Source organism: Pseudobacillus sp. FSL P4-0506 (genome assembly GCF_038003025.1).
GTDB lineage: Bacteria > Bacillota > Bacilli > Bacillales > Domibacillaceae > Pseudobacillus.
This window is the reverse complement of the sequence record NZ_JBBOOI010000001.1, coordinates 1,425,245-1,512,500: the sequence shown is the minus strand read 5'-3', so window position 1 is coordinate 1,512,500 and position 87,256 is coordinate 1,425,245. Positions and strand designations below refer to the sequence as shown.

The window sequence follows — 87,256 nt, the reverse complement described above, 5'->3', positions numbered from 1 at the left end:
GTGTACAAGGCCCGGGAACGTATTCACCGCGGCATGCTGATCCGCGATTACTAGCGATTCCGGCTTCATGCAGGCGAGTTGCAGCCTGCAATCCGAACTGAGAATGGTTTTATGGGATTGGCTAAACCTTGCGGTCTTGCAGCCCTTTGTACCATCCATTGTAGCACGTGTGTAGCCCAGGTCATAAGGGGCATGATGATTTGACGTCATCCCCACCTTCCTCCGGTTTGTCACCGGCAGTCACCTTAGAGTGCCCAACTGAATGCTGGCAACTAAGATCAAGGGTTGCGCTCGTTGCGGGACTTAACCCAACATCTCACGACACGAGCTGACGACAACCATGCACCACCTGTCACCGCTGTCCCCGAAGGGAAAGATCTGTCTCCAGACCGGTCAGCGGGATGTCAAGACCTGGTAAGGTTCTTCGCGTTGCTTCGAATTAAACCACATGCTCCACCGCTTGTGCGGGCCCCCGTCAATTCCTTTGAGTTTCAGCCTTGCGGCCGTACTCCCCAGGCGGAGTGCTTAATGCGTTAGCTGCAGCACTGAAGGGCGGAAACCCTCCAACACTTAGCACTCATCGTTTACGGCGTGGACTACCAGGGTATCTAATCCTGTTCGCTCCCCACGCTTTCGCGCCTCAGCGTCAGTTACAGACCAGAGAGCCGCCTTCGCCACTGGTGTTCCTCCACATCTCTACGCATTTCACCGCTACACGTGGAATTCCGCTCTCCTCTTCTGCACTCAAGCCTCCCAGTTTCCAATGACCCTCCACGGTTGAGCCGTGGGCTTTCACATCAGACTTAAGAAGCCGCCTGCGCGCGCTTTACGCCCAATAATTCCGGACAACGCTTGCCACCTACGTATTACCGCGGCTGCTGGCACGTAGTTAGCCGTGGCTTTCTGGTCAGGTACCGTCAAGGTACCAACAGTTACTTTGGTACTTGTTCTTCCCTGACAACAGAGCTTTACGATCCGAAAACCTTCTTCACTCACGCGGCGTTGCTCCGTCAGACTTTCGTCCATTGCGGAAGATTCCCTACTGCTGCCTCCCGTAGGAGTCTGGGCCGTGTCTCAGTCCCAGTGTGGCCGATCACCCTCTCAGGTCGGCTACGCATCGTCGCCTTGGTGAGCCGTTACCTCACCAACTAGCTAATGCGCCGCGGGTCCATCTGTAAGTGACAGCTAAAAGCCGCCTTTCCATTCTTCTTCATGCGAAGAAAAAGAATATCCGGTATTAGCCCCGGTTTCCCGGAGTTATCCCAGTCTTACAGGCAGGTTACCCACGTGTTACTCACCCGTCCGCCGCTAACTTGAACAGAGCAAGCTCCGTCAAGTCCGCTCGACTTGCATGTATTAGGCACGCCGCCAGCGTTCGTCCTGAGCCAGGATCAAACTCTCCAAAAAGATGTTTGACTTGCTCATGTTTTAAAAATAAGAATTAACTTACTGGCATGTATTTTGTTCAGTTTTCAAAGATCAATTTTTAAGTGCTTTTCAACAATAGCACACTCGCTTCGTCCTGTCAAAAACATTTTAACTTCATCTTTTTGTTTTTGTCTTTCGGACAAGTAATAATATATCATGCTCTATTAAAAGTGACAAGTGTTTTTTTTAAAAAATATAGTTTTTATGTTCTTTCACTTAAAGAATATCATTCTCTATTTTACCACTGCTTGCCAACTCTTTTAAATACCTTTTTCCTTTACTGCTTTTTATCAAACTAAAAGCAAGGAACTAAATTAGTTCCTTGCTTTACGAGTCTGTCTGCCGTTTTCGATTATGAATAATGTTTTTTATCTTCTTTGGGTCAGCTACGAATAATAAGAGGCCCACAAGCACAATAGCTCCTCCAACTATTTGAGGCGTTATTAACTTTTCTTTAAGCAGCCACCAAGCAAGAATGCTTGCACCGATCGGCTCGAGCAATATAGCCATTGACACAACCGAAGTACTAATATATTTGATAGACCAGTTGAATAAGGTGTGCCCAAGTAAATTAGACAAAACAGCTAATAAAAAGAAATAGACCCATTCCCTTGCAGGATAAGGATAAAATGATTCTTTTTTCATTAACACATAAAAAAAGAGAACAATTGTACAATTAAAGTAGACAATAAACGTATAGGTTATCAAAGACATCCTTTTGCGGATTATTTGTCCAAACAACAAGTAGCCTGTAATTAATCCACAAGCAATAAGAGCAAGGATATCTCCGTAAAGCGCTTTTCCACTAACCTGGAAATCGCCCCATCCAATAATAAAACTCCCTCCAATGGCTACGCCGCCTCCAATTAGCGCTCCCAACGTAAACCGTTCCTTAAAGATAAAATATGTACCAGCAAAAGCAAAAAGCGGCTGCAAAGTAACCAGCACAGTGGAACTCGCCACAGAAGTGTAGTTCAAGGACTCAAACCATAGAATAAAGTGAAAAGCCAGAAAGATGCCAGCGACAAGAGAGAAAAACCAATCCTTCTTTGAAACAGCTTTAAGTTCTCCTACATATTTAAAAAGAAATAAAGGGAGCATGAGCAAAACAGTAAATAACAGGCGGTAAAATGCTATTACACCAGCATCAGCTGACGACAGCTTGACGAATATTGCTGAAGTAGAAACAAAAAAAACTCCAATAATCAACACGGCATAAGGATTGAGCTTTGGACTGTCCATAGATGTTCTCCTTTGAGTAAATCTAGATGGTTTTTAAAAGTAAAAACCGTCTATCATTTTAAATCTTCTCAGGCGATATTTCCAGTTAATAAACAAAGTAAAAGAGATCAGGAGACTTTTCTAAGAAACAGGCATATTTTTTTAGATGGAGGGAATAATACAAAAAAAAGAGATTTTCGGCGCTTAAAGGTAGAGAGGAGAATGGCATGACAACAAAATGGACAAGAATTACCGGGGGACTTATTTTATCAGCTATCATTATCACCGTTATGTTTATTGCAGGATGAGTAGTTACTAGCAGTCAAACAAATAAAGAGCCTGCAGACAAGCTTGTCTGCAGGCTCTTGGTCATAATGGAGCATAGCGGGCTCGAACCGCTGACCTCTACACTGCCAGTGTAGCGCTCTCCCAGCTGAGCTAATGCCCCGTTCATTGCTCTATTGACTATTATATTAATTTCATCCCAAATAGCAATACCTTTTTAAAAAGAAAGAATATTTAAAATTTAAAAGGAGGATGGCTTTGTGTTCCAAACTATCTATTATAAATTCGTTGAATCTCCTATTTTATTTCGGATTCTCATCATTGCTGTCTTTTTTATTACGCTTTTCGGGACAGCTGTCCACCTCATCGAGCCACATACGTTCCCAACTGTTTTTGAAGGAATCTGGTGGGCGGTCGTTACTGCTTCAACAGTCGGTTTCGGGGATTATGCCCCTAAAACAACCGCTGGAAGGCTTATTGGCATCGGGTTAATATTTGCCGGAGCCGGTTTTTTATCCGCTTATTTTATTAATTTGGCAGCGTCTGCTGTAACTTTGCAAAACTCTTTACGCGAGGGAAGAGCCGTTTACACCCATAAAAACCATCTAGTCATCATTGGCTGGAATGAACGTACAAAAGAAATTATTGATCATTTACATACATTGCCTTTCTCTCGTCACGTCGTTCTTATTGATGAATCTTTGCGGACAAACCCTTATTCAGAAAAGATTGTTCACTTTATTCAAGGTGCCCCTTATAAAGACGAAATCTTAAAAAAGGCGAATATAAAAGAAGCAGCAAGCGCTTTAATTACATCTGACCAAAATAAAAATGAGATGCATGCAGATATGAATTCAATTCTGACTTTGGTAGCAGTGAGAGGCAGCAACCCTTCTCTCCATTGTATCGTAGAAATCTTGACCAATGACCAAGTAATTAATGCTAAACGGGCAGGTGCAGACGAAGTGATCCAAACAAATAAGCATGCAAGCTCTATTATGCTAAGCAGTATTCAGCATAAAGGCGCCTCTGCCTCCATCATGCATTTAATCGACCCAACCAATGGAAGTTTTCTACAATCCATGTCACCCGATCTGGAATGGAACAATCTCCCCTTTGGAGAGTTAGCCATTATTCTTTTGAAAGAGCGTATTCTTTTAATCGGTATTCAAAGAGCGGGCGAGATACTGATCAATCCCCCGCTCTCTTTTCAAATTGGTTCTTCTGATCAATTGCTCGTGATTAAACATTGAGCGTCTTTTCGGTCTCTTCTAGTATCCGTTGCCCGGATATCACATATTTTTCTTTTACTTTCGCATCAGCATCTTCGGGTTCAGCAAACTGGTTAAAAGCCCCTCCTACATTCCCAGGTGTAGCGAGCTCATCGATTCCTCGCTCATAAACATGGGCAAGAATGAATGGAGAGCCGATTTTAACTATGACACCCGGCGAATCTAGCTGGCCATTCGTCGCAGTAAAAGGAATTCTTAAAAATTGATATCCTTCTTCATCGTTTATTTTGTAGTCAAAGGAACCATGGTCATAATCCCAATTGCCTCCAATCGAATAACCGAGCGGCTTTAGCTTTTGTTCTAAATCATATAAATTAAAACTTTTTCCTTCTAATGCGGAAGGTAACTGAATCATCTGCTCATCCCCTCTCTTTTTTTATAGTGTCTCCAATAATAAAAAAATTCCGCAGCTTTCTGCGGAATTTTCACATTCTATTTATTACAAGGCAGTACGCAAAATAGCTAACACGCCTTCTTTATTCATTGGACAAAAGCGACCAAATTCTCCTCTCCTCATTGAATGGTCCGCTATTTCCTCCAAATCAGCGCTAGTAATTCCATAATCAGAGAGACGTGCAGGTGCACCGAGGCTTAACCAAAAATCCCGGAGAGCCTCGATGCCTCGAAGACCTCTTTCCTTTTCTGATTTTCCTACCTCATTGACATTAAATACACGGTTTGCCAATTGACTAAAACGAGCCGGTTGAGAATGAATGGCATACTCCATCCACGCCGGAAATAAAATGGCCAAACCACCTGCATGAGGAATATCATATAGCCCTGATACAGCATGTTCAATAATATGGGCAGTCCAGTCACCACGATACCCTGATTGTAGGGTGCCATTTAAAGCGATGGTCCCAGCATACATTACTTTTGCACGGCACTCGTAGCTATCCGGCTGCTTTAAAAGCCGGGGAGCTGTCTCAATAAGAGTTTTTAAAGTTATCTCACTGAAGCTGTCTTGCAAATCCGCACCCTCACCATTGTGAAAATAGTTCTCAAGAATATGACACATAATATCAATAATACCAAAAACAGTTTGATCATGTGGCACTGTCATCGTGTACGATGGATCACAAATTGAAAATTGCGGAAACACATGCTGGCTATGCCAATCAATTTTTTCCTTTGTCTCCAAGTTAGTAATAACAAGACCTGCATTCATTTCAGAACCAGTAGCCGCCAGTGTTAAAATGGTACCTAAAGGGAGAGCGGCTTCTGTCGTTTTCCCTTTTGAAATGAGTTCCCAAATATCGCCTTCATATTTGGCTCCAGCAGCAATGGCTTTTGCAGAGTCAATCACACTTCCTCCGCCAACAGCCAAAACAAAGTCAATTTGCTCTCTTTTACAAATGTCTATGCCTTTTTGTACCGTAGAAAGCCTAGGATTCGGCTCAACACCGGGCAGCTCATAAATATTCGCTTGAATAGCCTTTAATTCTTTTATTACTTCATCATATAAACCATTCTGCTTGATGCTCCCGCCACCGTAAATTAGAAGAATATTTTTGCCAAATCGCAGCAGCTCTGCCTGCAGCCTGCTGATCGATCCTTTCCCAAAAATCCATTTAACCGGATTATATTGAATAAATCGATTCATCGTTTCTCCCCCTTTACCTTATTATTATAGATCGACTATATTTTTTCAAAAGAACATACTTTTTCTCTCTATGTATGGAAGCAAACAATTTGCGCATACTAAACATCGTCAGAGATGAAAGGAGGAATAAGAAATATGCATACACTTCAGCGTCTTGCGCTTGTATTTACGATTATTGGGGCTCTTAACTGGGGATTAATCGGACTGTTTCAATTTGATTTAGTGGCAGCTATCTTTGGTGGTCAGGACTCTGTACTTTCAAGAATCATTTATATTATCGTGGGAGTGGCAGGACTGATTAACCTTGGCTTGTTATTTAAAACATGGGATGCAACAGAAAACCGCCGCATGACTGCGCCTAATTCTTAGTTTTGCCTTTTTATACAAAAAGACAAGGCCGGTGAATTATCACCGGCCTTAGACTATGGAGGCTGTTCTTTTTGTTTTTATCTAATTAAACCCATCCTCTGAACTTAGAAGCTTCTGCTGTTCTACGAACTCCGACCATATAAGCAGCCAGACGCATATTCACTCCGCGTGTTTGAGAAGTTTCATAAATATTATTAAAAGCACTGATCAAAGTTTCATGAAGCTTTTCGTGTACTTCTTCCTCTGTCCAGTAGTAACCTTGGTTATTCTGTACCCACTCAAAGTAAGATACAGTTACCCCTCCGGAACTTGCCAATACGTCAGGAACAAGAAGAATGCCTCTTTCTGTCAATATTTTTGTTGCTTCCATTGTTGTTGGACCGTTAGCAGCTTCCACAACGATAGACGCTTTAATCTTATCAGCATTCTTTTCTGTAATTTGGTTAGAAATAGCAGCTGGTACTAAAATATCACAATCTACTTCTAATAATTCTTGGTTTGTGATTGTGTTTTCAAACAATGTAGTAATCGTACCAAAACTATCACGACGATCAATTAAATAGTCGATATCTAAACCATTTGGATCATGAAGAGCGCCATAAGCATCAGAAATTCCGATAACTTTTGCCCCGGCATCGTGCATAAATTTAGCTAGGAAGCTTCCCGCATTACCGAAACCTTGGATAACCACACGAGCTCCTTCAATATCGATACCGCGTTTTTTCGCTGCTTCTTTAATACAAATCGTTACACCTTCAGCAGTTGCTTTGTCACGACCGTGAGAGCCACCTAATACAAGAGGTTTACCAGTGATAAATCCTGGAGAATCAAATTCACGAATATGGCTGTACTCGTCCATCATCCATGCCATGATTTGTGAGTTTGTATAAACGTCTGGAGCCGGGATATCCTTTGTAGGACCAACGATCTGGCTAATTGCGCGAACGTAGCCGCGGCTTAAACGTTCTAATTCACCCATTGACATTTGGCGAGGGTCACAAACAACTCCGCCTTTTCCGCCGCCATATGGCAAGTTAACAATTCCTGCCTTGAGCGTCATCCACATTGATAATGCTTTTACCTCTTCTTCATTCACATCCGGATGAAAGCGGACGCCGCCTTTAGAAGGGCCAGCTGCGTCACTGTGTTGTGAACGGTAACCGGTAAATATTTTTGTTGAACCATCATCCATACGTACAGGTATACGAACTGTCAACATGCGTAACGGTTCCTTCAAAAGCTCATACATTTCTTCCGAGTAACCCAATTTTGCCAAAGCTTCTTTAATGACATCCTGAGTTGATGTGAATAAATTTAGATTTTCCGACATTTTGAAATTCGCCTCTTTTGTTATTTAATCGTTAGTTTGTGCCAGAAACAGCTAGCACTTTTTGAATACGCTCGATCGCCCAATCCAATTCTTCTTTCGAAATAATGAGTGGAGGAGCGAAACGAATGACCGTGTCATGAGTTTCTTTACAAAGTAGTCCCTCTTCTTTCAATGCTTCACAATACTTACGTGCCGGCTCATTCAATTCTACACCAATAAATAAACCTCTGCCGCGTACATCTTGAATCATTGGGTTATCAATTTCTTTCAGTTTACCCACAAAATATTCTCCCAATTCGAGAGAGCGATCAGCCAATTTTTCATCTTCAAGAACTTCAAGAGCAGCGATTGAAACGGCACAAGCCATCGGGTTGCCTCCGAAAGTAGAACCGTGAGAGCCTGGGTTGAATACACCAAGAATATCTTTATTTGCTGCTACACAGGAAATAGGGAACACGCCGCCTCCAAGCGCTTTACCAAGAATGTACATGTCCGGCTCAAAATCATCCCATTCGCAAGCAAACATTTTACCTGAACGCGCAAGTCCAGCCTGAATTTCATCAGCGATAAACATTACCTTGTTTTCTTTACAAAGCTCGTAAGCTGCTTTCAAGAATCCAGCTGGCGGAATATTAATTCCCGCTTCTCCTTGGATAGGTTCAATGATAAAAGCTGCTGTGTTTGGAGTGATAGCTGCTTTAAGCGCATCAAGATCACCGTACGGCACCAATTTAATTCCTGGAAGCATCGGACCGAAGCCGCGTTTGTATTCTTCATCTGATGACAACGATACTGCCCCCATTGTACGACCATGGAAGTTACCTTCGCAAGCAATAATTTCAGCTTGATTGTCTGAAATACCTTTTACATCGTATCCCCAACGACGAGCTGCTTTCAAAGCTGTTTCTACCGCTTCTGCACCAGTGTTCATCGGTAATACCATTTCTTTGTTTGTTAGTTTGGAAACTTTTTCATACCATGGTCCAAGCTGGTCATTATGAAATGCACGGGATGTTAATGTTACTCGATCTGCTTGCTCTTTTAGAGCTTGAATAATTTTTGGATGACGATGCCCTTGGTTCACAGCAGAGTAAGCACTAAGCATGTCCATATATTTATTACCTTCTGGATCTTGTACCCAAACACCTTCCGCTTCAGAAATAACGATTGGTAGTGGATGATAGTTGTTTGCTCCGTACTTTTCTGTTTGCTTGATAATTTCTTGTGACTGAACTGTATTAGCCATCTTTTTCCCTCCGTTTATTTATATTTTTGCCTTAAGAGTCTCCCCACTGGCATACCGTCTTTCATTCTTAGCATCTGACGGCCGTAGCATTCAAAGAAGTCGATCTGTTCAGCTGTATCAGCATCTGCCTTATTCCAAGGTTTTCCGGCTTCTTTTACAAGTACAAGGAGAGCAGAGAACTCATGTTCACGGCAATGGATAATCGCTGCCGCTTTGAACAAGATACCTGCACGGATTTCTGACTTTACTTTTTCCAAATACCAAACGTCTTCAACAGCGACTCGCTTTTGGCGCACGTCCCCTTACTTCTTCTTTATCAGTTGGATGATAAGCAACAACTTTATCCTCAACTGTTACTTTATTTCCACAGATCACCAGCGGATAATCCTAGCCAAGATAGCTTTCTATAAGCTGAAAAGCCTTCTTGCTTTCTGGTTTTGAAAAGTCAGTAAATGGTTCATGCTTATATGGAATCAGCATCCTTCCTCCTTTAAGATGATCAAAACTATAATTTTTATGTGACTGATAAAGTTTTATGCGCAAATTTATTTTGCACCAATAAATCTCTTACACTTATTATAATGCAAAATATTATTGCTTTTTTCAAGTGTTTTTTCTTAAAATAGAAATATATTTTAAAGAGGGGGATTCTATGAATGCAAAAAGTTTAGAATCGCTAGTAACCATGTATAAAGAAATCTTAGAAAAGATCGACCTCGGTATTCATGTAATCGATCCCAATGAAAGAACAGTTATTTACAATAAAAAAATGCGGGAAATCGAGGGAATGGATATTGAAGATGTTCTCGATAAAAATCTAATGGATGTTTTTAACTTTGGGGCGGCCGAGGAAAGTACATTACTTCAGGTTTTGAAATCAGGAGAAAGCATCCAAAACGTTAAACAAACTTATTTTAATAATAGAGGACAAGAAATCACCACCATTAACCACACTTTTCCTATTGAAGAGAACGGAACTGTTATCGGCGCAGTAGAGATCGCAAAAGATGTGACGAAGCTCGAAAAGATGATACAAGAAAATATGAATAAAAAAGAGGACATCCGCTATACATTTGATCAGATTCTTGGGCAAAGCCCCCTGCTCAAGGAAGCGATTGAAACAGGCAAGCGGGCCGCCCGCACTGCCTCTTCAGTTCTAATCGTCGGCGAGATTGGGACTGGAAAAGAACTATTTGCCCATAGCATTCATAATGGCAGCCCACGGGCTGACCAAACCTTCCTTTCACAAAATTGCGCCGCACTTCCGGATACACTAATGGAAACTTTGCTATTCGGCGTGGAAGAACAGGCAGGAGCAGAGAAGCGTCCAGGGTTATTGGAACAAGCACATGGAGGGACAATTTTACTTGATGAAATTGATTGCCTGAGTCCCGCCCTACAAACAAAACTTTTAAAAGTTATCCAGGAAAAGAAAATACGCCGGGAAGGCGGAAAAGAAGATATTCCTATCGATGTCCGCATTCTTGCCACTATTAGCGAAGACCCCATTGATGCCATTGCAGCCGGAAGCTTAAGAAAAGATCTGTATTACCGTTTAAGCGTTGTCTCAGTTTTCATTCCGCCTTTAAGAGAACGGAAAGAAGACATTGATTTGCTCGCTTCAGCTTTTATCGACAAATACAATCACTTATTCGGCATGAACGTAGCCTCTATTGACGAGGAAGTAAGAAACTACTTCCTGGAATATGACTGGCCAGGAAACATCCGAGAATTAGAACATGTTATTGAAGGTGCCATGAACTTAATGGATCATGAAGATGCCATTTCTTTTGAACACCTCCCTATCCAATTTCGCAACAAATCCGGCAGTCACGGCCTATCAAGTGACTTAGAGAAAGTAGAGAGCTTTCTTTATCAACCTGATAAAGCGATTTTGCCGCTTGATGATTATATCCAAGAAGCGGAAACATACTATATTACAAAAGCATTGCAGCATCACGATTTCAATGTGACGAAAACAGCGAAAGCTCTCGGTATGAGCCGTCAAAATTTACAATATCGCATTCGTAAATATAATATTGTAAAAAACATTGCCAACCAGTAATGCTGATAAAAAGGAGCACTGAAAATTTCAGCTGCTCTTTTTTGCCTCCTTATTGCACCGATCTTTTCAAACTGCTTCCAATTGATGGCTATTCCCTTAACAATCACTTAGGTGTAAAAACTAACTAACAAATTGTCTCAGGTAACAAACAGTTAAAAAATTAACAATCACGTAGTGCAAATTTATTTTGCGCCAAATAAGCGGATAAAGAACTAAATCTACTTTCTACTAAGTGGTTTCTGTTTGTTCGTCTTCTTTCACTTTAAGATCTGTTAGGAGCTCCCCCTTCCATCCAACGAAAGCCTTAATGATCGCGCAATGATAGAAACGGAGTAATTCATCTACTTTTCCGCCGCTGTTCTTTCTCCCCCCTTTTACACTATTTCCTTTCAATCCGACGCTAAAAAATAAGTCTTGTTTTTTAATCATGTCATCCTTTGGCTTTCTAAATACTTTAAATTTACTGCACGCAGATAGGTCCCTTTAAACCACTTTATTTCTATAAATAAAAAAGAGCATGAGTGCTTAAAGCGCTCATGCTTTCTCTGCTACTTATTTTCCTTCTCCCGACTGATCGATCCATTCTTGCAGCTTATCTTTTAACGTATTAAAGCCTTCACTGTCTTCAGCAATTTTCAAGCGACGGACCGGCTGAACAGCAGCTGGCTTTGCTTCTTCGGTTGCCCGGATAGATAAGCTAATTTTCCCCTCATCTTTGTTAACGGACATCACCTTTACCTTTACTTCTTCCCCGACCTGAAGGTAATCATGAATGTCCTTGACAAATCCATGAGTAATTTCTGAAATATGGACGAGCCCCTGTGTACCGTTATCCAGCGCAATAAACGCCCCATAAGGCTGGATTCCTGTTACCTTTCCTGTAATAATTTGTCCTTGTTCAATCTGATTTCCCATCCAAACACTCCTAAATGTTAAATTCATTATCTACGCATCACAAAATTATATCACATCTCCTTATATATTTCTAAACATAGCCACCTTTCTCCAGCTCTTCATATAAGTAGGAAATTATTTTTAACTATTTGGAGAAAAGAGGAATAACTCCTCTATAAACAGGGAAGAGTTAGTATATGCAACATTCCCTATTTTCCCCTTAACTTGAGAAGGCAGCCGTTGCAGCTGTCTTCTTTTTATATTTTATATTCAAAGCATAGCAATTGTTCATCTTATATAAACTCAAACAAAAAAACTACACCCGAAGTGTAGTTTTTTTGTTTGAGTTTATTGTTTTACTTCTAAAAGGAAAACTTATTATTATGCTTCTTTTTTTCGTTGCGCCCGTTCTGCCGCTATAATAATATCCTCGAGCGGCATAAGCCGCCCAAGTTCATCTTTGTAAACAATATGTTTGCGTTCAAATTTCGTTGGAGAATCAATCCCTGCAGCTGCTGCCAGATTATATAGTCCTTCTCGGAGCGATATCACATAGTTACACACACGATAATACTTCTCCTCAACGACTAATCCGTCCTGCAGCTTTTCATCAGTTGTAGCTACGCCAACTGGGCATGTATTATTGTGGCATACTTGAGCCATAATGCAACCAACACTAATCATAAATCCGCGGGCGATGTTAACAAGATCCGCTCCCATAGCGAGCGCAATGGCTATCTTGTCAGGAGTAATGAGTTTTCCCGAAGCGATAATCTTTACTCTGTCACGAATCTCGTATCTTTTTAACATTTCATCAAGAACCGGCAGAGCAGACATAATCGGCAAGCCAACTGTATCAGCTAGTTCCTGGAAAGTAGCACCTGTTCCACCCTCACCGCCATCTACTGTAATAAAGTCAGGCCCTTTGCCGCTTTCTTTCATATAGGAAATCATATTTTCCAGTGCATCAAGGTCTCCAACAACAATTTTGATACCAACCGGCTTACCTCCCACGGAACGCAGCTGCTCAACAAAATCGAACATTGACGGCACATCATCAAACTCATAGAAACGGTTTGGACTGTTAATCGTTTTTCCTGGTTCTACAAGGCGGATAGCAGCAATCTTTTCTGTAACTTTCTCACCTTCCACATGACCGCCTCGTGTCTTGGCTCCTTGGGCTAATTTTAATTCGAACGCTTTCACATTCTCTATCTCACTTTTCTTTTTAAACTCTTCCCACGAAAATTCACCACTTGGTTTCCGCACACCGAATAGATCAGGGCCAATCTGCATAATGATATCCGGACCGCCTTCAAGATGATATTCGGACAAGCCACCTTCCCCTGTATTCATCCAAGTGCCGCCGGCAAGACCTAGACCTTTGGAGAGAGCCGTGATCGCTCTTTCGCCAAGCGCTCCAAAACTCATCCCCGATTGGCCAATCTGGCCTCGCAATTTAAATGGATGACGACATGTTTTCTCGCCAAGGATGATCGCGTCTTCCTCTCTCAAATAATAGGGATCGACCAAACGTTCCTCACTGTGTTCCTTGCGGGTAAATAAATTGTCAGAGTCCACTTTATATACATGTGTTTTTATCTTTTCAGTATTATCCACTTTCATTTCTTCACGCTGCTTCGGAAATAAGGTATTGCGTATAAAAAAACCTTCCTCATTAAAATCACGCTTTGAGCCGAATCCAACGAGCCGCTCTTTATACTTCCCGGCTTTCACAATATCCTGGTATTCTTTTCTCGAAAAAGGCTTTGCTTCATTATCGCCTTCAAATAAATATTGCCGTAGCTCGGGGCCAATATGCTCGGTAAAGTACCTCACTTTACCGATAACTGGGAAGTTACGCAAAATAGCATGCTGCTTCTGTCGATCATCTTTAATATAAATATAGATAAAGAGACCGACAGGCACCACAATAACTAATGCGAGAAAAATAATAAGAGCAATAATTAATCCTGATGTTAAACTCATAAAACCCCTCCTCTATCCTTTACTTTTCCAATAAAAACTCTTCTTTTATGCGAGAGTATGTATGGCCTCGCTAATTGTAGTATCACCGCTAGCTACTTCAAATACCTGGTTAAAGGCTGCTTCACTTTCAAGTGCAGCTACCAATACAGCGGCCATATCTTCGCGGGGAATCTTATCCTTCTTTGCAACTGAACTTGCGATTGTTACGGTTCCCCTGCCAGGCTCATCTGTCATTTGTGCCGGTCGGATGACTGTATGCACAATCGATTCTTCCTTAACTAATTCATCCGGCATATCCTTTGCCCCAATCATTTCGCCGCTGTCTGTTGCATTCTCTCCTGCCCGTACAGCGCTCATCATAATAAAACGTTTAACTCCATTTTTCTTTGCAGCCTGAACAGCATCAATGACAGCACGATGGTCCACCAAAACAGTCTTGCCCGCTCCTGTTTTCGGACTGGAATCAGAAATGAAAATAACAGCATCGCACCCTAAAAAAGCAGAGGTGAAATCTCCCCGGCCATTCGTTTCTACCCTGGAGGCGCCAAGCTTTTTCATATCGGGCACTTTGTTTTCCTCGTTGATTACAGCAATCGCTCGATGGCCTCTCTCCCTTAAGTGTTTAATAACAAATTGACCAACCTGACTGTCTGCACCGATTACGATAACTTCCATCTAGATCCCTCCTTTTGCATTATCCTTTCTTTTCCACTCCTTTCTTTCTTTAAAACCTGACTAAATGAAACGAAAAAAGAAGACAACCTAAGCTGTCTTCTCTTCTTATCTATTAATAAAATGATTGATCCGTCTTACTGCTTCCTGCAGCTGCTCCATTGAAGAAGCATAGGAACAGCGAATAAAACCTTCACCGCTGTTTCCAAAGACGGAGCCAGGTACGACGGCTACTTTTTCTTTCTTTAACAATTCTTCTGCGAATTCCTCTGACGTTAAACCGGTGCTTTGAATAGATGGAAACACATAAAAGGCTCCTCCCGGTGTATGACAATCTAATCCCATCTCATTAAAAGACTGGACAATATAATTACGTCGACGCCGGTAGTCTTTTTTCATCTCTTCCACATCATTCATTCCCGCTTTTAATGCTTCCAGCGCTGCATATTGGGCAGGCGTAGAGGCACACATCATGGCATATTGATGAATCTTGAGCATAGCTGCTGCAAGTTCAGCCGGAGCACAAATAAACCCAAGCCTCCATCCCGTCATTGCAAAGCCTTTTGAAAAACCATTAATCAAAATCGTCCGTTCTCTCATGCCTTCCAAGCTGGCAATGGAGGTATGGGGGACATCATAAGCAAGTTCTGCATAGATTTCATCAGCGATAACTAGTAAGTCGTGTTTCTTAACAATCGTTGCAATCGCCTCTAAGTCCTCCTTGTCAAGCTGGGCTCCCGTTGGATTATTAGGCGAACAAAGCAGCAACGCTTTTGTTCTCGGGGTAATTGCCTCCTCAAGTGCTGCTGCCTGCAATTTAAACTGCTGCTCGCTGGTTGTTTCAACTGTCACTGTTTTTCCACCTGCCAGTTCAACAAGCGGGGAATAAGAAACGAAGCAAGGCTCTACGATGACCACCTCATCGCCTGGGTCAAGAATAGCACGCAATGCTAAGTCAAGCGCCTGGCTGGCACCGACCGTGAGGATAATTTCCTCTTCAGTATCGTAAGGAACATAAAAACGACTGCTCACATACTTCGCTATTTCTTCCCGTAGTTCCAGAAGGCCGGCGTTCGCTGTATAGGAAGTCAAGCCACGCTCTAGTGATAAAATAGCTGCTTCCCGTGCTGACCACGAAGTAACGAAATCAGGTTCTCCTACTCCAAGAGAGATTACGCCTTCCATTCCTGCAGCTAAATCAAAAAATTTGCGAATTCCTGAGGGTCTCATTGATTCTACCGACTTAGCAATATAGCTTTTTGTTCCTAACATTATGGAGACACCACGATTCTATTATCAGTTTGCTTTTCTTCGAAGACTCTGCCGTCATGCTTATATTTCTTCAGCTGGAAATGCGTAGTGGTAGAAACGACCTCTTCCAGAACTGATAATTTTTCAGAAACAAATCGGGCTACTTCGTTCATTGACTTTCCTTCTACCGTTACCGATAAATCGTAAGCTCCTGACATTAAATATACGGAACTTACTTCTTTAAACCGGTAAATCCTTTCCGCTGTATCATGAAAGCCCACCCCTCGTTTCGGTGTTACTTTCACATCAATCATTGCTGTTACCCGCTGATCATCTTCAACTTTAGACCAATCTACAAGAGCTGTATAATGAACAAGCACCCTGGCTTCTTCTAATCTTTTGATCATGGTTCTTACTTCTTCTTCTTTTTTCCCTATCATCTTACTAATATCAGATGCATTCAGACGAGCATCTTTTTCGAGGATTTCTAGTATCTCTCGTTCACTATTGTCTATTTTCACAACTATTCCTCCAAATTTTCATCAATTATCACAATTATAGCAAATATGTACCTAATAACACGACCCCTTTTATGTATTTTTATATAAAAAAAACGGACAGCGCTATTTCGCGCTGTCCGGCATATTATTTAGTTATGCTTTTCTTCATCCGCAAAATCAAACTCACATTCTTGAAGCGGAACTACTTTTGTTTTCTTAATAAATTTATATCCAAACCACAAGAGAAGGAAGAGTGGAATTCCCATATAAGCGGCTACTACACTGCCCCAGTCAATTTTATCAGCAAGGAACGCCTGGAAGTTTTGAGCAAGAATGACAATTAAGCCTACCACGATAGCAAAAATTGGTCCGAATGGATACCATTTTGCCTTATATGGAAGTTCGTCTAAAGAATGTCCTTGCGCTAAAAATGCTTTCCGGAAGCGATAATGACTGATAGAGATCCCGAGCCAGAAAATAAAACCTGTAATACCAATAGAGTTCATCAACCATACGTATACGATACCATCGCCAAAAATGGATGAGAAAAAGGCAAGCATACCGACCACACATGTTAAGATGATCGCTGCAACAGGCACACCACGTTTGTTCAGCTTGGCAAAAAGTTGTGGGGCTTGTCCCTCTTTAGCCATTGAATATAACATACGAGTCGATGCATATAGACTTGAATTTCCGGCAGATAAAACCGCTGTCAAAACAACAGCATTCATCAATGAAGCAGCAAAGGCAAGTCCGGCTTTTTCAAACACCATTGTAAACGGGCTGACCATAACGTTTTCACTTTGTAAATTTGGGTTTGTATACGGGATGATAAGCCCGATAACAAAGATCGCCAACACGTAGAAAAGAAGAATTCTCCAGAATACACTTTTAATCGCTTTAGGTACATTTTTCGCTGGGTCTTCACTTTCACCAGCAGCCACACCAACGATTTCTGTTCCTTGAAACGAGAAACCGGCAGCAACGAAAACAATAAACACCCCGAGAAAGCCACCGGAGAAAGGTGCTTCATCTACGGTGAAGTTTTTAAACCCGATCACTTCGCCACCCATAATACCAAAAATCATTAATAGGCCTACGATAATGAAAATAATAACAGCGGATACCTTAATGAAAGAAAACCAATACTCTCCTTCTCCGTATCCTTTAACAGATAAATAATTCAAGAGGAAGATAAGAGCTAAGAATGACATGCTCCATAACAAGGAAGGACTGTCCGGAAACCAGAACTTCATAATCATTGTGGAAGCGGTTAACTCAGCGGCAATAGTCATGGCCCAGTTAAACCAGTACGTCCAACCTAACGCAAATCCAAACGCAGGGTCAACAAACTTTGTCCCGTACGTGCTAAACGCACCGCTAACTGGCATAAAAGCAGACATTTCTCCTAGACTGGTCATAACGAAGAATACCATGGCCCCGACTAACGCATAAGCAAGTAGGGCTCCTCCAGGACCTGCCGTATGAATCGCGGCACCGCTTCCAAGAAACAGCCCGGTACCGATTGCCCCACCGATAGAGATCATCGTTAGATGGCGGGACTTTAAGCCTCTCTTTAACTTTTGTTCTTCTTGCCCAGGCTCTGGGATGCTGCGCTCTTGTTGTATAGCCATATGTTCCAATCCTTTCTCATTGTTGGCTGACTTCAAAAAAATTGCTATTTTTTCACAAAACCTTTAAAGATATTGTAATAAACTTTTATATTTCTGAAAAGCATTATTTTTTAGAGTTATAGACTCTCCACCTCCTTGGAATTACTTTTCCAAAATATGAAATAATTATTTTTCCATTCATTTCCCCTTCTATAAACGTCTTTCGAGAAGAAAAGATAATTTTATTTCTTTGGTATTATCGACAAAACATTATATATTTTTATATTACAACTCACAAGAATCTTCATTTTTTATTTGCAGCAATTGTTCTGCTACCTTTTGACAACTTTCCACCAAAAGTGGCTTTTCAAATGAAAATTCATAAATTTCTTTAATTCTTTGCGTTAACGCTTCCTTATCGTCCAATTGATGCACAGCTTGAATCGCATCAGCTACTTCTGTATCGTAAAAATCGCCGCCTTCTTTAAATGGATCCCATTCACGGAGAATGCGGTCAAACTTTCTATTTGCTTCAATGTCCTTATTCATATTTTCTGATGCCTCCTTAAATAAAAAGACAAATCATTGCCCTTTTTTCTAAAAATAATTTAACATGATTATATATTACTTGTCAGGATGGTGAAGATTATGAGTAGATTTGATCGAGTTATTAACCGTACAGGTACAAACGCTGTAAAATGGGACAATATAAAAGCTGTCTTTGGTGTAGAGGACGCACTTCCCATGTGGGTAGCCGATATGGACTTTGAGGCACCCGATGCCGTCAAAAAAGCCGTTGTTGAGCAAGCCGAGCATGGCATATACGGTTATACAGCTATTCCGAATTCTATGAAAGAAGCCATAAAAAACTGGATGGCTAATCGGCACTCTTGGGAAATTGATACAGACTGGCTGTTATTCAATCAAGGTGTCGTTCCATCACTCGGCACAGCTATACAAGCATTTACCGATCTGGGAGATTCGGTCTTACTGCAATCACCGGTTTATACACCGTTCTTCGATATGATCGAACGCAACGGCCGGCTTGTCGTTAACAGTGAACTCATCTTGCGTGATAATCGCTATGAAATAGACTTTGCGGATTTAGAAGAGAAGCTATCGCGCGCAGAGGTAAAGATGTTCTTACTGTGCAGTCCCCATAACCCCGGCGGCCGTGTCTGGACAAAAGAAGAGCTTACAACGATCGCTGAGCTTTGTCAAAAACACAAGGTGCTCATCGTTTCCGATGAAATACATAGCGATTTAACAGCTCAGCCGTATAAGCATATACCGATTGCTTCTATTCGCAAAGAATATGAATCCATAATCGTTACGTGTATTGCACCAAGCAAAACATTTAATTTAGCCGGCCTTCAGACTTCTTCCATGATCGTACCTAATCGCGAGCTGCGGGCTAAGCTGCAGAAGGTTCTTGCTAAGCAAGGCTTTTTCTCACTCAATATGATAGGCATCGCTGCTACAGAAGCTGCCTACCGCGAAGGCGGCCCATGGCTTGACGAAGCGATTGAATACATTCGCAGCAATGTTCGGCTTGTGAAGGAATTTATCGATCGAGAGCTGCCAGAATTAACAGTTATCGAACCGGAAGGAAGCTATTTAGTCTGGATCGACTGTCGCAAGCTAGGGCTGAGCGATGACGAGTTAATGAAAAAAATCCTTTTAAAAGGAAAACTCGCTCTCGGACAAGGCTCTAAATACCGAAGCGGTGGAGAAGGGTTCATGCGTATGAATGTAGCCTGCCCGCGTTCAATTGTGGAGGACGGATTGCAACGATTAAAAGCAGCCCTTTCTTAATCAAAAGATAAAAAGAGATGCCTAAGTTGGCATCTCTTTTTCTATTATACACCTTGCTTATTCCCCCACACAAACGTATGAAGCTGCGGCAAAACGCGCACATTTTTCCATTCTGGATCCGGCATTACTTTGTTAATAAGCCACTCATACCGGCTCACTAAATAAGGCAAAAGGTTACCCGGATTCTGTTCTTGCAAACGATCATTTCCGACTTGCAAAAAGAATGGTAAATTCGGATAGAGCCGGTGGACACTTTTCGCGAATGCTAAGTCTTTCTCATCAAAAATAACAAGCTTTAAGCTGACAGCTTTTTCTTTCTCTATTAAACGTTCAATAATGAAGGATAATTTCTCAAAATCTGTTTCCATCCCTGAGCTGGGCGGCTTGGGAGAAATCGTTAAATCATCTATCTTATAAAACCAGTCCTGCCAACGACTCCCCTGTGTTTCAAGAGCTGTTTGAATACCCTTCTCATTCAATTTAGCCAGCAAATCATCTATTTGTGGCAACAGCGCTGGATTGCCACCGGAGATCGTGACGTGATCAAACGTATCTCCTCCTATTCTGACAAGCTCTTCCCAAACTTCCTCAGCGGTTAATAGCTGAATTTGTTCTTTGGCGGAACCATCCCATGTAAATGCAGAATCACACCAGGCACAACGATAATCGCAGCCAGCTGTCCTCACAAACATCGTCTTGCGGCCTACTACCGCTCCTTCGCCTTGCACAGTCGGCCCGAATATTTCTAATACAGGAATCTTTCTCATTGGAAATCCTCTTTTTGCGGCCGGAATACCACGTAACTTGTCGGTGTTTCTCTCAGAAATACTTGGATACAACGCGGTTTATTCGGCAATTTATTCAACGATTCCTGAATAACCTCCCAGAACTTTCTTGCGACTACTTCGGTCGTTGGAAAATCGTTCGGGTCCATTTCGTTGAATAAGGCATCTTCATTTAAAACTGTATGGTCAAAGCGTTTATGAATTAAATTCTTGATAGCCTGAAAATTGACTAAAAAACCGGATTCATTTAAATCATTGCCAACAACAGTTACATTGGCAAAATACGTATGGCCATGCAGACGGCGGCATGCTCCTGCTTCTTCATGAGGCACGTAATGCGCCGCGGCAAATTGGAAGTCTTTATTTAGTTCATAACGATAAGCGTGCATAGGCGCCGGATAAATTTGCTGCATCATCTGGACCCTGCCTCCTTTTTCGCCAAATACTTATTTAAACCATTTTGGCGGAGTTTACATGCCGGACATTCGCCGCAACCGCTCCCTTTTATCCCGTTATAGCAAGTGAGCGTACGTTCTCTTACATACTCAAACGCGCCAAGCTCATCAGCTAATTCCCATGTTTCCGCTTTGTCCAGCCACATGAGCGGCGTATGGATAACGAATGAATAATCCATGGATAAGTTTAATGTCACATTCAATGACTTAATGAATACATCCCGGCAGTCTGGATAACCGCTGAAATCCGTTTCACACACACCTGTGATAATATGACGGGCATCGTATTGCTTAGCAAGTACTGCAGCAAAGGATAAAAACAACAGGTTGCGACCTTCGACGAAGGTGGAAGGCGGCTCTCCCTCTTTTTCTGTAATGTCTATATCCCCCCGGGTCAACGCATTAGGGGCAAGCTGGTTTAATAAAGACATATCTAAAATGTGATGCGGTATATTTAAATCCTTGGCAATGTCAGCGGCACATTCTAATTCCAGGCGGTGACGCTGTCCATAATCAAATGTAACGGCAATGACTTCGTCAAAACGTTCTTTCGCCCAAAATAAACAAGTCGTACTGTCCTGACCGCCACTGAATACAACTACTGCTTTTTCTTTCCCCATCTTTCCTCTTCCTTTCTTCTTTTCCTTTGAAAGAAGAAAGAGATTCAAGAACTGTGACTCTAAATAACCTTTTTTTCAGGCAATAGAAAAAAACCTTCTAGACATAGACAGGCTTTTCTCTTAGTTTTTTATAGAGGGAGTTCGCGAACCTCTCCTGCCTAAAGCAGAATTCTTCCTTTTATTCTGATACACTATAACACACATTAGCCAAAATGAAAAACATACAGCAAGTGCCTCGTTATTTTTTCATTTCACTATATTTTTTGTTAACTTTCTCTTCCTCTTTTTTGGAGATCCTCCGAAAATACAGAAAGACAGCTACAGCGGCTGCCGTAAAAATTGCCATTGAAATAACTGCGGGAATATATTCCGTCTTATCCTCCGGGAAATATAAAAAGAACATTCCCAATATAAATGATTGCAGCACGATTCCGTCTCCTTTCACTGTAAAAACAGCAAATTCTTCAATCCAGTGCCTTCTTTCATTATAGCAATTTCTCTTTTCCAAACCAACCGCTCCCACAAAATAAGACGAACTGATTGCCATCAATTCGCCTTCTCTCTCTAAACTCTGTGTGTTGATTTATTTAATTACTGTAACCTTTTCAATCACTACATCTTCCTTCGGCTTGTCCTGTGCGCCAGTTGGTATGCTAGCAATTGTATCGACAACATCCATGCCTTCCACCACTTGTCCAAACACAGTGTGACGGAAGTCAAGCCATGGTGTTCCTCCATTTTGCATATAGAAGTCTGTCACTTCCTGAGGATATCCTGCTTTTTCCATTTGCTCTTTAAAGCCTGGGTCCATCTTGCTGTTTTGCACGATAAAGAACTGGCTGCCATTCGTATTGGGACCAGCATTAGCCATTGAGAGAGCTCCCCGGAAATTGAACAATTGCTGAGAGAACTCATCTTCGAAGGCCTGACCATAGATGCTTTCGCCCCCTGTTCCTGTTCCTTGCGGGTCTCCCCCCTGGATCATGAAATCAGGAATGACACGGTGAAAGATCAGTCCGTCATAATAACCATTTTGGCTATGAGTAACGAAGTTTTCAACCGTTTTGGGAGCTTGTTCAGGAAACAATTTAATTTTAATTGTTCCTTTATTTGTTTTCATTTCAACAAGCTTTTCATTCTCTGCTACTTCTGCTGTGAATTGTGGATAACTCATTTTCTTATCTCCTTCCTGTTCTTTCCCAATCTTCGCTGCTGGCTTTAAAGGTTCTGAAGAGGCCTTTTCCGATTCTTTGTTACAGCCAGCAAGCAAGAGAAGGAATGCTGCGAATGTGATGAAAATCAAACGATACATCCTCTCACCTCTGCCTTTTCTACTTTAACTGATTGCTAAAAAAAAATCACCTGCTATCCCCCGTATTTCTTTCATCCAAAGATTCTGATAGAGTGAAGAGAGCAGAGGAGGGTAAAAAACTATGATAAAAACAGGAGATATTGTAACTGCTTTTTATAAAACAGGAAAATATATTGGGGAAGTCAGCGATTCTCACCCAGACAGCTATACAGTTAAAATACTGGCTGTGCTGCGTCATCCTGCCCAAGGAGACCTTCATCACCCCAAGCAAGTAGATGTGCCTTTTTTCCATGAAAGAAAGGCGCTTGCCTATACAGAACGAGCCAACATTCCAGCATCAACCGTTAAGCCTTATGAAGGAAGCATTCCCGATTACAATGAATCACTGAAGGAGGCCGTCACTGCGCTCAAAAGCAGGCTAGAACAAGAAGACAGCGAGTTTTCCAAAAAGAGCCTTATGTCGCTACAAGCAGTTCAGAGAGAGTATGAGCTGATGTATAACATTGCTTGGACTTAAGCCATGCGGTTAAGCAATTGTGAGAAGTCAACGAGGTCGCCGATTGTCGGCGGCTTTGACTTTTTCATATAAGCCTTGTCTTTTTCAACGAGATTGTAAATATGATAAGTAGTAAGAGCATCGTCTAGTGCTCGATGATGCTTGCCTGTCCCTTCCTTGCCGTATTCTTGTACCGCCTTCCATAGCCCAGTCTGATTGCGGTCACCGAAAAAGGTTTTGTACTCCATTGATAGGTCAATAAATTGTCCTCTTAGCGGAAAAACAAGTCCTGCTTCCTCACAGTTTCTTCTCAATACCTTCATATCCATATTGCCCCACGTAATAACGGAATGGCTGTCGGTTCCGCTTAATTCTGCGAGTAAACAAACTAGCTCCTGAAGAGACATCCCCTCGTCCACCTGCTTTTGATCAATATGGAGAAAACGCTTGCATCTTTCAGTTAACTTAGGAAAAGCAGAGGGTTTTATATAAGAAGAAAAGGTATAAATAATTCTCTCTCCTTCAGCAATCACTATGCCGGCTTCAATAATTTCTGGATAAAACCCTTTTGCTGTTAACCCGGCATCCGGCATCGAAAATTCAAAATCAATGAAAAAGAACTTCTTACTCACAAAAACCTCCTCCTTCAACCAAAATAGCTATTTATTTTACCTTAATTTATTTTATTATAATCTCTAGCCAATCATGATGTATATAATGGCTTGATTCCGTATTCTTAAAGTTTCTCCTGCTAGACAGGAGGCCTACAAGACTATTGTACTTACTTTCCACTCTTTATAAAAGCCCCGGCAAACAAATAAAAATGAATCATACGGCTCCTTTTGACAATTTGCAACGCCAATAGACGAACAGAAATGCGCTTATCATGCTTTTCCCTTACCTTTTAAAAAAAATCTTTGCTGCTTTTTATTTCTTAAGTTAGTAGATTTATACCAGTTCATCCGGGCCTCTCAGATTTTCCTATTTTTCTCATGATATCCTCTTTCTAAATTGCCCTCTTTCGATTATGATGATGAAAGGATTATTTTTTACTTGTTTTTCCACAAGTATAACAAACTAGAAAGAAGAAGGCGGTTTAGGGAATGAGGACAGTTTTTGGTTATATGTTAATAGTTTTGCTCCTCCCTGTAGCTGTGTTTTTATTTTACTTCGCAAACGCAGAAGCACATAAAGTCAGGAGCTTTGATGAGGTTGTCGATGAAAAGATCGTCATTAAAGATGTCCACCTTTCTCAGGCAAGTAAATTTGTCGATAAAGATGGGAACCCCTATTTGGAGATTCATCAGCCTTACCGGATTGTAGCAGATGGAAAAAATATTCCCCCATTTTTAAAGGAATTGTTTTTACAGTCTGAAGACAAGCACTTTTATGATCATGCCGGTATTAATGCGGCGGCTGTTATGCGCGCCGTGCTCATTAATGCTAAAGCTGATGGGATCGAACAGGGAGCAAGCACAATCACACAGCAGCTTGCACGTAACATTTATTTGAATCACGACCGGACATTGGTACGAAAAGTGTCAGAAGTATTATATGCATACGAACTTGAGAAAAGGCTGTCGAAAGATGAAATTTTAAATCTTTACTTAAATGCCATTTATTTCAATCATCAAGTATACGGTGTAGAAGCAGCTTCGCAATTTTATTTTCAGAAACACGTCAATGAATTAACGAAATCACAGCTGGCTTTTATCGCTGCTATTCCAAACAATCCGTCATTATATGACCCCGTCCGGCATTTCGAAAATACGAAAAAACGCCAAGAACGGCTCATTGATATGATGCAGCGAGAAAAGTTTATTACGGCATCTGAAGCTGAGGAAATAAAAAAAGAACCTATTAAGCTTCAAATGAGAGACCGTATAGACAAATATGCTAGCTACTCTACTTATGTGGAAGATGAGCTGAAGCAATTAATTGCCAAAACAGAAGGCTTCGATCAGCAATTGCAAAATGCCAAAGGGGACGAAAAAATCACTATTGAACACAAATTGAACGACCGTGTTGAAAAAGTAAAATCTTCGGGCATTGTTGTTCATACCTCTTTAGATCCTTCCATGCAGCAGCGAGCAGAAAACGCTGTTAACTCGGTACTTAGCGGCTCATCGGTGCAATCATCGGCCGCAGTTATCAAAAATGATTCGCGTAATATCGTTGCGCTTGTCGGCGGAAGAAACTATGACCGGACACAATTCAATCGGAGCTTCCAAGGGTTCCGGCAGCCTGGATCGACAATTAAACCATTGCTTGATTACGCTCCCTATATTGACACCTATAGGGCAGATGTTAACAGTTTAGTAAGTGCTGATAAATATTGTGGTCCGGGCTATTGTCCGAAAAACTATAGTGGAAAAGAGTATGGAATGGTTTCCTTAAGAACCGCTCTATCAAAATCGTACAATACAGCCGCATTGCGTCTATTTGTAAAAACAGGACCAAAAAAAGCCTGGTCCTATATGAACAATTTTGATTTTGAAAGAGTCACAGAATCAGACAAAGATCCTTCTCGCCGTGCTACGGCTCTTGGTGGTTTTGATGTCGGCATGTCTTCACTGGAAGTAGCCGGTGCCTATACATCCTTTATTGACGGAACTTATACTAGACCACGGGCGATACAAAAAGTGACAGACCGTCAAGGCAATCTGCTCTATGAATGGAAAGAGGAAACGAAGACAGTTTGGTCAAAATCAACAACCTATAAAATGCGGTACTTGTTATCAGATGTAATCCATAATGGAACAGGTAAAAAAGCGAATCCTGGCACTGCCTACGCAGGTGGGAAGACTGGTACAACGAACAGTACAAAGGACCTCTGGTTTGCTGGTTTAACAGATCAGTATACTGCAAGTGTCTGGGTCGGAAAAGACTCGCCGAAAAGTATTCGCTATTTAGAAAGCTACGCACCAAATCAATTGATCTGGCGCAGAATCGTGCGATAAAAACGGCAAATACAGCTGCAAAAAAGCTGCGGAGAATCATTCCGCAGCTTTTTTATATAGCCCTACCTATCCGAACATTCGTTAACCGCCAAGCCCGTGGTTTTTCCTTTCCCCTTTATACTTGACTACAAAAAAAACCGCCAAAGCGGTTCTTAAAGCGGCAAACTGCCAAGCAGGCCATTGTAGACTTTCATTCCTAGCAGAGCCAATGAAACTCCTAAAGCTGACCATGAAACAATTTGGAAAGTAACTATTCCAATTAAATTAGCTATCGAAAGGGAAGAGCTAGTTTTATAAACAAAAAAGATCAAGTAGCCAGCGGCTGTTAATAGAAAGATTGCTAAAATCCCTATCAATGAGGAAAAACTAATCAAGGAAAGCAGACCACCTACAAAAAAGATAATCGAGCCGTTACGAACAGCTTTTAACAATTCTCCTTCTGTATCTTTGGAGAAAAACAACAAAGACAATTCATTCACCGTATTGGCGATCACTTTTAAGCCGGCAATTACAAAAAAGAAGGCAATCATTAATGAAACGGTAATCACCAGATTGATCTCTGTCTTTGTAAATAGCTCAAGCATTTCGTTGTATAAGCCTACTTTCTTAAATAAAGAGATAATAATTCCTTGGACAAACAAAGCAAACGACAAACTAAATAATAGAATAGCTATGAGAGGCAAGTAGCCTGTTAAATAAGTGTTTTTCATAAAGAATATACTCTCCTGTTCCGTTCAATCCATTTTATTATGCAAGAGCTGACAAACAAAGACAAGTTCTTTTTTAATAATTTTTGGAAGTCCCAAACATTTTTTGGCAAAAAAGTTGCGGGCAAGAAGGACGAGAAAAATTTTTTTAATGAGTGATAATGCCATGTTTCTACATATTTATTATTATTGACCGACTTTTCAGCAAGTTTCACTTTTTGACCATGCATGAAGTAATTTTTTACGTTATAATGCTCTAGGAGATCAAAATTTGCATCATCAACGATGAGTATAGTTGAAAAAGGGATCGTTATATGCAAATAGTCACCTTTTTCTTTTGTACACATTATCGATTTAGTTTATGAGGGGGGGATTTTTTTGTCTTTACTACATCTAGCCATCTTTTCTCCTTTTTTAATGGCTATTTTAGTTCCTTTTTTTTATAAAGGGCTACGGAGTATACATACAGGCTGGTTTGTTCTAATTTTACCGATTTTGCTTTTCACTTATTTTATCGGATTTCTCCCGGTTACCCGGAACAACGGGACAGTCGAGAAATCTTTTGATTGGATCCCATCACTTGGCATCCGCTTTACTGCCTATGTAGATGGATTAGGGCTGTTATTCGCTCTGCTTATTACTGGAATCGGTTCACTCGTCGTGTTATATTCCATCTTTTACTTATCAAAGGAAAAAGAAAGACTGCACAACTTTTATGTCTATTTACTATTGTTTATGGGTGCTATGCTTGGCGTTGTGCTGTCAGACAACTTGATCACTTTGTATATGTTCTGGGAATTGACATCCATTTCTTCTTTCCTGTTGATCGCCTACTGGTACGACCGTGAACGCTCTCGTTATGGAGCGCTCAAATCTATGCTTCTAACGGTATTTGGCGGTCTTTCTATGCTGGGCGGCATCTTGTTGCTTTCCATTATGGGCGATACATTTAGCATACGCGAGCTCATTTCTCAAGCCAGTGAACTAAATGGTCATCCTCTCTTCCTGTTTGCGCTGATCCTTATTCTACTAGGAGCCTTTACAAAATCAGCTCAATTTCCATTTTATATTTGGCTACCTGATGCCATGGAAGCACCTACACCTGTGAGCGCATACTTGCACTCGGCTACAATGGTGAAAGCGGGAATTTATTTAGTTGCCCGCCTCAGTCCAATCTTTGCTTTCTCAAGCTATTGGTTTTGGATTGTTGGAGCAGTTGGCATTTTCACTATGTTCTGGGGATCATTCAATGCAGTCAAACAAACAGATTTAAAAGGGATTCTTGCTTTTTCAACGGTCAGCCAGCTCGGTTTGATTATGTCGCTTTTGGGAGCGGGAGCCGCCGCTCTTCACTTTGACGCATTAAATGACAATATCTACATTGCTGCTGTTATTGCCGCTGTCTTTCATTTAATCAACCATGCAACATTTAAAGGCAGCTTATTTATGGTAGTTGGTATTGTCGATCATGAAACAGGCACAAGAGACATCCGCAAGCTTGGCGGACTGCTCAGCTTTATGCCTATTACTTTCTCGATAGCTGTCATCGGAGCTTTCTCTATGGCTGGTCTTCCTCCATTTAACGGATTTTTAAGTAAGGAAATGTTCTTTACTGGAATGGTTCAGCTTGTTGACTTAAACATTTTCAACTTACAAACATGGGGCATGTTCTTCCCTATTCTCGCTTGGATTGGAAGTATTTTCACATTCATTTATAGCATGATGTTTGTATTCAAGACATTTTCCGGGAAATATCAACCCGAAAAGCTCGACAAAAAACCGCATGAAGCACCTGTTGGCATGTTGATTTCACCTATCATTCTTGCTGTTCTTGTCGTCCTATTCGGTCTTTTCCCAAATTTGCTGTCTTACAGCCTCATTCAGCCAGCAGCGGCTGCGATTGTCCCTTCGTTAGTTGAGCCTGGTGAGCTGCTATCAGTTCATATTGTCCATTGGCATGGAGTTACGACTGAGTTGCTAATGACGATTGGTGTGATAGCTGTTGGTATTCTAATGTATTTGACTTTAAGCAAATGGATCAAGCTATATACGCTATTCCCTGGAAAAGTAACACTTAATACGTTATATGATACGAGCTTGTATGCTGCTGAACGCGGTTCTTACACGTTCACAAAGGCTTATATGAATGGATTTATCCGTACATATCTCGTCTATATTTTTGTTTTCTTTATCGGTATTCTTGGTTTCACAATGTGGACAGAAGGCGCGTTGAAGATTGATAAGAGCAACTTAGCTCCGATCGGTGTATATGAAATTGTCCTCGTTATTATTATTTTAGCGGGTATTTTCACTATTTTATTCGCCAAGTCCCGGCTGACGTCCATTATCGCTTTAGGAGCAGTCGGCTATACAGTCTCCCTCTTTTTCGTTATTTTTCGGGCACCGGATCTGGCTCTTACACAATTGGTTATTGAAACCGTGTCGGTTGCTTTATTTCTGCTTTGTTTCTACCATCTTCCAAAGCTTAATCGCCATGAAGAGCGAATGGGCTTTAAACTTGGCAACTTAATTATTTCTCTCGGAGTTGGAACCGTTATCGCTTTAATGGCCATCTCCTCCCACAGCAACAAAATGTTTGAATCAATCGCCAGCTACTATGTTGCGAACACTTATAAAGAAGCAGCGGGCAAAAATATGGTCAATGTCATCCTCGTCGATTTCCGTGGATTTGATACCTTGTTTGAAATCAGCGTGCTGGCGATTGCCGGTCTCGGCATTTTCGGCCTGATTAAACTACGGCTAGCAAAGAAAGGAGGAGAAGCAGATGAAAACTAATGATGTCATTTTACAAACAACGAGTAAGGTTGTGTTTTTCATCATTATTCTCTTTGCCATCCATTTGTTCTTTGCCGGGCATTATCATCCCGGCGGTGGATTCGTCGGCGGGTTGATGACATCGGGAGCGATCGTACTGCTTCTGCTTTCCTTTGATATTAAAACTGTAGCGAAAGGTTTTCCTATCGATTATAAAATTCTAATCGGAATCGGCTTGCTGTTTGCGATCGGAACAGCGGCAGGTTCACTTATTTTCAATGTTCCATTTTTTACTCATGTATTTGGCGACGTATATTTGCCGATCTTTGGAGAAACGTCTCTCCATACTGCTATGTTATTTGATTTAGGTGTTTATTTAGTTGTCATTGGTGTGACCATGACCATTATTCAAACGATAGGAGAGAGTGAATAATGGAGATTTTAATGTCAATTATTATTGGTGCTTTATTTGCAAGTTCTATCTATTTAATGCTTTCAAAAAGCTTGCTCCGTATTATTATCGGGACCGGGCTATTAAGTCACGGAGCTCATTTGTTAATTATTACAATGGGCGGCTTAAAAAGAGGGGCGGCTCCTCTTCTCGGTGAAAAGGCAGCCTCTTATGTAGATCCCTTGCCGCAAGCACTGATCTTAACGGCCATCGTTATTAGCTTTGGCGTTACCGCCTTGTTTCTTGTGCTCGCCTACAGGGCTTACCAGGAACTAGGAACAGATAATATGGATGAAATGAGAGGTAATGAAGCAAATGATTAACCTGTTAGTTTTGCCGTTGCTTATTCCTCTCTTGACTGCCGCTTTATTAATTTTTGTGTCTAAATCTGTCGGAGTCCAACGAGCCATTTCAGTCATCTCTGCCATTGGTACATTAACCGCTGCTGTTGTTTTATTAATAACCGTTAAAAAAGACGGGATTCAAACGGTCAATGTCGGCAGCTGGGATGCCCCGTTTGGCATTACGCTTGTTTCCGATACCTTGTCTGCGCTGCTTGTCACTACATCGTCACTGATCACGCTGTGTGTCATTCTTTATTCTTTCCGTTCGATTGGTGCGGCACGCGAACGATTTTATTACTATCCTGTGGTCCAATTTTTGCTTGTTGGTGTAAACGGTGCCTTCACAACGGGCGATATCTTTAACCTGTTTGTGTTTTTTGAAGTGATGCTGATGTCCTCTTATGTCCTGATTGTCATCGGCGGCACAAAAGTCCAGCTGCGTGAATCAATTAAATACATTCTTGTGAACGTCATTTCATCGGCGCTTTTTGTGATCGCCGTGGCTATGCTTTATTCTGTCGTTGGCTCTCTGAACATGGCGGATATTTCCCAGCGTATTGCAGAAATTGGCCAACTGCCGATCCTAACGGTTATCGCTGTATTATTTTTAATCGTATTCGGTTTAAAAGGAGCCATTTTTCCGCTGTATTTCTGGCTTCCTGGTTCTTACTATGCACCACCTGTACCAATTCTTGCTCTGTTTGGTTCCCTGTTGACTAAAGTAGGCGTATACTCTATCCTGCGAAGCTACTCACTATTCTTTTACCACGATCAGGCTTTCACGCATGAACTGTTAGGCATTCTCGCTATTATTACAGTGATCGCCGGCTGCATTGGCGCGATTGCTTATTGGGATGTAAAGAAAATTGTCATTTACAATATTGTAATTGCAGTAGGTGTGCTCGTATTTGGAATCTCAGTTGCTACAGAAGAATCCTATAAAGGCACGGTCTTTTACACGATTCATGATATGATTATAAAAGCCGCTCTATTCTTGCTCATTGGTGTAATGATCAAGATTACCGGGACAAGCGACTTACGCAAGATGGGCGGTTTGATGAAGAAATATCCATTGCTCGGCTGGACCTTCCTTGTTGCTTCTTTTGCACTCGCCGGCATTCCACCGCTCAGCGGATTTGTCGGAAAGCTGTTAATCGTACGCGGAGGGCTGGCGGAGGGAGAATATGTAGGCTCCTTAATTGTTCTTTTATCCAGTCTTGTCGTGCTTTACTCTGTAATTAAAATTTTTATGAACGGTTTCTGGAGAGCTCCGAAAGAATACCCAGGAGAAGAAAATCAGCCTGTTCTCTCTCTATGGGCACCAGGAGCGATTCTCGTACTTGCCTCAATTTTCTATGGGGTAGGAGCGGAAATAATGTATCCAATTATTTCTCAAGCCACTGATGCACTCGTACATCCGGCAATCTATATTGATGCAGTGTTAAAGGAGTAATGTCTTATGGCTTTTCAAATTTTACTTAATTTCTTTTTAGCGTTTCTGTGGATGTTTCTACAAGTATCCTTTAACAGCAAAACATTTATTATCGGATACTTAATTGGCTTGATTTTAATTTATGGCATGCGCCGGTTCTTTAAAACAGAACTGTATGTGCGCCGTGTGTTTGCCATCGTTTACTTAACCCTTCTATTCTTTAAGGAATTAATTATGGCGAACATCGACGTATTGAAAGTGATCTTAAAACCTAAACTTGATATCCAGCCAGGAATTTTCGCCTTGCCGACTGAGCTGAAATCAGACTGGGAAATTACCTTGCTTGCTAATTTAATTACCTTAACTCCCGGCACATTAGTCATCGATGTATCAGATGATCAAAAGACATTATACGTCCATGCGATTGACGTACCGGATGTGCAAGATGCAATTAACGGCATAAAAGAATCATTTGAAAAAGCGATTATGGAGGTGAGCCGCTGATGTTGGTAATGGTTATGAAGCTGTCGCTCATTTTAATTACCTTGGCAATGCTCGGCTTCATCTATCGGCTTGTTAAAGGTCCAACCGTCCCTGATCGGATTGTCGCTTTAGATGCGATTGGCATTAACTTGGTCGCCATGATCGCCATTCTCTCTATGCTGTTTAAGACCTATGCGTTTTTAGATGTTATTTTGTTGCTCGGCATTTTATCTTTCATCGGTACGACTGCTTTCTCCAAGTTCCTTGAGAAAGGAGAGATCATTGAAAATGACCGGAATCATTGAGATCGTGATCATTCTCTTTTTACTGCTTGGTGTCTTTCTTACTCTTGTTGCATCTTTTGGAGTGATTCGGCTGCCTGATGTCTACACGCGCAACCATGCAGCTTCAAAAAGCGCCACACTTGGAGTGATGTTGATTCTGCTCGCTTGTTTTCTCTATTTCTATTTAATTGAGGGACACTTTAGCTCGCGTGTCCTGCTCGGAATTGCCTTTATCTTTATAACGGCTCCTGTTGGCGGTCACTTAATTAGCCGTGCTGCCTACAACTCAGGCGTCAAATTGTGGGATAAAAGTTCCCGAGATGATTTAAAGGATAGAAAATAATTAAAACCAGCCAACGCTTGATTTGTTGGCTGGTTTTTCACTTAAAATTATGCTCTTTTCTTTTATTATAGCGCTCTATGAAAGCTTAGTTTTCATAGAGACGTTTTTCCTCGCTTCCATCAGCGTGGTGAATAATCAGAATTCCATCATGCTCTTTTACATAATCCTTTGCCTTATCTGATAACCCTTCCTTCGTGTGGTCTGACAAGATACTATGCTCTCCCTTTTTCTTGACGAGCTGCCAGCCCTCACCGTCTTCTTTCGGCTGCAGATGATAGACAGGGCGTTCTTCATCGTTTCCATGCCCTTTACCAACAGAGCTGCGGGCACGATCAATAGCAATAGCAATGGCTCTTCCTTCATCATAATTCTCATCAAGCAGTGCATTCGCAATTTCAATCGCTTTTTCACGCACCTGCTGGGGCAAGTTTTTCATTGAAGCAGGATAGTCATTTTCATTCCAGGGCATGGGTTCTCCTCCTAGTCATTCAACTACCCTTCTTCTTCCCCTATTTTTCCCCTTCAAAACTTCTACACTTTCTTCGGTACTATCGCTACTGTACAACGTGAGAGGCAAATAAGCTGCTCTTGCTCATCACGAATATCAATCTGCCAGACCATTGTTGTTCGTCCTTGATGTACAGATTGCGCTGTAGCGGTAACGATTCCTTCCCTTTTGGCTTTAATATGATTAGCATTGATCTCCAGACCAAAGCATATTTGTGTGTCTGGATCAATTAAATAAGCCGTACCAATGCTTGCAGCTGTTTCAGCCAAAGCAACGGAGGCGCCACCGTGTAAGTACCCAAGCGGTTGGCGTGTACGCTCATCGACCGGCATGGTCATGACAACTTTTCCTTCACTCATTTCTACAAGTTCCATTCCTAACGTATGAGACAAATTGCTATTTTCTTTCATTTTTATTTCCTCTCTTTCTCTCTATAAAATGAACAATAATTCATTTCATTATATTACATTCTGTCTTTTTAGAAAAATCCCTCCTTTTATGCAAAATGGTATATTTTATGCAAAATAACATGAAATCCGACATTTATCCTTATGTTTTTATGCATAGATTTAGTCTTTTTAGCATAAGATCGACTTTTCAGATAATTAGATCTATTGGCATGGTTCTTGCAATCTATTTAGATAGAATACTGAAAGAAAGAGGGATGATAATGAAAAAAACTAAAGCACCTTCACTCGCCATTGCGCTAATCCCTATTATTGCTATGGTTACATTCCTGTTCGCCGGGATTTTTATTTTTGAAGCCGATGCTCATATTCCACTTTTATTAAGTGCAGTCGTAGCAGCTATCATAGCGATTTATCTCGGCCATACGTGGAAGGAAATAGAAAAAGGGATTATTAGTGCAGTGACGCTAGCGATGCAGGCTCTTTTGATCTTAATGGTTATCGGGACGATCATCGGCACATGGCTTGCCGGCGGAATCGTTCCAACGATGATTTATTATGGGCTTGATATTTTATCGCCTGCCTATTTCCTGCCGGCTGCTGCCGTCATTTGCAGCATTGTAGCCATTGCTTCAGGAAATGCTTGGACAGCAGCCGGTACTATCGGCATCGCCATCATGGGAATCGGAGCAGGTCTCGGTGTTAACTTAGCGATGGTGGCCGGAGCAGTAATTTCCGGCTGTTATTTTGGGGATAAAATTTCACCGCTTTCCGAAACAACGAATATGTCACCAGGGATTACCGGGGTGGAGCTATTCGATCATATTCGTCATATGCTATATACAACGATTCCTGCCTTAATTCTCTCTGTTATTATCTATTTCTTTATGGGACTCTCATTTAAAGGAAAAGGGGCCGGCATTGATGAGATTACGGCTCTTCAAAATCAGTTGAATGACATTTTTATTATTAGTCCATGGCTTTTACTTGTCCCTATTATTGTACTCGGTCTGATCGCCATGAAAACACCAGCGCTTCCTGGACTTGTCATTGGCTCGATCTTAGGCGCAATCGTAGCCATTACTGTACAAGGCGTAGCTATTGGGGACATTTTGGGTATCATGGTCTACGGATTTGAGATGGAAACAGGCAATGAGGTTCTTGATAATCTACTAAATAATGGCGGTACAGAAGCCATGATGTATACGGTATCGCTTGTCATGATCGCTATGAGCTTCGGAGGAATTCTAGAAGTGAGCGGTGTGCTTGAAACACTCGTCAACAGCTTGCTAAAGCTTGCTAAATCTACCGGAAGTCTGATCGCCACTACAGTTGTTACTTGTATTACAGCAAACGTTATTGCTTGTGATCAATACTTATCCATCCTTCTTCCGGGGCGTATGTACATTAAAGCATATAGAAAGCGCCGACTTCATCCAAAGAATTTATCGAGAACATTGGAAGATGCCGGTACAATGACTTCTCCACTTGTCCCTTGGAACACATGTGGAGCTTTCATGACTGCTACTCTGGGAGTTTCTACTTTCCAATATGCCCCGTATGCTTTGCTTTGCCTTATTAGCCCAGTCATTGCTATATTATATGGATTTACCGGTTTTAAAATAGAAAAACTTTCCCAAGCAGAAATTGATCGCTTGGATGCAGAGGAACAGGCTATCAAAGTTAGTTAAAAAACTCGCAGGGCTGCAAACGCTTTATATTTATCTCTATGAATAAAAAGAACCTCCACACATACGCGGAGGTTCTTTTTTCTAATAATATCCATAAGGGCCAAAGGGACCTACAAATGGAGGAGCATATGGAGGGTATGGAGGATAGTATGGTCGATAACCATAAAACGGACGTGCAATCGCTCCGCCGATTAACCCTCCGAGCAGCCCTCCGACAAATGGGCCGCCAAAAAAAGGGGGAAAGCGAGTGTTTCTGTACATTATGAAAAGCCTCCTTTTTCTCTGCCTACTATGTTTTATGCAGAAAGAAAGAAAAAGGCATGGGCGGGCTTTACAATCAAGCCTCCCATACCTGCAATGTATCGGTTATAAAACCATAGCAGCCAGCCAGCCAAATAAGATAACCGGGATATTATAGTGCAAGAAAGTTGGCACACACGTATCCCAAATATGGTTATGCTGCCCGTCTACATTCAAGCCAGCTGTCGGTCCTAACGTGCTGTCCGAAGCAGGAGATCCGGCGTCTCCAAGTGCTCCTGCTGTTCCGACAAGTACAATCGTCGCCATAGGGCTAAAGCCAAGCTCAAGTGCGAGCGGCACGAAGATCGTTGCAATAATTGGAACAGTCGAGAACGATGAACCAATTCCCATGGTTACGAGCAAGCCGACGATCAGCATCAATAATGCCCCGAGTGACTGGTTGCCTCCAATGAGGTGGGCCGACTGTTCTACAAGCCGCTCTACATCCCCTGTTGCACTCATTACTTTAGCAAAGCCGGAAGCGGCAATCATAACAAAACCAATGAAGGCCATCATTCGCATTCCAGCTGTTAACACACTGTCGGCTTCATTCCATCGCAATGCTCCCGTAACGTATAGGACCATAATGCCTCCTAATGCTCCAAACACCATTGAATCTGTCCAAAGCTGGGCGGCAAGCGCTGCTACAATAGCAATAATAGCCATTATTACTCCCGATTTTGTATATCCTTCCGTTTCTACATCAGCAGCCATTACTTCTTTTTGTTCATACACTCTCGGCTTCCGGTAAGAAAAGAAGACAGCAATGAGCAGGCCGCAAAGCATTCCGATTGCCGGATAAATCATCGCCGTTGCTATCTCATTTGTTTCCACCTTTAATCCACTTTCCGTGATGTTTGTAGCTACAATTTCATGAAAAATTTGCCCAAAACCGACAGGAAGCAGCATGTAAGGCGTGACAAGGCCGAATGTCAGTACAGACGCTATGAGGCGACGGTCTATTTGCATTTCGTTTAAAATTTGTAAAAGTGGTGGAATTAATATCGGAATAAAAGCAATATGAACAGGAATTAAATTTTGAGAAGAAATTGCGACTAATAAAATAAAAAAGACAATAAGAGCTTTAGGCAATTTTTTCTTGCGTGCTTCTTCTTTATTTCCAATACGCTTTAATACAAATTCAACAAGCGCTGTCGGCAGTCCTGTGCTGGATAAAGCGACTGCAAAGCCGCCAAGCGCCGCATAACTAAGAGCGACGTTTGCTCCGCCTCCAACTCCCTCTGAAAAAGCACCAACCGTTCCTTCTATTCCTAAACCGCCAATTATTCCCCCGATCAGTGCACCCGTAATTAATGAAAACACAACGTTCACTCGAAGTAGACTGAGGAGGAGCATGGCGATAACAGCTATTACTACAGCATTCATCTAAGATGCCCCTTTCGCTTTAGTTTGCTAAATTGGTAGAGAACTAAAAACAAGATAGCAAACTTTACAGATGATTGTCAATGCCTTTTCAAAAGAAAAAACCTTCAACAGCTGAAGGTTTTAAAGTAACTATATAGGGACAGATAGCTTGACTACTTTATTTGTTCCATTGCCTGTTTAACATTCTTATATGTATGAATCGAAGAATGACCTCATTCAAGGATCACTGGCTTCCAGCCGAAATCCGAGCGAACTTGCGCTGCAATCCCCTTAAACTAAGAATATGGTAGACACTAAATAGATGCTTTTCAACCATAGTGTCCAATTAGAGAATGTCGTCCCGCAACGGAGCAACCGGCGCAGATAAACCCATTATCTCTTTATGCGCTTTTTTATAATAGCGTTCGTTACCCTTTCGAAAGCAAAAATCTATTATATTCTAAAGGAAGGCAGGAAACATTAAATTGCTTTTTATCTTTATTAAAAAGAAGAGAGGCATAGCTGAACATGTCGTCTTTCAGCACGCCTCTCTAATTTAATTATGCCTCTGTTTTTCTTACCGCCAATAAGGCAAGCGTGCGTGCCATGACACCTGTAGCTCCAGCAGGACCTAGAGCCCCTGCCTTATTTGTATCAGCTGTTCCAGCGATATCTAGATGGACCCATGGCGTCTCTTCAGCAAATTCTCCAATAAAACCTCCTCCCATGATCGCATGGCCCTCGCGACCTGGTGAATTATTTAAATCGGCAATTTTACTGCTGCGAATGCGCTTTTTATCGTTTTCTGTGAGCGGCAATTGCCAAATAAACTCCCCTGCTTCCTTAGACGCAGCTAATACTTCCTCCAGGAAATCCTTATTATTCGTGAGCGCACCTGTCTTATCAGTTCCAAGTGCTACAATGACTCCTCCTGTTAAAGTGGCTACGTCGACTAAATAATCAGCTTTGTGATGCTTAGCATATGTCATCGCATCTGCTAGCACGAGCCGTCCCTCTGCGTCCGTATTCAACACTTCAATCGTCTTCCCGCTCATGGATGTAATCACATCATCAGGCTTCAGCGCCTCACCATTGATCATATTGTCTGTTGAAGGAATGACAGCTACTACATTTTGATCTGGCTTCAGTTCACCGATGATTTCCATCGCTCCTAATACGGCAGCTGCACCACCCATATCCATTTTCATACCAACAAGTCCGTCCTTTGTTTTCAAAGAATAGCCACCGGTATCAAAGGTAATGCCTTTTCCAACGAATCCCAATACATTTTGCCACTCTTCCTGGGGCTGATATTTTAGCGTAATCATTTTTGGAGGCGCTACCGATCCTTTGTTCACAGCAAGCAGTGCTCCCATTCCAAGCTTTTCCATATCTGCTTTTTCAAGAATTTCCAATTCAAATCCATATTTATCGGCCAGTTTTTTAGCATGTTCTGCTAAATCAGCAGCTGTTAGCATATTGGCTGGTGTATTGACAAGTGTGCGGGCAGAATTGGTTCCCTGGCTGAGCACATAGCCAACATGCAGGGCAGCTTTTACCTCTTCACTGTCCGCCCCTGTATAGATGGTCATTTGTTCAATGAATTGTTCAGGCTCATTAGAGGGTTGTTTGTATCCTTTAAATTCATAGGAAGCCAGACCAAACGCTTCACTAAAAGCTTGGGCCGCTTCATCTGGTTCAATCGTTTCACATACAAAGCTATCGAGAGCGACAGCCGCAGAACTTAACTTGATTCTGTTCATTTTTTGTATAGCTGCACCGATAGTCTCTTTTATGGTATGAAACTCAGCTTGCTTTTCTTTGCCGAGCCCTACGAAGAGCAGCCTTTTAGCAGAAATTCTTCCTAATGTCGGAATGATGATGATTTCACCTTGCTTCGCCGAAATGTCCCCTTCTTTGACAAGCTCTGTTAATTCGCCATTCATCGCTTCATCAAGCCTAGCTAGTTCGCCGTCAAACTTGAGGGGACGGTCATACAGACCGATAAGCAAGAGCTCTTCTTTTTGGCTATAAAATGAGTCGGTTTTCACATTAAACATTCTTCCACCTCCACTGTCATTATACAGGAAAGATTTTTAAGGAACGAATGCCTTTCCTTTTTTTGCACTTGTTGGTATTTATGATGTAGCTATTATACTTTTTTCCGGTAAGGCATGTATGGAGGAAGCGGTGTATTGATAACGGATAGTGGAATCTCAAGCGACTCTCCCATTTGGATATCATAAGGAGTAGTTAGCTGATTGGCTCTTTTCAAATCCTCTACTGACAAACCGTATTGTTCTGCAATGTATTCAAGCGACTCTCCTGAATCAACTTGATGCTCCCTCCGAATTTTCTCTACTCTACAGGCAGCTTGTTTGAAAGTTGGTTGCTTAGAGAGCGGATCTGTAAAATCAGCTGTTAATTCGTTCGCAGCTTCTTTTTTCTCCCAGCTGCCAAAATGAAAAGGTACAAACACTAATCCCTGCTGAACAACATCCCCTATCCGTGCTGGTACTTCTATCCATCCTCGCGGAGAAGAAACACGAACAACTTCTCCTTGCACAATTGCCCATTTTTTCGCGTCTTCTGTATTAATTTCGACATACCCGTGCTGGGCTGCCATTTGCAAGTGCGGGGAGCGCGCTGTTTTTGTCCTTGTATGCCAATGCCAGACGAGCCGTCCTGTTGTTAACCAGGTTGGATAGTCTGAAGTTGGCTGCTCGGCTGGCGGTATATAGTGAGTCGGATGAAGGATGGCACGTCCTTCCGCTCCTTTTCTCTCAAACTCTGTTTTTGTTAATACCCGGCCGGTGAGCTGATCCTTGCCAAAACTTTGGGCGTCATCTGTAGTCGTATGGAAGACAAATTCAGAATAAAGGCGCACAGTCCCAGGAGAGTTTTCATCCTTCACTGGCCAGCGCAGCCCGTTTTCCTTCTCTAATCTTTCATAAGTGATTCCTGTCATATCACATGGTCTGCCTTTAGATATTTTCTTGAACTCTTCAAAACACTCTTCAGGAGTTGTATACGAAATCAACGACTGACCGTCTCTGTCTTTAAAATCCATCCGCTTGGAAAAGTCTAAAAAGATGTCAAAGTCTGACTTTACACCTTCTGGCGGTTCAACTGCTTTCCGAAGAAGGTTGATCGTACGGTCCGCATTTTCCATCGTTCCTTCCTTTTCTCCCCACAAGGCCACAGGCAAAACAACATCTGCGACTGTGGCTGTTTCAGTCAAGAAAGCATCCTGAACGACAACAAAGGTACTCGCGAGTGCTTTCTTCGCACGCTGACGGTTTGGAAGGGAAACAAGTGAATTCGTACCTATATTCCAAAATAGGCCGATTTCTCCGTTTTCAATCATGGAAACTTGTTCTTCAATCCCTTTTTCTGGGCCAACTGGGAGCGTAGCTTTATCCACATTCCATAATTGAGCCATTTCCTCTATATGTTTAGGATTTGCAGGATTGCGGTGTGCTGGATAGGTTCCTACTCCTCCCGCTGTTCGGTTCGCCGATGAACTTGGCTGTCCGGCCATATGTAGTGGCCCGCAGCCCGGCTTGCCAATTAATCCGCGGATTAAATGTAAATTATTAATAGCTACACAAGCCGTAGTAGCATCTGCGCTCTGGTATGTGCCCTGAAGTGTAGTAGTAACAAGTGATGCAGATGTACCTAACTTCTCGATAGCTTTCTCTAACTTTGCTTTCGATATTCCAGTGGTATCTGCTGTTTTTTCGAGTGTCCACTCCTTCAAAGATTCTGTCATCCCATTAATGCCAATTGTGTAAGCATCAATAAACACTTGATCGACATATCCTCTTTTGACAATTTCGTTAATGACCCCATTTAATAGGGCCACATTCGTTCCAGGATATAGCTGCAGATGCAAATCTGCTTCTTTTGCTGTTAAGGTTTTTCTCGGATCCACCACAATTATATAAGGCTTCCCTGTCTTTTGCTTTCTTTCCATAATCCTTTCAAATAAGACCGTACCTGTTTCCGCAAGATTATGACCAAACAGCATTAACGTATCTGTTTCATCGATGTCATCAAAGGAAGCCGGCGTCCCATCTGCACCGAAAGACTGCAACAAACAAAATTCTGTTGTCGCTGTACAAAGGCGAGTATTGGCATCAAGAAGGTGGGTCCGTAATCCAGCCCGGCCAAACTTAGCGATTGTATAGTAATCTTCTAAAAACCCCTGTCCTGTCGAATAAATAGCCACGCTGTTTGAGCCGTTCTCTTTGAGTGTTTGTTTCGCTTTCTTCACAATGAGATCCATTGCCTCATCCCAGGAAGCAGGCTCCAGATTTCCTGTTTCGTTGCGAATTAATGGAGTCCGCAACCGGTCGGGGCTATTGTTCGCATACCATTGATTCTCTCCTTTTGGCCCAAGTCTTCCTCTGTTAATCGGATGTTCACTATTCCCTTTGATACCAACGATTTCTCCGTCTTTTACAGCTGTATAACAGCCGCAGCCTACCGAGCAAATATTGCAGGTGCTATACACCCACTTCTCCACTTCTCCCTGGCTGTATATGTTCATGTCTACCCGTTCTTTTTCCCAAGCCATATTTGTTCCCCCTAGCGAATTATGGGAATATAAAAAGATGGAATCACATACTTTATATTCTCAGATCCATAGATTTTTTCGAGCTCCATTGCCGCCTCTTCTAAATGACGTTTCATCTTCTCCATAACTGGAGTTAGTCTTTCCGCTTCTTCTTCGGAAGGGAGCTTCATCCATTTATTCGCTCTCTTCCATGAATGAAAGATTGGAGAGGCTACTTCATGGTCATGATAAACAATACTGATGAATTCTTTTACCTTTTCTAATTCAATTTCTTCACTTCCTAATTGCGGCAAAAGCTTGTCCAATGTTTCTTTTTGTTCGTCTAGCAGCTTTTTTAACAGAATTAAAAGCGAATGGTCAAACGGCGCCACCCCACTTTGCAGCTGGCAATTACATTCAGATATTTCAAAAAACAACCGATGCAACGTTGACATTGGCCTCCTCCTTTTTGTTCCTCTTCTCACCGCTTTTCCCTTTCCAAGCCCTTCCTGAAAAAACTAGACAGGAAAGGCTTAAATTACTGTTACCACTTAGCAAAGAATATCTCCTAGTTTTTCTGTTAACTTCATATTCTCACTGTAATCTACTGGACAATCGATCAGCACTGGCTTATGAAGAGAAATCGCCTGTTCGATAGCTGGTTTAAGCTGTCCTGCACTCGTTATTTCTATCGCTTCAAACCCATAAGATTTAGCCAGTTGAATAAAGTCCGGATTGCCAAATTTAATATTGGATGACCGGTTAAATCTGCTAAGCTGCTTCCACTCTATTAATCCGTATCCTCCGTCTCTCCAAAGCAAAATAACAATAGGCAGATTTAATCTCTTTGCCGTTTCTAATTCAGCGCTTGACATCTGAAAGGAACCGTCTCCGCATACAGCGACAACATTTCGCTCAGGACGCACCATTTTGGCAGCGATTGCCCCGGGAATAGAGACGCCCATAGAGGCTAGTCCATTTGAAATCAAGCAAGTATTCGGCTGGTACGTATGATACATTCTCGCTATCCACATTTTATGTGCTCCAACATCAGAAACAAGAATGTCCTCTTCTCCCAAAACGGAACGGACATCTGAAATAATCTTTTGCGGCTTTACTGGAAAGCTTTCGCTGTCCTTATATTCTGCCAACTCTGCCAATGCATTTTGGCGCACATCTGCAACCCACTCATGGTTTCTTCTTGTAGAAGAGATAGCAGTGCCTAGTTCTTTTAAATTTTCATCAATGTTTCCGATTACATTCAATTTGACAGGATAATGAGCATCTGTTTCTGCCTCCTGGGTATCAATATGCAAAATAGGCACTGATCCTTTAGGATTCCAATTCTCCGGCGGATATTCAGCCATATCAAAGCCTATCGCAATGATTAGATCGGCTTTTGTAAAGCCGCATGTAATGTAATCCTTCCCAACTAATCCGGCTGTCAGCAAGCTTAAATCATCGTTCCAGGGCAAGGCCCCTTTTCCCATAAATGTATGGACGACCGGAATAGATGTTTTGTTCACAAATGAACGCAGACTGTTTGCCGCATGTCCTCTTGCAATTCCATTTCCGGCTAAAATAAGCGGACGCTTTGATTTTTCTATTAAACTAACTGCATCCTGGATCACCCGTTCACTGGCTTCTGACAAAGTATGATCCATTAAATTTAATGGGAATGCGCTGACCTCCATAGCGGCAATATCTTCAGGAAGATCGATATGTGTAGCTCCTGATTTCTCTTGAGTGGCAACTCTGAATGCTTTCCTGACTACCTCCGGAACAATTTCTCCTGCTTTGACCTGAGTGTTCCACTTGGTAACAGGCTTGAATACAGAAACTAAATCGTAGTATTGGTGGGACTCTTTATGCTGGCGACTCAAATCTGCCTGGCCGGTAATGGCAACCAATGGACAATGATCCATATTGGCATTAGCTACACCTGTTAATAAATTGGTTGCTCCCGGGCCTAATGTGGATAAACAGACACCAGGCTTGCCGGTGAGCCTTCCATACGTCCCCGCCATAAATGCTGCACTTGTTTCATGCCTCGTAACGATAAATTCAATATGTGAGTCAAGCAAAGCATCCATAATATCAAGGTTTTCTTCACCTGGCACTCCAAAAATATATTCTACCCCTTCATTTTCAAGACATTTGACAAATAACTCAGCAACTTTCATTTGCCACACCCTTTCTCATTCAGTTGATAGAGAGATCCGATTTACCGTTTTCACCACAGGATAATTATTTTTTTATGGCTGAATGGTTTCCTTTCTCCTTTTCCACTAGGATTGCCGAATAAACGAAAAGATACGTATCATCAAACAGGCTTTTTTTAAAGTTTTATATAGCGATTTTTCTTTACCGAAGGGAATCTGTTACTATTTAAAGGAAGGAGGCGTTTGAATGAGACTTATTTCTCTTTGTCCGAGCAACACAGAGGTGATGGACTTTCTCGGTTTAACGTCCCAGCTTATCGGTGTGGATGATTATTCCGACTGGCCTGCTGCAGTAAATACTCTTCCCCAGCTCGGCCCGGATCTTGATATTAATATGGAAAAAGTAGAAGCCTTGCAACCTGATTTAGTTATAGCATCGCTGAGCGTACCGGGGATGGAGAAAAATGTGGAACGCTTAAGAGCCCGAGGAATTCCACATATTGTGACTAACCCGCAGTCACTTTCTGAAATAGGAGAATCTATTGAAGAAATAGCAATGGCATGCGGCATTCCTGATGAGGGAAAGATGGTCGCCAAAAGATATCGGGAGCAACTGAAGCAGTTTCGTGATGCTGCCTCTCTCATTAAAGCCCCCCCTTTTGTATATTGGGAGTGGTGGCCAAAACCAGTTTTTACCCCTGGAAATGTGAACTGGCTAACAGAGATAAGCGAGCTGGCTGGCGCCCGGAATATATTTGCAGATAAAAATACAGCTAATTTCCAAACGGACTGGGAAGAGGTAAGAAAGCGGAATCCTGATTTTATTTTGCTTTCCTGGGTAGGGGTTCGCACAGAAAAAATTAACCCGGACGTTGTGCTGAAACGGCCAGGATGGAGTGAACTTTTCGCTGTAAAGCAGCAGCGCATTGCTGTTATGGAAGAAAGCTTTTTCTGCCGGCCATCGCCACGCCTTATTAGTGGTCTCGAAAAATTAGCAAAAATGATTCATCCAGAAGTCTTTCAAACTATTGAATTAGATCCTTTATTTCTTGGAAAAGACAGTTTGGTTCATCGATTAGATGAGAAATGAAGGGCACAACCGAGAAGATATGAACGATAGATAATAAAAAAGAAACATAGACAAATAAAAAACGGCCTGTCATAGGGCCGTTAAAACATTTGATATCCTTTTTGCCTTAAAACTCTCATTGTCACGCCCGATGTCAGTGCACCGATAAAGCCGCTCCCTAAAATGATGATGTCTGGCAGTTTTAAAGAAACTGCTCTTGTTCCTAAAGTACTGAATGCTTCACTCGCATTAAAGATATAGTCAAATGTACTGATTCCATCCACAATGGCAATCGTTACGAGCGGATAAAGAATCGCCATGATCCAAGTCATTCGAAGGAGCATATTGAGTAAAAAGCCAATACCGAAAAAAAGCACGAAAAACAGTAAAACCGAAACGAGTAAAACGGCTACATGCATTCTGTTTCCCCCCTAAATCACTATTGAATAGTGTACTCAATTCTACTGAAAACGTCAACTATACTAGCAATAACAGAGATCTGTCTTCAGACCCTATAGATATCTCTCTTTGATATGGGTTTAAGCGAAAAAGGAGATTGATCGTTTTTGAGGAACATGATATATTATCAGAAAATTCTAAACGGAAGAGGGGGACGATATATGTCAGTCCAAACAAAAACAGAAACATGCAGCTACTGTGGAGGCCAGGGCTATTTCCAACTACTGCTAGGCGGTTCAGAAACATGCCCAAGTTGCAAAGGAAAGCAGCAGCCAAAAACAAAATAAAAAAAAGGCCAGCTGGAAGCTGGCCTTTTTTAGCACAATTAAATAAAGTTAAATTTACCTTTTTTCAGTACAAGTGATGGGCCGCCAATCATGAGCAAAGCACGGTTGTCGATCATTTTCTTCATAAAGGATGCTTTTGTGCCTGTTAATTTCTTACCAAACACCACACCAATGGCATCGTCATCACCTAAAGAACATACTGTTCCTTTAATATCTGGTTTAAACGTTTCTAATTCGCCTCCTCCGCCTCTAACAAGCTTCACTAAGTTGCGGGCACAAACTTCACCTTGCTGCATCGCAATTTGAGCTGTTGGTGGGTATGGACGATTTGTTTCTTCATTGATAATAAGTGAAGAATCTCCCAGAACAAAAATGTTCTCATGTCCTGGAGCACGAAGGTCAGGATTTACTTTTACGCGGGCACGCATATTGTCAATTCCTGCTTTTTCAATGACGCTATTGCCACGAACACCAGCCGCCCAGATAACTGTGCCAGCTTTGATCTCTTCCATCTCATTTTCGCCTTTAGCCACTTTAATGCCATCCGGTGTAGCCTCTTTAATGGCTGTACCAATTTTAAATTCAACACCTTTTTTCTCAAGCAAAGCGACGGCATATTGCACAAGCTCAGGATCAAATCCAGGAAGAACCATAGGCGCTGCTTCCACACAATAAATGCGTACTTTTGCATAGTCAATGTCATATTCACGGCAAAGCTCTGGTACACGGTTTACCAGCTCACCAAGGAACTCAATACCAGTGAATCCAGCGCCGCCAACAACGATTGCCAAGCGCTCTTCTTGTTTCTCTACTTCAGTTGCATATGTAGCAAATTGATAGTCAATGTGCTCACGAATTTGACGAGCTGCGTTCACATTAGAAATAGTGAAAGCATATTCTTTCAAGCCTTGAATACCAAATGTTTCTGACTCGCCACCCAATGCAAATACTAGGTAATCATAATCCACTTCACCAGTATTTAAGATGACTTTCTTTTCATCTGTTTTAATGTCTTCTACTTCTGCACGAATAAATTCGACTTTACTGCGGTTGATCACACTGTCAACATCATAACGAACACGGTCATGATGAAGCGTGCCTGCAGATGCTTCATGCAGCCAAGTTGTTTCATAATGATAGTCATTCTTATTTACAAGAACGATATCTGCTTCCTCTTGTCCTAAAGTTTTTTGAAGACGTGTAACCGTCATCAATCCACCATAACCTGCACCTAGAACAACAATTTTTGGTTTTCTCATAATATTCCCTGCCACCTTCTGCACATATTTTGCGAATGTCTCGCTTGAATATTTAATAGTCTGCCACTTATTCGTTGAAAATGTGATGTTTTTCACGAATAGTTGTAAAAAAACACAATAAAAATTGTCATGAAGTTTTAACAAAGCTATATCTAGTTCAATAATATGCTTTTTATACTGCTTTTTCAAGACATTTAACTGATTTCATTGAATTGCTTTTCGTTATTATTCCTCCCGTTTTTTTTGCCCTCAAAAGGGTAAACTATTTAATAAAATTTCCTTAAGAAAAGGGTGATTTCCATGAACGTACTCGTTATTGGTGCAGGAGGACTAACCGGTAGAGAGATCGTAAAGCAACTAGCCCAAAGCAACCAGCATCTTGTCCGGGCGATGATCCGCAAAGCTGAACAGACAGACGAAATGGAAAATCTAGGAGCAAAAGCCATTCTTGCTGATTTAGAACAGGACTTTAGCTTTGCTTTGAATGATGTAAATGCAGTTATCTTCGCAGCTGGTTCCGGCTCATCAACCGGTTATGATAAAACCATTGCCGTCGACCAGGAGGGGGCAAAGAAAACGATAGACTTTGCAAAAGAAAAAGGCATTGAGCGGTTTATTATGCTTAGCTCTATGGGAACAACTGATCCCGAGGAAGCCCCTGCCTCCTTGACACCTTACTTGAAAGCTAAAAAGGCGGCTGATGAACATTTAATTAAAAGCGGATTAAACTTTACAATTGTGCGTCCTGGCGGGTTAACTAGTGACCCAGGAACCGGAATGATCGACCTGTCTACACGTTTTTCTCCGCTGGGCGGTACCATTCCCCGTGAAGATGTAGCTCAAGTATTAGTGGAAGCATTGACCACTAAAGAAACCGAAAGAAAAGTATTTGAGATTATTAGCGGCTATACCCCCATAAAAACAGCGTTGACAAGAATATGAACAAGAAAAAGCGCCACAAAGCAGGCGCTTTTTTTTTGCTTAATAGCTGGTTGTTTCATATTTCCAGCGGAAGTGTCCAGCGATGGGCGACGTGTAGGAAGATAATTTAATTTCTGAGGCAAAAGGCGGCGTATTATGAATTAAATATGGAATCCCATCTTTTGCCCGCTTATCAGAAATGATACCGATATGGTCTACTCCCTCTAAGTAAACCACGATATCACCTGGCTGCCATTTCGCTAAGTTTTTCGGATTATCCGGCATCAATTTTGTAGTTAAAGGCTGCGTAAACCGTTGGAAAAAAACGTGCTGATTAGGAACTCTGCGAAAATCAATATTAGGATCTGGCTTTCCATTCACTCGTGGATACAGATAAGGTTGATCATGAATATCCTTGTCCATCAGATCTTTTAGATTGATATTGACTCCTTTTAATCCTCTCCAAATGACATCGGTACATACACCTTCCCTATCCGGTGGATATCCCCCTTCATAATAGGCACTTTTGTACAGTGTCCGTCCTTCTGCCTCTTTTCTAGCTGCATTGACTATATCAATGGGATCGGCAACACCATTGGCATTTCGATCAATCCTTACATACTCCTCCTCTATGATTACTTTCTTCATGAATGGATGAGTGATATCGATACCTGCCATATCGAAAATCAGCCCATTTCTAAACAAAAAAGCAAAAAGCAGGGCACTCAACAATAACACCATAAAAAAGACGATAAAGAATTTATTCAAATTCATTTACCTCACATCATGGAAGATCGATTGATTAGATCTTTCTTTATTAAAAAAGAAACTCCGTTTTACTTTATACAAGTGACCTGCCCTTTGGTCATCTCCACTAACTCTGCTGGCGTTAGTCGGAACACTGCTTTAGGATGCCCTGCAGCTGCCCATATTTCTCTGTAATTTAATAAATCCTCATCAACAAGAGTAAGAACTGGCTCAGAATGTCCGAGAGGCGGAACCCCACCGATAACAAAACCTGTATGTTTGCGTACATAATCCGCATCGGCTTTTCCTAATTCTTCATTTAAATAGTCGCCAATCAATTTTTCATTAATGCGATTGACTCCACTAGCTACAACTAACAATGGACGATTTGAATCTTTCAGCCTGAAGATGATTGACTTGGCAATATGAGCGACTTCACATCCTATCGCGTCTGCAGCTTCCTGTGCTGTTCGCGTGCTATCAGGCAGCTCCACAACTTTATTAGAATATCCGATTTCTTCTAGTTTATCTTGAATCTGTTGTGCACTTTCTTTAAGCTGAGCCTCCAAAGCGCTTCCCTCCGTTTATGTACCTCTTTCATGGAATAATTCTGTATTAGCTACGGATATCCTTCTTTTATTAGCCATTAAATCTACTAAGTATATGACACGCCATAGTCCCCTTGAAGAATACCTGTATATACAAAAAGCGGCCTCTCTTAACACTCTCTTTATCAACTGTTAAGAAAGACCGCTAAACCGCTGGATCGCGGCTATTTATGTGATTTTCTATCTTGTATGAGCTTAACCAGTAGCTTTTTCCTCAAACTGCTATTAACAGTTCTCCGGCTTGCCGGCATTTGCCGCTGTACGGAACGATGAGCCACACCCGCATGACGCGATGGCGTTCGGATTGTCAATGGTAAACCCGCCACCCATTAAAGATTGTTTATAATCAATAACTGTTCCGTTCAAAATGGGTGCACTTTCTGGATCAACAGCTATATCAATTCCATGTTGTTGCAGCTTAATGTCCTTGTCTTTGATATCACGGTCAAATCCCATGCCATAGGATAAGCCGCTGCACCCTCCGCCATGAACGGTTACGCGCAAAGTGGCTCCCTCTTCCTCATTTTGCTTCATCATTTCCTTTATCTGAAAAGCAGCAGCTTCTGTGATCTTCACTATTTCTTGACCTTGCAATGGAACCCCTCCATTCTTTCATCATTATTATTAGTATATACGCGAAAAAAAACCTTCTCAACCAATCAGCTCGCGAAATTCATTAAAAATTCATCAAAAAGATCAATAGACGTAGTTCTTTTTGCATAAAAGAGTTATAATTAATTCAACATTATGAGTAGATAGACTTATAAAATGGATTAGGAGGCAGTTGATATGGAAAACCTTTCTCCTCTTTACGAAAAACAAGAAACATGTCATCTATGCGAGCGTACATTTTCATCTATGAAATTAAGAAACCGATTTGTCAAACTCTCAGGACAGGATACAGACTTAAAACCCATTTATGAGGACCCTGCAATGAATCCGCTGCTCTATAACGTGAAAGTGTGTCCACATTGCGGCTATTCCTTTACAGATGATTTTTCAAAATCTTTTCCTCCCCGTGCGAAGGAGATATTAAAGGATAAAATTTCGAGCAACTGGGTTTCTCAGGATTACGGAAACAAAAGAACCGTTTACCAAGCTATTAACAGCTATAAACTCGCCTTCTATTCTGGTTTTCTAAAAAAAGAAAAGCATTTAACGATGGCCGGTCTTGCCCTTCGTATAGCCTGGCTTTCTAGAGATTTATCTTCATCAGAGGAAGAGCGGTTTCTAGCACTTGCGGCTGAACAATATGAAGAAGCTTATTTAAATGAAGACCTAACGCTAACCCCCATGTCGGACGTAAAAGTCATGTACCTGTTAGGAGAGTTGCATATACGGATTGGGAAATGGAATGAGGCCGTAAAGTACTTCTCCAAAGTGATTGAGAAACAAAGAGAATCAAACGAAAAACAGCTTATCGAAATGGCGCGGGACCGCTGGTATGAATTGCGTGATGAGATGAAAAAGAATGAAGCAAGCGCAAGCTGACAAACAGATTTCGCTGTCTTCCAGCGACAACAAAAAGGAAGGGGGAATGAAACTCACTCTCATGTCCCTCTTCCTTTCTTATTTAAAACATAGGATTTTCCTCTAAATACTCGTATATATTGTTGACTAGGTCCTCCGGTGTTTCTCCGTCAACTGGCTCGCCATTTACGAGTGCATATAAGCCTTCCGCACATCTTGTACAATAGCCGAGACAGCCATATTCAATCACATCAATATTAGAATCCCGCTCTAATATTTCAAGCGCTGCTTGCGCGCCGTTCGCCAGATTGCTGATGCAAAATTCAATAATCGGTTTCATTTTTGTTCACCTCTGCTTTTTATTTTACTATCCTTTGTGTCCGGAGAAAAGCGGAAAACTTTAAAGCGAAAATGTATGATCTCTGTTGTGAAAAACGCTGTATTTAGATATACTCAGGATGGCAGACAAAAAAGATGTGAGTCTTTTCACAATCACTTTAAGAACTCTAAAATTTCAATACATACTGTATAGAAAGGAAAATCTCGATGAAGAATTTAGTGTTGCTTGGCGGCGGCTATGGTAACATGCGTGTGTTACTCAGGCTGCTTCCAAATCAATTGCCTGAAGATGTGACGATTACATTAGTAGACAAGTTTCCATATCACTCTTTAAAAACAGAATACTATGCTCTTGCAGCTGGAACGATCTCTGATCAGGAGGTCCGGGTTAATTTTCCTGAACATCCCCGTTTGAACTTGCTATTTGGTGAAGTAACGAGCATTGATTTAGAAAATAAGCAAGTTCTTATTAAAGATAAAGAGCCCGTTGCTTACGATGATCTTGTGGTTGGCCTTGGCTGTGAAGATACTTATCATAATGTGCCGGGAGCCAAGGAATATACACATAGTATTCAATCTATTGATAAGTCGCGCCGGACTTACCAAACGCTGTCCAATATGCCAGCTGGATCAAAAGTTGGAATTGTTGGAGCAGGGTTGAGCGGCATTGAGCTGGCGAGCGAGCTTCGTGAAAGCCGGCCGGACCTTGAGATTATATTATTTGACCGCGGACATCGCATTTTAAAAGATTTCCCAGAACGATTGAGTAAATATATTCATAAATGGTTTGTTGATCATGGAGTGGAAGTAGTCAACAATGCCAACATTACAAAAGTTGAGCCACATACACTTTATAACCATGATGATGCCTATCCGATGAATGCTGTTGTATGGACAGCTGGCATTCAACCAAACGAAGTTGTCCGTGAAATGCCAGTCGAGAAAGACCGTTCCGGACGCGTTAAACTTTCTCAATACCACAACTTGCCAACGGATGAGCATGTGTATGTAGTCGGTGACTGTGCAAGCCTTCCGCACGCTCCAAGTGCCCAATTGGCCGAAGAACAAGCGGAACAGATTGTTCAAGTTCTCTTGAAACGCTGGAAAGGGGAGGCTCTTCCAGAAGAATTACCGGAAATAAAGCTTAAAGGAATTCTTGGTTCACTCGGCAAAAAACAAGGCTTCGGCTTTGTAGCTGACCGGGCCATTACTGGCCGGGTAGCCCGCTTCTTAAAATCAGGCGTTCTCTGGATGTATCGCTACCATAACGGATAAGATAAAATAATAATAGAAAAAAACATGAGGAAACACTTGATATATCGAGGTTTATAAAGAGGGCTCCAAAAACCAAAAATAAAATATCGGGCGGGTTTTGGGCGGGTTTTTAACCCGTCCTTTTTGTATCAAAATAATACAGCTAGTAGTGTTAATATGCCCAAAACAATTAGAATATCCTTTTCTCCATCTGATAGAAATTTCGTATAAACTAAATAGGTCCCATAACTTCCTTTCCTTTTTACCACTTTAATTTTTCTAACCGAGTTTAATGATGATTCCTCCGGTAGCTGTTCTTCTTCTGGAAGGAATCCCCCTTTCTCATCTCGGCTCCTTGGTAGACGCCTCTTTTCTGTTATCACTGACGTCCTCCCTCCTTTGTTCATCAGCAGCAGGCTTTATTACACAAAGAGTCTACAGACTTACCTTTGAATAAGGTTTCATCTGTAGACTCTGTACTTAAGCGACATAATCAAAAAACTTTCGTTAATCTAAATGAATATTGATCATATTAAATTCTGGAAGTATAAAATTGCAACTACCATCTGTAGAACTAGCCAGTAATTCATGAACTAGGTCACCGAATTCTATCCAATTGTCTGAAATTTCTCTGAGTAATTCATTTAATTTCGTTTTGGGGTAGTTTCTTTGTAAGAACTTATTTTTCTATTGAAATGGTTTTAATGTTCTTCCTAATTCCTTTTCAAATTGATAAGATTTCTCGAATGTATTTGAACCCATATATTTTACTGTTTTTTTTAAAACCTCTATATCATCACCTATACGAGCGAGTATGGTAACTACTAATACATTGTCAATATCATTATCTGTACTAGTTGCCATCTCCTCCAAAAAATCGAATATCCTTTGTAATAACACCCTATTTTCTTCCGTTTTCAGTTGTTCTAAAAGGAAAGGATTTAATACATCTCCAAAAATATTGTGAAGTCCAGGAAATTCACCTTCCCACAACTCAATCTCATTCCTATATATATCCTTGATTTCAGGTATAGCCTCCAGAAATGCTTCAATTATGTTATTAGAGGTCAACATTCGATCACCTTCCTACAAATTATTAGTAACTAAGCATCGTGGAAATATCCTCATTGATTGCAATACTCTTATTAAGTAAGGAAATGGAGTAAACTCTGTGATAATCATCTACTATATAATGTGTGAAACACCAATATTGAAGGTGGTTTATATGATCTTTACAGCAGGCTCTTATATATATCCCACGTATAATTTTCCTTGAGAGATTCCTTATAAATACTCTGAATATAGCATTCTTTTAGACTATTTTCCATTGAGTGCTCTTTTCAGCCTGATACGCTCCCTATTTGCAATTCTCCAATCATTTTTATTTAACTTTCCTTCTGCCATTAATCTTTCCAAGTTCCTTATTCTCTCTCTTGTTTTCTTTAGATGTGGTTTCCCTCCTACCCTTACTCCGTATTTAACTTCTATCTTTGCTGACGTTGCCAAACTACCGTCTCCTACTTTGCCTTTTGGGCGATATATTTCATTCAAGGTATTTCGAAGACCCTTGCTTTTCGCAAACTTTCGTGGTGGAGGGATTTTTCCTTTGTATTTTTTAGCAGCGTATTTAATACCTTTTTTCGCAACGTACTTAACAACGTAACGACCACCTGCATAGACAAGAACTCCTACAAGGGGATTTTCTCCATCCGAATCATCCAACATAACAGGGTTGTTTTGAACGTAAACATAAGAGTGTTGGCTAATTGGGGCTTTAGCTTCCCCTGGCTGTGGATCCACGGAGAGGAACACCCCATCTTTTGGCTCATAGTATCGTGCCATAAGATAATATAACTCCGTTTCATCATCATAACGGATAATACTGTATGGCTGCTTTAAACTTAAAGCAGCCATTTTTTGTGTCCCCTTTTTATTCCTCTGTTAGTATAATTCTGCCCCTTTTGAACATACTAACTCTATCTGCTGCTTACAAAGGGGGAAGGCTAAGATATGAGAAGAAGCAAACGTGATCTATCTGCATTTAACAGCAGCCAATTCGGCCAATTGATTGCTCAGTGTCAAGAATCAGCAGATTTTCTAACCTTTCAATTGCAAGATGATTCTCCTTTTTTCATATCTTGCTTCCAAACTATAGTAGATAAAAAAGTGTTTCATCAGGATGTTCTTAGCACGCTGAAAAAACATCACTTTGCTACTTTGGAAGAGATGAAAAGTGTTGTACCTGTAGAAGATATGACACTTACAGATGATATTTCCTCCATTCGAAAGCAGCTCATGCACGGAAACATTCTTGTCTATAAGCAGGAAGCCAAGCCAACCTGTCTGCTTATCCCTGCTTTCAAGGCAGAGAAAAGACAAATTTCTATTCCTGAAACTGAATACTCTGTTATCGGCCCAAAGGAATCCTTTGTCGAATCTCTGGATACGAATATTAACCTTATTAGAAAGAGGATTCCTATAACTGATATTCAAATAAAGGAATTCACTGTTGGTACGCTGACAAAAACTCGGGTAGCCGTCATTTATATTAAAGGAATTGCAGATGAAAAGAATGTTGATACAATCATTCAGCGCATTAGAGATATTAATTATGATCAAATAATTGATACTGCCTTTATTAATCAAATGATTTCAGATAACGTCAATTCTCCCTTTCCTCAGCTGATCGATACGGAGCGACCTGATCGCACAGCAAGTGTGCTTATGGAAGGAAAGATAGCCATCCTGGCAGATGGATCGGCAAGTGCTTTAACGGGACCTACTACCCTTCTGGAATTTTTCTCAGCGTATGAAGATTATTTAATCGTATGGAATTTGGGTTCAATTTTTCGATTGATTCGGATTTTCGCAGTTACTCTTTCCGTGCTATCGACGCCCTTATATGTGGCTATACTTACCTATCATTATGAGATGATTCCGCAAGACTTGCTGACTACGCTGGTCTCTTCGCGGGCAGGCATTCCCTTTCCCCCTATTCTTGAAGCGATCATTTTAGAACTAACCATCGAATTGCTAAGGGAAGCTGGGGCCCGTCTGCCGACAAAAGTCGGTCAGACGATTGGTATCGTAGGCGGGATTGTCATTGGAACGGCTGCTGTGCAAGCCGGCTTAACAAGCAACGTACTCCTCATCGTTGTAGCTTTAAGTGCGTTAGCGTCCTTTACCACACCTGTCTATCAAGTAAGTAATGCTATCCGCCTTATCCGCTTCCCTTTCCTATTCTTCGCCCAGCTTCTCGGGCTGGTAGGGGTTGCAGTTTGTACAGCTATTCTAGTCGCCCATTTGCTTAAATTAAGATCCATCGGTCGCCCTTTTTTGGAACCTGTTTATCCCCTGCGTTTAAAAGACATGAAAGATGCGCTCATTCGTCTTCCATTTGATAAACAAGTGACCCGTCCTCTGCAGATGCGTTCGGAAAATACCATAAAATTTGAGTCGTCATCCTCGCAGAAGAATAACCGTGATATTGATGAATAACTTTTCATGGAGGTGGTCGCATGCTGCAGTTACCATCTGAAGATAAAAAAGTCTCTCCCTACCTGGCTTTTTATATTGTCAATAGTATGCAGCTCGGAGTAGTGGCGCTCAGCTTCGAGCGCTTTATCGCCAAAGAAGCTGGTCATGATGCTTGGATTTCTGTGGTGATCGCAGGTTTTGCCATTGGCATTATCTTATGGATGACTTATCAAATAGTAATAAAAGGGGAAAATGATATAACGGTTATTCACAGAGATCTGTTCGGAAAATGGCTTGGAGGGTTGCTCACCCTGCTGGTACTTGCCTACATGATACTTATTTTTGTCGTTATTATGCGTTCTTACATAGAAGTCATTCAAGTATGGATGTTTCCTCATCTTCAAACTTGGTATATGGGTCTAATTTTATCTGTCCTTGTTTACCTTTACTTCGTGGGTGGGTTTCGGGTTATGGTCGGTCTGTGTGTGATAGGATTTTTTATGACTATTCCTCTGTTATTACTAAAAATTTTTCCATTAAGACATGCTCATCTCTCTTATATCCTTCCTGTGATGGAACATTCCCCTGCTGAACTTTTAGCGGGAGCCAAACAAATGGCGATTATCTTTACAGGATTCGAAATCATTTTGTTTTGTTATCCTTTCATAAAACAAGCGGCCCGTTCACAAAAATGGGCTCAACTCGGTTCTGCCTTTTCTACATTTATTTACTTATTAGCCGCCCTCGTTTCTCTTCTTTACTTTAGTGAAGGGCAGTTAGAAAGAACGATTTGGCCGACGCTTACTTTATGGAAGATTGCTGATTTTCCTTTTGTGGAGAGATTTGAATACGCGGGTATCGCCATATGGCTATTCGTTATGCTGCCAAACCTGTGCCTATATATGTGGGCCGTTACGCGTGGAATCAAACAATTGTTTTCTATCCAGCAAAAAAAGAGTGTAATTCCGCTGCTTTTTCTCACTGTCTGTGCTTCATCTTTGATTCAAACAGGGGTGCAAATCCGGCATTTTAATACCTTTGTAGATTGGATCAGCTTTTATTTTATTTTCGCTTACATTCCTTTTATTTACTTTTTCCAGTTGATCTGTAAAAAAATGAGGCGAAAGCAATGAAAACATTTTTATTCTACTTTGTTCTTATTATTATCTTGGTAGCTAGCTATAACTTGGAGAGCTATGTACTTGAAGATGTTCAAATTATGACCGTTACTGGCTACGATTATGTAGACAAAGATACAATAAAAGGAACAGTAGCCACCCCTTTTTATCCACAAGGCCAAAATGTCCAGCCAATTAATGTTTCCTTTACAGCAACTGGCCACACTGTCTACAATATCAGACAGGAATATCAAAGAGAGGCTCAGAAGAAATTGGCTGCCGGCCGCCTGCGCAGTTTTTTAATGAGCAAAGAATTAGCCGAGCATGGAGTGAAAAAAATTATTGATCCTCTTTCCCGTTCTACCTTTATTGGAAGGGATATGAAACTTGCAGTTGTGGACGGCAGTACAGAAAAACTCTTGACCGCTGACTATCCAAATGCACAAAGTTTATCTCGCTATCTTTCTGATTTACTGGAAGACAGTATCATCAAAATGGCTCCTACCACTGAATTACACACGTTTCTCGCCCAGCTTGCGGGATTTGGTCAAGACCCTTTTCTGCCTATTATTAAGAAAGAACACGAGCATATCCGTTATATGGGAGTGGCACTTTTCAAGGATGACAAATATGTCGGTGAGCTTCCTTTTAAAGACAGCTATATTTTCAAAATGCTTCATGAAAGCTTTCGACATGGGGTGTATGAAATAAAATATAAAGAGACCTACATTACTATTGAAAATCTCCGCTCTAAAGTCAAGTACAGTATATCAGGATCAAAGAAAAGTCCTGTAGTCACTATCTCTGTCTCATTAAAGGGAAAAGTACAGGATGCCTCCGGGCTTTCTCTGCATACGGCGAAGAAAGTACAGAATGTGGAAGAAGAGTGGAAAAGAGAAACGAAGAAAAGAGCAGAAAAAGTAGTTAAAAAGCTGCAAGAATTAAACACAGACTCCCTCGGCATTGGAGAGAGAGTACGGAGTCACTTTCGTCACTTCGATAAAAGTTCCTGGGAAGACCGTTATCCTGATATTCCTATCTACATTAAAGTGGAGACAGAAATCACCAATACAGGCATTACTGAATAAAAGAGACATCCAGAAGAACCTGGATGTCTCAACTTGCCATTAAAGGCCTAAAGAAATGTATTTAATTTCTAAATATTCGTCAATTCCGTAGTGGCTGCCTTCACGGCCAAGTCCGCTTTCTTTATAACCGCCGAATGGTGCTTGCGCCACAGATGGAAGCCCGTCGTTTAAGCCAACAATACCGTATTCAAGCCCTTCAGCAATTGTGATGGCCTCTGTAATATTCTCGCTGAATACATAAGCAGCTAAGCCATATGGTGAATTATTAGCACGCTCAATCACTTCATCCGTTGTTTTAAACGTAGCAATCGGAGCAAGCGGTCCAAATGTTTCTTCATTCATGCACAGCATGTCGTCTGTAACGTTTGTGATAACTGTTGGCTCAAGGAAGTAACCATTTACCCCTTCAGCTGTTTGGCCACCAGCGAGCACTTTTGCACCTTTTTGCTTAGCGTCTTCAATCTGGCTGATCACTTTATCTACTGCCTGCTCATCAATTAAAGGACCGATTGTTACGCCTTCATCTAATCCATTTCCTACTTTTAACTTCGCAACTTCTTGTTTAAATGCTTCTGCGAATTCGGCTTCAATAGATTCATGCACGTATACTCTGTTGGCACATACACATGTTTGGCCAGCATTACGATACTTAGAAGCAATCAAGTTCTTTGCTGCTTTTTCAATATTGGCATTAGCCGTTACGATAAATGGAGCATGCCCGCCAAGCTCAAGGGAAAGCTTCTTCACCGTATCAGCTGCACCGCGCATCAATAACTTGCCGACTTCTGTAGAACCTGTGAAAGAAACTTTACGCACACGACCGTCTTTCATCCATGCTTCACTGATTTGACGTGCGCTTCCAGTTACAATATTAATAACTCCTTTAGGAATTCCAGCTTCTTCTGCCAACTCTACAAGACGAATCGCTGTTAAAGGTGTTTGTGTAGCTGGCTTGATCATGGCTGTACATCCCGCTGCCAAAGCAGGACCAACTTTTCTAGTAATCATGGCTGCTGGGAAGTTCCATGGTGTAATAGCCGCAATGACTCCTACTGGCTCTTTTTGGACGAATAAACGCTTGTTTGGATGAGAAGCAGGAATTGTTTCTCCATAGATACGTTTTCCTTCTTCCGCATACCAGGAAATAAAGCTATTCGCATAGCCTACCTCACCAATGGCTTCCGCCAATGGCTTTCCTTGTTCTTGTGTCATTAGTTTGCCAATTTCTTCTTTATTTTGGTCAATTAAGTAGTACCACTTCATTAAGTAGTCCGCACGCTCGTTAGCTGTCAGTTTTGACCACTCTTTCAATGCCCCGTATGCAGCATCAGCCGCACGCTCTGCTTCTACTGTCCCTCCATCCGGAATTGTTGCAATTACTTCTTTAGTCGCTGGGTTAATGACTTCGATTGTTTTTTCTGTTTCCATCCATTCGCCATTAATGTAAATTTTCCAGTTTTTCATTTATTTCTCCTCCTCTTACTTTATTAATCTTTTATTTCTCCAATGTACTTTCTTACTTTTCTTGTAGCAGATGACTGACTAATGCCAAGTGCTTTGGCAATTTTATAAGTTGATTTATCCTTATTGTAAGCCTGGACGACCATTTTTCGCTCTACTTCTTCAATGACTTCCGGAAGAGTCATCCCTGCTTCCGTTATTTCCTGTTCAAACATATCGGCCGGTAAATCACTGAGGGTAACGACCTCATCTCCCGTTACAACGAGTCGTTCCACCATGTTTTCCAGTTCTCGAATGTTTCCTTTCCATTCAAAGCCAAGAAAAGCCTGAAGCACTTTCGGTGAGAAGCGGACGTTGCTTCCATACAAATGATTAAAGTAGTCCAAAAAATGATACGTGAGGGGAACAATATCTTCTTTCCGTTCACGAAGCGGTGGTACATGAATAGGTACAACGTTGAGACGATAATATAAATCCCTGCGAAAACTGCCTCTGCCTACCATATTTTTCAAATCTTTATTCGTAGCGGCAATAATGCGGATATCTAAAGAAATGGGCTGCCGTCCGCCAACCGGGCGAATTTGTTTTTCCTGCAGCACATGCAATAATTTTCCTTGAGCAGCAAGCGGGAGCTCTCCTACTTCATCCAAAAATAAGGTGCCGTGATTAGAAAGCTCAATCAATCCTTTTTTCCCTTCCCGAAAAGCGCCGGTGAAGGTTCCGCCTTCATAACCAAACAGCTCTGATTCAATCAGCTGTTCAGGAAGAGCAGCGCAGTTAATTTCATTCAGCGGCTGATCTCGCCGGTCACTTAGCTGATGAATCAGGCGAACAATCTTACTTTTGCCGACCCCTGTTTCCCCGAGCAAAAGCACAGTCGAATTCACCTTGGCAATCTTGCGGACAAGCAGCATAATTTTATCCATTTGCTCGCTTTTCGAGATTAATCCGTCAAATTCAAGCGGCTCTTTCAATTCCTTCTTATATGTAGCCAGCTCATCTTCCATTTCTTCAATTTTATTGCGCAGATGCATAAGTTCTGTTAAGTCGCGTGAGTAACTGATCACGCTTTTCAAAGAACCATCCGGATGGAAAACGGGCCTTGTACGCACATGAAAATAGCGGCCGGTACTGGCCGTCTGGAATAGCTCAATCGGCTGCAGACTTTCGATTACCTTTAATGTAGCAGAGGGATAAAAAATCCCCATTTTTTCTAAGTCTTTCACATGCTTGCCGACCAAGTCGCCAGCTGTTCGTTCATAGTTCTTTCGGCAAGTGGCATTCACACGAATGATGATACCATTTGCATCCGTAACTACAATTTCATCGAACGATGATTCGAAAATATCAAATAATTCATCACGCACAGGATCATGAGATGGGTTCATGACAAGCTTCCTCTCGAGTAATATTGCTTTTATTATAGCAAAAATTATCTCGAGAGATAAGCATGCCGTTTTTCCTTGTTACAACTTATGCTTGGACAGCCAACTGAGAAACAGCTGCTTCCAATGCTTCTTCTAAAATATCTAATCCTTCTTCTGCTTGTTCGTCAGTAATAACAAGCGGCATCAAAAGGCGCAGTACATTGCCGTAAGCTCCTGCACTCATTAACAGCAAGCCGCGGTCATTTGCTTCTTTAATAAGCAGGTTTGTTAATTCTTTGTTAGGCTCCTTTGTTTGACGGTCTTTTACTAATTCCATTGCACACATAGAGCCGAGTCCGCGAACATCACCGATTTCCTCATACTTCTCAGCCAGCTTGCGGAGTCGATTCATAACAGTCTCACCTAATTTTTCGCCGCGTTCATTCAAGTTTTCTTCTTCAATGATATCAAGAACAGCTAATCCGGCTGCACAAGCGAGCGGGCTTCCAGAATATGTTCCGCCAAGTTCACCTGGTGTAGAAGCATCCATAATCTCCTTGCGTCCGATTACACCACTGATTGGCAATCCTGCTGCCATTGATTTAGAAACAGTGATTAAGTCAGGTACTACATCAAAGTGCTCGATGCCAAAGTAACGGCCAGTACGTGCAAAGCCAGCTTGGATCTCATCAGCGATGAAAATGATTCCGTGCTTTTGACACTCTTCATACACAGCCTGAACAAAGCGTTTAGATGGAACGATGAATCCGCCTTCCCCTTGCACTGGTTCCATAACGACTGCAGCAATTGTTTCTGGAGCTGCATCATTAATAAAGAAATCACGGAACTGTTCGATAATCATATCTTCATATTGCTCTTCTGTTACGCCTTCCGGACGGCGGTAAGCATATGGATAAGGTGCTTTATATACTTCTGGAGCAAATGGGCCAAATTCATATTTGTAAGGTTTTACTTTGCTTGTCATTGTCATTGTTAATAATGTACGGCCATGGTAACCGCGGGAGAATGAAACAACGCCTGGACGTTTTGTATATTTACGGGCAATTTTCACTGCGTTTTCTACTGCTTCCGCGCCACTGTTGAAGAAGATGACTTCTTTTTCATGGTCTCCAGGAGCAATAGCCGCTAGCTTTTCAGCTAATTCAATGTATGGCTCATACATCATTACATTGAAGCCCGGATGAATGTATTGATCCACTTGTTTGTGTACAGCTTCTGTTACTTTTGGATGGCAATGCCCAACATTCATTACCCCGATTGCACCAACGAAATCAATAAATGTATTGCCATCCACATCATGAATCAACGCGCCCTCCGCTTTTTCAGCAAATGTCGGTACGCCATTTGATACGCCTTTTGGCACAGCATTTTGTCTTCTCTCTAATAATTTCTTTGCCTTTTCACCTGGAAGGCTGCCGTTTACCTTTGCAAATTTTCTTGTCATGATGTTTTACCCCTTTTCTTAAAAAATTACTTTCTACAACAATACTACTTGCAAAAATCGTGCCAACTTTAAAAAGGCAACAATACTCCTATTATTAGAAATAAACAGTCTTTTAATAAGTCATATCTGACTTATATAAGTCAGATATGACTTATATCTTCTTTTTAACCATTTCTTGCTTTGTACCCGTGCTTTTCCATTTCATGATAGATCGTTTTTAATTTGGGATTTCCTTCTCCTACGATGATGTCTTCTAATAGAACAACCGGATAAAACATGTCTTCTTCTCTGACTCTTTCCGCAAATGCTTTTTTCTTTTCATCATCCGGCGGCGATTGAATATCCACATAGCTGATCGTAAATGGCTGATTTGGATATTTTCTCGAAAGTGCTGCTTCAAGCCACTCATATGTTTCTTTCGAAGAGGGCAGATTGACACAGCTCGGACAAAGCTGATCTGTTCCATAAATAGTAATTTCTACTTTCTTCTCCATAATCCCTTCCTCTCCTTTTTTTACTTTCAATTTAGCTTAAAGTGTACATCTACAAAATAAAACCTCTCTTTAGTAAATATTTATCAATCAATGGATTTTTCTCATTATAATCATTATAATAAAAGAGAGAATGAGAAAGGAGTGGATCATAGTGGATGAACAACAAATGGAAATGCAAGTACGAGAAGTATTAGATAAATTACGCCCATTTTTGCTTCGCGATGGCGGCGACTGTGAACTAGTAGATGTAGAGGATGGCATTGTGAAACTTCGCCTTCTTGGTGCATGTGGATCATGCCCAAGCTCCACCATCACTCTTAAAGCAGGGATTGAGCGTGCCCTTCTAGAAGAGGTTCCAGGTGTCGTTGAAGTAGAGCAAGTATTTTAATAGCACGCAATACATGATTTCAAATTGAGCACTTCTTCATTATAAAAAAGCAGAGACCCCTTTTGGAGTCTCTGCTTTTTATGTATTGGTCAGAAAAAAAGCAGTTCACACATTTAACTCTCCAGGACAGCTAGCCTTATTTTCTTGAACCTAAAAAGTCTTTATTGACGAGTGTTTTTGGCGCCCTATCGGCAAAGATGGCGTCCAGATTATCACAGCATGTTTCCATCATGGCGATTCGAGTTTCTCTTGTAGCGCTGCCAATATGAGGCAAGGCGACCACATTCTTTAATTTCAAAAGAGGATGATCAGCATTGATCGGCTCTTTATTAAATACATCTAATCCAGCTGCAGCAATGTCTCCTGCTTGCAGCGCCTCATATAACGCCTCCTCATTAACGATCGGTCCGCGGCTGGCGTTAATAAAAATAGCGTCTTTCTTCATTTTTTGGAACTGTTCACGCTGGAACATGCCCCTTGTTTCTTTCGTCAAAGGAGCCAGGCAAACGACAAAATCTGCTTCTGCAAGCAACTCATCGAATGAGCAATAACGAGCACCAAGCATTTCTTCCGCTACTTCGTGGCGCTGCCGGTTATGATAAATAATCTCCATATCAAACCCTGCTGCCCGTTTGGCGACAACCGTTCCAATCTTCCCCATGCCAACAATGCCAATCGTTTTATGATGAACGTCTGTCCCTGCTAGAAGCAAGGGAGACCAGCTTTTCCATTCGCCTTCCTTTATAAACTCAGCCGCTTCGATCATACGACGAGCGGTTGCCAAAAGCAAAGCAAACGCCAAATCGGCTGTGGTATCCGTTAACACATCAGGTGTATTGCAAATAGCTACGTCATGTCGGCTCGCAGATTCAAGATCAATGTTGTCGTAGCCGACAGCCATATTGGCAACTACTTTCAAATTTTCCCCTGCCGAGAACATTTCTTCATCCAGCTGGTCTGAGATAACAGTTAAAAGGGCATCCACTTTTTTTACTTTTTCCAGTAAAACCTCGCGTGGCACTTGTACATCCTCTTTTGGCCACATATCCACTTCGTAATTCTCTTTTAGTCTTGATACAATTTCTTCTGGAAGCTTTCGGGTTACATATACGAGCGGCTTCAAATCTCCACCTGCTTTCTCCTTTATATTTACTTTTTCATTTTAGCATAATTCGGAAAAATGCTCTGTCTTATATCAAAAAGATTACTGAAGCCAGGTGATGGCTGGAATATTTAACTGATTGGCAGACAATCCTGCTCGATTATAAAAGGAAGCTAAAAATTGTTCATACTCGTGTGAACTTGCTACATACCTTTTTAGTCTTTCCTCATTTTCTTTTTTTACGTGCCAAGACCCCTTGGCAAAGTAACTTTCCGCGCATTCAAAGTAATGAACAGGAAATAACAGTCGGGCATAAATAAGCCGCCAAGTAAAAGCTGTAATGGGTCTAACCTGCTGATATTGCCCAATAAAGTCAACGAAACGGGTGCGATAAAATAAAGATCCCTGCCAATATTCAGAACGAACCCATTCTGCTATATCGCGAGCCGGGTGGTCAAACACCCAGTTAAACGGTTGATGAACGGCAGGTTCTCTCATCCATATTTGTTCGCTAAATGCTGTATGGCAAATCGTTCCTGAATCCCACTGTTGAGGAGATTCGTCTATTTCCGTATCGACTGTGTATTGTATAGCATTTTCCGTTATCCCCATGTAGTAAGGAAAAGACTGAACAATAAGCTGAGCAAAGGGATCATCCTGTTCTTTTACTAATTGGCTGATAGATTTCTCCAGTCGTTCTAAACGCTGTTCCCACCCCTCTCTCCATTTCCCCAATTCGCTCGCCGAATGAACCTGAAAGGAGAGCAATTGTCCTCTTAAATGAAAATGTGCCAGCCTCCTCCCAGTGAAAGCTCTTATCGAAGCGGGCTTTTCACTTACTAAAACGACAAACTCCCGCTGTTCTTCTGTAATTAAAAAACGGCCATTGCGATCACGTAAAAATATAGCTGTGCGCCTATCTCCTTGCCGAAGCATATGTTGAGACATTTGATGAAGTTCATATAAATATTGTTGTTCCTTCCCAGTCACATCAATAATATGATAAAGTAATCCATTACTTTCATAACACATCGTTTCTGCTGGGAAGGAGGCCCTTTCCGCCTCTATATTAAAGTGTTTAATCAATAATTGTTTCCCATCCATTTGCCTTCCTCCTCTTCTCTGCTCATTTTTATTGAATAGTCCGCACAGCTTAGGGGTATATAGGTACAGAGTACTTTTTTTATAAAAAAAGGAGTTTTGCTTCTTAACCTGGAATTCCTATTACAAGGAAAACTTTCATTATTAACATATTAGAGAAAAAGGTGATTGTATGACTCTCGAAGACAAATCAGTAATGAGCATGTCCGAAAAAACAGCGCGCCGCTGGCTCGGTGAAAGAGGAGTAACAGTGGATGATATTGCCGATCTGGTCATGTTTTTACAAAAGAAATATCATCCTGATCTGGAAATAGAAGAGTGTAAAGAAAACATAGAGAAAGTCTTGCAAAAGCGTGAAGTCCAAAATGCCATTTTAACCGGCATCCAACTTGATATGCTGGCGGAACAGGGCCAACTCGATGAACCGCTGCAATCCATTATTGCCAGCGATGAAAGCCTGTACGGCGTTGATGAAATTCTCGCACTCGCCATTGTGAACGTCTACGGCTCAATCGGTTTTACCAACTATGGGTATATTGATAAAGTAAAACCAGGCATTTTAGAGCATTTAAATGATAAATCGACCGGCAAGGTCCACACATTTCTTGACGATATTGTTGGTGCCATTGCCGCAGCTGCTTCTAGCCGTCTGGCTCATAAAGCAGCCAACGCCGAATAGAATAATAAAGCATCCGGTTGAGCTTAAAGCTCAACCGGATGCTTTTTCATGGTGTTGCATTAGTAGCCAACTTGTTTCATTTACTGCTCCAAATATGCTGTGACTCTTATATTTCCCACTCATCTAAGTTGTTTCTTGTATAGCATGGCTGCTGTTCTATGTGAACGAGGTGTTCCTTTTTCGTCACTCCTGTATGAACGAGCAGGGTATCAATCCCTGCATGGATTCCTGCCAAAATATCGGTTTGATAATTATCACCAACCATAAGTGTTTCTTCTTTTTTCGTACCAAGAACCTGAAGGGCTTGCTCCATAATAATGGCCTCAGGCTTTCCAACAAAAGTCGGGGCTGTTCCCGTAGAAACAGCAATGACGGATGTGAGGGAGCCATTTCCAGGCAGCAATCCGCGTTCAGTAGGAATAGCCGCATCGCTGTTTGTCGAAATAAATCCGGCTCCGTTCCTCACAGCAAGGCAAGCGGTCGCCAGCTTCTCATAGGTAATGCTGCGATCAATCCCGCAGACAACAAAATCTGGCCGCTCGTGTTCAACCAGTGTAAATCCTTTTTCACAAAGAGCTGAACGAAGCCCTTCTTCTCCAATCATATACACAGCGGCTTGCGGTTTTTGCTCAAACATATAATTAGCCGTCGCTGTAGATGCCGTAAATACTTGTTCTGGTGTTGCGGAAATGCGAAAGCTATTCAGCTTTTCTGCCACCTGTGCTGGCGTACGCGATGAATTGTTCGTCACAAACAAATAAGGAATCCGTTTCTCTTTTAACCGGTCAATAAAGGAGCTCGCTTCCTTTATCTCTTCTACTCCTCGATACATCGTTCCATCCAAATCAATCAAATACCCTTTATATGTTTTCATTGCTCCTCCTTATGTACAAAAAACGCTTTCAGAATGAAAGCGCTGCTTGTTACGGTTTAAATGCTGAAACTGGGCCTAACTCATTTGTTAAATATTGTCTTACTTGTTCTGGAAATTGCTGAAGGGCAGAAATGTGATCATTGAACACATTTTCCACTTCCGGATGATCAACAGCTGTATATTGCTGAACGAGCATTTTTCTTAAAGCAACGATGGCTTTTAAAGAAACGGCCGCTTTTTTTTCAATGACTTGCTCGTCCTCTAGAATATCAATAATATCCTCGTAACTGCCGGGATCTCTCATAATAAAACCATCGATCATCGTATTGCCAACATCTAACATCGATTCAATAACCGTGTGAGCAATTCTCTCAAGAGCAGCCTGTTCGATTGCTGTCTTCCACTGGGATTGTTCAGCAAATGCAGATAGCTTGGCTTCCATAAATGTAAGTGTTTCTTCAATCTTTCCACGATCCACAAAATACATCGCGGGCACCTCTTCTCTATACTTTCTCTAATTTCTCCTTTATTTTATCATGAATCCATGAACAAAACACATCTTCGTCCTAGAAGAATCATGGTACAATCGAAACAAATAGACAGGAGTGACGCTTTATGCCAGAAAGATTTTTTCTTTATGATGAAACTGAATCAACTAAAACACGCTACATCAGTTTTATGGGAGAACACCAACGCTTTGATCTCGCTTTAATCCAAACGGACCGTTATTTTGGCAAACGCCTCGTGTTGGATATCCAGGGCAGCCGCTTTGCCATTATCGGGCAAGATGATTTAGAGGAACCGGGTTATCTTGAACATGCATTCAACTTGACAGAAGAAGAAGCGGCTGAACTCCGAGACTTCTTATGTGAAGTCATTTAGAGCATAGACAAGCGTTGACCGGGCATGCTAGCAGTAAGCGCAAGCACTTCAGTTAGCTTCAGAGTGCTTGAAGCGGTTCATCACCAAAGCAGCCGGAGGTAATGACTGTGTTCTTTAAAGATAACGAAGAAGAATATACCGACTTTTCTAATGTGGAAAAAATGCGTAACTTTTTAACTGTTGAGCAAACGCCCGAAGGTCCCTATGGAGCGCCGCGTGGCAAGTATGAGCCTGTAGAAAATAAATCCACCCCGTGGGAGGAAGGCCAACAATATTATACACCGACCACTTATGAAAACAGGTCTCTTCATCAAGGGATGCCACGCCGATTTCCGGGAGCTCATGACACCCATGATGACAAAGAGAAGAGCCAGGAAAGAGAATATCAGGATATTCCCCCTAATAACACATAAAAAAATCGAGCCTCTGTGCTCGATTTTATTTTTGAATTTTTTTAACGACGAAATAGGCACAGCCAAAATTACAATATTCATATAAGTACTCTTTCAGTGTACTGATTTTTGAATCAAATGCGGCTTTTTGGTTATCATCTTCATAGAAGCCCTTTAATCGAAGCTGTCCGTATCCCCAATCCCCTACGATGTAATCATACTTCGTTAGAATGTCGCTGTAACGCTCTTTAAATACCTCTTCATTGAATCCATTGCTCCGCTCATCAATGACTTCATAACAATGATTTTGGATACAAATCATCTCTCCTCAGTCCTTTCCTTCTCCCTTCATTATAGCCCATCAGCCATTAATTACTAAGAAAAAAATGAACAAAAAGGGGCAATCTACGTGTTGAGGGGGTGTTAACATGAAAAAACCATTGTTAACTGTGGGATTTTCCAGTTTATTGATGCTAGCTGCTTGTAATGCAAATGATGGAAACAATCTTGCCGGCGTAGACAACAATCGAGACGGCAATCGGATAAACGTCGCTGATCGATATGATCGGGATCGCTACGATATGTATAATGGGGATCTTGGAAATGGAAGAGATGGCAGAATTGGCGGATATAACAAAGATGAACGCTCAGATAGAGGCGGCCTAATGACAAACAATCGCCAAGATGGCTTTGGCTATGTCCGTCATCAAAAAGGAACCGTTCAGGGACAAACAGTTTCTTATCGAAATATGCATGTTCTTGACCGGGAACGGGCAGCGGATACGATTGGCAGATTAAGCCTTGACCTGCCTAAAGTGAACGACGCCTCCGTACTCGTAACAGATCAGGAAGTTTTGGTCGCTTATGATACAAATGCGAAAGAAGATAAAGACCGCAGAGAAGTGGCAGAGCAAGTAAAGAGAACAGCATTAAGTGTCGTACCGCGTTGGTACCATGTGTATCTTACTGACGATACTGACCTACGCCGTGATATCGAAAACATTGCACAAACAAATGGTGGAATGGCTGTAGCGCGTGATTCTGTCGGTCGTACAGTTAAATTGATGAAGCAAAGATCACCTCAAGGCTACCAAAAAACAGAAAAAAACAACAATCAAAACACTCAGATGAACCAAAATAACGGAATGAACGGAACAGGCGGTACAAACAGAAATCCACAAAACACGGGCACGCCACAAACAACAGGCACACCAGGAACAAACTGGACAACTGGTCCGGATGATCAAGATGGGGCATTAGATCATACACCTGGCAGAGCTAACCCTTTTACCAACGGGGGAAGCTAACTACACCGTTTATCACAACTAAAAACACCCGGTTTCTCTTTTTTGCATCGTCCTTCGATACTTATAAGAGACCGGGTGCTTCCTTTTTTATGCTACTCTTTGACAGCAGACGCTGAACAAAGCCTCTACCATTTCGGTTTATGCTTCAAGTGTTTCTTTTTCGCCAAGTTCTTGCTTCGCTTTGGCTGCTGAGTTTACCTGTTCATCCGCATGATACGAAGAGCGAACAAGTGGACCAGCTTCACAATGGCTGAAGCCTTTTTTCATGGCAATCTCACGGAGCTCCGCAAATTCATCTGGGTGGTAATATTTCTGGACTTTTAAATGCTTCTTAGAAGGCTGCAGGTATTGCCCCAGCGTAACGATATCTACGTTGTTTGCTCGAAGATCGTCCATCGCTTCCATGATTTCTTCTTTTGTCTCTCCAAGGCCAAGCATAATGCTGGATTTCGTTGGAATATCAGGCTGCATTTCTTTGGCTCTTCGCAAAAACTCAAGCGAACGCTCATATGTAGCACGCGCACGCACTCTCGGTGTCAAGCGCTTTACTGTCTCAATATTATGGTTGAGAATATCTGGACGTGCATCCATGAGCATTTTCAAATTTTCTTCTGTTCCTCCCATATCAGAAGGAAGCACCTCAATAGAAGTAAATGGATTTTTGCGGCGGATCGCCCGTACAGTTTCTGCAAACACAGCTGCCCCACCATCTTTTAAATCATCGCGGGCAACCGCAGTGACTACTACGTGTTTTAAATTCATCAATTCAACAGAGTCCGCAACCCGTTCCGGTTCTGCCCAATCCAATTCAGTCGGTAAGCCTGTTTTCACGGCACAGAAGCGGCAGGCGCGCGTACACACATCACCAAGAATCATGAAAGTAGCGGTTCGGCGTACTGCCCAGCATTCATGAATATTGGGGCATTTTGCTTCTTCACACACCGTATGAAGGTTTTTCTCCCGCATCATTTTTTTCAGGCCTGTATAGTTTTCATTTGTATTCAATTTTATTTTTAACCAATCCGGTTTGCGTAAATGTTCTTCTTTCTTGCTCATTCCTTCATCTCCCATCATTCTGCTTTGAACAATAGCTTCTTTCCTGAAGAAAAACAATCCTGTAGCCACTGTATCATAGTCCATATTCTAACACAATTCTTGTCCTTTTCATGTTTTTCAGACACTTTTCTGTATGAAACAATCATAATTTCACAAAATAAAGAAAGAACGCTAAAAGGGAGAGAATTTCATTGCAAAAATTGATTTGGCTTTTATTTATTACTTTCATTTTAACTGCGTTTCCTGCCGAAGCAGCTGATAATAAAAAAGACGAGCAGATGTATCAAAAACGGATGGAATTGTTTAAAAAAATGGAAGCAGCTACTGCTATTCCATGGTATTATTTTGCCGGCATGGACCAATACGAAAGAAATTTACGATTTGTCCGCAAAGATTTGCCTGAACCGGGCACCATCTCTATTCATATACCCGAGAGCAAATGGGCTGGTCCACTAAACCCTAATCAAAAGGATAAGAATCCCGGCACTATTGCAGTTTTTCAAGGACTAGGTGTAGACGGAGATGGCGATCAGAAAGCCGATCGCCTAAATGGCGAGGATGTACTTGCTGCAATTGGGCGTTATCTTCTTGCCTATGGAACGGATCACGATAATATCAAAATTGCTCTCTGGCGCTATTATGGACGTGACAAAGCAGTTAGCATCATCATCGGCAACGCTAAAATGTATAAAGAGTTTGGAAAGCTTGATCTGCAAGAAAAGGCCTTTCCTCTTCCCCGCCGTTTTAATTACACTTTTAAGAATACATGGGGAGACGCACGCGGCTGGGGAGGGCGCCGCATTCATGAAGGAACAGACATTTTTGCCGATTATGGTGTCCCTGTCCGTTCTACTTCTTACGGAATTGTTGAAATGAAAGGGTGGAACCGTTACGGAGGCTGGCGGGTCGGCATTCGGGACATCAACAATACGTATCATTACTACGCACATTTAAATGGCTTTGCTAAAGACTTAACACTGGGTAAAATCGTTAAACCCGGCACCGTGATCGGCGGAGTGGGAAGCACCGGATATGGGCCTCCTGGTACCTCAGGAAAATTCCCCCCACATCTTCATTATGGAATGTATAAGGACAATGGACGTACGGAATGGTCCTTTGATCCTTATCCTCACTTGAGACAATGGGAAAGAGCCGGCTCCTGATGAAGGAGCCGGTTTTAAGATCGCCTTGACTGATCACTTTCTACACGTAGGAGAGAAAAATATCTCTTTCTTACAGCTCAGCAGTTTATTTCTTCTTTGAAGGCAATTCAATAGAAGGAGACATTCCGCCGCCGCCATTATAGAAATCCGGTACCTCACCAGGGACAATTCCCATAGCGACCGGTATATCCTGTACAACTGTTGTCATCTCAGTAGCGAATGGAACAATAATTTGTACATTTACCTCTACTTCAATAAACACTTCTACATATGCATTGTTAATGCCATATGGCTTTACATTCGATTTGACATTTGATGTTACCTCACCGATAGCATGAAAGCGAATGGGGATTTTAGGTCCCAAGTTGCCAAGCAGAACATTGTTTGTCACTTGACCGAGAGGAACATAGTAGACAATCCCATCGGTGCGATTTGTTTGATCAGTTTCAATTTCCACATCAGATAAAATCTCCAGCGCTTGCAAATTGCCCCGCTCTGCCTCCTTTAAATTTAGTTGAACGAGGTTGGTTGTTTCAGCCATCACCCTGTTAATAATTTTCGCATTTAGCTTTGTCATCGAAGGGTTTTTCGGATCGCTTTCAATAATGTCATTAATGTCCATTACACTGGCGACCTTTTTGTTAATTGCTTTATTAATGACCATAGCAGCAATTTTTTTTGTTTCTGCATGAGCATAACCAATTAAAGTTGGTTTTACATTTTTATTGATGATCCACAAACTTGCAGCTGTTGAAAAAGTAAATAAAACAAGTGTAATTAAGAATACATAGCGAAGAGGGAGCGGCCCTCTTTTCGATCTCCACCTTTTTTGTGCAGCCAAAAAAATCCCTCCTTCTTAGCTAATCTATGCTAAAAAAAGGAAGGATCATGCAACAAAGTTTCATTCCTTGCCGTGAAAACCGTAGTGGAGCAATTTCCATTCCATGACGTCCCGCAGAAACTCTGGCATAAAATGTTTTTTATTCGGTGACCGGTACAGTTCAGGGAAAAATTGTCCGTAGGCAAACATATCCAATGTGGCGATCTTATATTGCTTACTATCCACGATGTCTTCCTGATTAATCTTAAAGCTGTAGCGCTCCATATCCACGCTTAAGTGATCATATACAAACCGTCCCATTACTTTTCCTCTAAAGCCCAGTCCCTTGATCGGCAGATGAGGCCATTTCTCATCCGTTGTCTGCTTGAGTACTTCCTTTAACTCTGCTCCTGAAATTTCAATAACACAAGGATTAATCGGATGGGGGAGCATTCGGTGAATATCATATTTCGTGACGGTACCAGCCTGGAGGCCACCAAGAAAAAGACCAGCATTTAACAATGCTCCGTCTGCCTTGCACCATTCCCTAAGCGCCTCACAAAGCAGCTGGGGAAGCTCTGATGGAGCAAACCAATCACTCGTTAACGGAGCCGGTAAAGAGATAACCGGTTGACTGAGCGCTCTCTTCCCCTCTTGTTCATACCCCTCTATCTCCTGCTGTTCATTGATTGGTGCCAGCAATTCTTCTGCTGTGCTATATACACGTGCTTTCTTTTCGAGAATTTGCTTTTTTTCCATGTCTACTTGAAGCATAACGTGCCCCACATAATAACCAAATCGACCAGCTGCGGCAAGCAGTGTGTTCTCCAGCCTTTTGCCTTCATGAAGCAAATGATGAGTATGAGCTCCAAGCACCACATCCACTTCTGGAAGATTATGAGCAATTTTTTCATCTTCATAAATACCTAAATGAGAAAGGATGACAATAATATCCGCTTTCTTGCTCAGTTCAAGCACTTGTTGCTTCAATTCAGGAATAGGCTGGGTCAACTTCCAGCCAAGCTGTTCATATGCTCCTGAGAAGAAGGCAGTGGCTCCGGTAAGCCCCAAGGTCATCCCATTAGACAGATGAAGAACATCAAAAGGCTGCGCCCATTGAGGCCGTTCACCATTATCATCATAAAGATTAGCGAGCACGACTGGAAAGCGGGCTTCCTCATATAAAATATCGAGCCCTTCTTTTGGTAAGGTAATTCCCTCGTTGTTCCCAATCGTTACAGCGTCATATCCCGCTTCGTTCAACAGCTCGATATTTCTTTTCCCGAGCGATCCCTCTGTCATCGGGTGTGACCGGTCAACATGATCGCCAATATCGAAGATAAGGACACTTTCCCCTGCCTCTTCATGCCATTTTCTCCGTTCCTGCAAAAAGCGGCGGATTCGCGGCCAATTCTCAAAATGGCTATGAAGATCATTCGTGTGATAAATGTGAATCGTTTCCTTCAAACTCTCACCTCCGCCTCGTTATGCGATCCCTTCATAGATTAAGCGAATACCCGTGATAATTAAAATAATCCGCAGAACCATTACTAGAGCATTGGATTGCATTCTCGTATTTAGAAACGCCCCCAGTTTGGCTCCAATCCAGGCACCAGGTACAATCAATGCAGCATACAGCCAAATTACATTACCTAATACTACATGTGTAATGGAGCTAACCATCGCCGATAAGAAAATCATAAACATCGAGGTTGCCACCGCTACATGCGGAGGAAACGCGAACAATAGGATCATTGCCGGTACCATTAATGCGCCTCCGCCGATCCCAAAAATCCCTGAACAAAAGCCAACAAAAAAAGCAATAAAGATAGCGGTAAGCGGTTGAAAGCGATATGTATAAACCTTGCCGCTTCTTTCAGTGAATTCACGGGTAATCCCACCTCTCAACTTGGCGGGAAGCGGCTTTATTTTAGAGCGAAAGAGTAAAATGATCGCCATGATAATCATAAAGGCACCAAAATAAATGTAAAAAGAATGGGTGCTTAACGCTTTGTTGACAAAGGCACCGACAATTCCGCCAGGTCCGCTTCCAATAAAAAAAAGCAGGCCGCTTTTATAATCAACCGTTTTATATTTCATGTAAGCAAGCGTTGAAGACAATCCTGTAAAGATCATGACGACAAGCGATATTCCGACCGCCTGCTGCGGAGAAATCTGAGAGAACCATGCAGTCGACGCGCTAAAAAAAAGAAGGGATGGAACGATAATTATGCCTCCTCCAATCCCCGCAAGTGCCCCAAGTGAACCGGCTGCAAAACCAATGGCCAGAAGAATAATCCACTCCATTTGGAGCCCTCCTTAAAATAGATCAAGCTGGCGTGAGGCCAGATTCTCATACGTTAAGCCAGCTAGCTGAATAAACTGCTTAGCATTATCAGCGGCATCTCCGCCGGAATTGTTATTAAAAAGCATGTAGACCTGTTTACTTTGCTTTTGAAGTTCTTTTGTAAAACCCACCCACTGATGTAATTCCTCTTCATTATAGCGGTATAAATAACGCACGTCGCGCCAATTTTTATTTCCTTGCTTTTGCCACCCCTGTTTATTCCGACCGTGCAAACGCACAAGTGTTTTTTCCGCATCAGTCGCACGCAAAACAAGCGGCACCGATCCTTCTCCCGCCTGCGGTTCATCACAAACGGTATGAATCCACTTTTCATTCTTTAAAAAAGTAATTGTCTTTTCTAGAAAATCCGGCGAATACCACGATTGGTGACGAAACTCAACGGCGAGGGGCAAATCTCCCATTAATTCCTTACAGTAACGTAAGTACTCCACGTTCTTACGCTGACAATCAAACCACGGCGGGAACTGGAACAACACCATCGCGAGCTTTCCCGCTTGTTTCATCGGCGCAAGCGACTCGATAAACGCCTTAAACATCTCTTCCTTTGATTCAAATGGAATCTCTCCCCGCTCGTGCCCTGTCATGCCTTGGTAAGCTTTGACGACAAATTGAAAACTCTCCGGGGTTTCATCCACCCATTTTTGCATATTGCGCAGCGGCTGTACTGCGTAAAAACTGGCATCCACTTCAACAGTTGGAAAGTGAGCGCCATATTCCTTCAGCTTATCCCGGGAAGCAATGCCGCTTTTATAAAGCGTGTCATGGTCCCCCCAGCCGGTTACACCTACATATAACATCGACATCCACCTCTCTCTTATTTTAGCATATCATCATTGTTCTTTACTTATTATCCACTTATAACTGAAAACTAACATAACCGCTATTCCTTTAAAGAACCAATCTTTTCTCAATCCTCTTTCTCTATGTCAACTTGTTTTTGGACCATAGAAAAAAGCAGCTCTTGAGCTGCCTCTTCAGACGAAAAATTAACCGATTGAACCTTCCATTTTGAATGTAACTAATCTGAATAAAACAATCAAATAGAATCCACTAAAAATATCGACAGATCCAACACTTTACAAAATCACCTTACGAATGAACAAGATATTAACATAAACTATTTAGGCATACATGAGGAATCAAAGCTGTCGCTACTATCGGATAGCTTCTAATCATGGAAATCAATGTAGAGATTATCATTGTCTAAAATATTAAACTTATAGGTTATATGCTGACTCTTCATAAAAAAGTGAGAAGGAAATTAACTTTCTCCTCCCCTTTAAATCGCTTTATGCTTAAAGCTCATCAAACCTAATAATAAAAACACGATAAAGCTACCGCCTGTTACAAGAAGCACTTGGCTTATCGGAACGAAGAAGAGCCCTGACATGCTGTCTTCCATATACATCATAAAGAATGGCTGTGACCATGGATAATAAGGACCAAAGCGTTCTGAATTGATGGCTAAAATACTTGGCAATGTAAAAATAACATTTAACGTAAAGGCTACGGCAAAACTTCGCCAATGCATAGCTGCCCAAAGTTGTAATGCGATCATCGGAAATGTAGCCAACCAGCCACCTAAAATGAACTTTATAATTACGACGAACGGAAAGCTTTCCTCAAATCCATTCATAGTACCTGCAATATACACCACCACACCATAAATTAGTTGAATCACTAAGACTAGCATAGCGTTTAAAACAAATTTGGCCAAATAAATTTGCGAACGTGTCACAGGTAATGCTACGAGCTGTTTCCAGCCACCTGCTTGATGCTCGTAGCGACAAATGATACCTGCTAACACGCCTGTGATTAAGGGCAAAAATAATAAAGCATATGGCAAGTTCATAAATAAAAATAAGCCATGCCATGGATTTATGCCTTTCATCTGCTCTGTCATAGGGTTCGCAGCGCCTATAAATAATGTGAGAAGCGGACCGATAACAAGTAGCGCGTAAATGTTATTGCGTTTTAGCTTATACCATTCCGCTTGTAATAATGAGAAAAACATTTACTTCGCATCCTTTCGATAAAAGTCATACATGCCCATAAGAAAAACAACCACTCCCACACTAATGCCTAATCCTACGTTCCAAGTTGGGTTCAATAAGTTAATCCATTTCCAAGGCATCCAATCAGGTAATGAGAAAGCAGAATAGGTCAGTAAAAATTGCACAATTCCTGTAGTAATCGCAACTGATTGGGACTTACTAACAACAGAAATCCATAATTGCACTGCAACAATCGGCAAAACGGCTAACACAGGCAATATACTTTGCCTAGCTATTGCTTCATATGGAATAGCTTGATCAAAATTTAAAACCATGCCATAGATAAGTGTGAAAATCATTAATAGTACGGAAGCTAGTATGAGGTAACTCAATACCACAAAGAACTTGGCAGCATATAACTTTTTTTTGGATAATGGCAAGGCCAATTGTTGCTTCCAGGCATTGGTTTCCTCTTCAACTCCGGCAATTTGCACCGCTAATATGACGCTGCCAAGTACGATAGCAAGAGGGATGAACCCTTGAACATTCATTAAGTAATAACCCCAATGGTCCTGGTTTTGTTCCATTAACCATTCTTTGCGCACACCGTAATTCACCATTTGCAAAGCCACAACACCAAATCCGCCAAGAAATGATAGAATTAAAAACCCTTTGCGTTTTATCTTGGCAAACTCTGCTTGCATTAACGTCATCATGCTAAAGATGCCTCCTCTATCATGCGAAGGAAAATGTCCTCTAATGAGCGCTGCTCTTCTTCTATACGGTAAATAGCAATATTTTGTTCGATTAGTTTTTGAACAGCCCATGCCACCTCATCATCAGCGAAGGACTCACAGTATAACCATTTTCCTTCTACTTCTCCGCCCACAGCTTGCTGCGCTTTTTGTACATCGCTTACACGCATACGTAAACGACGCTTTGCTAAAGTGCGCATCGTTTGAATATCATCTTGATAAATGATTTTTCCTTTAGCAATCACACCAATAGTCGTGGCTATTTGGTCGATCTCTGAAAGCAAGTGACTCGAAATAATAATCGTTTTCCCTTCCTTTGCCAAGTCTTTAATAAGCGTACGCATTTCAATAATGCCTTCTGGATCTAATCCATTTGTAGGCTCATCTAAAATTAATAACTTGGGTTCATGCAATAAAGCTTGGGCAATCCCTAAACGTTGTTTCATACCAAGCGAAAAACCTTTTACCTTTTTATCTGCTACATGACTTAATCGCACCATCTCCAATACATGAGCAATGCGTTCTTCAGGTACTTGTAGAACCTTACGTAAAACCTCCAAATTTTCTTTTGCTGTTAAATGGGGGTAGTATGATGGATTTTCAACTAATGAACCAACCTGTTGTAAAATTTTCTTTCGATGCTTTTTTAGATCTTGGTTAAAAATTTGAATTTCGCCAGCTGTTGGTTTCATTAAGCCTAACAACATGCGTATAGTCGTTGATTTCCCTGCTCCATTCGGACCTAGAAATCCATAAATTTCGCCTTCTTTAATTTTTAAATCAACGTTTGAAACAGCTGTATGTTTATCAAATTTCTTAGTTAAGTTTTTTGTTTTAACGATGTAAGTCATCTCATTCACCTCACTTTTAACTTTAAGCGCTGGAGTTTAAAGCAAAGGTTAAGTTTGTTTAAAATTCGTTTAAAAAAGCGTAGCCGAGTATCTCGGCTACGCTTTTTAATCTTTTGGGTATAATTGAACAGTCGTACCGTAAGCCGTACTATCAATAACCAAGGATAAGTTCATTTTCTCAGCCATTAACTCAACGATGGAAAGCCCAATTCCGGCTCCTTTCGTATGAGCATGATCCACAAAGCCTTGCCCTTTATCTCTAACCATAATTTGATTATTCTGCACCACAACTCGAATAAACTTGCCTTCATTTGCGTGGCGCAGCACATTTTGTAATAAATTATCCAATATACGTTCAAGCCATAATTTATCAATATGCCATGACAGCTCTTCAACCTCTAATTCCACCTTAAAACCTTGTTCTTCAAACAACGGATACCACGATGCGATACTTTGATTCACAAGGCGGTCGATGCGCGTGTCTTTAGCATGATAGCGCATCTTATTAGCTGTGAGTAATGAATAAGACATTAAGTTCTCGATTAAGTGACTCATCATGCTAATAGAATGATCTAAATGCTGTGCCTGATCAGCGGATACATTTTGTAATTGTGCACGCATTTTGGTCAGTGGTGTTTTTAAGTCATGTGATAAATTTGCAATCAATTCTCGACGTAATTGCTCTTCTTCCAGCTCTCGCTTTTTAGCTTCTCGAAGTTCGTCAACCATATTGTTAAAGGCTTGTTCAACAGCTCCGATTTCGTCTTTTTTCTTCACTTCTGTGCGAATGGGCAAACCATCCATCTCACGAATTGTCATAGCCTCTTCTAAGTTGACTAAACGCTTTAAAATACGCATAAAAAACAACAACGAAATACCTAAAAAAGCAAACATTAATAAGAAGGCGATGTATAAAAAACCGGATTCCATTTTAGCAGGCTCTAATGTGTCACGCTCAATTTGTAAAACTAAAAATCCATTTTCATCCTTGTTACCTACGAAACGGATAACAGTGAAAGTTGGGCTGCCATAATGCGATTGGATAAAGCGTGTAGTCGTTACCGTGTCCCAGTGTTCAGGTATTTTCGAAGCGGCATGAACGTACCATTTTTTCACAAGCTTGCCATTAGAATTCACATAAAAAAAGCTAGCTTGAGAGTATTGGGTATGCCAATCTTGAACAATTCCATCCACATCATCTGTAGTAGCCTCATATACATCTTCAGTCCATCTTTCTTCAATCTCTTCTATAGTAGGCACTTTTGAGACTAAACGTTCGAAGTTTATACCAACCATGTACAATATCACAACAAGCTGCAAAAAACCTAAAGCTATAAGAATTAAAACAATGTATTTTGTAAGCAATGAATGCCAAACCTTTTTCATGCTCTCACCCGATAACCAATGCCCCTTACGGTTTCAATAATTTGAGGTTGTGATGGATCTTGCTCAATCTTTTCACGTAAATAACGAATATGAACCATTAGCGTTTTATCGCCATCGATGTAAGTCTCTTGCCATACTGCTTCATACAGCTGTTCCTTTGTTAAAATTTGATTAAGATGCGTAATAAAATAGCGCAGTAAACCATATTGTGTCTGTGTCAATAATATCTCTGCACCCGACTCTCTATTATGTACAGTAAAATCTTTAGTGCGAATTTCAATATGTTTTAATCGAATCGTTTCGTCCGTTTTATTAAAACGGCGTAGTAAAACTTGTATACGCGCAATAATTTCTTCTGCCTGGAAAGGCTTTGTCACATAATCATCTGCTATACTCAAGCCTTCTAGCTTATCATCTAACATCGAACGCGCTGAAAGCATTAAAATTGGAATTCCTTCATATTCACGCTTTAATTTTCGTGCAATTGAAAAACCGTCCAACCCTGGTAGCATAATATCTAATATCGCGACGTCTGGCACAAATTTATCTTTACTTTCCTCATATGTTTCAAAAGAACGATAAGCGTGTACATTGAAGCCCGCTTGTATCAGCGCTTGTTTTAGCCAATCTGCAATTTCAACCTCATCTTCAATATATAAAACGTGTATCATCTCACTACTCCTTTTGATATATACAATAGCATAACACCTGAATTCCACAAATTGTGAATCATATCATTACTAAATGCTCTGCGAATACACTACTGAATAAGATGCTTACTACATAATCGATAAAAAAGCACCTGATTGATTCAAGCAAGCTAAGCTGAATGACTTGTGACACAAAAGAAGGAGAGGACAAAAAACCCCCGCCACAACGTTGTGGACTGACCCCATAAAGTGAGACAAATAAAAAACACCTTTAAGTTGAAAACGAGTATGGGATACTCGAAAATAACTTGGAGGTGTTTTTCTATGGGGACAAGAGTCAGTTATCCAGCGGAAGTAAAAATGAAGGCTGTAAAAATGAGATTAGCTGGGGTGCCGGTCAAAGAAGTCTTAAAGGAATTAAACATTCGAAATAAGACACAGCTTAAAACATGGATGAAATGGTACAAAGCAGGCGAGTTTCATCGATTTGAACAGCCAGTGGGCAAGCAGTATTCCTTCGGAAAAGGGGCTGAGTATGAAAGTGAAACAGAGAAACTGAAGGCAGAAAATCGGTATTTGAAACAGCAGATTGAAGTACTAAAAAAGTACAAAGAATTGGAGAGGAAGTGGTCCCAGAAACAGCTGTAGAATTAGTAAAAGAACTCCAAACCAGCATGCCCGTCAGGGAAATATGCCGGCATCTCGGCATTGCTAGATCCACTTATTATCGCTGGAAGAGCAGGAGCCGGAAAGAAACAGCCAGGCAGATCGTTGAACGAAAAATCGGCACGTTGTGCCGGGACCTTAAGTTTCGATATGGTTATCGTAAAATCACGGCCTTATTAAAACGAGAGATGTCGATTAACCATAAAGCGGTACAGCGTGTAATGCAGAAGTATGGCTGGCAGTGCCGGGTAAAAGTGAAGAAACGCAAACGAACAGGACAGCCCTGTCATATTTCCGATAACCTGTTAAAAGGAGATTTCCAGGCAAATCAGCCTCTTCAAAAGCTCGTCACAGATATTACATACTTGCCTTTTGGCCAGAAACAGCTGTATCTTTCAAGTATTCAGGATTTATTTAACGGCGAAATCATTGCCTATTCTTTAGGAAGCTGCCAGAATACAGATTTTGTGCTACATACGCTGGCCCAGCTGCCACCCCTCCCAGAGGGATGCATTCTGCACAGCGATCAGGGATCTGTGTACACATCTTATGCTTATCAGCAGGCAGTCAAAGAAAAAGGCATTACCATGAGTATGTCCCGGAAAGGGACACCCTCTGATAATGCCTCCATCGAATCGTTTCATTCCTCGCTAAAGTCTGAAACATTCTATCTCGACGAGTTGACAAGCACTACGACGGCTACCGTAGAGCAAACTGTCGAAAGCTATATTCACTATTATAACCATATCCGTATTCAAGCGAAACTAAACAACCAGCCACCGGTCAAATATCGGCAGCTGGCTGCTTAAAGGTGTTTTGATCCCTGTCTCAAAAATAGGGGTCAGTCCCGTTGATATGGCGGGGGTTTCTTATATGTTATCCTATTGAACCTTCCATTTCGAACTTAATCAGACGGTTCATCTCAACCGCATATTCCATTGGAAGTTCTTTTGTAAACGGCTCAATGAAGCCCATGACGATCATTTCTGTCGCTTCTTCCTCTGAAACGCCACGACTCATTAAGTAGAATAATTGTTCCTCAGACACTTTTGACACTTTTGCTTCATGCTCAAGTGAAATGTTGTCGTTCAAAATTTCATTGTAAGGAATTGTATCCGATGTCGACTGGTTATCCATAATAAGTGTATCACACTCAATGTTAGAGCGTGCCCCCTCGGCTTTGCGGCCAAAATGGACAACACCGCGGTATGTGACCTTTCCACCGTGCTTTGAGATTGATTTTGACACGATTGTAGAGGACGTGTTTGGCGCTAAATGAATCATTTTGGCACCTGCATCCTGATGCTGTCCTTTGCCGGCAATAGCAATGGACAACGTCAAACCGCGTGCGCCTTCGCCTTTTAAAATAACCGCTGGATATTTCATTGTTAATTTTGAACCGATATTTCCATCGATCCATTCCATGGTTGCATTCTCTTCACATACCGCACGCTTTGTTACAAGGTTATATACGTTATTAGCCCAGTTTTGAATAGTTGTATAACGGCAATAGGCGTCTTTGCGGATGACAATTTCGACCACCGCACTATGCAAAGAATTTGTTGTATAAACCGGTGCTGTACATCCTTCTACATAGTGAACAGAAGACCCTTCGTCAGCGATGATTAGCGTACGCTCAAATTGCCCCATGTTTTCAGAATTAATTCGGAAATAGGCTTGCAGCGGTGTATCTACCTTCACGCCTGGTGGTACATAGATGAATGAACCGCCTGACCATACAGCAGAATTCAATGCCGCAAATTTATTATCAGTTGGCGGAATGACTGTCGCCCAGTATTTGCGGAAAATCTCTTCGTTTTCTTTTAATGCAGAATCTGTATCTTTAAAGACGATCCCAAGTGATTCTAAGTCTTCCTTCATGTTGTGATACACTACTTCGGATTCATATTGAGCAGAAACACCTGCGAGGTACTTTTGCTCTGCTTCCGGAATACCAAGCTTATCAAACGTTTGTTTAATTTCTTCCGGCACTTCATCCCATGAACGTTCTGCCCGTTCAGAAGGTTTTACGTAGTAGTTGATTTCGTCAAAGTTTAAAGCGGATAAATCTCCACCCCATTGTGGCATAGGCATATTGTAAAAATGCTCAAGCGACTTCAAACGAAAGTCCAGCATCCATTCAGGCTCATCTTTTAATTTGGAGATTTCTTCAACAATTTCACGTGTCAAGCCGCGTTCTGAACGGTACACTGAAACGTCTTTATCTCGAAAGCCATATTTGTAATCCCCGATCTCCGGCATTTTTTTAGCCATGTTTCATTCCTCCTGTTAGTTTTATTATTCTTGCTCAGACAAGCCTTTTTCCATGGCCTTCCATGCAAGCGTCGCACATTTGATGCGGGCAGGAAATTTAGCTACTCCCTGCAATGCCTCAATGTCGCCAAGATCCAAATCATCTGGATAGTCGTTTCCTTGCATCATTTCTGAAAAGACCTTTGAAAGTTTTAAAGCTGTCTCTATATCTTTGCCTTTAACCGCTTGTGTCATCATGGAGGCAGAAGCCATTGAAATGGAACATCCTTCTCCATCAAATTTCGCTTCTGACACTTTTCCACCTTCTACATTCATTGTGAGATGAATGCGATCTCCACAAGTCGGGTTATTCATATCAATAGTTAACGTGCCGTCTTCTAACTGTCCTTTATTACGAGGATTCTTATAGTGATCCATAATGACTTGGCGATACAGCTGATCTAAGTTATTAAAAGACATCACTGAAATACTCCTTTGTTTTAACGAGTCCCTGGACGAGCTTATCGACATCTTCTTCCAAATTGTACACATAGAAGCTTGCTCTTGCAGTTGCTGAACATTCCAGCCACTTCATGAGGGGTTGCGCACAATGATGGCCTGCCCGAACAGCAATTCCTTCCGCATCAAGCACAGTCGCTACATCATGAGGGTGCACATCGGCCAAATTAAATGTAACAAGTCCAGCACGCTTTTCACCGGCAAGCGGTCCATAGATTGTCATGCCTTCAATTGTACTAAGCCGTTCCATTGCATAGTCAGCTAAATGATGTTCATACTTCTCAATCTCATCAAGACCGATCTCTTCAAGAAAATCAATAGCTGCGCCTAAGCCAATGGCTCCCGCAATAATCGGCGTGCCGCCTTCAAATTTCCAAGGAAGCTCCTTCCATGTTGAATCATTAAGCCCCACAAAATCAATCATTTCGCCGCCAAATTCCACCGGTTCCATGTTTTCAAGAAGTTCCTTCTTGCCGTACATTACACCAATGCCGGTTGGCCCGCACATTTTATGACCCGAAAAAGCAAGAAAATCGCAATTTAACTCTTGAACATCAATCTTCATATGCGGAGCAGTCTGTGCTCCATCTACAACCATGACGGCTCCTTTTTCATGAGCGATCTCGGTAATTTCTTTGATCGGGTTAATCGTGCCGAGCACATTTGACACCATCATAATAGAAACAATTTTCGTCTTTTCTGTAACTATTTCCTTTACATCTTCAAGCGAAACTGTTCCATTGTTCTGAAGCGGTAAATATTTCAGCACCGCCCCTTTTTCTTTAGCAAGCTGCTGCCAAGGAATAATGTTGCTGTGATGCTCCATGTAGGTGATGACGATTTCGTCGCCCTCACCTACATTTGCCCGTCCATAGCTTTGAGCAATCGTGTTAATAGAGGTTGTCGTTCCTCTTGTAAACACAATTTCTTCACGAGCCCTTGCATTAATAAATTTACGTACCTTATCGCGCGCACCTTCATAGGCATCCGTTGCTCGGTTACCAAGTGTATGCACGCCCCGGTGCACGTTAGAATTGTACTGACGATAGTAGTTGTCAAGCGCTTCAATTACCTGTACAGGCTTTTGAGAAGTCGCTGCATTATCTAAATACACAAGCGGATGACCGTTCACTTCTTGATCAAGAATAGGGAAATATTTTTTAATTTCCTTGGCGTTCATCAGCGTACTTTCCTTTCAATCACTTCAGTCAGTTGCTTTTTCACGCCTTCAATTGGCATTTTTTCAACAACTGGTGCTAAAAATCCATGAATGATTAAACGTTCAGCTTCATTACGGTCGATTCCTCGGCTCATCAAATAGTATAGCTGCAACGGATCTACACGGCCAACGGAGGCAGCATGGCCAGCTGTTACATCATCTTCGTCAATGAGAAGGATTGGGTTAGCATCGCCGCGTGCTTTCTCACTAAGCATTAAAACACGTGATTCCTGCTCTGCATTTGACTTAGAAGCACCGTGCTCAATTTTGCCAATACCGTTAAAGATAGACTTAGCGGCATCTTTCATCACACCATGCTTTAAGATGTAACCTTCTGTATGCTTACCAAAATGAACGACTTTAGTAGTAAAGTTTTGAGATTGGCTGCCACGACCGACAACCACTTGTTTTGTATCGGCAAATGAGCCGTCTCCAATCAGATTCGTAACATTCTCAGAGACTGTGTCACCATCATTCATCATGCCTAGCGCCCATTCAATGCGAGCGTCACGGCCTGTAACTCCGCGGCGGTTCACATAGGTTGTTACCCCACTTGCCAAATTATCAACAGCACCATAAACAACTTTGGCATTTGTACCGGCAGCTACTTCTGCCACAATATTTACTACTCCATTTTCAGGTGTAACCGTCGACACATAGTTCTCTACGTAAGTCACTGAGCTATTGTCATCCGCTACAACAAGCACGTGATTGAACAACACGGCTTTCTCGTTATCTTGAATATACACAGCCTGAATTGGTTCTTTAACTTCAACGTTTTTCGGTATATATAGAAAAGCTCCACCATTCATTAAAGCTGCATGCAAAGCTGTGAGTCTATGTTCGTCCGGTTTCACTACGCTAGTCATAAAATACTTTTGAACAAGATCGCTATGCTCGCGAACAGCAGTGGCAATATCTGTGAAAATTACACCCTGTTCTGACAGATCCTCGGAAATAGCGAGGAAAGCCGGTGTCTGGTTGCGTTGAATATAAAGGTTTTTATTAACCTCTTCAAGATTGATTAACGACTTTACCTGTTCCGGAAGCTCTTCAAGAGAAGCAAATGGCTCACTCGTTACTGTATGAGAAGGAAATTGTGTAAAGTTCCAATTCGTAATTTTCGTTTTTTCTGCTTTTGGCAGCGGCAATTCCTCCGCTTTTTCAAGGGCTGTCAGGCGTAAATCAGCCAGCCATTGTCCCTCGCCTTTTTCTGCTGAAAAAGAGCGGATATACTCTCGATCTACTGGTAGGTTTGTTTCTACAGTCATGTCCGTCCTCCTAGTTATCCAACTTTCGTTTATCGATAAAGAAAACCGCTTCTTTATTTTGCATTGCCTCTCAAGGTATAACCTGTTCTAGCTGTGTAGCTGAAACATGCCACACAGCCAGAATGGCTTACATGTATTGTCCCAAAAAAGGCAGCACCGCTTTTCTTTGTACAGCTCCGTCTTTTTTGGGAATGGAAGCCCTATGCTTGTCTTCCCAGAATAGGCGGCTCTGCTTTTTGTTCTTACTGGCTTACTGTTTCGTCTTCGATGCCTAGCTCTTGTTTGATCCAATCGTACCCTTCCGCTTCAAGGCGTTGAGCAAGCTCTGCTCCACCTGATTTCACGACACGGCCTTGCATCATAACATGAACTACATCAGGTGTAATATAGTTAAGAAGACGCTGATAGTGAGTGATCATTAAGCAGCCAAAATCTTCGCTGCGCATTTCATTGATTCCTTTAGCTACTACTTTTAAGGCATCAATATCAAGCCCTGAGTCGATCTCATCAAGGATCGCGATTTTCGGTTTAATCATCATCAATTGTAAAATTTCATTACGTTTTTTCTCCCCGCCTGAGAAGCCTTCATTTAGGTAACGTTGTGCCATGTCTTGGTCCATTTCCAATAGATCCATTTTTGAATCCATTTCACGGATAAATTTCATT

Annotated in this window: 89 protein-coding genes, 1 tRNA gene, 1 rRNA gene, 2 pseudogenes and 1 riboswitch (2 of these 94 cut by a window edge); of the genes and pseudogenes, 29 read left to right on the top strand and 64 right to left on the bottom strand. The window is 41.6% G+C overall.

From position 1 onward, the window contains the following. From MKZ02_RS07365 to MKZ02_RS07355, 3 genes are all read right to left on the bottom strand, one after another. Positions 1-1,407 (bottom strand): 16S ribosomal RNA (locus MKZ02_RS07365) (it extends 147 nt beyond the left edge of the window). 348 nt (positions 1,408-1,755) lie between these two features. Next, the gene (locus tag MKZ02_RS07360; protein ID WP_120033966.1) at positions 1,756-2,670 is read right to left on the bottom strand and encodes a DMT family transporter; all 915 of its coding nucleotides are present in this window, start codon (positions 2,668-2,670) and stop codon (positions 1,756-1,758) included. A 354-nt stretch (positions 2,671-3,024) separates the two neighbouring features. After that, positions 3,025-3,097 (bottom strand) — tRNA-Ala (locus tag MKZ02_RS07355). 97 nt (positions 3,098-3,194) lie between these two features. Between MKZ02_RS07355 and MKZ02_RS07350 the strand changes: the two genes are divergently transcribed. Further along, a complete protein-coding gene (locus MKZ02_RS07350; protein ID WP_340852769.1) occupies positions 3,195-4,187 on the top strand; it encodes a potassium channel family protein in 993 nt (330 codons plus the stop codon). Here MKZ02_RS07350 and MKZ02_RS07345 read toward each other — a convergent pair. Next, positions 4,177-4,581 carry a YugN-like family protein gene (locus MKZ02_RS07345; protein WP_340852767.1) on the bottom strand — a complete coding sequence of 135 codons (405 nt, stop codon included), beginning with the start codon at positions 4,579-4,581 and terminating at the stop codon, positions 4,177-4,179. The genes MKZ02_RS07350 and MKZ02_RS07345 overlap by 11 nt on opposite strands. Positions 4,582-4,665: 84 nt before the next feature. Next, positions 4,666-5,829, bottom strand: a complete 1,164-nt coding sequence (locus MKZ02_RS07340) for an iron-containing alcohol dehydrogenase (RefSeq protein WP_340852766.1) — start codon at positions 5,827-5,829, stop codon at positions 4,666-4,668. Between the two features lie 135 nt (positions 5,830-5,964). Between MKZ02_RS07340 and MKZ02_RS07335 the strand changes: the two genes are divergently transcribed. Further along, on the top strand, positions 5,965-6,198 hold the full coding sequence (locus MKZ02_RS07335; RefSeq protein WP_120034115.1) for a DUF378 domain-containing protein: 234 nt from the start codon (positions 5,965-5,967) through the stop codon (positions 6,196-6,198). An 85-nt stretch (positions 6,199-6,283) separates the two neighbouring features. On the opposite strand, the gene MKZ02_RS07330 is transcribed toward MKZ02_RS07335, so the two are convergent. The 3 genes and pseudogenes from MKZ02_RS07330 to MKZ02_RS07320 form a co-directional block, all read right to left on the bottom strand. After that, positions 6,284-7,528: a Glu/Leu/Phe/Val family dehydrogenase gene (locus MKZ02_RS07330; RefSeq protein WP_120034117.1), complete on the bottom strand. Its 1,245-nt coding sequence runs from the start codon at positions 7,526-7,528 to the stop codon at positions 6,284-6,286. A 31-nt stretch (positions 7,529-7,559) separates the two neighbouring features. Then, positions 7,560-8,774 (bottom strand): ornithine--oxo-acid transaminase, encoded by a 1,215-nt coding sequence (locus tag MKZ02_RS07325; protein ID WP_120034119.1) that lies wholly within the window; start codon positions 8,772-8,774, stop codon positions 7,560-7,562. 44 nt (positions 8,775-8,818) lie between these two features. Continuing rightward, a pseudogene (locus tag MKZ02_RS07320) lies at positions 8,819-9,254 on the bottom strand (aldehyde dehydrogenase family protein); the annotation flags it as partial. Between the two features lie 172 nt (positions 9,255-9,426). Here MKZ02_RS07320 and MKZ02_RS07315 point away from each other — a divergent pair. Next, on the top strand, positions 9,427-10,839 hold the full coding sequence (locus tag MKZ02_RS07315; protein ID WP_120034122.1) for a sigma-54 interaction domain-containing protein: 1,413 nt from the start codon (positions 9,427-9,429) through the stop codon (positions 10,837-10,839). 228 nt (positions 10,840-11,067) lie between these two features. On the opposite strand, the gene MKZ02_RS07310 is transcribed toward MKZ02_RS07315, so the two are convergent. The 8 genes from MKZ02_RS07310 to MKZ02_RS07275 all read right to left on the bottom strand — a co-directional run bounded on the left by MKZ02_RS07310 (position 11,068) and on the right by MKZ02_RS07275 (position 18,307). Beyond that, complete coding sequence (locus tag MKZ02_RS07310) at positions 11,068-11,268, bottom strand: hypothetical protein (protein ID WP_340852764.1); 201 nt, start codon at positions 11,266-11,268, stop codon at positions 11,068-11,070. Between the two features lie 123 nt (positions 11,269-11,391). Then, positions 11,392-11,754 carry a S1 domain-containing post-transcriptional regulator GSP13 gene (gene yugI, locus MKZ02_RS07305; protein WP_120034124.1) on the bottom strand — a complete coding sequence of 121 codons (363 nt, stop codon included), beginning with the start codon at positions 11,752-11,754 and terminating at the stop codon, positions 11,392-11,394. Positions 11,755-12,114: 360 nt separating this feature from the next. Then, on the bottom strand, positions 12,115-13,722 hold the full coding sequence (locus MKZ02_RS07300; RefSeq protein WP_340852762.1) for an FMN-binding glutamate synthase family protein: 1,608 nt from the start codon (positions 13,720-13,722) through the stop codon (positions 12,115-12,117). 45 nt (positions 13,723-13,767) lie between these two features. Beyond that, positions 13,768-14,397, bottom strand: coding sequence for an NAD(P)H-binding protein (locus tag MKZ02_RS07295; protein ID WP_120034128.1), 630 nt, complete (start codon positions 14,395-14,397; stop codon positions 13,768-13,770). A 105-nt stretch (positions 14,398-14,502) separates the two neighbouring features. Next, positions 14,503-15,666, bottom strand: a complete 1,164-nt coding sequence (locus MKZ02_RS07290) for an aminotransferase (protein ID WP_340852758.1) — start codon at positions 15,664-15,666, stop codon at positions 14,503-14,505. Continuing rightward, complete coding sequence (locus MKZ02_RS07285; protein ID WP_340852756.1) at positions 15,666-16,166, bottom strand: Lrp/AsnC family transcriptional regulator; 501 nt, start codon at positions 16,164-16,166, stop codon at positions 15,666-15,668. Before MKZ02_RS07285 ends, MKZ02_RS07290 begins: the two co-directional genes overlap by 1 nt. A gap of 128 nt (positions 16,167-16,294) precedes the next feature. After that, a complete protein-coding gene (locus MKZ02_RS07280) occupies positions 16,295-17,779 on the bottom strand; it encodes an amino acid permease (RefSeq protein ID WP_120034135.1) in 1,485 nt (494 codons plus the stop codon). A gap of 264 nt (positions 17,780-18,043) precedes the next feature. Further along, positions 18,044-18,307 carry a DUF1871 family protein gene (locus tag MKZ02_RS07275; protein WP_340852752.1) on the bottom strand — a complete coding sequence of 88 codons (264 nt, stop codon included), beginning with the start codon at positions 18,305-18,307 and terminating at the stop codon, positions 18,044-18,046. A gap of 99 nt (positions 18,308-18,406) precedes the next feature. Between MKZ02_RS07275 and MKZ02_RS07270 the strand changes: the two genes are divergently transcribed. Beyond that, entirely contained in the window at positions 18,407-19,573 is a 1,167-nt protein-coding gene (locus MKZ02_RS07270; protein WP_120034139.1) for a MalY/PatB family protein, read from the top strand. Positions 19,574-19,617: 44 nt separating this feature from the next. Here MKZ02_RS07270 and queE read toward each other — a convergent pair whose 3' ends face one another. The 5 genes from queE to MKZ02_RS07245 form a co-directional block, all read right to left on the bottom strand. After that, complete coding sequence (queE, locus tag MKZ02_RS07265; protein ID WP_120034141.1) at positions 19,618-20,340, bottom strand: 7-carboxy-7-deazaguanine synthase QueE; 723 nt, start codon at positions 20,338-20,340, stop codon at positions 19,618-19,620. After that, positions 20,337-20,774 carry a 6-carboxytetrahydropterin synthase gene (locus MKZ02_RS07260; protein WP_120034143.1) on the bottom strand — a complete coding sequence of 146 codons (438 nt, stop codon included), beginning with the start codon at positions 20,772-20,774 and terminating at the stop codon, positions 20,337-20,339. The genes queE and MKZ02_RS07260 overlap by 4 nt, the downstream gene beginning before the upstream one ends. Continuing rightward, positions 20,771-21,433 carry a 7-cyano-7-deazaguanine synthase QueC gene (queC, locus tag MKZ02_RS07255; protein ID WP_340852749.1) on the bottom strand — a complete coding sequence of 221 codons (663 nt, stop codon included), beginning with the start codon at positions 21,431-21,433 and terminating at the stop codon, positions 20,771-20,773. Before queC ends, MKZ02_RS07260 begins: the two co-directional genes overlap by 4 nt. 114 nt (positions 21,434-21,547) lie before the next feature. Continuing rightward, a riboswitch (PreQ1 riboswitch) is annotated at positions 21,548-21,591 on the bottom strand. 80 nt (positions 21,592-21,671) lie between these two features. Continuing rightward, positions 21,672-21,980: a hypothetical protein gene (locus tag MKZ02_RS07250; RefSeq protein WP_120034145.1), complete on the bottom strand. Its 309-nt coding sequence runs from the start codon at positions 21,978-21,980 to the stop codon at positions 21,672-21,674. 36 nt (positions 21,981-22,016) lie between these two features. Then, positions 22,017-22,607, bottom strand: coding sequence for a peptidylprolyl isomerase (locus MKZ02_RS07245; RefSeq protein ID WP_340856352.1), 591 nt, complete (start codon positions 22,605-22,607; stop codon positions 22,017-22,019). 259 nt (positions 22,608-22,866) lie between these two features. On the opposite strand from MKZ02_RS07245, the gene MKZ02_RS07240 reads away from it, so the two are divergent. Beyond that, positions 22,867-23,262, top strand: a complete 396-nt coding sequence (locus MKZ02_RS07240) for a kinase-associated lipoprotein B (RefSeq protein WP_340852747.1) — start codon at positions 22,867-22,869, stop codon at positions 23,260-23,262. Here MKZ02_RS07240 and kapD read toward each other — a convergent pair. Further along, complete coding sequence (kapD, locus tag MKZ02_RS07235; RefSeq protein ID WP_340852745.1) at positions 23,259-23,873, bottom strand: 3'-5' exonuclease KapD; 615 nt, start codon at positions 23,871-23,873, stop codon at positions 23,259-23,261. The two genes, MKZ02_RS07240 and kapD, sit on opposite strands and share 4 nt — an antisense overlap. 471 nt (positions 23,874-24,344) lie before the next feature. Here kapD and MKZ02_RS07230 point away from each other — a divergent pair, with 471 nt between their 5' ends. Beyond that, positions 24,345-26,201: a transglycosylase domain-containing protein gene (locus tag MKZ02_RS07230; protein ID WP_340852743.1), complete on the top strand. Its 1,857-nt coding sequence runs from the start codon at positions 24,345-24,347 to the stop codon at positions 26,199-26,201. Between the two features lie 152 nt (positions 26,202-26,353). Here the strand turns inward: MKZ02_RS07230 and MKZ02_RS07225 are convergent, their stop codons facing one another. After that, complete coding sequence (locus MKZ02_RS07225) at positions 26,354-26,911, bottom strand: DUF5366 family protein (RefSeq protein ID WP_120034151.1); 558 nt, start codon at positions 26,909-26,911, stop codon at positions 26,354-26,356. Between the two features lie 375 nt (positions 26,912-27,286). On the opposite strand from MKZ02_RS07225, the gene MKZ02_RS07220 reads away from it, so the two are divergent. From MKZ02_RS07220 to mnhG, 7 genes are read left to right on the top strand one after another with little or no spacing between them, the layout of a single operon-like run. Further along, a complete protein-coding gene (locus tag MKZ02_RS07220; protein ID WP_340852742.1) occupies positions 27,287-29,704 on the top strand; it encodes a Na+/H+ antiporter subunit A in 2,418 nt (805 codons plus the stop codon). After that, positions 29,694-30,116 carry a Na(+)/H(+) antiporter subunit B gene (locus MKZ02_RS07215; protein WP_340852739.1) on the top strand — a complete coding sequence of 141 codons (423 nt, stop codon included), beginning with the start codon at positions 29,694-29,696 and terminating at the stop codon, positions 30,114-30,116. The genes MKZ02_RS07220 and MKZ02_RS07215 overlap by 11 nt, the downstream gene beginning before the upstream one ends. Further along, a complete protein-coding gene (locus MKZ02_RS07210; protein WP_120034159.1) occupies positions 30,116-30,457 on the top strand; it encodes a Na(+)/H(+) antiporter subunit C in 342 nt (113 codons plus the stop codon). Before MKZ02_RS07215 ends, MKZ02_RS07210 begins: the two co-directional genes overlap by 1 nt. Next, positions 30,450-31,931 (top strand): Na+/H+ antiporter subunit D, encoded by a 1,482-nt coding sequence (locus MKZ02_RS07205; RefSeq protein ID WP_120034161.1) that lies wholly within the window; start codon positions 30,450-30,452, stop codon positions 31,929-31,931. Before MKZ02_RS07210 ends, MKZ02_RS07205 begins: the two co-directional genes overlap by 8 nt. 6 nt (positions 31,932-31,937) lie before the next feature. Then, entirely contained in the window at positions 31,938-32,414 is a 477-nt protein-coding gene (locus tag MKZ02_RS07200) for a Na+/H+ antiporter subunit E (RefSeq protein ID WP_120034163.1), read from the top strand. A gap of 8 nt (positions 32,415-32,422) precedes the next feature. Then, positions 32,423-32,698 carry a Na(+)/H(+) antiporter subunit F1 gene (locus tag MKZ02_RS07195; RefSeq protein WP_406910024.1) on the top strand — a complete coding sequence of 92 codons (276 nt, stop codon included), beginning with the start codon at positions 32,423-32,425 and terminating at the stop codon, positions 32,696-32,698. Continuing rightward, positions 32,682-33,020, top strand: coding sequence for a monovalent cation/H(+) antiporter subunit G (gene mnhG, locus MKZ02_RS07190; protein WP_340852736.1), 339 nt, complete (start codon positions 32,682-32,684; stop codon positions 33,018-33,020). Before MKZ02_RS07195 ends, mnhG begins: the two co-directional genes overlap by 17 nt. Before the next feature lie 85 nt (positions 33,021-33,105). Here the strand turns inward: mnhG and MKZ02_RS07185 are convergent, their stop codons facing one another. After that, positions 33,106-33,489: a hypothetical protein gene (locus MKZ02_RS07185; protein WP_340852734.1), complete on the bottom strand. Its 384-nt coding sequence runs from the start codon at positions 33,487-33,489 to the stop codon at positions 33,106-33,108. Between the two features lie 62 nt (positions 33,490-33,551). Continuing rightward, on the bottom strand, positions 33,552-33,938 hold the full coding sequence (locus MKZ02_RS07180) for a hotdog fold thioesterase (protein WP_340852731.1): 387 nt from the start codon (positions 33,936-33,938) through the stop codon (positions 33,552-33,554). 260 nt (positions 33,939-34,198) lie between these two features. Here MKZ02_RS07180 and nhaC point away from each other — a divergent pair, with 260 nt between their 5' ends. After that, complete coding sequence (nhaC, locus tag MKZ02_RS07175; RefSeq protein WP_120034173.1) at positions 34,199-35,626, top strand: Na+/H+ antiporter NhaC; 1,428 nt, start codon at positions 34,199-34,201, stop codon at positions 35,624-35,626. 81 nt (positions 35,627-35,707) lie between these two features. Here the strand turns inward: nhaC and MKZ02_RS07170 are convergent, their stop codons facing one another. The 6 genes from MKZ02_RS07170 to MKZ02_RS07145 all read right to left on the bottom strand — a co-directional run bounded on the left by MKZ02_RS07170 (position 35,708) and on the right by MKZ02_RS07145 (position 44,032). Beyond that, positions 35,708-35,887 carry a hypothetical protein gene (locus MKZ02_RS07170; protein WP_120034175.1) on the bottom strand — a complete coding sequence of 60 codons (180 nt, stop codon included), beginning with the start codon at positions 35,885-35,887 and terminating at the stop codon, positions 35,708-35,710. A gap of 105 nt (positions 35,888-35,992) precedes the next feature. Next, positions 35,993-37,312, bottom strand: coding sequence for a Na+/H+ antiporter family protein (locus tag MKZ02_RS07165; RefSeq protein WP_120034177.1), 1,320 nt, complete (start codon positions 37,310-37,312; stop codon positions 35,993-35,995). Positions 37,313-37,851: 539 nt separating this feature from the next. Next, positions 37,852-39,351: a leucyl aminopeptidase gene (locus MKZ02_RS07160; protein ID WP_120034179.1), complete on the bottom strand. Its 1,500-nt coding sequence runs from the start codon at positions 39,349-39,351 to the stop codon at positions 37,852-37,854. Positions 39,352-39,443: 92 nt separating this feature from the next. Next, a complete protein-coding gene (locus tag MKZ02_RS07155; RefSeq protein ID WP_340852725.1) occupies positions 39,444-41,870 on the bottom strand; it encodes a molybdopterin-dependent oxidoreductase in 2,427 nt (808 codons plus the stop codon). Positions 41,871-41,881: 11 nt separating this feature from the next. Further along, positions 41,882-42,304: a hypothetical protein gene (locus MKZ02_RS07150; RefSeq protein ID WP_142927222.1), complete on the bottom strand. Its 423-nt coding sequence runs from the start codon at positions 42,302-42,304 to the stop codon at positions 41,882-41,884. 96 nt (positions 42,305-42,400) lie between these two features. Then, a complete protein-coding gene (locus MKZ02_RS07145; RefSeq protein ID WP_340852723.1) occupies positions 42,401-44,032 on the bottom strand; it encodes an acetolactate synthase large subunit in 1,632 nt (543 codons plus the stop codon). 226 nt (positions 44,033-44,258) lie between these two features. On the opposite strand from MKZ02_RS07145, the gene MKZ02_RS07140 reads away from it, so the two are divergent. After that, complete coding sequence (locus MKZ02_RS07140; RefSeq protein ID WP_340852720.1) at positions 44,259-45,101, top strand: cobalamin-binding protein; 843 nt, start codon at positions 44,259-44,261, stop codon at positions 45,099-45,101. An 80-nt stretch (positions 45,102-45,181) separates the two neighbouring features. Here the strand turns inward: MKZ02_RS07140 and MKZ02_RS07135 are convergent, their stop codons facing one another. Then, positions 45,182-45,499, bottom strand: a complete 318-nt coding sequence (locus MKZ02_RS07135; RefSeq protein ID WP_120034187.1) for a YuiB family protein — start codon at positions 45,497-45,499, stop codon at positions 45,182-45,184. Positions 45,500-45,700: 201 nt separating this feature from the next. Here MKZ02_RS07135 and MKZ02_RS07130 point away from each other — a divergent pair, with 201 nt between their 5' ends. Next, complete coding sequence (locus tag MKZ02_RS07130; protein ID WP_182917008.1) at positions 45,701-45,826, top strand: YuiA family protein; 126 nt, start codon at positions 45,701-45,703, stop codon at positions 45,824-45,826. A gap of 38 nt (positions 45,827-45,864) precedes the next feature. Here MKZ02_RS07130 and MKZ02_RS07125 read toward each other — a convergent pair whose 3' ends face one another. After that, positions 45,865-47,085: an NAD(P)/FAD-dependent oxidoreductase gene (locus MKZ02_RS07125; RefSeq protein WP_340852717.1), complete on the bottom strand. Its 1,221-nt coding sequence runs from the start codon at positions 47,083-47,085 to the stop codon at positions 45,865-45,867. A gap of 300 nt (positions 47,086-47,385) precedes the next feature. Between MKZ02_RS07125 and MKZ02_RS07120 the strand changes: the two genes are divergently transcribed. Further along, the gene (locus tag MKZ02_RS07120; protein ID WP_340852715.1) at positions 47,386-48,027 is read left to right on the top strand and encodes an SDR family oxidoreductase; all 642 of its coding nucleotides are present in this window, start codon (positions 47,386-47,388) and stop codon (positions 48,025-48,027) included. A 39-nt stretch (positions 48,028-48,066) separates the two neighbouring features. Here MKZ02_RS07120 and MKZ02_RS07115 read toward each other — a convergent pair whose 3' ends face one another. From MKZ02_RS07115 to MKZ02_RS07105, 3 genes are all read right to left on the bottom strand, one after another. Beyond that, a complete protein-coding gene (locus tag MKZ02_RS07115) occupies positions 48,067-48,780 on the bottom strand; it encodes a DUF1287 domain-containing protein (protein WP_340852713.1) in 714 nt (237 codons plus the stop codon). A 62-nt stretch (positions 48,781-48,842) separates the two neighbouring features. Continuing rightward, a complete protein-coding gene (locus tag MKZ02_RS07110; RefSeq protein ID WP_340852712.1) occupies positions 48,843-49,322 on the bottom strand; it encodes a YbaK/EbsC family protein in 480 nt (159 codons plus the stop codon). A 264-nt stretch (positions 49,323-49,586) separates the two neighbouring features. Next, positions 49,587-49,955, bottom strand: coding sequence for a HesB/IscA family protein (locus tag MKZ02_RS07105; RefSeq protein WP_120034195.1), 369 nt, complete (start codon positions 49,953-49,955; stop codon positions 49,587-49,589). A gap of 195 nt (positions 49,956-50,150) precedes the next feature. On the opposite strand from MKZ02_RS07105, the gene MKZ02_RS07100 reads away from it, so the two are divergent. Further along, positions 50,151-50,852: a DUF2225 domain-containing protein gene (locus tag MKZ02_RS07100; RefSeq protein WP_120034197.1), complete on the top strand. Its 702-nt coding sequence runs from the start codon at positions 50,151-50,153 to the stop codon at positions 50,850-50,852. Positions 50,853-50,934: 82 nt separating this feature from the next. Here MKZ02_RS07100 and MKZ02_RS07095 read toward each other — a convergent pair whose 3' ends face one another. Next, positions 50,935-51,171: a YuzB family protein gene (locus tag MKZ02_RS07095; protein ID WP_120034199.1), complete on the bottom strand. Its 237-nt coding sequence runs from the start codon at positions 51,169-51,171 to the stop codon at positions 50,935-50,937. Between the two features lie 206 nt (positions 51,172-51,377). On the opposite strand from MKZ02_RS07095, the gene MKZ02_RS07090 reads away from it, so the two are divergent. Further along, on the top strand, positions 51,378-52,445 hold the full coding sequence (locus tag MKZ02_RS07090) for an NAD(P)/FAD-dependent oxidoreductase (protein WP_120034201.1): 1,068 nt from the start codon (positions 51,378-51,380) through the stop codon (positions 52,443-52,445). Between the two features lie 128 nt (positions 52,446-52,573). Here the strand turns inward: MKZ02_RS07090 and MKZ02_RS07085 are convergent, their stop codons facing one another. The 3 genes from MKZ02_RS07085 to MKZ02_RS07075 all read right to left on the bottom strand — a co-directional run bounded on the left by MKZ02_RS07085 (position 52,574) and on the right by MKZ02_RS07075 (position 54,338). Continuing rightward, entirely contained in the window at positions 52,574-52,807 is a 234-nt protein-coding gene (locus MKZ02_RS07085) for a hypothetical protein (RefSeq protein WP_340852707.1), read from the bottom strand. Between the two features lie 304 nt (positions 52,808-53,111). Continuing rightward, the gene (locus MKZ02_RS07080) at positions 53,112-53,498 is read right to left on the bottom strand and encodes a DUF7674 family protein (protein ID WP_340852704.1); all 387 of its coding nucleotides are present in this window, start codon (positions 53,496-53,498) and stop codon (positions 53,112-53,114) included. 243 nt (positions 53,499-53,741) lie between these two features. Beyond that, positions 53,742-54,338 (bottom strand): RHS repeat domain-containing protein, encoded by a 597-nt coding sequence (locus MKZ02_RS07075; RefSeq protein ID WP_340852701.1) that lies wholly within the window; start codon positions 54,336-54,338, stop codon positions 53,742-53,744. Between the two features lie 96 nt (positions 54,339-54,434). Between MKZ02_RS07075 and MKZ02_RS07070 the strand changes: the two genes are divergently transcribed. Genes MKZ02_RS07070 through MKZ02_RS07060 form a run of 3 tightly spaced genes read left to right on the top strand, consistent with a single transcriptional unit; the run spans position 54,435 to position 58,107 of the window. Further along, a complete protein-coding gene (locus MKZ02_RS07070; RefSeq protein WP_120034203.1) occupies positions 54,435-55,922 on the top strand; it encodes a spore germination protein in 1,488 nt (495 codons plus the stop codon). A 20-nt stretch (positions 55,923-55,942) separates the two neighbouring features. After that, complete coding sequence (locus tag MKZ02_RS07065; protein WP_340852699.1) at positions 55,943-57,034, top strand: GerAB/ArcD/ProY family transporter; 1,092 nt, start codon at positions 55,943-55,945, stop codon at positions 57,032-57,034. Continuing rightward, the gene (locus tag MKZ02_RS07060) at positions 57,031-58,107 is read left to right on the top strand and encodes a Ger(x)C family spore germination protein (RefSeq protein ID WP_120034207.1); all 1,077 of its coding nucleotides are present in this window, start codon (positions 57,031-57,033) and stop codon (positions 58,105-58,107) included. The genes MKZ02_RS07065 and MKZ02_RS07060 overlap by 4 nt, the downstream gene beginning before the upstream one ends. 39 nt (positions 58,108-58,146) lie before the next feature. Here MKZ02_RS07060 and MKZ02_RS07055 read toward each other — a convergent pair whose 3' ends face one another. The 4 genes from MKZ02_RS07055 to MKZ02_RS07040 all read right to left on the bottom strand — a co-directional run bounded on the left by MKZ02_RS07055 (position 58,147) and on the right by MKZ02_RS07040 (position 62,894). Then, a complete protein-coding gene (locus tag MKZ02_RS07055) occupies positions 58,147-59,571 on the bottom strand; it encodes an NAD-dependent succinate-semialdehyde dehydrogenase (protein WP_340852696.1) in 1,425 nt (474 codons plus the stop codon). A 23-nt stretch (positions 59,572-59,594) separates the two neighbouring features. Beyond that, positions 59,595-60,956, bottom strand: a complete 1,362-nt coding sequence (locus MKZ02_RS07050) for a sigma-54 interaction domain-containing protein (protein WP_120034211.1) — start codon at positions 60,954-60,956, stop codon at positions 59,595-59,597. An 85-nt stretch (positions 60,957-61,041) separates the two neighbouring features. After that, positions 61,042-62,403 (bottom strand): 4-aminobutyrate--2-oxoglutarate transaminase, encoded by a 1,362-nt coding sequence (gabT, locus tag MKZ02_RS07045; RefSeq protein WP_340856350.1) that lies wholly within the window; start codon positions 62,401-62,403, stop codon positions 61,042-61,044. A 161-nt stretch (positions 62,404-62,564) separates the two neighbouring features. After that, positions 62,565-62,894 carry a YuzD family protein gene (locus tag MKZ02_RS07040; RefSeq protein ID WP_340852694.1) on the bottom strand — a complete coding sequence of 110 codons (330 nt, stop codon included), beginning with the start codon at positions 62,892-62,894 and terminating at the stop codon, positions 62,565-62,567. 90 nt (positions 62,895-62,984) lie between these two features. Here MKZ02_RS07040 and MKZ02_RS07035 point away from each other — a divergent pair. Continuing rightward, positions 62,985-63,282: pseudogene (locus MKZ02_RS07035) on the top strand (NifU family protein). 136 nt (positions 63,283-63,418) lie between these two features. On the opposite strand, the gene MKZ02_RS07030 reads toward MKZ02_RS07035, so the two are convergent. After that, the gene (locus tag MKZ02_RS07030; protein ID WP_120034218.1) at positions 63,419-64,405 is read right to left on the bottom strand and encodes a 2-hydroxyacid dehydrogenase; all 987 of its coding nucleotides are present in this window, start codon (positions 64,403-64,405) and stop codon (positions 63,419-63,421) included. 81 nt (positions 64,406-64,486) lie between these two features. Next, positions 64,487-65,488 carry a spore coat putative kinase YutH gene (gene yutH, locus MKZ02_RS07025; RefSeq protein ID WP_340852693.1) on the bottom strand — a complete coding sequence of 334 codons (1,002 nt, stop codon included), beginning with the start codon at positions 65,486-65,488 and terminating at the stop codon, positions 64,487-64,489. Between the two features lie 169 nt (positions 65,489-65,657). Here yutH and MKZ02_RS07020 point away from each other — a divergent pair, with 169 nt between their 5' ends. Continuing rightward, positions 65,658-66,164 carry a phosphatidylglycerophosphatase A family protein gene (locus tag MKZ02_RS07020; RefSeq protein WP_120034222.1) on the top strand — a complete coding sequence of 169 codons (507 nt, stop codon included), beginning with the start codon at positions 65,658-65,660 and terminating at the stop codon, positions 66,162-66,164. Between the two features lie 106 nt (positions 66,165-66,270). Here the strand turns inward: MKZ02_RS07020 and MKZ02_RS07015 are convergent, their stop codons facing one another. Both MKZ02_RS07015 and hepT read right to left on the bottom strand, forming a co-directional pair. Next, the gene (locus tag MKZ02_RS07015; RefSeq protein ID WP_340852691.1) at positions 66,271-67,038 is read right to left on the bottom strand and encodes a TIGR01457 family HAD-type hydrolase; all 768 of its coding nucleotides are present in this window, start codon (positions 67,036-67,038) and stop codon (positions 66,271-66,273) included. Between the two features lie 49 nt (positions 67,039-67,087). Next, positions 67,088-67,525, bottom strand: a complete 438-nt coding sequence (gene hepT / locus MKZ02_RS07010) for a type VII toxin-antitoxin system HepT family RNase toxin (protein ID WP_340852690.1) — start codon at positions 67,523-67,525, stop codon at positions 67,088-67,090. A gap of 128 nt (positions 67,526-67,653) precedes the next feature. On the opposite strand from hepT, the gene MKZ02_RS07005 reads away from it, so the two are divergent. Together MKZ02_RS07005 and MKZ02_RS07000 are read left to right on the top strand one after the other, a co-directional pair. Continuing rightward, entirely contained in the window at positions 67,654-67,920 is a 267-nt protein-coding gene (locus tag MKZ02_RS07005) for a DUF3055 domain-containing protein (RefSeq protein WP_340852688.1), read from the top strand. A 161-nt stretch (positions 67,921-68,081) separates the two neighbouring features. Next, positions 68,082-68,333 (top strand): hypothetical protein, encoded by a 252-nt coding sequence (locus tag MKZ02_RS07000; RefSeq protein ID WP_406910022.1) that lies wholly within the window; start codon positions 68,082-68,084, stop codon positions 68,331-68,333. A 25-nt stretch (positions 68,334-68,358) separates the two neighbouring features. On the opposite strand, the gene MKZ02_RS06995 is transcribed toward MKZ02_RS07000, so the two are convergent. Then, a complete protein-coding gene (locus MKZ02_RS06995; protein WP_120034232.1) occupies positions 68,359-68,634 on the bottom strand; it encodes a YutD family protein in 276 nt (91 codons plus the stop codon). A 106-nt stretch (positions 68,635-68,740) separates the two neighbouring features. Here MKZ02_RS06995 and MKZ02_RS06990 point away from each other — a divergent pair, with 106 nt between their 5' ends. Beyond that, positions 68,741-69,619: a YhcN/YlaJ family sporulation lipoprotein gene (locus tag MKZ02_RS06990; RefSeq protein WP_120034234.1), complete on the top strand. Its 879-nt coding sequence runs from the start codon at positions 68,741-68,743 to the stop codon at positions 69,617-69,619. A 138-nt stretch (positions 69,620-69,757) separates the two neighbouring features. On the opposite strand, the gene lipA is transcribed toward MKZ02_RS06990, so the two are convergent. Beyond that, a complete protein-coding gene (gene lipA / locus MKZ02_RS06985; protein WP_340852685.1) occupies positions 69,758-70,675 on the bottom strand; it encodes a lipoyl synthase in 918 nt (305 codons plus the stop codon). 200 nt (positions 70,676-70,875) lie between these two features. Here lipA and MKZ02_RS06980 point away from each other — a divergent pair, with 200 nt between their 5' ends. Continuing rightward, a complete protein-coding gene (locus MKZ02_RS06980) occupies positions 70,876-71,838 on the top strand; it encodes a M23 family metallopeptidase (protein WP_340856349.1) in 963 nt (320 codons plus the stop codon). 85 nt (positions 71,839-71,923) lie between these two features. Here MKZ02_RS06980 and yunB read toward each other — a convergent pair whose 3' ends face one another. The 9 genes from yunB to MKZ02_RS06935 all read right to left on the bottom strand — a co-directional run bounded on the left by yunB (position 71,924) and on the right by MKZ02_RS06935 (position 80,683). Further along, positions 71,924-72,679: a sporulation protein YunB gene (gene yunB, locus MKZ02_RS06975; RefSeq protein WP_340852683.1), complete on the bottom strand. Its 756-nt coding sequence runs from the start codon at positions 72,677-72,679 to the stop codon at positions 71,924-71,926. Between the two features lie 60 nt (positions 72,680-72,739). Continuing rightward, entirely contained in the window at positions 72,740-74,125 is a 1,386-nt protein-coding gene (locus MKZ02_RS06970; RefSeq protein ID WP_340852680.1) for a bifunctional metallophosphatase/5'-nucleotidase, read from the bottom strand. Between the two features lie 18 nt (positions 74,126-74,143). Next, positions 74,144-74,965 (bottom strand): sulfite exporter TauE/SafE family protein, encoded by an 822-nt coding sequence (locus tag MKZ02_RS06965; RefSeq protein WP_340852678.1) that lies wholly within the window; start codon positions 74,963-74,965, stop codon positions 74,144-74,146. Between the two features lie 12 nt (positions 74,966-74,977). Further along, positions 74,978-75,823, bottom strand: a complete 846-nt coding sequence (locus MKZ02_RS06960; protein WP_340856347.1) for a DUF72 domain-containing protein — start codon at positions 75,821-75,823, stop codon at positions 74,978-74,980. 482 nt (positions 75,824-76,305) lie between these two features. Next, entirely contained in the window at positions 76,306-77,040 is a 735-nt protein-coding gene (locus MKZ02_RS06955; protein ID WP_120034242.1) for an ABC transporter permease, read from the bottom strand. Then, entirely contained in the window at positions 77,041-77,736 is a 696-nt protein-coding gene (locus MKZ02_RS06950) for an ABC transporter permease (RefSeq protein WP_340852677.1), read from the bottom strand. Next, on the bottom strand, positions 77,733-78,626 hold the full coding sequence (locus MKZ02_RS06945) for an ABC transporter ATP-binding protein (protein ID WP_340852676.1): 894 nt from the start codon (positions 78,624-78,626) through the stop codon (positions 77,733-77,735). The genes MKZ02_RS06950 and MKZ02_RS06945 overlap by 4 nt, the downstream gene beginning before the upstream one ends. Before the next feature lie 105 nt (positions 78,627-78,731). After that, entirely contained in the window at positions 78,732-80,012 is a 1,281-nt protein-coding gene (locus tag MKZ02_RS06940; protein WP_340852675.1) for a HAMP domain-containing sensor histidine kinase, read from the bottom strand. Next, positions 80,009-80,683, bottom strand: a complete 675-nt coding sequence (locus tag MKZ02_RS06935; protein WP_120034250.1) for a response regulator transcription factor — start codon at positions 80,681-80,683, stop codon at positions 80,009-80,011. The genes MKZ02_RS06940 and MKZ02_RS06935 overlap by 4 nt, the downstream gene beginning before the upstream one ends. Positions 80,684-80,986: 303 nt before the next feature. Between MKZ02_RS06935 and MKZ02_RS06930 the strand changes: the two genes are divergently transcribed. Beyond that, positions 80,987-82,137 (top strand): IS3 family transposase gene (locus tag MKZ02_RS06930; protein ID WP_340852673.1). Its coding sequence is split into 2 segments (ribosomal slippage): positions 80,987-81,260 and positions 81,260-82,137, totalling 1,152 coding nucleotides; the frame shifts between segments, so codons are not numbered across the junction. A 67-nt stretch (positions 82,138-82,204) separates the two neighbouring features. Here the strand turns inward: MKZ02_RS06930 and sufB are convergent. From sufB to sufC, 5 genes are all read right to left on the bottom strand, one after another. Next, positions 82,205-83,602: a Fe-S cluster assembly protein SufB gene (sufB, locus tag MKZ02_RS06925; RefSeq protein WP_120034254.1), complete on the bottom strand. Its 1,398-nt coding sequence runs from the start codon at positions 83,600-83,602 to the stop codon at positions 82,205-82,207. 24 nt (positions 83,603-83,626) lie between these two features. Then, a complete protein-coding gene (sufU, locus tag MKZ02_RS06920) occupies positions 83,627-84,061 on the bottom strand; it encodes a Fe-S cluster assembly sulfur transfer protein SufU (RefSeq protein ID WP_340852671.1) in 435 nt (144 codons plus the stop codon). Continuing rightward, a complete protein-coding gene (locus MKZ02_RS06915; RefSeq protein WP_340852669.1) occupies positions 84,051-85,280 on the bottom strand; it encodes a cysteine desulfurase in 1,230 nt (409 codons plus the stop codon). The genes sufU and MKZ02_RS06915 overlap by 11 nt, the downstream gene beginning before the upstream one ends. After that, a complete protein-coding gene (sufD, locus tag MKZ02_RS06910) occupies positions 85,280-86,590 on the bottom strand; it encodes a Fe-S cluster assembly protein SufD (RefSeq protein ID WP_340852666.1) in 1,311 nt (436 codons plus the stop codon). Before sufD ends, MKZ02_RS06915 begins: the two co-directional genes overlap by 1 nt. A 242-nt stretch (positions 86,591-86,832) precedes the next feature. Beyond that, positions 86,833-87,256 carry the 3' portion of a Fe-S cluster assembly ATPase SufC gene (gene sufC, locus MKZ02_RS06905; RefSeq protein ID WP_120034262.1) on the bottom strand. Its footprint extends 356 nt past the window's final position, so the window shows 424 of its 780 coding nt (coding positions 357-780); the start codon falls outside the window, past its right edge; it ends in the stop codon at positions 86,833-86,835.

Bases quoted from the DNA above. Each gene is read 5' to 3' on its own strand.
- MKZ02_RS07140 (WP_340852720.1), top strand. From the start codon at position 44,259: ATGAGACTTATTTCTCTTTGTCCGAGCAACACAGAGGTGATGGACTTT.
- MKZ02_RS07210 (WP_120034159.1), top strand. From the start codon at position 30,116: ATGGAGATTTTAATGTCAATTATTATTGGTGCTTTATTTGCAAGTTCT.
- MKZ02_RS07005 (WP_340852688.1), top strand. From the start codon at position 67,654: ATGCCAGAAAGATTTTTTCTTTATGATGAAACTGAATCAACTAAAACA.
- MKZ02_RS07200 (WP_120034163.1), top strand. From the start codon at position 31,938: ATGGCTTTTCAAATTTTACTTAATTTCTTTTTAGCGTTTCTGTGGATG.
- sufD (WP_340852666.1), bottom strand. From the start codon at position 86,590: ATGACTGTAGAAACAAACCTACCAGTAGATCGAGAGTATATCCGCTCT.
- MKZ02_RS07315 (WP_120034122.1), top strand. From the start codon at position 9,427: ATGAATGCAAAAAGTTTAGAATCGCTAGTAACCATGTATAAAGAAATC.
- MKZ02_RS07335 (WP_120034115.1), top strand. From the start codon at position 5,965: ATGCATACACTTCAGCGTCTTGCGCTTGTATTTACGATTATTGGGGCT.
- MKZ02_RS07135 (WP_120034187.1), bottom strand. From the start codon at position 45,499: ATGCATGTAGCCGTTTTACTCGTTTCGGTTTTACTGTTTTTCGTGCTT.
- hepT (WP_340852690.1), bottom strand. From the start codon at position 67,525: ATGTATTTTGTGGATCGTGGAAAGATTGAAGAAACACTTACATTTATG.
- MKZ02_RS06945 (WP_340852676.1), bottom strand. From the start codon at position 78,626: ATGACTTACATCGTTAAAACAAAAAACTTAACTAAGAAATTTGATAAA.
- MKZ02_RS07240 (WP_340852747.1), top strand. From the start codon at position 22,867: ATGATAAAAACAGGAGATATTGTAACTGCTTTTTATAAAACAGGAAAA.
- MKZ02_RS06990 (WP_120034234.1), top strand. From the start codon at position 68,741: ATGAAAAAACCATTGTTAACTGTGGGATTTTCCAGTTTATTGATGCTA.
- MKZ02_RS06965 (WP_340852678.1), bottom strand. From the start codon at position 74,965: ATGGAGTGGATTATTCTTCTGGCCATTGGTTTTGCAGCCGGTTCACTT.
- MKZ02_RS06950 (WP_340852677.1), bottom strand. From the start codon at position 77,736: ATGATGACGTTAATGCAAGCAGAGTTTGCCAAGATAAAACGCAAAGGG.
- MKZ02_RS07180 (WP_340852731.1), bottom strand. From the start codon at position 33,938: ATGAAAGAAAATAGCAATTTGTCTCATACGTTAGGAATGGAACTTGTA.
- MKZ02_RS07280 (WP_120034135.1), bottom strand. From the start codon at position 17,779: ATGGCTATACAACAAGAGCGCAGCATCCCAGAGCCTGGGCAAGAAGAA.
- MKZ02_RS07070 (WP_120034203.1), top strand. From the start codon at position 54,435: ATGAGAAGAAGCAAACGTGATCTATCTGCATTTAACAGCAGCCAATTC.
- MKZ02_RS07040 (WP_340852694.1), bottom strand. From the start codon at position 62,894: ATGGAGAAGAAAGTAGAAATTACTATTTATGGAACAGATCAGCTTTGT.
- queC (WP_340852749.1), bottom strand. From the start codon at position 21,433: ATGGGGAAAGAAAAAGCAGTAGTTGTATTCAGTGGCGGTCAGGACAGT.
- MKZ02_RS07100 (WP_120034197.1), top strand. From the start codon at position 50,151: ATGGAAAACCTTTCTCCTCTTTACGAAAAACAAGAAACATGTCATCTA.
- MKZ02_RS07310 (WP_340852764.1), bottom strand. From the start codon at position 11,268: ATGATTAAAAAACAAGACTTATTTTTTAGCGTCGGATTGAAAGGAAAT.
- MKZ02_RS07325 (WP_120034119.1), bottom strand. From the start codon at position 8,774: ATGGCTAATACAGTTCAGTCACAAGAAATTATCAAGCAAACAGAAAAG.
- MKZ02_RS06915 (WP_340852669.1), bottom strand. From the start codon at position 85,280: ATGAACGCCAAGGAAATTAAAAAATATTTCCCTATTCTTGATCAAGAA.
- yugI (WP_120034124.1), bottom strand. From the start codon at position 11,754: ATGGGAAATCAGATTGAACAAGGACAAATTATTACAGGAAAGGTAACA.
- MKZ02_RS07160 (WP_120034179.1), bottom strand. From the start codon at position 39,351: ATGTTTAATGTGAAAACCGACTCATTTTATAGCCAAAAAGAAGAGCTC.
- MKZ02_RS07075 (WP_340852701.1), bottom strand. From the start codon at position 54,338: ATGGCTGCTTTAAGTTTAAAGCAGCCATACAGTATTATCCGTTATGAT.
- MKZ02_RS06935 (WP_120034250.1), bottom strand. From the start codon at position 80,683: ATGATACACGTTTTATATATTGAAGATGAGGTTGAAATTGCAGATTGG.
- MKZ02_RS07205 (WP_120034161.1), top strand. From the start codon at position 30,450: ATGATTAACCTGTTAGTTTTGCCGTTGCTTATTCCTCTCTTGACTGCC.
- MKZ02_RS07165 (WP_120034177.1), bottom strand. From the start codon at position 37,312: ATGAATGCTGTAGTAATAGCTGTTATCGCCATGCTCCTCCTCAGTCTA.
- nhaC (WP_120034173.1), top strand. From the start codon at position 34,199: ATGAAAAAAACTAAAGCACCTTCACTCGCCATTGCGCTAATCCCTATT.
- MKZ02_RS07245 (WP_340856352.1), bottom strand. From the start codon at position 22,607: ATGAGTTATCCACAATTCACAGCAGAAGTAGCAGAGAATGAAAAGCTT.
- MKZ02_RS07015 (WP_340852691.1), bottom strand. From the start codon at position 67,038: ATGAAAACATATAAAGGGTATTTGATTGATTTGGATGGAACGATGTAT.
- MKZ02_RS07145 (WP_340852723.1), bottom strand. From the start codon at position 44,032: ATGAAAGTTGCTGAGTTATTTGTCAAATGTCTTGAAAATGAAGGGGTA.
- MKZ02_RS07340 (WP_340852766.1), bottom strand. From the start codon at position 5,829: ATGAATCGATTTATTCAATATAATCCGGTTAAATGGATTTTTGGGAAA.
- MKZ02_RS07230 (WP_340852743.1), top strand. From the start codon at position 24,345: ATGAGGACAGTTTTTGGTTATATGTTAATAGTTTTGCTCCTCCCTGTA.
- MKZ02_RS06960 (WP_340856347.1), bottom strand. From the start codon at position 75,823: ATGTTATATGTAGGTGTAACCGGCTGGGGGGACCATGACACGCTTTAT.
- MKZ02_RS07290 (WP_340852758.1), bottom strand. From the start codon at position 15,666: ATGTTAGGAACAAAAAGCTATATTGCTAAGTCGGTAGAATCAATGAGA.
- MKZ02_RS07065 (WP_340852699.1), top strand. From the start codon at position 55,943: ATGCTGCAGTTACCATCTGAAGATAAAAAAGTCTCTCCCTACCTGGCT.
- MKZ02_RS07195 (WP_406910024.1), top strand. From the start codon at position 32,423: ATGGTTATGAAGCTGTCGCTCATTTTAATTACCTTGGCAATGCTCGGC.
- lipA (WP_340852685.1), bottom strand. From the start codon at position 70,675: ATGAGCAAGAAAGAAGAACATTTACGCAAACCGGATTGGTTAAAAATA.
- MKZ02_RS06955 (WP_120034242.1), bottom strand. From the start codon at position 77,040: ATGTTTTTCTCATTATTACAAGCGGAATGGTATAAGCTAAAACGCAAT.
- MKZ02_RS07115 (WP_340852713.1), bottom strand. From the start codon at position 48,780: ATGAATTTGAATAAATTCTTTATCGTCTTTTTTATGGTGTTATTGTTG.
- MKZ02_RS07120 (WP_340852715.1), top strand. From the start codon at position 47,386: ATGAACGTACTCGTTATTGGTGCAGGAGGACTAACCGGTAGAGAGATC.
- MKZ02_RS07055 (WP_340852696.1), bottom strand. From the start codon at position 59,571: ATGAAAAACTGGAAAATTTACATTAATGGCGAATGGATGGAAACAGAA.
- mnhG (WP_340852736.1), top strand. From the start codon at position 32,682: ATGACCGGAATCATTGAGATCGTGATCATTCTCTTTTTACTGCTTGGT.
- MKZ02_RS07260 (WP_120034143.1), bottom strand. From the start codon at position 20,774: ATGATGCAGCAAATTTATCCGGCGCCTATGCACGCTTATCGTTATGAA.
- MKZ02_RS07185 (WP_340852734.1), bottom strand. From the start codon at position 33,489: ATGCCCTGGAATGAAAATGACTATCCTGCTTCAATGAAAAACTTGCCC.
- MKZ02_RS07270 (WP_120034139.1), top strand. From the start codon at position 18,407: ATGAGTAGATTTGATCGAGTTATTAACCGTACAGGTACAAACGCTGTA.
- yutH (WP_340852693.1), bottom strand. From the start codon at position 65,488: ATGGATGGGAAACAATTATTGATTAAACACTTTAATATAGAGGCGGAA.
- MKZ02_RS07295 (WP_120034128.1), bottom strand. From the start codon at position 14,397: ATGGAAGTTATCGTAATCGGTGCAGACAGTCAGGTTGGTCAATTTGTT.
- MKZ02_RS07090 (WP_120034201.1), top strand. From the start codon at position 51,378: ATGAAGAATTTAGTGTTGCTTGGCGGCGGCTATGGTAACATGCGTGTG.
- MKZ02_RS07050 (WP_120034211.1), bottom strand. From the start codon at position 60,956: ATGAACCCATCTCATGATCCTGTGCGTGATGAATTATTTGATATTTTC.
- MKZ02_RS06995 (WP_120034232.1), bottom strand. From the start codon at position 68,634: ATGATTTGTATCCAAAATCATTGTTATGAAGTCATTGATGAGCGGAGC.
- MKZ02_RS07250 (WP_120034145.1), bottom strand. From the start codon at position 21,980: ATGGCAATCAGTTCGTCTTATTTTGTGGGAGCGGTTGGTTTGGAAAAG.
- MKZ02_RS07130 (WP_182917008.1), top strand. From the start codon at position 45,701: ATGTCAGTCCAAACAAAAACAGAAACATGCAGCTACTGTGGAGGCCAG.
- MKZ02_RS07330 (WP_120034117.1), bottom strand. From the start codon at position 7,528: ATGTCGGAAAATCTAAATTTATTCACATCAACTCAGGATGTCATTAAA.
- MKZ02_RS07360 (WP_120033966.1), bottom strand. From the start codon at position 2,670: ATGGACAGTCCAAAGCTCAATCCTTATGCCGTGTTGATTATTGGAGTT.
- MKZ02_RS07125 (WP_340852717.1), bottom strand. From the start codon at position 47,085: ATGAGAAAACCAAAAATTGTTGTTCTAGGTGCAGGTTATGGTGGATTG.
- queE (WP_120034141.1), bottom strand. From the start codon at position 20,340: ATGAGAAAGATTCCTGTATTAGAAATATTCGGGCCGACTGTGCAAGGC.
- MKZ02_RS07300 (WP_340852762.1), bottom strand. From the start codon at position 13,722: ATGAGTTTAACATCAGGATTAATTATTGCTCTTATTATTTTTCTCGCA.
- MKZ02_RS07000 (WP_406910022.1), top strand. From the start codon at position 68,082: ATGCGTAACTTTTTAACTGTTGAGCAAACGCCCGAAGGTCCCTATGGA.
- MKZ02_RS07345 (WP_340852767.1), bottom strand. From the start codon at position 4,581: ATGATTCAGTTACCTTCCGCATTAGAAGGAAAAAGTTTTAATTTATAT.
- MKZ02_RS07020 (WP_120034222.1), top strand. From the start codon at position 65,658: ATGACTCTCGAAGACAAATCAGTAATGAGCATGTCCGAAAAAACAGCG.
- MKZ02_RS07275 (WP_340852752.1), bottom strand. From the start codon at position 18,307: ATGAATAAGGACATTGAAGCAAATAGAAAGTTTGACCGCATTCTCCGT.
- MKZ02_RS07155 (WP_340852725.1), bottom strand. From the start codon at position 41,870: ATGGCTTGGGAAAAAGAACGGGTAGACATGAACATATACAGCCAGGGA.
- MKZ02_RS06940 (WP_340852675.1), bottom strand. From the start codon at position 80,012: ATGAAAAAGGTTTGGCATTCATTGCTTACAAAATACATTGTTTTAATT.
- MKZ02_RS07215 (WP_340852739.1), top strand. From the start codon at position 29,694: ATGAAAACTAATGATGTCATTTTACAAACAACGAGTAAGGTTGTGTTT.
- MKZ02_RS07080 (WP_340852704.1), bottom strand. From the start codon at position 53,498: ATGTTGACCTCTAATAACATAATTGAAGCATTTCTGGAGGCTATACCT.
- MKZ02_RS07060 (WP_120034207.1), top strand. From the start codon at position 57,031: ATGAAAACATTTTTATTCTACTTTGTTCTTATTATTATCTTGGTAGCT.
- sufB (WP_120034254.1), bottom strand. From the start codon at position 83,602: ATGGCTAAAAAAATGCCGGAGATCGGGGATTACAAATATGGCTTTCGA.
- MKZ02_RS07095 (WP_120034199.1), bottom strand. From the start codon at position 51,171: ATGAAACCGATTATTGAATTTTGCATCAGCAATCTGGCGAACGGCGCG.
- MKZ02_RS07225 (WP_120034151.1), bottom strand. From the start codon at position 26,911: ATGAAAAACACTTATTTAACAGGCTACTTGCCTCTCATAGCTATTCTA.
- MKZ02_RS07170 (WP_120034175.1), bottom strand. From the start codon at position 35,887: ATGTACAGAAACACTCGCTTTCCCCCTTTTTTTGGCGGCCCATTTGTC.
- sufU (WP_340852671.1), bottom strand. From the start codon at position 84,061: ATGTCTTTTAATAACTTAGATCAGCTGTATCGCCAAGTCATTATGGAT.
- MKZ02_RS07150 (WP_142927222.1), bottom strand. From the start codon at position 42,304: ATGTCAACGTTGCATCGGTTGTTTTTTGAAATATCTGAATGTAATTGC.